General features: G+C 58.9%; 109 protein-coding genes and 3 pseudogenes (1 of these 112 only partly in view). 56 read left to right on the forward strand and 56 right to left on the reverse strand.

Annotation, left to right across the window (positions count from 1 at the left end; genetic code table 11):
* Nucleotides 1–231 precede the first annotated feature (231 nt).
* Nucleotides 232–939: a ParB-like protein gene (locus BN1117_RS00260; RefSeq protein ID WP_040093916.1), complete on the reverse strand. Its 708-nt coding sequence runs from the start codon at nucleotides 937–939 to the stop codon at nucleotides 232–234.
* A gap of 185 nt (nucleotides 940–1124) precedes the next feature.
* On the opposite strand from BN1117_RS00260, the gene BN1117_RS00265 reads away from it, so the two are divergent.
* Together BN1117_RS00265 and BN1117_RS00270 are read left to right on the forward strand one after the other, a co-directional pair.
* A complete protein-coding gene (locus tag BN1117_RS00265) occupies nucleotides 1125–2729 on the forward strand; it encodes a peptide ABC transporter substrate-binding protein (protein ID WP_040093918.1) in 1605 nt (534 codons plus the stop codon).
* 128 nt (nucleotides 2730–2857) lie between these two features.
* Nucleotides 2858–3172: a hypothetical protein gene (locus BN1117_RS00270; protein WP_040093920.1), complete on the forward strand. Its 315-nt coding sequence runs from the start codon at nucleotides 2858–2860 to the stop codon at nucleotides 3170–3172.
* Nucleotides 3173–3280: 108 nt separating this feature from the next.
* Here BN1117_RS00270 and dusA read toward each other — a convergent pair whose 3' ends face one another.
* Nucleotides 3281–4282, reverse strand: a complete 1002-nt coding sequence (gene dusA / locus BN1117_RS00275; RefSeq protein ID WP_040093921.1) for a tRNA dihydrouridine(20/20a) synthase DusA — start codon at nucleotides 4280–4282, stop codon at nucleotides 3281–3283.
* Between the two features lie 137 nt (nucleotides 4283–4419).
* Between dusA and zur the strand changes: the two genes are divergently transcribed.
* From zur to BN1117_RS00290, 3 genes are read left to right on the forward strand one after another with little or no spacing between them, the layout of a single operon-like run.
* Nucleotides 4420–4878, forward strand: coding sequence for a zinc uptake transcriptional repressor Zur (gene zur / locus BN1117_RS18805; protein ID WP_005335805.1), 459 nt, complete (start codon nucleotides 4420–4422; stop codon nucleotides 4876–4878).
* Nucleotides 4868–5329: a chemotaxis protein CheX gene (locus BN1117_RS00285; protein ID WP_040093924.1), complete on the forward strand. Its 462-nt coding sequence runs from the start codon at nucleotides 4868–4870 to the stop codon at nucleotides 5327–5329. The genes zur and BN1117_RS00285 overlap by 11 nt, the downstream gene beginning before the upstream one ends.
* Nucleotides 5330–5333: 4 nt before the next feature.
* Nucleotides 5334–5564: a hypothetical protein gene (locus tag BN1117_RS00290; protein ID WP_040093926.1), complete on the forward strand. Its 231-nt coding sequence runs from the start codon at nucleotides 5334–5336 to the stop codon at nucleotides 5562–5564.
* Nucleotides 5565–5637: 73 nt separating this feature from the next.
* On the opposite strand, the gene brnQ (BN1117_RS00295) is transcribed toward BN1117_RS00290, so the two are convergent.
* The 3 genes from brnQ (BN1117_RS00295) to BN1117_RS00305 form a co-directional block, all read right to left on the reverse strand.
* Nucleotides 5638–6915, reverse strand: coding sequence for a branched-chain amino acid transport system II carrier protein (brnQ, locus tag BN1117_RS00295; protein WP_052441367.1), 1278 nt, complete (start codon nucleotides 6913–6915; stop codon nucleotides 5638–5640).
* A 428-nt stretch (nucleotides 6916–7343) separates the two neighbouring features.
* Nucleotides 7344–8648 carry a branched-chain amino acid transport system II carrier protein gene (brnQ, locus tag BN1117_RS00300; protein WP_040094102.1) on the reverse strand — a complete coding sequence of 435 codons (1305 nt, stop codon included), beginning with the start codon at nucleotides 8646–8648 and terminating at the stop codon, nucleotides 7344–7346.
* Nucleotides 8649–8839: 191 nt separating this feature from the next.
* Nucleotides 8840–9550: a tRNA1(Val) (adenine(37)-N6)-methyltransferase gene (locus BN1117_RS00305; protein WP_040093930.1), complete on the reverse strand. Its 711-nt coding sequence runs from the start codon at nucleotides 9548–9550 to the stop codon at nucleotides 8840–8842.
* Nucleotides 9551–9679: 129 nt separating this feature from the next.
* Here BN1117_RS00305 and srmB point away from each other — a divergent pair, with 129 nt between their 5' ends.
* Complete coding sequence (gene srmB, locus BN1117_RS00310; protein WP_040093931.1) at nucleotides 9680–10903, forward strand: ATP-dependent RNA helicase SrmB; 1224 nt, start codon at nucleotides 9680–9682, stop codon at nucleotides 10901–10903.
* A 72-nt stretch (nucleotides 10904–10975) separates the two neighbouring features.
* Here srmB and BN1117_RS00315 read toward each other — a convergent pair whose 3' ends face one another.
* Genes BN1117_RS00315 through rlmB form a run of 3 tightly spaced genes read right to left on the reverse strand, consistent with a single transcriptional unit; the run spans nucleotide 10976 to nucleotide 12812 of the window.
* Nucleotides 10976–11431 (reverse strand): GNAT family N-acetyltransferase, encoded by a 456-nt coding sequence (locus BN1117_RS00315; RefSeq protein ID WP_040093933.1) that lies wholly within the window; start codon nucleotides 11429–11431, stop codon nucleotides 10976–10978.
* 56 nt (nucleotides 11432–11487) lie between these two features.
* Nucleotides 11488–12060: a Crp/Fnr family transcriptional regulator gene (locus BN1117_RS00320; RefSeq protein WP_040093935.1), complete on the reverse strand. Its 573-nt coding sequence runs from the start codon at nucleotides 12058–12060 to the stop codon at nucleotides 11488–11490.
* 2 nt (nucleotides 12061–12062) lie between these two features.
* Nucleotides 12063–12812 carry a 23S rRNA (guanosine(2251)-2'-O)-methyltransferase RlmB gene (gene rlmB, locus BN1117_RS00325; RefSeq protein ID WP_040093937.1) on the reverse strand — a complete coding sequence of 250 codons (750 nt, stop codon included), beginning with the start codon at nucleotides 12810–12812 and terminating at the stop codon, nucleotides 12063–12065.
* Between the two features lie 726 nt (nucleotides 12813–13538).
* Here rlmB and BN1117_RS00330 point away from each other — a divergent pair.
* Both BN1117_RS00330 and BN1117_RS19590 read left to right on the forward strand, forming a co-directional pair.
* Nucleotides 13539–14672, forward strand: a complete 1134-nt coding sequence (locus BN1117_RS00330) for an SIR2 family protein (protein WP_052441371.1) — start codon at nucleotides 13539–13541, stop codon at nucleotides 14670–14672.
* A gap of 195 nt (nucleotides 14673–14867) precedes the next feature.
* Nucleotides 14868–15311, forward strand: a complete 444-nt coding sequence (locus BN1117_RS19590; protein ID WP_167334803.1) for a hypothetical protein — start codon at nucleotides 14868–14870, stop codon at nucleotides 15309–15311.
* 449 nt (nucleotides 15312–15760) lie between these two features.
* On the opposite strand, the gene rnr is transcribed toward BN1117_RS19590, so the two are convergent.
* The gene (rnr, locus tag BN1117_RS00335) at nucleotides 15761–18148 is read right to left on the reverse strand and encodes a ribonuclease R (protein ID WP_040093939.1); all 2388 of its coding nucleotides are present in this window, start codon (nucleotides 18146–18148) and stop codon (nucleotides 15761–15763) included.
* Nucleotides 18149–18282: 134 nt separating this feature from the next.
* Here rnr and BN1117_RS00340 point away from each other — a divergent pair, with 134 nt between their 5' ends.
* Nucleotides 18283–19305: a GGDEF domain-containing protein gene (locus BN1117_RS00340; RefSeq protein WP_040093940.1), complete on the forward strand. Its 1023-nt coding sequence runs from the start codon at nucleotides 18283–18285 to the stop codon at nucleotides 19303–19305.
* A gap of 125 nt (nucleotides 19306–19430) precedes the next feature.
* Here BN1117_RS00340 and ompA read toward each other — a convergent pair whose 3' ends face one another.
* Nucleotides 19431–20468, reverse strand: a complete 1038-nt coding sequence (ompA, locus tag BN1117_RS00345; RefSeq protein ID WP_040093942.1) for a porin OmpA — start codon at nucleotides 20466–20468, stop codon at nucleotides 19431–19433.
* A gap of 267 nt (nucleotides 20469–20735) precedes the next feature.
* On the reverse strand, nucleotides 20736–21773 hold the full coding sequence (locus BN1117_RS00350) for an SGNH/GDSL hydrolase family protein (protein ID WP_040093944.1): 1038 nt from the start codon (nucleotides 21771–21773) through the stop codon (nucleotides 20736–20738).
* Nucleotides 21774–22025: 252 nt separating this feature from the next.
* Between BN1117_RS00350 and BN1117_RS00355 the strand changes: the two genes are divergently transcribed.
* Nucleotides 22026–22412, forward strand: coding sequence for a YgiW/YdeI family stress tolerance OB fold protein (locus BN1117_RS00355; protein ID WP_040093946.1), 387 nt, complete (start codon nucleotides 22026–22028; stop codon nucleotides 22410–22412).
* An 85-nt stretch (nucleotides 22413–22497) separates the two neighbouring features.
* Here the strand turns inward: BN1117_RS00355 and mltC are convergent, their stop codons facing one another.
* The 3 genes from mltC to mutY all read right to left on the reverse strand — a co-directional run bounded on the left by mltC (nucleotide 22498) and on the right by mutY (nucleotide 25058).
* Nucleotides 22498–23601, reverse strand: a complete 1104-nt coding sequence (mltC, locus tag BN1117_RS00360) for a membrane-bound lytic murein transglycosylase MltC (RefSeq protein ID WP_040093948.1) — start codon at nucleotides 23599–23601, stop codon at nucleotides 22498–22500.
* A gap of 123 nt (nucleotides 23602–23724) precedes the next feature.
* A complete protein-coding gene (locus tag BN1117_RS00365; RefSeq protein ID WP_040093949.1) occupies nucleotides 23725–23997 on the reverse strand; it encodes an oxidative damage protection protein in 273 nt (90 codons plus the stop codon).
* Between the two features lie 8 nt (nucleotides 23998–24005).
* Nucleotides 24006–25058, reverse strand: a complete 1053-nt coding sequence (gene mutY, locus BN1117_RS00370; protein ID WP_040093951.1) for an A/G-specific adenine glycosylase — start codon at nucleotides 25056–25058, stop codon at nucleotides 24006–24008.
* A 236-nt stretch (nucleotides 25059–25294) separates the two neighbouring features.
* On the opposite strand from mutY, the gene BN1117_RS00375 reads away from it, so the two are divergent.
* Complete coding sequence (locus tag BN1117_RS00375; RefSeq protein ID WP_040093952.1) at nucleotides 25295–26533, forward strand: multifunctional CCA addition/repair protein; 1239 nt, start codon at nucleotides 25295–25297, stop codon at nucleotides 26531–26533.
* A gap of 119 nt (nucleotides 26534–26652) precedes the next feature.
* Here BN1117_RS00375 and BN1117_RS00380 read toward each other — a convergent pair whose 3' ends face one another.
* Both BN1117_RS00380 and BN1117_RS00385 read right to left on the reverse strand, forming a co-directional pair.
* The gene (locus BN1117_RS00380; protein ID WP_040093954.1) at nucleotides 26653–28251 is read right to left on the reverse strand and encodes a BCCT family transporter; all 1599 of its coding nucleotides are present in this window, start codon (nucleotides 28249–28251) and stop codon (nucleotides 26653–26655) included.
* Nucleotides 28252–28260: 9 nt separating this feature from the next.
* Complete coding sequence (locus BN1117_RS00385; protein ID WP_005335836.1) at nucleotides 28261–28788, reverse strand: hypothetical protein; 528 nt, start codon at nucleotides 28786–28788, stop codon at nucleotides 28261–28263.
* Nucleotides 28789–28951: 163 nt separating this feature from the next.
* Between BN1117_RS00385 and BN1117_RS00390 the strand changes: the two genes are divergently transcribed.
* Nucleotides 28952–29431, forward strand: coding sequence for a MarR family winged helix-turn-helix transcriptional regulator (locus BN1117_RS00390; protein WP_040093956.1), 480 nt, complete (start codon nucleotides 28952–28954; stop codon nucleotides 29429–29431).
* 70 nt (nucleotides 29432–29501) lie between these two features.
* On the opposite strand, the gene BN1117_RS00395 is transcribed toward BN1117_RS00390, so the two are convergent.
* Nucleotides 29502–30083 (reverse strand): YjaG family protein, encoded by a 582-nt coding sequence (locus BN1117_RS00395; RefSeq protein ID WP_040093958.1) that lies wholly within the window; start codon nucleotides 30081–30083, stop codon nucleotides 29502–29504.
* Nucleotides 30084–30245: 162 nt separating this feature from the next.
* Here BN1117_RS00395 and BN1117_RS00400 point away from each other — a divergent pair, with 162 nt between their 5' ends.
* Nucleotides 30246–31190: a D-2-hydroxyacid dehydrogenase gene (locus tag BN1117_RS00400; RefSeq protein ID WP_040093960.1), complete on the forward strand. Its 945-nt coding sequence runs from the start codon at nucleotides 30246–30248 to the stop codon at nucleotides 31188–31190.
* Between the two features lie 71 nt (nucleotides 31191–31261).
* Here BN1117_RS00400 and mepM read toward each other — a convergent pair whose 3' ends face one another.
* On the reverse strand, nucleotides 31262–32599 hold the full coding sequence (gene mepM, locus BN1117_RS00405; protein WP_040093962.1) for a murein DD-endopeptidase MepM: 1338 nt from the start codon (nucleotides 32597–32599) through the stop codon (nucleotides 31262–31264).
* A 260-nt stretch (nucleotides 32600–32859) separates the two neighbouring features.
* Here mepM and BN1117_RS00410 point away from each other — a divergent pair, with 260 nt between their 5' ends.
* Together BN1117_RS00410 and BN1117_RS00415 are read left to right on the forward strand one after the other, a co-directional pair.
* Nucleotides 32860–34158 (forward strand): LapD/MoxY N-terminal periplasmic domain-containing protein, encoded by a 1299-nt coding sequence (locus BN1117_RS00410; protein ID WP_040093963.1) that lies wholly within the window; start codon nucleotides 32860–32862, stop codon nucleotides 34156–34158.
* Nucleotides 34155–35096: a TAXI family TRAP transporter solute-binding subunit gene (locus BN1117_RS00415; RefSeq protein ID WP_040093965.1), complete on the forward strand. Its 942-nt coding sequence runs from the start codon at nucleotides 34155–34157 to the stop codon at nucleotides 35094–35096. The genes BN1117_RS00410 and BN1117_RS00415 overlap by 4 nt, the downstream gene beginning before the upstream one ends.
* Here BN1117_RS00415 and BN1117_RS00420 read toward each other — a convergent pair.
* Together BN1117_RS00420 and znuA are read right to left on the reverse strand one after the other, a co-directional pair.
* Nucleotides 35091–35765, reverse strand: coding sequence for a transglutaminase-like cysteine peptidase (locus BN1117_RS00420; RefSeq protein WP_040093966.1), 675 nt, complete (start codon nucleotides 35763–35765; stop codon nucleotides 35091–35093). The two genes, BN1117_RS00415 and BN1117_RS00420, sit on opposite strands and share 6 nt — an antisense overlap.
* 67 nt (nucleotides 35766–35832) lie before the next feature.
* Nucleotides 35833–36762, reverse strand: a complete 930-nt coding sequence (gene znuA, locus BN1117_RS00425; RefSeq protein ID WP_040093968.1) for a zinc ABC transporter substrate-binding protein ZnuA — start codon at nucleotides 36760–36762, stop codon at nucleotides 35833–35835.
* 93 nt (nucleotides 36763–36855) lie between these two features.
* Here znuA and znuC point away from each other — a divergent pair, with 93 nt between their 5' ends.
* Both znuC and znuB read left to right on the forward strand, forming a co-directional pair.
* Nucleotides 36856–37632, forward strand: coding sequence for a zinc ABC transporter ATP-binding protein ZnuC (gene znuC / locus BN1117_RS00430; RefSeq protein ID WP_040093970.1), 777 nt, complete (start codon nucleotides 36856–36858; stop codon nucleotides 37630–37632).
* 21 nt (nucleotides 37633–37653) lie between these two features.
* A complete protein-coding gene (gene znuB, locus BN1117_RS00435; RefSeq protein ID WP_040093972.1) occupies nucleotides 37654–38433 on the forward strand; it encodes a zinc ABC transporter permease subunit ZnuB in 780 nt (259 codons plus the stop codon).
* 9 nt (nucleotides 38434–38442) lie between these two features.
* On the opposite strand, the gene BN1117_RS00440 is transcribed toward znuB, so the two are convergent.
* Nucleotides 38443–39333, reverse strand: a complete 891-nt coding sequence (locus tag BN1117_RS00440; RefSeq protein WP_040093974.1) for a LysR substrate-binding domain-containing protein — start codon at nucleotides 39331–39333, stop codon at nucleotides 38443–38445.
* Between the two features lie 91 nt (nucleotides 39334–39424).
* Here BN1117_RS00440 and BN1117_RS00445 point away from each other — a divergent pair, with 91 nt between their 5' ends.
* Nucleotides 39425–40282 (forward strand): DMT family transporter, encoded by an 858-nt coding sequence (locus tag BN1117_RS00445; protein WP_040093976.1) that lies wholly within the window; start codon nucleotides 39425–39427, stop codon nucleotides 40280–40282.
* 4 nt (nucleotides 40283–40286) lie between these two features.
* On the opposite strand, the gene BN1117_RS00450 is transcribed toward BN1117_RS00445, so the two are convergent.
* Nucleotides 40287–40874, reverse strand: a complete 588-nt coding sequence (locus BN1117_RS00450) for a uracil-DNA glycosylase family protein (RefSeq protein ID WP_040093979.1) — start codon at nucleotides 40872–40874, stop codon at nucleotides 40287–40289.
* Nucleotides 40875–40973: 99 nt separating this feature from the next.
* Between BN1117_RS00450 and rarD the strand changes: the two genes are divergently transcribed.
* Nucleotides 40974–41864 (forward strand): EamA family transporter RarD, encoded by an 891-nt coding sequence (gene rarD, locus BN1117_RS00455; RefSeq protein ID WP_040093981.1) that lies wholly within the window; start codon nucleotides 40974–40976, stop codon nucleotides 41862–41864.
* On the opposite strand, the gene BN1117_RS00460 is transcribed toward rarD, so the two are convergent.
* The gene (locus tag BN1117_RS00460; RefSeq protein WP_040093983.1) at nucleotides 41846–42580 is read right to left on the reverse strand and encodes a substrate-binding periplasmic protein; all 735 of its coding nucleotides are present in this window, start codon (nucleotides 42578–42580) and stop codon (nucleotides 41846–41848) included. The two genes, rarD and BN1117_RS00460, sit on opposite strands and share 19 nt — an antisense overlap.
* A gap of 44 nt (nucleotides 42581–42624) precedes the next feature.
* On the opposite strand from BN1117_RS00460, the gene BN1117_RS00465 reads away from it, so the two are divergent.
* Complete coding sequence (locus BN1117_RS00465; protein WP_040093985.1) at nucleotides 42625–42969, forward strand: GIY-YIG nuclease family protein; 345 nt, start codon at nucleotides 42625–42627, stop codon at nucleotides 42967–42969.
* A 90-nt stretch (nucleotides 42970–43059) separates the two neighbouring features.
* On the opposite strand, the gene pspG is transcribed toward BN1117_RS00465, so the two are convergent.
* The 4 genes from pspG to BN1117_RS00485 all read right to left on the reverse strand — a co-directional run bounded on the left by pspG (nucleotide 43060) and on the right by BN1117_RS00485 (nucleotide 45136).
* Nucleotides 43060–43278 carry an envelope stress response protein PspG gene (gene pspG / locus BN1117_RS00470; RefSeq protein ID WP_005335871.1) on the reverse strand — a complete coding sequence of 73 codons (219 nt, stop codon included), beginning with the start codon at nucleotides 43276–43278 and terminating at the stop codon, nucleotides 43060–43062.
* Nucleotides 43279–43326: 48 nt separating this feature from the next.
* Nucleotides 43327–43533, reverse strand: a complete 207-nt coding sequence (locus BN1117_RS00475; RefSeq protein ID WP_040093987.1) for a PspC domain-containing protein — start codon at nucleotides 43531–43533, stop codon at nucleotides 43327–43329.
* A gap of 2 nt (nucleotides 43534–43535) precedes the next feature.
* The gene (pspA, locus tag BN1117_RS00480; RefSeq protein WP_040093989.1) at nucleotides 43536–44198 is read right to left on the reverse strand and encodes a phage shock protein PspA; all 663 of its coding nucleotides are present in this window, start codon (nucleotides 44196–44198) and stop codon (nucleotides 43536–43538) included.
* A gap of 209 nt (nucleotides 44199–44407) precedes the next feature.
* Nucleotides 44408–45136 (reverse strand): 1-acylglycerol-3-phosphate O-acyltransferase, encoded by a 729-nt coding sequence (locus BN1117_RS00485; RefSeq protein WP_040093991.1) that lies wholly within the window; start codon nucleotides 45134–45136, stop codon nucleotides 44408–44410.
* A gap of 184 nt (nucleotides 45137–45320) precedes the next feature.
* On the opposite strand from BN1117_RS00485, the gene BN1117_RS00490 reads away from it, so the two are divergent.
* From BN1117_RS00490 to BN1117_RS00540, 10 genes are all read left to right on the forward strand, one after another.
* Entirely contained in the window at nucleotides 45321–45698 is a 378-nt protein-coding gene (locus tag BN1117_RS00490; RefSeq protein ID WP_040093993.1) for a hypothetical protein, read from the forward strand.
* A gap of 53 nt (nucleotides 45699–45751) precedes the next feature.
* Nucleotides 45752–47806, forward strand: a complete 2055-nt coding sequence (locus BN1117_RS00495; protein WP_040093995.1) for a protein-disulfide reductase DsbD family protein — start codon at nucleotides 45752–45754, stop codon at nucleotides 47804–47806.
* A 9-nt stretch (nucleotides 47807–47815) separates the two neighbouring features.
* Nucleotides 47816–48559, forward strand: coding sequence for a DsbA family protein (locus BN1117_RS00500; RefSeq protein ID WP_040093997.1), 744 nt, complete (start codon nucleotides 47816–47818; stop codon nucleotides 48557–48559).
* Between the two features lie 3 nt (nucleotides 48560–48562).
* Nucleotides 48563–49078, forward strand: a complete 516-nt coding sequence (locus BN1117_RS00505) for a protein disulfide oxidoreductase (protein ID WP_040093998.1) — start codon at nucleotides 48563–48565, stop codon at nucleotides 49076–49078.
* 310 nt (nucleotides 49079–49388) lie between these two features.
* Nucleotides 49389–49673 carry a cold adaptation protein ActJcold adaptation protein ActJ gene (gene atcJ, locus BN1117_RS00510; protein ID WP_040094000.1) on the forward strand — a complete coding sequence of 95 codons (285 nt, stop codon included), beginning with the start codon at nucleotides 49389–49391 and terminating at the stop codon, nucleotides 49671–49673.
* A 23-nt stretch (nucleotides 49674–49696) separates the two neighbouring features.
* A complete protein-coding gene (atcA, locus tag BN1117_RS00515; RefSeq protein ID WP_040094002.1) occupies nucleotides 49697–50263 on the forward strand; it encodes a cold adaptation protein AtcA in 567 nt (188 codons plus the stop codon).
* A 12-nt stretch (nucleotides 50264–50275) separates the two neighbouring features.
* Nucleotides 50276–51043 (forward strand): cold adaptation protein AtcB, encoded by a 768-nt coding sequence (gene atcB / locus BN1117_RS00520; RefSeq protein ID WP_040094106.1) that lies wholly within the window; start codon nucleotides 50276–50278, stop codon nucleotides 51041–51043.
* Between the two features lie 11 nt (nucleotides 51044–51054).
* Nucleotides 51055–51957: a cold adaptation protein AtcC gene (atcC, locus tag BN1117_RS00525; protein ID WP_040094003.1), complete on the forward strand. Its 903-nt coding sequence runs from the start codon at nucleotides 51055–51057 to the stop codon at nucleotides 51955–51957.
* 741 nt (nucleotides 51958–52698) lie between these two features.
* Nucleotides 52699–52851, forward strand: a complete 153-nt coding sequence (locus BN1117_RS19775; RefSeq protein WP_040094107.1) for a DUF5993 family protein — start codon at nucleotides 52699–52701, stop codon at nucleotides 52849–52851.
* Nucleotides 52852–52860: 9 nt separating this feature from the next.
* Nucleotides 52861–53433, forward strand: coding sequence for a disulfide bond formation protein B (locus BN1117_RS00540; RefSeq protein WP_040094005.1), 573 nt, complete (start codon nucleotides 52861–52863; stop codon nucleotides 53431–53433).
* Nucleotides 53434–53653: 220 nt separating this feature from the next.
* Here the strand turns inward: BN1117_RS00540 and BN1117_RS18725 are convergent, their stop codons facing one another.
* The 11 genes and pseudogenes from BN1117_RS18725 to nudF form a co-directional block, all read right to left on the reverse strand.
* Nucleotides 53654–54454, reverse strand: a complete 801-nt coding sequence (locus tag BN1117_RS18725; protein WP_082032529.1) for a substrate-binding periplasmic protein — start codon at nucleotides 54452–54454, stop codon at nucleotides 53654–53656.
* 188 nt (nucleotides 54455–54642) lie between these two features.
* Nucleotides 54643–55215 (reverse strand): annotated as a pseudogene (locus BN1117_RS00550) (transposase); the annotation flags it as partial.
* Between the two features lie 261 nt (nucleotides 55216–55476).
* Nucleotides 55477–56289, reverse strand: coding sequence for a substrate-binding periplasmic protein (locus BN1117_RS00560; protein ID WP_052441375.1), 813 nt, complete (start codon nucleotides 56287–56289; stop codon nucleotides 55477–55479).
* A 110-nt stretch (nucleotides 56290–56399) separates the two neighbouring features.
* Nucleotides 56400–56654, reverse strand: a pseudogene (locus tag BN1117_RS00565) (transposase); the annotation flags it as partial.
* 1115 nt (nucleotides 56655–57769) lie between these two features.
* The gene (locus BN1117_RS18815) at nucleotides 57770–58780 is read right to left on the reverse strand and encodes an alpha/beta hydrolase family protein (protein ID WP_082032530.1); all 1011 of its coding nucleotides are present in this window, start codon (nucleotides 58778–58780) and stop codon (nucleotides 57770–57772) included.
* 118 nt (nucleotides 58781–58898) lie between these two features.
* Nucleotides 58899–61190: a DNA topoisomerase IV subunit A gene (gene parC / locus BN1117_RS00570; RefSeq protein ID WP_040094011.1), complete on the reverse strand. Its 2292-nt coding sequence runs from the start codon at nucleotides 61188–61190 to the stop codon at nucleotides 58899–58901.
* A 322-nt stretch (nucleotides 61191–61512) separates the two neighbouring features.
* Complete coding sequence (gene parE, locus BN1117_RS00575) at nucleotides 61513–63423, reverse strand: DNA topoisomerase IV subunit B (RefSeq protein WP_040094012.1); 1911 nt, start codon at nucleotides 63421–63423, stop codon at nucleotides 61513–61515.
* 132 nt (nucleotides 63424–63555) lie between these two features.
* Nucleotides 63556–64143 carry a YqiA/YcfP family alpha/beta fold hydrolase gene (locus BN1117_RS00580; protein WP_040094014.1) on the reverse strand — a complete coding sequence of 196 codons (588 nt, stop codon included), beginning with the start codon at nucleotides 64141–64143 and terminating at the stop codon, nucleotides 63556–63558.
* A 12-nt stretch (nucleotides 64144–64155) separates the two neighbouring features.
* Nucleotides 64156–64974 carry a 3',5'-cyclic-AMP phosphodiesterase gene (gene cpdA / locus BN1117_RS00585; protein ID WP_040094016.1) on the reverse strand — a complete coding sequence of 273 codons (819 nt, stop codon included), beginning with the start codon at nucleotides 64972–64974 and terminating at the stop codon, nucleotides 64156–64158.
* A gap of 22 nt (nucleotides 64975–64996) precedes the next feature.
* Nucleotides 64997–65446, reverse strand: coding sequence for a DUF1249 domain-containing protein (locus BN1117_RS00590; RefSeq protein ID WP_040094018.1), 450 nt, complete (start codon nucleotides 65444–65446; stop codon nucleotides 64997–64999).
* A gap of 108 nt (nucleotides 65447–65554) precedes the next feature.
* The gene (gene nudF, locus BN1117_RS00595) at nucleotides 65555–66196 is read right to left on the reverse strand and encodes an ADP-ribose diphosphatase (RefSeq protein ID WP_005335901.1); all 642 of its coding nucleotides are present in this window, start codon (nucleotides 66194–66196) and stop codon (nucleotides 65555–65557) included.
* Nucleotides 66197–66500: 304 nt separating this feature from the next.
* On the opposite strand from nudF, the gene tolC reads away from it, so the two are divergent.
* The gene (tolC, locus tag BN1117_RS00600) at nucleotides 66501–67820 is read left to right on the forward strand and encodes an outer membrane channel protein TolC (RefSeq protein ID WP_040094020.1); all 1320 of its coding nucleotides are present in this window, start codon (nucleotides 66501–66503) and stop codon (nucleotides 67818–67820) included.
* Nucleotides 67821–67936: 116 nt separating this feature from the next.
* Here the strand turns inward: tolC and hldE are convergent, their stop codons facing one another.
* Nucleotides 67937–69364: a bifunctional D-glycero-beta-D-manno-heptose-7-phosphate kinase/D-glycero-beta-D-manno-heptose 1-phosphate adenylyltransferase HldE gene (gene hldE, locus BN1117_RS00605; RefSeq protein WP_040094022.1), complete on the reverse strand. Its 1428-nt coding sequence runs from the start codon at nucleotides 69362–69364 to the stop codon at nucleotides 67937–67939.
* Nucleotides 69365–69568: 204 nt separating this feature from the next.
* Between hldE and lpxL the strand changes: the two genes are divergently transcribed.
* The 3 genes from lpxL (at nucleotide 69569) to BN1117_RS00620 (ending at nucleotide 71496) form a co-directional block, all read left to right on the forward strand.
* On the forward strand, nucleotides 69569–70492 hold the full coding sequence (gene lpxL, locus BN1117_RS00610) for an LpxL/LpxP family Kdo(2)-lipid IV(A) lauroyl/palmitoleoyl acyltransferase (RefSeq protein WP_040094024.1): 924 nt from the start codon (nucleotides 69569–69571) through the stop codon (nucleotides 70490–70492).
* 70 nt (nucleotides 70493–70562) lie between these two features.
* Nucleotides 70563–71141 carry a DNA-J related domain-containing protein gene (locus BN1117_RS00615; protein WP_040094025.1) on the forward strand — a complete coding sequence of 193 codons (579 nt, stop codon included), beginning with the start codon at nucleotides 70563–70565 and terminating at the stop codon, nucleotides 71139–71141.
* Between the two features lie 106 nt (nucleotides 71142–71247).
* Nucleotides 71248–71496, forward strand: a complete 249-nt coding sequence (locus BN1117_RS00620) for a hypothetical protein (protein ID WP_040094027.1) — start codon at nucleotides 71248–71250, stop codon at nucleotides 71494–71496.
* 45 nt (nucleotides 71497–71541) lie between these two features.
* On the opposite strand, the gene BN1117_RS00625 is transcribed toward BN1117_RS00620, so the two are convergent.
* Together BN1117_RS00625 and zntB are read right to left on the reverse strand one after the other, a co-directional pair.
* Complete coding sequence (locus tag BN1117_RS00625; RefSeq protein WP_040094028.1) at nucleotides 71542–72060, reverse strand: mechanosensitive ion channel domain-containing protein; 519 nt, start codon at nucleotides 72058–72060, stop codon at nucleotides 71542–71544.
* A 9-nt stretch (nucleotides 72061–72069) separates the two neighbouring features.
* A complete protein-coding gene (gene zntB / locus BN1117_RS00630) occupies nucleotides 72070–73035 on the reverse strand; it encodes a zinc transporter ZntB (RefSeq protein WP_209435217.1) in 966 nt (321 codons plus the stop codon).
* A 140-nt stretch (nucleotides 73036–73175) separates the two neighbouring features.
* Between zntB and BN1117_RS00635 the strand changes: the two genes are divergently transcribed.
* The 5 genes and pseudogenes from BN1117_RS00635 to BN1117_RS19785 all read left to right on the forward strand — a co-directional run.
* The gene (locus tag BN1117_RS00635) at nucleotides 73176–73625 is read left to right on the forward strand and encodes a YaiI/YqxD family protein (protein WP_040094031.1); all 450 of its coding nucleotides are present in this window, start codon (nucleotides 73176–73178) and stop codon (nucleotides 73623–73625) included.
* A gap of 126 nt (nucleotides 73626–73751) precedes the next feature.
* On the forward strand, nucleotides 73752–74258 hold the full coding sequence (locus BN1117_RS00640) for a metal-dependent hydrolase (RefSeq protein WP_040094116.1): 507 nt from the start codon (nucleotides 73752–73754) through the stop codon (nucleotides 74256–74258).
* Nucleotides 74259–74359: 101 nt separating this feature from the next.
* Nucleotides 74360–75739: an ATP-dependent RNA helicase DbpA gene (dbpA, locus tag BN1117_RS00645; RefSeq protein ID WP_040094033.1), complete on the forward strand. Its 1380-nt coding sequence runs from the start codon at nucleotides 74360–74362 to the stop codon at nucleotides 75737–75739.
* Nucleotides 75740–75828: 89 nt separating this feature from the next.
* Nucleotides 75829–76119: a YkgJ family cysteine cluster protein gene (locus BN1117_RS00650; protein WP_040094034.1), complete on the forward strand. Its 291-nt coding sequence runs from the start codon at nucleotides 75829–75831 to the stop codon at nucleotides 76117–76119.
* Between the two features lie 182 nt (nucleotides 76120–76301).
* Nucleotides 76302–76397, forward strand: a pseudogene (locus BN1117_RS19785) (YkgJ family cysteine cluster protein); the annotation flags it as partial.
* 77 nt (nucleotides 76398–76474) lie between these two features.
* Here the strand turns inward: BN1117_RS19785 and BN1117_RS00655 are convergent.
* Both BN1117_RS00655 and BN1117_RS00660 read right to left on the reverse strand, forming a co-directional pair.
* Nucleotides 76475–76690 (reverse strand): DUF6500 family protein, encoded by a 216-nt coding sequence (locus BN1117_RS00655; RefSeq protein WP_040094036.1) that lies wholly within the window; start codon nucleotides 76688–76690, stop codon nucleotides 76475–76477.
* A 106-nt stretch (nucleotides 76691–76796) separates the two neighbouring features.
* Nucleotides 76797–77702 (reverse strand): 1,4-dihydroxy-2-naphthoate polyprenyltransferase, encoded by a 906-nt coding sequence (locus tag BN1117_RS00660; RefSeq protein ID WP_040094038.1) that lies wholly within the window; start codon nucleotides 77700–77702, stop codon nucleotides 76797–76799.
* Between the two features lie 208 nt (nucleotides 77703–77910).
* Between BN1117_RS00660 and BN1117_RS00665 the strand changes: the two genes are divergently transcribed.
* The 8 genes from BN1117_RS00665 to BN1117_RS00700 all read left to right on the forward strand — a co-directional run bounded on the left by BN1117_RS00665 (nucleotide 77911) and on the right by BN1117_RS00700 (nucleotide 89075).
* Nucleotides 77911–79233, forward strand: coding sequence for an isochorismate synthase (locus BN1117_RS00665; RefSeq protein ID WP_040094039.1), 1323 nt, complete (start codon nucleotides 77911–77913; stop codon nucleotides 79231–79233).
* A 31-nt stretch (nucleotides 79234–79264) separates the two neighbouring features.
* Entirely contained in the window at nucleotides 79265–81025 is a 1761-nt protein-coding gene (menD, locus tag BN1117_RS00670; RefSeq protein ID WP_040094041.1) for a 2-succinyl-5-enolpyruvyl-6-hydroxy-3-cyclohexene-1-carboxylic-acid synthase, read from the forward strand.
* Nucleotides 80985–81782 (forward strand): 2-succinyl-6-hydroxy-2,4-cyclohexadiene-1-carboxylate synthase, encoded by a 798-nt coding sequence (gene menH, locus BN1117_RS00675; RefSeq protein WP_040094043.1) that lies wholly within the window; start codon nucleotides 80985–80987, stop codon nucleotides 81780–81782. Before menD ends, menH begins: the two co-directional genes overlap by 41 nt.
* Nucleotides 81775–82635, forward strand: coding sequence for a 1,4-dihydroxy-2-naphthoyl-CoA synthase (gene menB, locus BN1117_RS00680; RefSeq protein WP_040094045.1), 861 nt, complete (start codon nucleotides 81775–81777; stop codon nucleotides 82633–82635). Before menH ends, menB begins: the two co-directional genes overlap by 8 nt.
* Entirely contained in the window at nucleotides 82635–83564 is a 930-nt protein-coding gene (gene menC, locus BN1117_RS00685; protein WP_040094047.1) for an o-succinylbenzoate synthase, read from the forward strand. Before menB ends, menC begins: the two co-directional genes overlap by 1 nt.
* Nucleotides 83557–84984, forward strand: coding sequence for an o-succinylbenzoate--CoA ligase (gene menE / locus BN1117_RS00690; protein ID WP_040094049.1), 1428 nt, complete (start codon nucleotides 83557–83559; stop codon nucleotides 84982–84984). Before menC ends, menE begins: the two co-directional genes overlap by 8 nt.
* 219 nt (nucleotides 84985–85203) lie before the next feature.
* Nucleotides 85204–87963 carry a collagenase gene (locus BN1117_RS00695; RefSeq protein WP_040094051.1) on the forward strand — a complete coding sequence of 920 codons (2760 nt, stop codon included), beginning with the start codon at nucleotides 85204–85206 and terminating at the stop codon, nucleotides 87961–87963.
* 185 nt (nucleotides 87964–88148) lie between these two features.
* Nucleotides 88149–89075 carry a SanA/YdcF family protein gene (locus BN1117_RS00700; RefSeq protein ID WP_040094053.1) on the forward strand — a complete coding sequence of 309 codons (927 nt, stop codon included), beginning with the start codon at nucleotides 88149–88151 and terminating at the stop codon, nucleotides 89073–89075.
* 84 nt (nucleotides 89076–89159) lie between these two features.
* On the opposite strand, the gene BN1117_RS00705 is transcribed toward BN1117_RS00700, so the two are convergent.
* The 3 genes from BN1117_RS00705 to BN1117_RS00715 all read right to left on the reverse strand — a co-directional run bounded on the left by BN1117_RS00705 (nucleotide 89160) and on the right by BN1117_RS00715 (nucleotide 91462).
* Nucleotides 89160–89774, reverse strand: coding sequence for a superoxide dismutase (locus BN1117_RS00705; RefSeq protein WP_040094055.1), 615 nt, complete (start codon nucleotides 89772–89774; stop codon nucleotides 89160–89162).
* Between the two features lie 17 nt (nucleotides 89775–89791).
* The gene (locus BN1117_RS00710; RefSeq protein WP_082032531.1) at nucleotides 89792–90271 is read right to left on the reverse strand and encodes a DUF2753 family protein; all 480 of its coding nucleotides are present in this window, start codon (nucleotides 90269–90271) and stop codon (nucleotides 89792–89794) included.
* A gap of 174 nt (nucleotides 90272–90445) precedes the next feature.
* Entirely contained in the window at nucleotides 90446–91462 is a 1017-nt protein-coding gene (locus BN1117_RS00715; protein ID WP_040094059.1) for a chemotaxis protein, read from the reverse strand.
* Between the two features lie 203 nt (nucleotides 91463–91665).
* On the opposite strand from BN1117_RS00715, the gene BN1117_RS00720 reads away from it, so the two are divergent.
* A complete protein-coding gene (locus tag BN1117_RS00720) occupies nucleotides 91666–92385 on the forward strand; it encodes an SDR family NAD(P)-dependent oxidoreductase (protein WP_040094061.1) in 720 nt (239 codons plus the stop codon).
* Here BN1117_RS00720 and BN1117_RS00725 read toward each other — a convergent pair.
* Together BN1117_RS00725 and BN1117_RS00730 are read right to left on the reverse strand one after the other, a co-directional pair.
* Complete coding sequence (locus tag BN1117_RS00725) at nucleotides 92372–94438, reverse strand: tRNA(Met) cytidine acetyltransferase TmcA (protein ID WP_040094063.1); 2067 nt, start codon at nucleotides 94436–94438, stop codon at nucleotides 92372–92374. The genes BN1117_RS00720 and BN1117_RS00725 overlap by 14 nt on opposite strands.
* Nucleotides 94435–94746 (reverse strand): HlyU family transcriptional regulator, encoded by a 312-nt coding sequence (locus tag BN1117_RS00730; RefSeq protein WP_040094065.1) that lies wholly within the window; start codon nucleotides 94744–94746, stop codon nucleotides 94435–94437. Before BN1117_RS00730 ends, BN1117_RS00725 begins: the two co-directional genes overlap by 4 nt.
* 137 nt (nucleotides 94747–94883) lie before the next feature.
* Between BN1117_RS00730 and BN1117_RS00735 the strand changes: the two genes are divergently transcribed.
* The 4 genes from BN1117_RS00735 to BN1117_RS00750 all read left to right on the forward strand — a co-directional run bounded on the left by BN1117_RS00735 (nucleotide 94884) and on the right by BN1117_RS00750 (nucleotide 98575).
* Complete coding sequence (locus BN1117_RS00735; protein WP_005335965.1) at nucleotides 94884–95090, forward strand: bacterioferritin-associated ferredoxin; 207 nt, start codon at nucleotides 94884–94886, stop codon at nucleotides 95088–95090.
* A gap of 144 nt (nucleotides 95091–95234) precedes the next feature.
* Nucleotides 95235–95714, forward strand: a complete 480-nt coding sequence (gene bfr / locus BN1117_RS00740) for a bacterioferritin (RefSeq protein WP_005335967.1) — start codon at nucleotides 95235–95237, stop codon at nucleotides 95712–95714.
* Nucleotides 95715–95916: 202 nt separating this feature from the next.
* Nucleotides 95917–98028 (forward strand): DUF885 domain-containing protein, encoded by a 2112-nt coding sequence (locus BN1117_RS00745; protein WP_040094067.1) that lies wholly within the window; start codon nucleotides 95917–95919, stop codon nucleotides 98026–98028.
* Nucleotides 98029–98116: 88 nt separating this feature from the next.
* A complete protein-coding gene (locus tag BN1117_RS00750; protein ID WP_040094068.1) occupies nucleotides 98117–98575 on the forward strand; it encodes a methylglyoxal synthase in 459 nt (152 codons plus the stop codon).
* An 89-nt stretch (nucleotides 98576–98664) separates the two neighbouring features.
* On the opposite strand, the gene BN1117_RS00755 is transcribed toward BN1117_RS00750, so the two are convergent.
* Together BN1117_RS00755 and BN1117_RS00760 are read right to left on the reverse strand one after the other, a co-directional pair.
* Complete coding sequence (locus BN1117_RS00755) at nucleotides 98665–99816, reverse strand: iron-containing alcohol dehydrogenase (RefSeq protein ID WP_040094070.1); 1152 nt, start codon at nucleotides 99814–99816, stop codon at nucleotides 98665–98667.
* Between the two features lie 143 nt (nucleotides 99817–99959).
* Nucleotides 99960–100415: a hypothetical protein gene (locus tag BN1117_RS00760; RefSeq protein ID WP_040094071.1), complete on the reverse strand. Its 456-nt coding sequence runs from the start codon at nucleotides 100413–100415 to the stop codon at nucleotides 99960–99962.
* Between the two features lie 474 nt (nucleotides 100416–100889).
* On the opposite strand from BN1117_RS00760, the gene BN1117_RS00765 reads away from it, so the two are divergent.
* Nucleotides 100890–102362, forward strand: coding sequence for a C69 family dipeptidase (locus tag BN1117_RS00765; protein ID WP_040094072.1), 1473 nt, complete (start codon nucleotides 100890–100892; stop codon nucleotides 102360–102362).
* A gap of 60 nt (nucleotides 102363–102422) precedes the next feature.
* Here the strand turns inward: BN1117_RS00765 and BN1117_RS00770 are convergent, their stop codons facing one another.
* Genes BN1117_RS00770 through BN1117_RS00780 form a run of 3 tightly spaced genes read right to left on the reverse strand, consistent with a single transcriptional unit; the run spans nucleotide 102423 to nucleotide 104025 of the window.
* The gene (locus tag BN1117_RS00770; protein WP_040094073.1) at nucleotides 102423–103169 is read right to left on the reverse strand and encodes an SDR family oxidoreductase; all 747 of its coding nucleotides are present in this window, start codon (nucleotides 103167–103169) and stop codon (nucleotides 102423–102425) included.
* Between the two features lie 57 nt (nucleotides 103170–103226).
* The gene (locus tag BN1117_RS00775) at nucleotides 103227–103472 is read right to left on the reverse strand and encodes a DUF3624 family protein (protein ID WP_040094074.1); all 246 of its coding nucleotides are present in this window, start codon (nucleotides 103470–103472) and stop codon (nucleotides 103227–103229) included.
* A gap of 31 nt (nucleotides 103473–103503) precedes the next feature.
* On the reverse strand, nucleotides 103504–104025 hold the full coding sequence (locus BN1117_RS00780; protein ID WP_040094075.1) for a GNAT family N-acetyltransferase: 522 nt from the start codon (nucleotides 104023–104025) through the stop codon (nucleotides 103504–103506).
* A gap of 188 nt (nucleotides 104026–104213) precedes the next feature.
* Between BN1117_RS00780 and BN1117_RS00785 the strand changes: the two genes are divergently transcribed.
* Entirely contained in the window at nucleotides 104214–105656 is a 1443-nt protein-coding gene (locus BN1117_RS00785; RefSeq protein ID WP_040094076.1) for a RimK family protein, read from the forward strand.
* Between the two features lie 24 nt (nucleotides 105657–105680).
* Nucleotides 105681–106220, forward strand: coding sequence for an MgtC/SapB family protein (locus BN1117_RS00790; RefSeq protein ID WP_040094077.1), 540 nt, complete (start codon nucleotides 105681–105683; stop codon nucleotides 106218–106220).
* A 51-nt stretch (nucleotides 106221–106271) separates the two neighbouring features.
* Here BN1117_RS00790 and BN1117_RS00795 read toward each other — a convergent pair whose 3' ends face one another.
* From BN1117_RS00795 to BN1117_RS00805, 3 genes are all read right to left on the reverse strand, one after another.
* The gene (locus tag BN1117_RS00795) at nucleotides 106272–107900 is read right to left on the reverse strand and encodes an alpha-amylase family protein (RefSeq protein ID WP_040094079.1); all 1629 of its coding nucleotides are present in this window, start codon (nucleotides 107898–107900) and stop codon (nucleotides 106272–106274) included.
* 107 nt (nucleotides 107901–108007) lie between these two features.
* Nucleotides 108008–109975, reverse strand: coding sequence for a TonB-dependent copper receptor (locus BN1117_RS00800; protein WP_040094081.1), 1968 nt, complete (start codon nucleotides 109973–109975; stop codon nucleotides 108008–108010).
* Nucleotides 109976–110221: 246 nt separating this feature from the next.
* Nucleotides 110222–110479, reverse strand: coding sequence for a DUF2442 domain-containing protein (locus tag BN1117_RS00805; protein ID WP_040094083.1), 258 nt, complete (start codon nucleotides 110477–110479; stop codon nucleotides 110222–110224).
* 258 nt (nucleotides 110480–110737) lie between these two features.
* Between BN1117_RS00805 and BN1117_RS00810 the strand changes: the two genes are divergently transcribed.
* Nucleotides 110738–111891, forward strand: partial view of an LTA synthase family protein gene (locus BN1117_RS00810; RefSeq protein WP_040094085.1) — the 5' portion only. The gene runs 811 nt beyond the window's last position; the window shows 1154 of its 1965 coding nt (coding positions 1–1154); its start codon is at nucleotides 110738–110740; its stop codon lies off the right edge, out of view.

The raw sequence follows: 111891 nt of genomic DNA on the forward strand, positions 1-111891 counted from the left end.
CCGCCGAATTCCCCGGCAGATGGTCTTGTTAGGGCGATAGCATGGTCTTTGATGCCTTTTTCATGGCGAAGATGGCCGATAGGCCGACTTGTCAGCCAGTGAGCAGCCCCATGGAGCCGAGCGAAAAAAGAACCCCCCTCTTTGAAAAAGTGGGGGGTTCTTCAGCAATCTGAGGGCGACCACTGGTCGCCCTCTTTTAACTCCGGCATGCTGGCGTCATCGCCCATCCACTCACTGCACCGTTTTCGATTTATTGAGGGTGCATTGCTTGCCAGGATAACCGGGCAGCTCCCGGGCATCGCTGCCGCAGGCGAGCCGTTTGGCCTGTTGCAACCGGGCTGCCAGATTGGCGCTGTCCACCGGCAGCCACTGCATCTGCTTGCCGAGCCAACTGGCCCAGGCAAACTCGACGAAATAGACCTGCCTCTCCTTGCTGAAATAGCCCGCATTCTGCAGCAGTCCAGCCAGGGTGCGATAGGGGTAATCGGGCAACTGGTCGATGCGGCTTGGCAGCTGCTCCGGGGTCAGCGGCTGCCCTTTCTCATCCCTGAGCCAGGCCCAGTGGTTGTTCTGCATCTGACTCCAAAAGTTGGCCTTGTCCTGCAGGCGGCCAATCACCTTGACCCGGGCATCCTTGACGCCCTGCTGCCACAACGCCTTGGTCAGATGGTGTCTATCCACCAGCCAGTAACCACCATCCGGTGCAATCACTACCGGTATCTCTTTCTTTTTCATCAACTTGTCGAGCTGTTTGGCGCTCATGCCCGCCAATGTGGCCTGGGTCTCATCGACCTGGATCTGGCCGACGCCCCCCTGAGTCGGGTGCAAGGCATCGATGCCGATCTCGCACCAGCTGCCCACCGCCGTGTCGCTCTGGCACGGGGCCAACGCCCAGGCACCCTGGCTCAACAGACAGGCCAGCAATAACCCTGCTTTCATCGTTTAACACTCCTCACCACATTGAACTGCACAGACACCGACCGCTCCTTTTCACCCCGTTCGAGGAGTGAGAGTCGAATGCTGGCGGTCAGACCAGCAAACGGGATATCATGATTTCCCATCTGTCGGCGATATTTTCTCGCCGAGTTTTCTCCCCGCTTCACACTATTTGAAGGATCCGACCCATGAAAGGATGGACCCCCTTGCTGGCCCTGCTGGGCTGTGCTGCTGTCCAGGCTGCCGATATTCCCGCCGGAACACAACTCGCCGCCGAGCAGATTGTCGTTCGCCACCTCAAGGATGAACCTGCGAGCCTGAGCCCGCTCAAGCTGGTCGGCCTGCCGGAGTTGCAGGTACTGCGGGATCTGTTCGAGGGGCTGCTGACCCAGGGGCCGGATGGCAACCCGGTTGCCGGGGTGGCAGCCAGCTGGGAGAACAAGGGCAACCAGTTCTTTACCTTCCATCTGCGCCCGGATGCGCGCTGGTCCAATGGCGATCCGGTCAAGGCCGGCGACTTCGTCTACGGCTGGCGCAAGCTGGTCGACCCGAAAGAGGCGGCCACCTTCGCCTGGTTTGCCCAGCTGGCCCATTTCGACAAGGTGGACGAGATCCTGGCGGGCACATTGCCCGCCAGTGAGCTGGGGGTCAAGGCCCTCGATGACCATACCCTGCAGGTGACCCTCTCCCAGCCGGTGCCCTACTTCCTTAACCTGCTGAGCCACCCCAGCCTGTCACCGCTCCATCAAGCCAGCATCGAGCAGTATGGCAACCAGTGGACCCAACCCGGCAAGCTGGTGGGCAACGGTGCCTTTGTGCTGAACCATCGGGTGGTCAACGAGAAGCTGGAGCTGACCCCCAACCCATACTATTGGGATCGGGCCCATACCGTACTGACCAAGGTGATCTTTATGCCGATCAATCAGGAGAGCGCGGCCACCAACCGCTATCTGGCGGGCGATCTGCATATCACCGAATCCTTCCCCAAGGAGCAGTATGACAAGCTGAAGCAACAGATCCCGAATGAGGTCTATACCCCGGATCAGCTAGGCACCTACTACTACGCCTTCAATACCAAGCAGGCACCACTGAACGATGTGCGGGTGCGCAAGGCGCTCTCCTACACCATCGACCGCGCCCTGATCGCCGACAAGGTACTCGGCACCGGCGAGAAACCGGCTTATCACTTCACCCCGGATGTGACCGCCAGCTTCACCCCAACCGCCAACCTGCTCTCCACCAGCAGCCAGCAGGAGCTGGACAGCAAGGCCAAAGCCCTGCTCAAGGAGGCCGGTTACGGCCCGGACAAGCCGCTCAAGCTGACCCTGCTCTACAACACCGCGGAAATTCACAAGAAGATGGCGCTGGCGATTGCCAGCATGTGGAAGCAGAAGCTGGGCGCCGAGGTCGAGCTGACCAATCAGGAGTGGAAGACCTATCTCGATAGCCGCCAGAGTGGTCAGTTCGAGGTGATCCGTGCCTCCTGGGTAGCCGACTACAACGACCCTTCTGCCTTCCTCGGCCTGTGGGGCTCCCGTCACAGCGGCAATATGGCGGGCTTTGCCAATGCCCGTTATGACCAGCTCATAGCAGAGGCGGCCAGCACTCAGGATGCCGCCAGCCGTAGCAAGCTGTTTGGCGAAGCGGAGGCGATCCTGCTGGATCAGGCCCCCATCGCCCCCATCTACCAGTACACCAATGCCCGCCTCATCAAGCCATGGCTCAAGGGCTATCCCATCCACAACCCGGAAGATGTGGCTTACAGCCGTCAACTCTATCTCGTCAAACGTTGAGCTAATATTCCCATAGCGCCAAACAAGGCCGCCTCAGGCGGCCCTGTTTATTAAGGCTGTTCATGCTCAAGTTTTAAGCATAAAATGCCGCCCTTCTAGTGAACTCCCCCTCTGAACATCGGTTGAACATGCGTTATCTGTTACTGCTCCCCCTGCTGTGGACCCTGCCTGCGCAGGCCAATAGCGAATCCCAATGCCAGCAAGAGTTTGTCGGCTGGATGCTGCACCAACAGCAGCAGTTCAGCGATCGCAAGTCTGACAAAATGGCGCGGCGCCGGGCTGAGCGAGCCATCGACCTGGCCCGCAAGGAGTACGACAAACAGGCCAGCTTCTGCAAGACCATGCAACTGGTGCATGAGAACAAAGACGGCGATCCGCGTTTTAAACCAAGAAGCGGTGAAATTCACGATTTCGCTGTGACTGAGAAAAATGGACGCAGCTAACATCCAATCCAGATGACACCTTGCCGGGTTGTCGCGCCAATAAAAATGCCAGTCATTGCAGACTGGCATTGCTCACTTGGTGATGTTGACCAACGTACTCCTGGCCGGTCACTGACCGGTCATGCTCACCTGGGGTTCAGCACAGCCAAGCTCCGGCACCTTGGCCATGGCATCCAGCACCACCTGAATACCGGCGCCCGGTTTGCAGGCGTTCTCGCTCAGGTGACGGCGCCAGGCGCGGGCCCCTTGCATGTTCTGGAACAGCCCCAGCATGTGGCGGGTCATGTGAGAGAGGTAGTTACCCTTGGCCAACTCCTGCTCGATATAGGGCAGCATCATCCGCACCACTTCATGGCGGCTCGGCACGGCGTTGTTCTGGCCGAACAGCAGGTTGTCTACCTGCGCCAGAATGTAGGGGTTCTGATAGGCTTCACGCCCCATCATGACGCCATCGACATGTTGCAGGTGCTCCAGAGTCTGCTCCATGGAGGTGACGCCGCCGTTGAGGGTGATGGTGAGCTCCGGGTAATCCTGCTTGACCCGATAGACACGAGGATAATCGAGGGGCGGGATCTCGCGGTTCTCCCTGGGGCTCAGGCCACTCAGCCAGGCCTTGCGGGCATGGACGATAAAGGTATCGCAACCGGCATCGCGCACCTGTTCGATAAAGGCCTGCAAAAATTCGTAGGAGTCCTGATCGTCGATACCGATACGGGTCTTCACCGTCACCGGAATATCAACCACATCGCGCATCGCCTTGACGCAGTCAGCCACCAGCGCCGGCTCACCCATCAGGCAGGCACCAAAGCGACCGTTCTGCACCCGATCGGAGGGGCAGCCGACGTTGATGTTCACCTCGTCATAGCCGCGCTCTTCGGCCAGCTTGGCACAGCGCGCCAGATCGGCCGGATTGCTGCCGCCCAGCTGCAGGGAGAGGGGGTGCTCCTGCTCGCTGTAACCCAGATAATCCCCCTTGCCGTGGATAATGGCACCAGTGGTCACCATTTCGGTATAGAGCAAGGTCTGACGGCTCATCAGTCGATGAAAGTAACGGCAATGCCGATCAGTCCAGTCCAGCATGGGGGCGATGGAAAAACGCTGCGCCTGCATAAAAATCATCCGGGTTGGCTAAAGAAAGGGGCGGATTTTATCACAACGTGAAGCAGCCCCAGAAAATGAATTTTGTCACCGCGCCATGCGAGGCCCTGTGATAGTATCCGGCTAATAGAAAGGGTATCTGCGCGATCATGAATCAAGACCAACTTTTACAACGAGCCGAGCGACTCTGTATACAACGAGGGATCCGCTTCACCCCGACCCGACGTCAGGTATTTCGCCTGCTGGCGGCACACGGCAACGCCATCAGCGCCTATGATTTGTTGGCCCAGTTGCAACAGACCGAAGCCAATGCCAAGCCGCCAACCGTCTATCGGGCACTCGATTTTTTGCTCGAACAGGGCTTTGCTCACAAGGTGGAATCTCTCAACGCCTTTATCTTCTGTTGCCACTTCGATCACGCTCACCCGATGCAGTTGCTGATCTGCGACGAGTGCGGCGATGTAGTCGAGCTGCACGATACAGCAATAGATAGCGCGTTTTCCGAGCAGGCCCACTTGCATGGTTTTACTATTACCAATAAGACGATAGAGGCACATGGCCAATGTGCCCGTTGTACGCCCACTGTAGGAAGTCATCATGAAGGCTGATTTTGTAAATCCGTTCCTGCTATCCCTGCTCAATGTGCTCTCGACCATGGCACAGCTGGAACTCAAACCGGGCAAACCGAAACGCAAGATGGATGAGCTGGCCCGCGGCGATGTCTCCGGCCTGATCGGCATGGTTGGCCCGCAGACCCGCGGCTCCCTCTCCATCAGCTTTGAGAAGGGGCTGGCGCTTGAGATCATGCGCCGTATGCTGGGGGAAGCGCCCGCCAGCATCAACGAAGAGGTGACCGACATGGTGGGCGAGATCACCAATATGGTGACAGGCGGTGCCAAACGGATGTTGGGGGAGAAGGGTTACGAGTTTGATATGGCGACTCCCGTCATCGTCTCCGGCACCAACCACACCATCACCCACCGGGCCGATGGCACCAAGATCATGATGCCGTTCGAATCAGATTACGGTCGCGCCACCATCGAAATTTGCTTCGAGTAACTCCATGTGGAAAGCATTGAAATGGATTTTCATCTGCCTGGCCCTGCTGCTGATCCTCTCTGATACCCAGATCAGCACCTCTCTCTACAAGTACGAGGATAACAGGATACTCATCAACTTCCCGCGCTGGGAGGCCAAGCAGCCATGGGGCACTTTCGAGTGGCATGCCGGGCGGGTAGAAACCCACTGGTATGGTCTGGAGGGCAAACCCAAGCCGAAAGGCCCGCAAATCTGACTCGTTAACGGATCCGGCAACAACAGAAGAGGCCAGCTGATGCTGGCCTCTTTGCTATCTCGCGGTTCCTGAGTCAAGCCGCTTCGGCAGCCAGCTTACCGCTTGGACGCTGCAATATGCCGAGGACGCAGGCCAACAGGGTCGGCAGCAACCAGGCAAGCCCCTTGTCGAATAGCGGCAGGAAGGCAAAGCCGTCCATCGCCATCCCGGCAGCGCCCATTCCATCGAGGCACCCAAACAAAAAGGCGACCGTCAGCACTCCGCGAAACGCCAGCCTGGGCTGGGCAAACCACCCCTTGAGGAAGGTGAGCAGCACCAGTGCGATAGCAACCGGATAGATGGCTACCAGCACCGGGATCGAGAAACCGATCAATTCGCTCAACCCCACATTGGCCACCAGCGCACAGAGCGCCCCCAGCAGCAGCACCCAGTTGCGATAGGCCCAACCGGTCAGGACATGAAAGTAGTCGGCGCCAGCACAGAGCAGGCCGACCGCACTGGTAAAACAAGCCAGGGTGATGATGGCAGCCAGAATAAACTGACCCGGTTGACCAAACAGACTCAGGACGTAGGCATTGACGATGGCGCCGCCGTTGCTGATATCGCTTGCCACCCCACCGGCGCTGTTGCCCAGCTGAAAGAGCGAGATATAGACAGCCGACAGCCCGACCGCCGAGATCAACCCTGCTATGGTCAGATATTTGAACTGGCTGCGATAATCCTCGATCCCCTTCTGGCGCAGCAACCCGATGATCAGGGCGCCAAACATCAGGGAGGCCAGGGTATCCATGGTGTTGTACCCCTCCAGCATTCCTTTGGTCAGGGCTGCATCTATGTACTCACCGCTGGTATCAGGCATGGTGCCCTGCGGCGTCATAAAGACCCCGACCGCCAGAATAAGCAGCATCGCCATCAGGGCGGGAGTCAGGTACTTGCCGACCGCATCGAGCAGCTTGCCCCGATCGAGCGCCACCAGGATCACCAGCGCAAAGAAACTAAGGGTGTAGATCAGCAGCCCCTCATGACCGGCATCGCCAAGCCAGGGCTTGAGGCCCATCTCGTAGGCGACCAGACCGGTGCGGGGAATGGCAAAGGCGGGCCCCATGATGATATAGATGGCGATGGCCAGCGCCGTCGCCGCCCCGGCGGGCAGATAGCGGGTCATTCCGGTCCAGCCACTCGCGCCGCCCCCCGAACTCCCCTTGGCCACCGCAATCAGGGTGATCAGCGGCAACCCCACCGCAGTCAGCAAAAAGCCGCACATGGCGGCCAGCAGATGCTCACCAGCCATAAACCCCGCCAGCGGCGGAAAAATGATATTGCCTGCCCCCAGATAGAAGGCAAATGTCATAAACCCCAATCCGAATACGTCGGACAACTTCAATGATTTCGTCAAACTCAACCTCATCTGCCTTATCAGCTTGTTATTGATTGCACCCACTGCCTGGCAGATAACCGGTAACAATGTCTCTTGCTTCTCTCTCGTCCAGATAGCGGACCAGAGTTACCGCCAGCATAAAGAAAAGGAATCAAATCTCAATTTCAAATTAATATATTGAAACAATTCAACCTGACAGAATTAATCGCTATCAGGCTTTGCAATATCAAAACCATCAGACAGATATAACGCGAAAAGGGGAAGTGCGGGCACCAAAAGAGCGTGCAACAGACACTCGTCGTAGACAATGACCATCAGGCCCGGCAAAGCAGAGTTGAGACATCCAGAAAACCAAAGAGCCTGCACAGGGCAGGCTCTTTGCAACATCACATCGGGCCAGGTCAGGCCGCTTCGGCAGCTATCTCGGTCGGACGAAATAGCATACCAACAACACAGGCCAGCAGGGTCGGCATCAGCCAGGCGAGGCCCTTGTCGAACAGCGGCAGGAAGGCAAACGCATCCATCTTCATACCGGCCGCACCCAGACCATCCAGGCAACCAAACAGGAAGGCAACCAGCAGCACACCACGGAACACCAGACGGGGACGGCCGAAGTAACCCTTCAGGAAGGTGACCAGTACCAGCGCCACGGCAACCGGATAGATGGCAACCAGCACCGGAATGGAGAGACTGATCAGCTGGCTCAGGCCCACGTTGGCCACCACGGCACAGATAACGCCCAGCAACACCACCAGCTTCTTGTAACTCATGCCAGTGAGATTGTGGAAGAAGTCAGAACAGGCAGAGATCAACCCCACAGCAGTGGTAAAGCACGCCAAGGTGATGATGGCCGCCAGAATAAACTGACCCGGCTGACCAAACAGGCTCAGTACGTAGGCGTTGACGATGGCGCCACCGTTGCTGACATCGGTCGCCACACCGGCGGCGGTGTTACCCAGACGGAACAGGGAAACATACACCACACACAGGCCGATGGCAGAGATGAGGCCGGCAATGGCCAGATACTTGAACTGGCTTTGGTAGTCACTGACGCCTTTCTGGCGCAGCAGGTCAATAATCAGAGCGCCAAACATCAGGGAGGCCAGGGTGTCCATGGTGTTGTAGCCTTCCAGGATCCCTTTCACGAAGGGACTGTTCTGATAGTCGCCGGTTGCGCTCGGCATATCGCCTTGCGGAGCGACGAATACCCCGACCGCCAGAGTCAGCAGCAGCAACATCAGCAGTGGCATCAGGTATTTGCCGATGGTGTCCATCAGTTTGCCCTGATTAAGGGAAACCAGGATGGCAATGCCAAAGAAGATCACGGTATAGACCGCCAGACCCGCCTGACCCATGTCACCAATGAAGGGCTTGAGACCCATCTCATAGGCAACCAGACCGGTACGGGGCGCAGCAAAGGCCGGGCCTATGATGATATAGATGGCCACCGCCAGCGCGGTTGCTACACCGGCAGGCAGCAGTTTGGTCATGCCAGCCCAACCATTACCGGCTTTGGCAACGGCAATGATGGTGATCAGCGGCAGACCAACAGCGGTCACCAGAAAACCCAGCATAGCCAGAGAGAGGTGTTCACCGGCCATGTAGCCAGCCAACGGCGGGAAAATGATATTACCGGCGCCCAGATAGAAGGCGAAGGTCATAAACCCCAATCCGAGTACATCGGACAATGTGAGTGATTTCGTCAAGTTCAACCTCGTCTGTCTTGTAAATTATTGCTTGTTATAGTTTTTATCGGTCGCTGACCGGGTGTGTTCTGATGGGTAAAAAAAAGAGCCCCGCTTGATTTTTCATCTTGACCAGTGGTTTTGGCTGGTCTGGAGCGGGCGCTCGATCTTGAACCAGCATAATGGCATGAAAAAATAGTTCAAGACGAAATTTACATCTTCAAATAGAAGGGACTGGTCAGATGGATATATCTGTCGGTATAGGCCCCACCAGCAGAATGGATCACAATTTCCCCCCTGTCACACCTGTTTAATCCTCTGCCAAGTAGCAATAAAACACGATTTGCCTCTTTACCCTCTCTGGTGATAACAGCTGTATAACAAATGCCATGCAGATCATAATTCGCCGAAATGCATAAAATTTCATCAGCCATCGCCGTCGGCAACACCAGCGCCACCTGGCCGTTCAGACTCAGCAAACGATCACAGGCCGCCAGTAATTGGTGGCTGTCGAGGGCGCCGGTATGGCGGGCCAACGCCCTCGCCGGATCGCTAAATGACTGGCCTGCCAAGAAATAGGGAGGGTTGGAGACGATCAGATCGTAAGGGGCGGCCTGGTAGGCCTGAATGGCGCTCTCTATGACGGTTACCCGAGCAGCCCAAGGAGAGGCAGCCGCATTCTCTCGCGCCTGACTGGCCGCATTAATATCCAGCTCAACCGCATCGATGTGACATTCATCAGCGGTGCGCTGAGCCAGCATCAGGGCGATCAGGCCGCTGCCGGTACCGATATCGAGCACCCGGCGGGCCTGCCCGACTGGCGCCCAGGCGCCCAGCAAAATACCGTCCGTGCCCACCTTCATGGCACAGCGATCGTGCTCGATATGGAACTGCTTGAAGGTAAAACCGCTGTTTCGTGCCATCCGACTCCCGTCCTGCCCCCGCCTCACTGAAAATGGTCGGCGATTATAGCGGCTAAGACACACTCACCAATAGGAGCCGACGAGATAATCGCCTATAATCTGCCGTTTCCTTAATGACCGAGTATTGCCATGAGCCAGTCCTTTGATGATTTCGACCTGCACCCCGCCCTCAACCGGGCCTTGGCCGAGATGGGATTCACCCGCCCCACCACCATCCAGCAGATGGTGCTGGAGCCAGCCCTGGACGGCCGCGATATTCTGGCATCCGCTCCGACCGGTACCGGCAAGACTGCCTCCTTCCTGCTGCCAGCACTCCAGCACCTGCTGGACTTCCCGCGCCGCAAGCCGGGCCCCTGCCGCATGCTGATCCTGACCCCGACCCGCGAGCTGGCGCTGCAGGTGACCGCCCATGCCAAGGCGCTGGCGGCTCACACCAACCTCAGCATCGAGACCATCATCGGCGGCGTCAGCCATGAAGAGCAGCTGCCTGCCCTGACCAAGACCACCGACATCGTCGTGGCCACCCCGGGTCGTCTGCTTGAGTACATCGAGAAAGAGGAGTTCGAGAGCCACGACATCGAAGTGCTGGTGCTGGATGAAGCGGACCGCATGCTGGACATGGGCTTTATCAAGGATGTGAACCGCATCGTGGCAGAGGCGCGCTACCGCAAGCACACCATGCTCTTCTCCGCCACCCTGGAAGGGGCCGGCCTTGAGAAGTTCGCCAACGAGATCCTCAAGGATCCGGTGGAGCTGCACGCCGAACCGCCCCGCAGCGAGCGTCGCCCCATCACCCAGTGGATCCATCTGGCCGATGACGCCACCCACAAGCTGGCGCTGCTGACCCATATCCTGAAAGATCCGGAAACCCAGAAGGCGATCATCTTCGTCAAGACTCGCGAGCGTCTGGCGGAGCTCTCCGGCCAGCTGCAGGCGGCAGGCGTCTCCTGCGCCTGGATCCGTGGCGAGATGGAGCAGAGCAAACGCGTCGAGTCGATCCGCAAGTTCCACGAAGGGGAAGTACCCTTCCTGATCGCCACCGACGTCGCCGCCCGCGGTATCGACCTGCCGAACGTCAGCCATGTCATCAACTACGACATGCCCTACGGCGCCGATGTCTACGTCCACCGGATCGGCCGTACCGGCCGCGCTGGTAACCGTGGCTGCGCCATCAGTCTGGTGGAGGCCCACGACATGGCGATGGTCGCCAAGATCGAGCGCTATACCGAAGAGCGCCTCAAGCGCCGGGTGATCGACGAACTACGCCCGAAACACAAGGAAGCGCGGGTACCGGTGAAGAAGAAAAAGCCGGTCGACAAGAAGAAGTCCGCCAAGAAGAAAAAGAAGAAGTGATCGCCTGGCGATAAAGAGAAGGGCCATCCCGCGGGATGGCCCTTCTGCATTCTGAATCACTCTGACGAGTGGTTATGCCACCACTCTGCGCATTCCCATATGGGGGATATCATCTTCGAGATAGCCTTCCCCTTCCGCCACAAAACCGTGCTGGCCATAGAAGCCCTGCAGATGGGCCTGCGCCCCCAGCCAGATGCTGTGGGTCGGCCAGCGCGCCTCGCACGCCTTGACCGCCTCGCCGATCAGCTTATGACCAAGACCACCGCCGCGCGCCTTGGGGGAAGTCACCACCCGACCGATGGCGGCGCCGCGCTCATCGCCGATGCCGGGCGCCATAATCCGCGCGTAAGCAGCAAGCTGGTCGCCCTGATAGCCGAGTAGGTGCCAGACCCCCTCGCGGCGATCGAGCCCGTCCAGATCCTGAAAGGGGCAGGTCTGCTCCACCACGAACACCTCGGCCCGCAGCGCCAGCAACTCATACAACTCGTCAGTGGTCAGTTCAGACCAGGGTTTCAGGATCCAGTTCATCGGCAACTCCTTATCAGTTCGGCCTGCCAGCATAATCGTGGCGCCAGCGCCCCGCATTAACCTTTGTTAAGTTCTTTCAGCCGTTTGCGAATGCGGCTCAGGCTGATGGGCGTGATACCGAGATAGGCGGCGATCTGGTGGTCGGGCACTCTGGCATCGAGCGTGGGAAAGCTGTCGAGAAAGTGCTGATAGCGTGCCTGCGGGCTGCCGGTCAGCAGCAACAGCTCCTTCTCCTCCTTGATGCGCAGCTGCACCTCCAACAGGTGCTGGTACCAGCGCGGCCAGCCGGGCAGCTGGCGCAGGTCGGCCAGACTGAACAGTTGCAGACGGCAGGGCTCCAGCGCCTCCACGCTATAGCGGGCCGGCTCACCACTGAGCAGGTGGTGGAAGTCGAGAAACTCGTCCCCCTCCCAGTAGAACTCCTTGATGTACTCGCGGCCATCCGCCAGCACCAGCTTGGCCCGCAGCAGCCCCTGCTCCACCCTGACCAGCAGATCCGGGCTGTCACCGGCGTGCCAGAGGCAGCTTTTCGGGCTGAGGGTCAGCGGGCGGGCAAAAGAGAGGAGGCGCGCGGCCTCCTCTTTATCTGCGACCTGCGCCCAATCGAAGGGGGGTCTGTCAGTCAGCATGATTAACCGCGACGCTGACGCACGGCTTCAAACAGGCAGACGCCGGTTGCCACCGAAACGTTGAGGCTGGATACCGCCCCTGCCATCGGGATGCTCACCAGCTCGTCGCAGTGTTCGCGGGTCAGACGGCGCATGCCTTTACCTTCAGCCCCCATCACCAGCGCCATCGGGCCGGTCAGTTTGGCCTGATAGAGGTCGTGATCGGCCTCGCCAGCGGTGCCGACAATCCAGACGCCGCGCTCCTGCAATTCGCGCAGGGTGCGGGCCAGGTTGGTGACCTGAATGAGCGGCACCACTTCGGCCGCGCCACAGGCAACCTTGCGCACGATTGGGGTGAGACCCGTGGCCTTGTCCCGCGGCACGATGACAGCATGAGCCCCGGCAGCATCGGCGCTGCGCAGGCAGGCGCCGAGGTTGTGCGGGTCAGTCACGCCATCCAGCACCAGCAGGAAGGGCTGGCTCTGTTGTGCCGCCAGCTCATCCAGCAGGCTGGCCAGATCGTGCTCGGCGAGCTTCGGCGCCTCTTTCACCCGGGCCATAATGCCCTGGTGATTGTTGCCTTCCGCTTTGTCATCAAGGGTCTTGCGGTTCACGCTCTGCACCTTGAGGCCGAGGGACTCCAGCTCGGTCAGCAGAGGTTGCAGCCGGTCGTCATCCCGCCCTTTCAGCGCCCATACCTCGATAAAGCGCTCGGGTGTGCGCTCCAGCAGCGCGGATACAGCGTGAATGCCGTAGATCAGTTCAGTGCTCATGTTCAAGATCCGTAGGTCGGGTCGCATGAATGCGCCCCGAAGAAAAATGGCCGTACCGGCAACCTGACCACCTTAATGCAGGTCTCGTCACCGGTCGCTAAATGATGGCGCATCATACCAGAGAGACCGGCATCTAGGGAGGAGGAAGCTGCTCGGCCAAGCACCTGCTGCTATATCGAGATCTTCGGCGGCATATGTCGGCAAGCCAATCATGGCCTGTTAGCCGCTGCGCGGTGCTCAAAGCTGTGGGCAAAACGATGGGTGTCCCAATTTCTGTTTGGGGTTGAATTGCCAAAATTCGAAGTCTTTTTTTCAAATTTATGAGTCATTTCAGTTTTTTAGGTTTTGGCTTTTGTTTGTGAGTCAACGCTGAGTTAATCTTGGTTTTGGTAAAACGTAAGCCCTTGAAGCCAGGGCGTCCGCATGAGTGCTTGAAATTTGAGCAAGACAAAGCCAGCACGTATCGTTGTGAAATTAAGCGAGCTGGATCTTGCCATGATTGAACATTAAACGAACGGTAACTGCGCGCTAGTTATTCATGTTCATTTATCTGGCATTCATGATCTTGCCCTGCCCTTGAAGCTTAAACATAACAAAGCGTTAAAGAGGGATTCGTGCCGCGTGGCATTTTTGGTATGCGGTGATTTTGGTGGTGAAAGTGGTCTGCGGAAAGTTGGTTTATGCGGCACTCACCCCTTAACGCGGCGTTAGGCGATTGGAAATAATATGTATCAAGATAGTAAGTTTATTACTTTAGAGAAAGAAAGAGACGTTCTGTTTGTTTTTGGTGCTGGTGCATCCATAGCGGAAGGTGCGCCTTTGCAAAAAGACATATTACCCCAGATTTTTGAATCAAAAATTCAGGAGCTTACTGAGTCAGAAGCGGCTCAAGAAGTACGGGAGTTTATTGCTGATAATTTTGATATATCAACTGGTTTATATCCTAGTTTAGAGTCTGTGTTCGGGTATCTAGACTATTTTATTAATAAAAATGAATGCTTAGGTAAGCAATATACAACGGACAAAATAAAATCGATAAAAGAGTCGTTGCTTAAAATAATTCACTATGTTATATCGCAGCCACAATTTCGTTCTGATGGCGCTTATCGTAGCTTTTGGGAACTTGTATTTAATGTAAATCGTAATATTTCTATAATTACAATGAATTATGACACTCTCATTGATGAATCTTTTGACTTCATATACGGAAAAGGAGGGTATATCGATTATTGTATCGAATTAATGAACTATCACCACTACGATGACATTAGTGCTTTTGATTGGTGGATCAACCCAAGACAACCTGTACCCGTGTATGATGGTGAAGCCCCTTTTTCAGTCAAATTAATCAAAGTTCACGGCTCATTAAATTGGAAGTATTGTAATTGCTGTAACCAAGTTTTGTTAACTGCATGGGATACTAAAATCGATTTGAGTTCGATGGGGTTTAAAGGTGTAATTGGCGCGTGTTGTGGTCAACCTGAAGACATTGTCTTTGATCTGGCATGTCCATTAGATGGAAATGAATTTCAAACATTTATTGTACCTCCATCTCACTTTAAAGATTTGTCACATCCTGCGATTAATAAGTTAATCGATGAATCGGCAATTGAAATTAGAAAAGCAAAGAAAATCATTTTTGTCGGTTACTCATTTCCAGAAGCTGACGTACACATCAAAGCTTTATTTAAGAAGAATATGTCTAAAAGCGTTGAAGTTCATGTAGTCGATCCATTTATGAATCAGTCAATCGAATCAAGCTATAAAAGTCTCACAAGCCAAGTTAGTTTTCATAAGGTTGGCTTTTCCGAGTTTGTCGCAAAAGATTTGAGATCATTACTTTTGGAGAGTATCGCCTAACAAACTGTTCAAGAGGGATTCGCAACGCGTGGCATTTTTACTATGCGTTGGTTTAAGTGATTAAGGTGTATGCGGCGGCATTGGTATTGCGTTGCTCACCCCTTAACAGGGCGTTAGGGCTAAACTTTGTCGACCACCGAATCGTCATGATATATTACCTATTACTTTCAAATGCTTAATGTGTAGGGGTATACAGTGTCGAATAAGGCAGCTTACAAAAAATCTAGAAAGGTAATTCTAAAATTATTAAACGATAGTTTTCCGACTCCTGTGGATATCGATATATTTTACATTGAAGGCAAAAACCCACCCTCTGACAGAAAGCTAAAAAATTACAACGATGTTATGCGTTCATGGGATAATGGATATAGTTTTGATGACAATCCAATACAGAATGAGCTCTATATATACAGAGAGACATTGAGAGTTTTAGTGGATGAAGGCTTGGTGAGTCACGAAACAGAAGATAAGGACAATCGGAGACTGTACGTGCGTTGTAAGCTGACACCTAAAGGACAAAATTCAAGTTTCGCAAGTGATTCTGAGATACTAATGCTAGAGCCAAACTTTTATGGAATTGGAATTAGGCTCAGAGTGTTACTTAGGAAGTTGGGTGCCTTGTTTGGAATAAAGCCCTAACAAGCGCTTCAAGAGGGACTGTCAACGCGCGGCGTTTCCAGTCCCAATGAGCCGCAGTGGTTGCAGTTGTTGTGTTTAAGTTTGGTTGTTATGCGTTGCCAGCCCCTTAGGCGGGCGTTATAAGCCTGATTGCGCTCAATTTTTACCAAGGAAAAATGGGACCCCCACCTTTCTGAGCGCCGCGTAGCGGCCAATAGAATGGCATCGCGCAGGGAGTATGCCCCTAGCCATAGGCATGGCGCTTGGCTGAGCTCCGCCCAGACCCTAAGTCCCTCCCCTTTTCGCTGACCATAAAAAATCCGAATCCCGGTAACAGGGTTCGGATTTTTTCATCTCAAGAGTCGCAGGCTTTTGCAGTGATAACCCGGGCGCTGGCGCAGATACCCGGGGGCCATCAGCCCGTTACAGCCTATCCCCGGGTCGCCAGACCCAAGCCATAGGCCGAGGGCTTACCCCTTGGCCTTATCGCGCGCCTTTTTGCTCGGTCGTCTGTTGCTGGGTTTGGCGCGGCCACCCTTGTCGGATTTGCCGTGATCCTTGCCCTCTTTACGTTTTTCGTGGCGCTGAGCGCTTTTGGCCTTCTCTTTCTTGATCTCGGCCTGCTTGCGCGCCATCTCTTTGGCGTTCTTGCCGGTGGCCTTGAGGGGCTCTTCTACCATCACGAAGTCGATCTTGCGATCGTCCAGGTTCACGCCCATCACCTTGACCCGCACCTTGTCGCCCAGACGGTAGCGACGGCGGAAGTTCTCGCCGATCAACTGCATATGCAGGGGATCAAACTGGTAGTAGTCGTTGGTGAGGGTGCTGACGTGCACCAGACCATCGATATGGATCTCCGCCAGCCGGACGAAGAAGCCAAAGCCGGTGACGCTGGCGATAACGCCGTCAAACTCGTCACCCACGTGATCCAGCATGTACTCGCACTTGAGCCAGTCGGCCACATCGCGAGTGGCATCGTCGGCACGGCGCTCGGTCATGGAGCAGTGCTCGCCCATCGGGTCCACTTCTTCCAGCTGGTAGTGATAACCACCGCTCGGGGTCCACTTGTGGCGCAGGTTGCCCTGTTGCTCCTTGGCGGTCTGGTACTTGATCGCACGGTGCAGGATCAGGTCGGGATAGCGACGGATCGGCGAGGTGAAATGGGCGTAGGACTTCAGGGCCAGACCGAAGTGACCGATGTTGTCAGCCTGATAGATGGCCTGACGCATGGAGCGCAGCAGCATGGTGGAGAGCAGCTCCGCATCCGGGCGCCCTTCAAACTTGGCGGCCAGCTCGGCAAAGTCTTTCGGCTCGGGCTCGAGTCCGCCCTTGAGCTCCAGACCCAGTTCGGCCAGGAAGTCACGAAAACCAGTCAGACGCTCTTCGCCCGGACGATCGTGGACCCGGAACAGGGCAAAGGCTTCGTTCTTCTCGATATAACGGGCCGCAGCCACGTTCGCCTGGATCATGCACTCTTCGATGATCTTGTGGGCGTCGTTGCGCACCAGCGGCACGATCTGATCGATCTTGCGCTGGGCGTTGAAGATAAAACGGGTCTCTTCGCTCTCGAACTCCACCGCACCGCGCTGGTGACGGGCATGTTTGAGCGCCTTGTAAAGGTTGTTCAGCTCCTCGATATGACCCACCAGCGGGTCATACTGCTGACGCAACTTGGGCTCGCCATCGAGGATCCCGGCAACCTTGCTGTAGGTCATCCGTGCGTGGGAGTTCATCACGGCTTCGTAGAACTTGTAACCGGACATGCGGCCAGCGGCGGAGATGGTCATCTCGCACACCATGCAGAGACGGTCAACTTGCGGGTTCAGGGAACACAAGCCGTTGGAGAGCACCTCCGGCAGCATGGGCACCACGAACTCGGGGAAGTAGACCGAGTTGCCACGCTGATAGGCTTCGGCATCCAGCGCGGTGCCGGGCTTCACGTAGGCGGAGACGTCAGCAATGGCAACCCACAGGCGCCAGCCGCCACCACGTTTGGCTTCACAGAAGACGGCATCATCGAAGTCACGGGCATCTTCCCCGTCGATGGTGATCAACGGCAGCGCACGCAGGTCGATACGGCCCTCTTTGGCTTTCTCCGGCACCTGTTCGCCGAGACCGGCAACCTCTTTGGTCACCTCTTCCGGCCAGGTGTGCGGAATGCCATGGGTACGCAGGGCAATTTCGATCTCCATGCCCGGCGCCATGTTCTCGCCCAGCACTTCCAGCACGGTGCCGACGGCATTGATACGGGAGGTGGCTCGCTGATTGATGCGCACAACCACAACCTGGCTCTGGCGAGCCCCTTTGTGTTCCCCTTCCGGGATGATGATGTCCTGGCCGATTCGGCTGTCATCCGGCACCACGAAGCCAACGCCATTCTCGACGAAGTAACGGCCCACGATATCTGCCTCACGGGACTTGAGCAGGCGCACCAGACGGGCTTCCTGACGCCCCTTGCGGTCGATCTCGGTCGGTTGCACCAGCACGTAATCGCCATGCATCAGGCGTTGCATCTCTCGGTTGTTCAGATACAGATCCGGACCACCACCTTCCGGACGCAGAAAACCGAAGCCATCCTTGTGGCCGATTACATAACCTTTGACCAGATTCAGGCGATCCGGCAGGGCATAACATTGGTTGCGAGTGAATACCAGTTGTCCATCACGCTCCATGGCGCGCAGACGACGACGCAAGGCTTCCAACGGCTCTTCATCTTTCAGCTTGAGGACCTTGGCCAACTCTTCACGGGACATGGGCTTTTCATGACCCTTGATGAGTTCCAGAATCAACTCGCGACTGGCGATGGGGTTATCGTATTTTTCGGCCTCGCGTTCGAGGAAAGGATCTTTTTGAGACATAAGCAGGCCTTAGGGTAGGTGGTAACGCTGCCATTATATCGGAGGGGGGGGCGAATGGCATCCATCGGCTGCCTTTTGGCCAATCTCTCTGTCATACTATCTTCAGTTCGCTGGCATGATGAGACACAGAACTCATGAGTAAGGATACATTTGCCCAATCAGCCGCCTATCTCAAACAGGCGGTACCCTTGATGATCAAGTACCAGATCCCCACGACGCCGGACAATTACCACCTGTGGTATAACTATGTCTCGGCCAGCATGCCCGAGCTCAACCAGGCGATTGATCAGGCAGTCAAAATGCAGGGCACCTGCTCGCTCACCACCTGCGAGCGGCTCTATCACCAGTATCTGGCCGCTCAGGACGAGAAGCAGATGGAGGCGATGAAACTGAGCCTCGCCGCCATGGCCAACGAGCTCGGCCACTCCATGCAGGACGCCATCTCCGATACCGGCATGTTTCAGGAGATGCTCGACAAGAGTTTCGACAGGTTGAGCAAGATCGACGATGAGGGCCTCAGTCTGGAGGACACCATGGGGATCCTGCGGGAGCTGGTGCGAGAGTCGCGGGATGTGCGAATGTCCACCATGCACTTTCGCAACCAGCTCAGCAATGCCGAGAAAGAGATCAAGGAGCTGCGCGCAGCCCTAAACGAGACACGCAAGCTGGCCAACGAAGATGCCCTCACCAACCTTCTCAACCGCCGCGCCTTCGATCTGGAGCTGGATGGGCTGATCCGCAGCCAGCAATCCTTCTCGCTGATCCTGACCGATATCGATCGTTTCAAGAGTTTCAACGACGAGTATGGCCACCTACTCGGCGATCAGGTCCTGCGCGCCTTCAGCAAACGGCTGCGCGATGCCAGCAAAGAGGGGGTCACCGCCTACCGGATTGGCGGAGAAGAGTTTGCCCTGCTGGTACCCCATCGCTCGCTGGCTCTGGCCAGACAGATGGCAGAGAGCATGCGCCGGGCTATCGAGCGGATGTCGATTCTGGATCGCAAATCGGGCCGTCGTATCGACCACATCACAGCCTCGTTTGGCGTGGGCGAGTTCAACGGTCAGGAGAGCGCTGACAGCCTGGTCGAACGTACCGACAAGCTGCTTTATAAGGCCAAGGATCTGGGGCGTAACCGGGTAATGCCGCTTCCCTCCTGATCCCCCTGTCTTGTCATCACTCCAACGTAAAAAGCCAGTCAGATCAACTGACTGGCTTTTGCTATCTCTTGCTCCGACGGGGGCTGTTGATATCAGCCCCTGCGGCCTCAGTTCTATGCGAAGGATTACTCCTGCACCTCACTGATACCTTCCACTTTCACATCAACACGACGATCCGGTGCCAGGCAGACGATCAGCTCGTGCTTGGACTTGCTAACACAGCTGTCGCCGGTAACCGGTGAGGATTTACCACGCCCTTCCACATTCATTTTGCCAGCCGGGATCCCCTTGCCAACCAGATAGTTGGCAACAGTCTGGGCACGCTGCTCGGAAAGTTTCTGGTTGTAGGCATCGGAACCGATACGGTCGGTGTAACCAATCACGGTAGCCACACCATCCTTGGGTCGAGCCTCTTCAATCTGGTGGTAGAGAGAGTCCAACTCCTGGACTGCTGCCGGTTTCAGGGTTGCCTTGTTGAAGTCAAACAACACATCGGAGCTCAGCGTAAACTGCTTCTCAATCATGACGGGGACAGGGGCTGGTGCCGGGGCGGGAGCAGGAGCCACAGGGGCAACCTGGCCAAAGCGATAAACAGCTGCCAGCGAGAGCAGGCCGTTATCCATTCTCAAACCGGTATCATCACGGCTACCATACGGGGTGGTGTATTGATATTCGAGGCGGGCAGCCCAGTCGAGGTTGAATGCATACTCTGCACCCAGTGCACCAACCATGACAAAGCGGCTATCATCCTTGTAAACATCGCTCTTGGTATCAGCCCAGCCATAACCGCCACCGACACGACCATACAGATCCAGACTATCGGTAACCGGGAAGCCCAGCTTCAGGGTCAGTTGAGCCAGCTGTGCTTTTACTTCATCACTGAAAGCGCCTGCCGCCGTAGTGGCATCGTATTTGTAATTGCCCAGATAGTCGTAACCCAGCTCCAGCCCCAGATTCTTGTTGATCTGATAACCGCCAAACACGCCTGCACCCAACGCATCGTTGGTCTCATTGCCAAGGGTCAGGGCATTGCTTTCATCAATGCCGTAGAAGTTGGACCAACCCAGTTTGGCACCGCCATACCAGGTGTTGTCTTGACCGGCAGCCTGGGCATTGGCCGCCAGCAAGCCGGTAACCAGCAAGGTAATCAATGATTTTTTCATGTTTGAGCCTCTGCAACTTTATGTAGGAGGAGGTTGATTGATATCACCTCGTCTTATAGGTGCAACCAGCCAAAACCGATCGCAACATATCAACGTTAGCCTATTTTCAAGTCACTGATATCAATTAACAAAAAACACTCTAACGCAAACATGTTACAAAAACAGCAACAAGCGTCTGATATTTGAACTATATGTGACGAAAAAAGACGCGCAGACAGGAGAGCAGAAGGGAAAACGGGGTCAGCAGAGAGCTGGCCCCGTCTGGTATCAGTAACGGACAAACTCATAGTTTTTACTGAGGAAATCCGCAACACGCTGGCTCAATACATTGTGCACTGTCTTGGTCGGATGTACCTGATCCCAGAACATATGCTCATCGCAGTTGAGTGCCACAGCACTGCGCCTGGCTTGCGGGCTCACGATCGCCTGCGCCAGAATAGGGTTGCCAGCAATCGCCAGCCGCTCCGGCACACCGAGCTCGGGCAGTGCGGATGCCTTGGCCACCTTGCCCGAGAACGGCTTCCACATATAGCCACCACCATAGCAGGCATGTTCAGTGTCACTCAGACCAAACAGCTGGGGATCGCGAATCATCTCGTCAAACTGCTTGTCCACTTCGAACAGCTTGACGATGCCGAGGGGAGCCAGCTCGCGAGTGAGGTTCTGCAACTTCTGATTGTGGTAACTGGCCACATGGCGCACCTTCTCCACCACCTTCATACTGCGGGCTGAAGGGGTACGGGAGAGGTCTGGCAAGTTAAATAGCAAGATCTGCCGGGCACCATTGAGTACCAGCCGATTCGACGCCAACCGAATTGTCTCGATCACCCGATCCGCATCCCGCTCGGTGTTCCAGCCATAGGCCAGATAGTCGTTGGCACCTACCCAGATCACCACCAGATCATCGGGGCGGAACTTGTCTTTTTTGAGGAACTGTTTGATCTCGTAATCGAGGTTATTGATCACCTGATACTTGGGGTCCCAGGACCAGAAACCGAGCCAGCCATTCAGGGCGCCCAGATGGTTATAAGCCACCGCAGTCGCACCACCTTCCGCTTCATTGACCAGCGCCAAACCAGGGAAATGATGATCACGCAACTGTTCCAGCCACACCGGTCCGTTACTGAAGCGACCGTTGTAATAGGGTGGGCTGGAGGGGAGATATCCTTTCATTTTTTTATACATCTTGCCGGTGTCTGAGAGGCTGTCACCAAACATCACGATCCGGGAGAAGGGTTGAGGACCGTCAGCCGCCTGAACGGTCAGCGCCAGCAACCCCAATAAACAAACAAGCCATTTTTTCATATTGCTGTTCTCTTGCATTAAGCAGGTGAGACCTGCGGACTTGTCCTCAAGCCGATACAGCGTGGGAAGAGGCTGTAAAAGCTGACAATTGACAAGGCGACAGCTTAACGTGGGCAATAAAGTTTCTCAGGCTTGGCGCACGATGAAATCGCTTGCGCTCACAAAACAGACAATCACACCAGCCTAGTTCTTTCACGCTTGCTTCACGCCCACTCCAGCACAATGCCCTCATACCAACCACAGGAGTATGAAATGAACAAGGCAAGCGCAAGCGTAATCGGACTGTTGACCCTGATGTCTCTCTCTTCTGCCGCGATGGCGGCCTATACCGGTCCGCAGGAGCAAAACAAGGTCTCCGTTACTCAACTGAAAGATCTGGCAGATGACAGCTGGGTCACTCTGGAAGGAAAACTGGTCAAGCAGCTGGGCGGCGAAAACTATCTGTTCCGCGATGCCAGCGGTGAAGTGGAAGTTGAAGTGGATCAGGATGTGTGGCGTGGCACCGAAGTGGGCCCGGACGATCTGCTCCGCATCCGTGGTGAAGTGGATCACAGCTGGAACAAGCTCGAAGTGGAAGTGAAAACCCTGGAGAAAGTGGGCGCAGCCCCGCAGACCAAGGGCGGCTTTATCGCCAAATAAGGCCGCTTCAGCGACAAACTGGCCAGACGTTAAAAGGGCGCTTGATATCAAGCGCCCTTTGGCATCCCTAACGCTGTCTCACCACTTAACCCGCCCGTTGAGAGAAAGTTCTTTTGAAACCCTTCTCTGCCTGGTTGACCTTGTAGAGGTAGCGCCGGGCTTCTGCTTTGGGATGTTGCTCGGTCAACACCTGATAGACCGCCTCGGGAGAGAGTCGGTTGATCCGGCTCGGCGCAGCCTTGCGATCGCTGGAAAAGGTGTTGAGCACCCCACCAGCACCACCATTGTAGGCGGAAATCACCGCATAGCGACGGGAGCGGGGATCCTCGATATCCGCCAAATAGACGGTCTGCAACAGGTGCAGATAGGCTGTCCCAACATCAATGTTGTAGGCCGGGTTGAACAGCTGTTCCCGGGTCGGCTGGCCGTTCTTGCCCTTGACCCGCACATAGACGTCACGACCGGCGGTAGCCGGGATAACCTGCATCAGGCCATAAGCGTTGGCATGACTCACCGCGTAGGGGTTGAAGCTGCTCTCGGTCTTGATCACTGCATAGATCAGGCTCTCCGGCACGCCATACTTGCGTGAGGCCTCCCGAATGATTCCCGCATACTTGTATCCCCGTCGATCCTCATGGTTAGCCACCATGGGTATATCAACGAAGAAGATATTGCGGATCCCGAGTGTCCGTTTCTTCATTGCCGTATTGAGCAAATGATCAGCATAACGTTCTGCGCGCCAGGAGGAGCGGATCGCTTGGCGTTGGTTGTCCAGCACCTGGCCATAGAGGAAGGGCTCACCACCTGGCATGATCTCGCGATCGGAGTAAAGATCCACTTCCGCCGGATCGTCCGGGGTCAGCAGGGTCTCGATGATGGCGCGGCGCAGGTGAGCGCGCGGGTCGATGCCAGAGACGGTCTCCACCATGATATGACCACTGGAAAAATCGATGTGGGCCCGGCTCTTGTACTGATCCGTGTATTTGACATAGTCATACTTGCCAGCAAACAGCGCCTCCCGCCCCCATATCTCGTTCACATTATGGGAGAGCGCACTGATCATGTGTTCAAAGCCGCGGATGTCCTTGCCGTTGACCAGATCGTCACCCTCACTCCCGCTGGGCTTGGGGGAAGATGAGCAGGCAGAGAGAAACAGCAGGGTACAGAGCAGCCAAAAAATTCGGCCCATAGGATCCTCAATTCGGGCAGCAATGCTGCCCATCATTCACTTTTGTGGCGCAGGACAAGCATAACGGTCAAGGGTGACAGGGTGTCATGCCTGATCTGCTCACAACAACAGTAGCTGACAAGCTTACTCGGCGGGAGGGGTGTAACCCTCGATCTGCACTTCTCCTGCTTCAAACAGGTAACTGACCATCTCTTTTTCCAGCAATTGGCGATGCTCAAGATTCATCATGTTGAGCTTTTTTTCGTTGATCAGCATCACCTGCTTCTTCTGCCATTCGGCCCAGGCTTCCTTGCTGATGTTGTCAAAAATCCGCTTGCCGAGCTCACCCGGGTAGAGTTGGAAATCGAGACCCGGGCCCTCTTTTTTCAGGCGTTGGCAAAATACAGTACGGCTCATGTTGACCTCTATGGTTGTAACTCTGGATAGGCGAGCAGACGGGCCGTGGCGGCCGCCAGCCCCACCTCGGCAGGATGGCGTAAGTTATACCAGAGTCGGTTATCTGCTTCCATGAGCCGCAGCGGCTGCGCCTCATCAATGTCAATCAGCAGCGGCTGAATATCGAGATGGAAGTGGCTGAAGGTATGGCGAAAACCGGCCAGCTCTCGATAGCCGTGATGCGCTAGCCCCAAATTTGCCAGCAAACCGTCGACCTCTGCCAGCGAGGCTACTTGCGGGAAGCAATAGAGCCCACCCCAGATCCCCTGCGGCGGCCGCTTCTCCAGCAGCAACTCATCACCGTGACGGATCAGCAGCATGATGCCATCGCGGGCTGGAATGCTCTTCTTGGGTTTGCTGTTGGGATAGGCGGTGGGCTGACCTTGCGACAGCCCCTGGCAATCGGCCCGTACCGGACAGCGATCACAGGCAGGCTTGCTACGGGTGCAGATCGTCGCCCCGATATCCATCATCGCCTGGTTGTAGTGCGCCACACCCAGCTTGGGAGTGAGCCGAATGGCGATCTCCCACAGCTCGTTCTCCACCTGTTTTTGGCCGGGCCAGCCCGGCAGCGCCAGCCAGCGGGTGAGTACCCGCTTCACATTGCCGTCAAGGATGGCATGGGGCTGCCCGAGGGAGAGCGACAGCACAGCCCCGGCAGTAGAACGACCAATGCCCGGCAGCGCCATCACCTCGTCAAAGCGCTCGGGAAAGAGGCCGTGGTGGTGATCGCGGATCTGCTGAGCCGCCTTGTGCAGGTTGCGGGCCCGGGCGTAGTAGCCGAGCCCGGTCCAGTGGTGCAGCACCTCGTCGATGGGGGCATCCGCCAGCGCCACCACATCGGGGAAGCGCGCCATAAAACGCTGGTAATAGGGGATGACTGTGGCGACCTGGGTCTGCTGCAGCATGATCTCCGAGACCCAGACCCGGTAAGGGGTCTTCTCCTGCTGCCAGGGCAGGGTTTTGCGGCCATGAAGCTGGTACCACTCCAGCACCCGGCTTGCGAAGGTTGATTGATTCACGTTGTTCTCATGTCGTTGATATAAGGGGAACTCTGCGGTTCCTTCGGCTCAGCTGGTCGGCGCGGGCATAACGGCATCCCGCAGCACAGCGTCAGCTGTCTGGTGCGGCAGGGTACGGCCTCGCCACGCCCAAGTCAAAGCAGTGCTGACTGGCGCTGTGACTGGTGGTAGTCAGGCAGCAAAGCGGTCACAAAGACGATATACTCGGCCCCATGATTGATAACGGGAGAGACGGTTTGCAGACTTATCTGGTTGGGGGCGCAGTGCGGGATCGCCTGCTGGGATTGCCGCAGGGCGACAGGGATCATCTGGTGGTCGGCGCCACCGTGGAGCAGATGCTGGCGCTGGGCTTTACCCAGGTCGGTCGCGACTTTCCGGTATTTCTGCACCCCAAGACCCAGCAGGAGTATGCCCTCGCCCGTACCGAACGCAAACAGGGTCAGGGCTACACCGGTTTTGTCTGCCACGCCGCCCCCGATGTGACGCTCGAGCAGGATCTGCTGCGCCGGGATCTCACCATCAACGCCATCGCCGAAGATGATCAGGGAGAGCTCCACGATCCCTACGGTGGCATTGAGGATTTGGAAAAACGGCTGCTGCGCCACGTCTCCCCCGCCTTTGCCGAAGATCCGTTGCGCATCCTGCGGGTCGCCCGCTTCGCCGCCCGCTTCCACGCTCAGGGCTTTGTCATAGCGCCACAGACCCTCGCCCTGATGAGCGAAATGACGGCCGCTGGCGAGCTGGCCCACCTCACGCCGGAGCGGGTATGGAAGGAGCTGGAAAAAGTGCTGCTGGGGCCGACCCCGCAGATCTTTATCGAGGTGTTGCGCCAGTGCGGCGCCCTCAAGGCACTCTTCCCCGAAATCGACGCTCTATTCGGCGTCCCCGCCCCGGCCAAGTGGCACCCGGAGATCGACACCGGCATCCACACCCTGATGGTGCTGGAGCAGGCGTGCCGGATCTCCCCGGAATTGACCGTCCGCTTTGCTGCCCTCTGCCACGACCTTGGCAAGGGAGTAACCCCCAAGGAGTTCTGGCCCAGCCATCACGGTCACGGCCAGAAGGGGCTGCCGCTTATTCGCGCCCTGTGCGAGCGGTTCAGGGTACCCAACGAGTGCCGGGATCTGGCGCTGCTGGTGAGCGATCTGCACACCCACATCCATATCGCCTTTGAGCTCAAGCCCGCCACCCTGCTCAAGGTGTTCGACAAGGCGGATGCCTGGCGCCGTCCCGAGCGCTTTGCCCAGCTGTTGGATGCCTGCCGCGCCGACTTCCATGGCCGTACCGGTTTCGAGGAGCGGGTCTACGCCGAGCCGGACTATGTGGCCGAAGCCCTGGCTGCCGCCCAGGCGGTGCCGGTGAAAGAGATAGTGGCGGCCGGTTACAAGGGAGAAGAGATTAAGGAGCAGCTCGCCAAAAAGCGCACTGATGCCATTAGCCGCATCAAGGATGAGTGGACCTTTATCGAGGAGTAACCTCGGCCCCATAACAGACGGCCGCCCTGATGATGAGCTCCACAAGTAGAGCATCGCCAGGGCGGCCGTTTTGCATCCAGATTGATATGTGAGGGGGGTGCTAACCCCTGCTGGTGCCGTTATGCCGGACCAATTCGCTCCATCAAGCTCATATGGGATGAGCCATCGTGGCGCTTGAGGTTCTGGCGATACTCGAACTGGCGCTGACTCTCCTGCTTGAGCCCCAGCATCAGCGAATAGCACATCGCCAACATGATCACCGAGAAGGGCAGCGCCGCTATGATGCTGGCCGCCTGCAAGGCTGCCAGGCCGCCGGAGACCAGCAGGATCGCGGCAACCAGCCCCTGCCCAAGACCCCATACGGCGCGGTGCAGTACCGGCGGCTCCTGATCACCGATGGAGAGCAGGGTGGTGATGACCAGCGTGCCCGAATCACTGGAGGTGATGAAGTAGGTGCAGATAAGCAGGGTCAACACGGCCTTGGCGATCCAGCCGAAGGTTTCCCAGTGCAACAGCTCGACCGTCTTGTAGAGCGCCAGCGTCACATCCTGATTGACCGCAGCAACCACGCCGCCACCGCCAAACAGCTCCAGATTCATCGCCGTGCCGCCAAACACGGTGAGCCAGAACATGCCAAGCAGCGAGGGCACCAACAGCACACCGAGCACAAACTCGCGGATGGTGCGCCCCTTGGAGATGCGGGCGATAAACATGCCGACAAACGGTGCCCAGGCAATCCACCAGCCCCAGTAAAACGCCGTCCAGCTCGACTGCCAGGCCGAAGTGCCGTTGGCCTCGGTGTTGGTCCAGAAGCTCAGTTTGACGATGTTCTGCAGGTAATCGCCGATGTTCTGCACATAGGCGTTGAGGATATAGGTGGTCGGCCCCAGCACCAGAAAGAGTGCGAGCACGAACACGCTCAGCCAGATATTGAGCTCGGAGAGGATCTTCACCCCGCGCCCGACCCCGGAAACCGCCGACAGAGTGGCGATCAGGCTGATACCGCCAATCAGCCAGAGCTGGTTGGACTGCGATACGTCCATGCCGAACATCTGGTTGAGGCCGGTATTCATCTGGGAGACCCCAAGACCAAGGGAGGTCGCCACCCCGAACACGGTACCGAACACCGCTAGCACATCGGCCGCATGGCCCCAGAAACCGTAGATCCGCTCACCGAGAATGGGGTAAAGCACGGAGCGAATAGCCAGCGGCAACTTGCGGCGATAACTGAAGAAGGCCAGCGACAGACCGACGATCACATAGATGGCCCAGGGGTGCAGACCCCAGTGGAAGAAGGTGAGACGCATGGCGATCTGGGCCGCTTCCGGGGTCATCCCTTCGGTAATGAAAGGGTTACCCTGCAGGTGATACATCGGCTCGGCGATGCTCCAGAACACCAACCCGATCCCCATGCCCGCGCTAAAGAGCATGGAAAACCAGGCGAAGTAGCCGAACTCCGGTACCTGGTCGTCGTCACCCAGCCGGATGCTGCCAAAACGGCTGAACATCAGGTAGACAGCGAAGAACAGGAACAGGGCGACCACCAAAATGTAGTACCACTTGAACCCGGCAATAATCTGATCCTTGGCACCGACAAACCAGGCGGCCGCGGTGTCGGGAACAAATACGCCAAACAGCAAAAACAGGGTGATCACGGTGAGGGCCGTCATGGCCATGGTCGGGTTGAGGCCTTTCAATAGCCCTTTGCTTGCTCGCATCCAGCCTCCTTAGTCGTTGTTGAAAAAGTCTTCGCCCACATGATCACCGGCACCGCCGATGGCGCGATAGACCAGTTTGCCGGCTGCCTGTTCGCGGTGATCCACCAGCGAAACCGAGGGCTGGCCATTCACGGCGTGACGCTTGCCAAGGAAGATGGCCATGGGAACCCCCAGATTGGAGATACCGCTGGTGATCCAGAGGCGATTGAAGTCGTAGGAGCCGCCGATGAACTCCAGCTGGGCCAGGCCGGTATCGAGGCCGGTCAGATAGAAGTTCATGGCACTTTCGTCAGGAAAGAGGTGCACCAGCACATAGGCGTAGCGCAATTCATTTACCAACTCCTTTAGGTTAAAAGTACCTGTCTCGCTACAGGAGAGCGGCAGTTCGCCGTCATAGTGGTGAACCTTGAGGTTGTTGGGGTCTTCATCGTAGGCGGGCTGATAGCGGACAAAAGCAGAGGTATCAGGCAGTTCATAACGCACTCTGACCACACGTAACTCGGCCACCAGAGACTTGATATCCAGCTCGTCATTCATCATTTAGCTCCTCAAATGTCAGGGTGAATTCCGTGAAATGTCCGACAACCTAACACAGAATTAATTAGAGCAGAAATGATTACAGCAAAAACAATATTGACCTTGTGACGAATTGGGCGGAAAATTTTGCGCCTCTCCATAGCCCTCCAATGACGCACACCCCATGGAAAAACATGATGAAGTGCTGGTCGCCCTGCGCCAGATTATTCGTGCCATCGACATGCACTCCAAGCGCTTAATCAAAGAAGCCGGGCTCACCTCCCCGCAACTCTTGCTGCTCAAAGGGATCGACGAGCTGGGACAGATCTCCATGCGCCAGTTGGCCGATCACACCAACATGAGCCAAGCTACCGCCACCACCATCATGGACCGATTGGAGAGCCGCCAACTGGTGCAGCGCGTTCGCAGCAATACCGACAAGCGCAAGGTGCACGCGACACTGACTGACGCAGGCCGCGCCCTGTTGGCTCAAGCCCCGACCCCGCTGCAAGAGCGCTTCATTCAGCGTTTTCAGGCACTGGAAGCGTGGGAGCAAACCCTGCTGCTCTCCTCCCTGCAACGCATCTCCACCATGATGAATGCCGACGAGATAGATGCCGCTCCGGTCCTGAGCGTCAGACCCCTCACCGAAGAGCAGGCATAAGCGGCTGAACAATTTCAGGTATAAAAAAGCTCCCGACCGGGAGCTTTTTTATACCTGGGGCCACAGAGGATTACTCTTCCAGGCTGATCCCGATATTGGAAACGCCATCCTGAGAGGCGAAGGTTCTGATAGCCAGGATACGGTCACTGTCACGCTCATGGGCCACCCGCTTGAGCAGCTCAACCTGAAACTCCAGCTCGGCTTCCATGTACGCGTGCTCGTAGAGTTCCTCTTCGGTCAGATCCCGCTCCTCCAGCAGCTCGATAAAACCGGCCACGGTACCCACTGACGCATGGCTGGCATCGTTGGCCTCTTCGCCGACCCGGCAGATCACCGAGTTATAGGCGCAGCCCAGCGCAACGCAGGCATCCAGCGCAGGATAGGCACCGTAGGATTCAAACTTGCGGGGATCCGGAATATGGGCCTCAAACTCTTCCAGGATGGAACCCAAATTGACTCTGGAACCCTTGACGGTGAGGTAGACCCACATCTGATCCAGCGCATGCCGGAAAGCGCCAGCATTGCCAAAACCGGAGGCCTGACAGAACAGGGCATAGTTGGGGTACATGCGCTCTGCCAGCGCCAGGGTGTAGACGGTCTGTTGCCAAGGCTGTAGCTCGGCCAGTCGCTTATAAAACTTGTCACCAAACACTGGAGTCGGATCCTTTGCAAAATGTGGGGCAGATTGTAGCCCACGAGGGGCGCGGCGAAAACGAAAAAGCGCCCTGGTCGGCTATGTTGCAATATGAAGTCAGGTAAGATGGATCGAGAGCGGCATCTTGTCGCGCCGCAAATTCTGATAAGGAACAAGAGTATGAGCCAACGTACCCTTCTTTTGCTCAGCCAGGATAATGCTCACTACGAACGCCTGCTCAAGGCCGCCCACCTCCCCCATTTACGCATTCTGCGGGCCGACAATCAGAGCGAGGCCGAACAGCTGATCGGTGAGGCTCATATCCTGATGGCCGAGCCGGCCCGCGCCAAGCCACTGCTGCCAAAAGCGGATAAACTGCGCTGGCTTCAGTCGACCTATGCCGGTGTGGATGTACTGCTCGACTCGGACAGCCGGCGCGACTACCAGCTCACCAATGTCCGCGGCATCTTCGGCCCGCTGATGAGCGAGTATGTCTTTGGCCACTTGCTGAATTTGACCCGCCAATTGCCCCGCTATCGGGAACAGCAGAAACAGAGAGTATGGCAAAGCCACCCCTATCAAGGGCTAGAGGGAAAAACCATGCTGATCTTGGGAACCGGTAGCATAGGCCAGCATATCGCCCACACCGGCAAACATTTCGGCATGAAAGTACTGGGCATCAGCCGAACCGGTCGGGAGCGCGCCAGTTTTGATCAGGTCTACCAACTGCCTGCACTCAACAAAATCCTGACCCAAGCAGATGTGATCGTCAGCGTGCTGCCTGCCACCCGTGATACCCGCCACCTGTTCAATACCGCCCGCTTCGAGCATTGCAAGCCGAGCGCCATCCTGTTCAACGTTGGCCGTGGCAGCGCCGTTCACTCGGGTGATCTGCTCGTGGCACTGCGCACCGGCAAGCTGGCCATGGCAGTGCTCGATGTGTTCGAACAGGAGCCACTTCCCGCCGATAGCCCGCTGTGGGGACAACCCAACCTCATTGTCACTCCCCACAACAGTGCCTACAGCTTCCCGGAAGATGTAGCACAGATCTTTGTCCGCAATTACATCCGCTTTCTCGACGGCCAACCACTGGATGGCCGAATCGACTTCGACAAGGGCTATTAACCCCGATTGAGGATGAAAAAGCCCCGTCATTTTGACGGGGCCTTTGCATTTTCGAACATCAAAAACAGAGCTCAACCTGCAGCCAGTTCCTTGCGATAGTTTTGCACCTTGGCCAGGAACTGGCGACGCTCCTTGCCACTGAGCGGTTCAGCCATCGGTAGCTTGGCGGTCATGGCATTGACCGGGCGGTTATTGATCCGCAGCTCATAGTGAAGGTGAGCACCGGTCGATCGACCCGTGTTACCAGAGAGGCCAATCTTGTCACCCATTTTTACCCGCTGCCCCGGCTTGACCAACAGCTTGCTCAGGTGCAGATAACGGGTAGAGAGAGTGCGGCCATGCTTGATGACGATATAAGTGCCCGCCAGTGGGTGGCTAGTCGCCTTTTGCACCACGCCGTCACCGGTCGCCAGTACAGGCGTCCCAACAGGCAGGGCAAAATCGGTCCCCTCATGAGGACGCACCAGACCGGTTACCGGATGTTTGCGAGCAGGGTTGAAATGGGAGCTTATCCGATAGCGGCTGTGGGTAGGGTAGCGGCGGAAACCCCGCTCCAGGCTGTTACCCTGACCATCGTAATAGTTACCGTCATCGGAGAGCCAGGCCGACACCGTCTTGCCCTGGCTCATCATTTCTACCCCCAGCAACTGGCTATTGCCAGTGCTCTTGCCTTCAACAGTTTCCTGACGAACCAGCACCTTGAAGGTGTCACCTTTCTTCAGATCCTGGGCAAAATTCATCCGCCACTGAAACAGGTTGGCAATCTTCTGGATATGGCTGGCAGGAATCCCCGCATTACGGGCACTGACATAGAAGCTGCCGTTGATCACCCCGTTGTAACGCTGCGATTGCCACTCGACCTTCTCATTGATCATGGAGGCACTATAGACATCATCACTGCGTGCCATCACCAACGTCTGCTTGATGTTCAGGCGGATCTTGAGCTGCTGCAGGATGTTGTCCTGATCGATCAGCAGCTCGATATTCTGGCCCGGCTTGAGGCGCGCCAGATACTTCTTGTTGTCAGCATCCAGCACCTTGTAGAGGGTGGTGGTGGAGAGACCGAGATTGTTAAAAATGGCGGTCAGGTTTTCGCCGTTACGAACCCAGTAATCCTGCCACTGGGGGGCGGTGTCAACCGGGATATCATCATCCGGCGCACTCTGATCAACCAGTTCGTGATCGGGAATTTCGTTAAAGTCGGTGTTGTTTTCGTTGGTTGCCGTACCGGCGGTATCAATGGGTAACTCAAGACGCAGTGGCCGCTCAAGGATGTCACCCGGAGCTGGCAATAATGCCACTGCTGACAGGGTCATGGCCGTCAGCATCAGCATGGCGTAAAAGTGTTTGCGGGGAACCGGTGGTTCCCAATTGGCAGCCTGAACTACCAAGGGACGGAGACGTTTCATCCGCTATCCTGTATTTAGATCTAAAGAGTGTCAGTTGCGATGTCAGTTGTGACAGAACCGTATAAAACTATTTGTTGGACACAAAAAGTTACAAATAGTTCATCACAATCTGCATGAACCTCACATTTTATGCATAACCCGCCCGGATGGGCAGAAATGATCGTCTTTTTTAACCATTTTTTCCTATTTTTAAGAACCGGGTCGGATTCGACTCTGAATAAAAACCCAATATGTTGCGATAACTTTTCCATGGGGTGGATATGTCGTTAGCAAAACTGTTAACCAGAATAATTATCGTCCTGTTCCTGATCGGTGCGGCGCTGCTGTTTGCGCTGGAAGTCACAACAGTCCGCCAATCCATCCTCGACCAGATGTCAGCCAACCTGGAAACAGCCATCACAGCGCTCGGGCTGGTGCTGCAAGGCACCCTGCTCAATGACGACAATGTGCTGGCCGAGACCATCGTCAATGCCATGTTCGATGGCGGCTTCGTCAGCTCGGTCACCCTGATCGACCCTGATGGCCAGTTGCTGTTTCAAAAGGTCTTTCACTCTACCCAGCAAAATGTCCCCGGCTGGCTTCCCTCGGTTATCGGCATGCCCCCCGTCAAGATTGAGCAAGAGTTGACCGATGGCTGGCGCATGCTGGGCACTCTGACCCTTGAAGGACATAGCGGCTACGCCTATCAGCATCTGTGGAATGCCATCAGCCGCACCGGTCTGGCGTTGCTGGCGGGCCTCGTCGTATTTACCCTGATCATCTCCCTGGTATGCAGACGCCTGCTGCAGCCCCTGGAGCAGATCAACCTGCAGCTGATCCGCATCCGCAAACACCAGTTCAACAGCACCCTGCCCACCCCCTGGTTGCAAGACCTCAAAGAGGTGGCACTTTCCATCAACCAATTGGTTTCCGAACGAAAACGGGATCTGCTGCAGCAACGACTCAAGATCACCCAGCTGGGAAAACAGCTGCCACTGACGACCCCACAGCCGCTGCAAGGAGTGAGCCCGCTGCCGGAAGGTGGGCAACTGCAAAAATTTGTCTCCACCCAAGGGGAGATCGCACTCTATCAGCGTTTCTTGCCCAACCAGCCCCTCGGTGCCGACAGCAATCTCGCTACCATCCAGAGCGAGCTGCAGCAGTGGCAGCACTCTCATATAGAAGGGATCTTGCTGCCCCTCTCCCTGCTCAATCACCCACAATGGTCAGAGATCGCCCCTCTGCTAAGTCAGGGTCGAGGCAAAACACTGGATTGGCGCTGGGATGTGGCCACATTCCCCGCCCACGGCCAGTCCATCCTGGCCGCGCTACAGGAGCAGGGCTATGAACTCGCCTTCAGTGCCATTCCCCTCAATGCGGATACCTTCAATCAACTTGACCCGCTCAATCCCATCTTTATCAGCTGCCAACTGACCGATGCGCCGCTCTACTGGAATCTGCTCTCCCAGACCATGCATGCGGCCGGCTATACCCTGCTGGCAGAATCGGGAGAGTGTCGCGACATCGACAAACTGCGGACCTGGGGTATCGATGGTTATGCCAGGGAGGCGCAATCATGAAAAAGCTCGCCATACTGTTGCCCCTGCTGTGGCAACCCTGCCTGATGGCTGAAACCGTCACTATCACCACCGGGGGTGAGCAGGGGATTTATCACCAGATAACCAAAGAATTTTGCCGGTTGGCCCATGAGGTCGACGAGCAACTTGCGTGCAAACTGCAGAGCTCATCGGGTTCCATAGAAAACCTGCAACGCCTGAAACGCGGTGAGGTCTCCTATGCCATGGTCCAGTCTGACTGGCTCTATCAGGCCAGCAAAGGCTTGGGCCCTTTTGCCACCCAGCCGCAACCTGAGCTGCGCGCCCTGTTTGCCACCCATGCCGAGCCCTTCACCATAGTGATCCGTGCCGATGGCGATATCACTTCGCTGGAACAGCTCAAGCTTGCCCCCATCGATATGGGGTTGAAGAGCTCGGGAACACGCCAGACGGCGCTGGCCCTGTTCAACACCTTGGGAGCGAAAGAGCAGGATCTCGATCTGAAAAGCATGGCCAACCTGCCGGATGCGCTTTGTAGCAAGCAGATCGACGCATTTGCACTGGTGATGGGACATCCGAACCGGATTGTGCTCGACACCGCCAAACGTTGCGCTGTGACCTTCCTTCCGATAGATGGGACCGTGCGAGATCAACTGCTTAAGGGGGTCAAGTACTACCAACGCAGTCAGGTGCCCGCCCGCATCTACCCCGGCAATCTGAAGGCGACCCCCACCTTTGCCATTGCCGCCACCCTGGTCACCAATGCAAACATGCCGGAAGAGTCTGTCTATCGCCTGACCAAGGCCATGCTTACCCAGCAGACCAAATTCAATGAGCAGACTTATGGCTACGCCAATATGTTTCACCGGGCACGCAATAAAACCGGCCCGGTGCTGAGCATTGAACAGCATCCGGGCGCGGCGAAATATTTCGAGGAGTTGAAAGCGGCAGGCAAGCTATAGCTGGCGGCGGGGGGAGCGCAGTTGCTCGCTGGAGAAGCGGGTCTGCATTGATGTCCACTGCGCCAAACGATCGGCACTCCCGGCCAGCGTCCCTTCCCGCCGTGACTTCATGATCCAGATGCTTTTGGCATCGAAACTGTAAACGGGAATGAGATCGGTACGCTGGCTGCCCGGCAATATCCGGCTGTTGATATTGTCGAGCACCAGCGGATCTGATTTGGGGGTCGGGAAGTAGAGCGTCACCATGTGAAACTGGTTATATGTAACCGCCTTGACATAGGCCAGCCGCAGCTTTTTCTCATCGACACCCAGCTCCATCAGGGTGTAGTACTTGGCGATGCTGTAATCCTCGCAATCCCCACCCCGGGCGCCGATAAACTCCAGCGGATTGGCCCAGTAATCCTCATCCCCCCACAGCTTGGGATCCTCGCTGTAGGTCAGATTGTTGAAGTAGTTGTTCACCAGCTCGATCTTCTGCTGGTCAGTTGTACCCGCTCTGGGGGTGAGCAGACGAGAAAATGCCTCGGCCCGCTGAATAACGCGGCCGCCATACACCTCTTGTAACTTGGCCTGCAGAGACGGATTGGCAATATATTCAGAAAGACGCGATGCCTGCACGCTGGCGCAATATAGCGCCAGAGTGCAGGCCGGGATCAACAACCATTTCATACCGGACACTCCATGTCAGATGCTGGAGGTCAGTATAGTCCCTTCGGATGAGAGGCTCAGCCGCTGATCAGCGACACTGGGCAAATGCGTCAGCCAGCTGTTGCATGAATTGGGGATAACCATCCGGACCGAGCGGCACCTGTTCACCCACCTCATCCAGCAACAGCACCTTGGCGCCGGTATTGCGCGCCACCGATTCGATCACTGCCGGTGAAAATTGCGGCTCGGCATAGATACAGCTGGCCTGCTTCTCTTCCAATGCCTTGCGGATCTCCACTAGCGTCTTGGCACCGGGACGGCGCTCAGGGCTGACGGTAAAGTGACCCTTTGAACTCATGCCGTAGTGGCGCTCCCAGTAGCCATATGCCTCGTGGAAGACAAAGTACCCCTTCTGGTTCACTGCCTTCATCTGGCCGGCAATCACCTTGTCCTTGGCATCCACTTTCGCGTCAAAGGTTGCAAGATTGGCGGCATAGCGGGCTTGATTGGCAGGATCCAGCTTACCCAATTCGCTTGCGATCGCCTTGGCAATCACCTTGGCCTGGGTGGGGCCAAGCCAGATATGGGGATCGACCCCTTCGTGATGATGTCCCTCATGCCCTTCATCATGGTCGTGGGCAGCGTGGTCATGATCGTGCGCATCATGATCATGGGTGTCATGGCTATCCTGAGTCGCATAGTTGAACAGCGGCATTCCCTCAACCTGAGTCAGGGCCAAAGCATGGGGATGATTGGCCAGCGGCTTGGCCATAAACCCTTCCAGCTCGGGGCCAACCCAGACCACCAGATCGGCACCGTTGATGCTGCGAATATCGGAAGGACGCAGGGAGAAATCGTGGGGAGAGGCGCCGGTCGGCAACAACACCTTGGGCTCGCTCACCCCGTCGGTGATCGCCGCAGCGATGAAGCCAAGGGGCTTGATGGTGGTAAGTACCTCAATGGCACGAACAGGCAAACTCACCGCCAGCAGGGCAGTGAAGAACGCAATAATTCTCATTAATGAATCTCGTCAGAGGGTGAGTATGTGATAATATAACAGCCACTTTTTGTTATATTATAACTCTCACTGGCTGTAAACCCCGGAGTTGTCATGAGTCAACTGGTGGAGCTGAAAGAGGTCTCTCTCTCGTTTGATGGACGCTCTGTGCTCGACAAGGTCTCCTTTACCCTCAATAAAGGCAAAATCACCACGCTAGTCGGCCCCAACGGGGCGGGCAAGAGCACCCTGAGCAAGCTGGTGCTGGGTCTGCTCACCCCGGATTCGGGCAAGATCATCCGCAGCCGCGATCTGCGGGTCGGCTATGTGCCCCAGCGCCTCTATCTGGATCCTACCTTGCCATTAACAGTGCGCCGCTTCTTGCAACTGGGTAAAAACAGCCGCCTCTCCATTGAGGAAGCGCTGACCCGGGTGGGCGCAGAAGGATTGCTGGAAAACCGGATGCAGAAGCTCTCTGGTGGCGAGATGCAGCGGGTGCTGCTGGCTCGCGCCCTGCTGGTCAAGCCCGAGCTGCTGGTGCTGGACGAGCCGGTACAAGGGGTCGATATCACCGGCCAGATCGAGCTCTACGCCCTCATCGGCCAGCTCGCCGCCGAATTCAATTGCGCCGTGCTGATGGTCTCCCACGACCTGCATCTGGTGATGGCCAGCACCCACGAGGTGATCTGCCTCAATCGCCACGTCTGCTGTCATGGCGAGCCGGAAAGCGTGGCCCGCCACCCCGAATTTGCCCGTCTGTTCGGGCGACCGGAGCAGGAGGTGCTAGCGGTCTATACCCATCATCACCACTGCGATGGCGAACACCATCATCATGAACCGCAGGCTCCGGTCATCCGCCTGCCTTCTCGCAACAACGCTCACAGCAAATAGCGCAAGCAACAGGACATTCAAGTGGACAGCTTTCTGTTATACGCCCTCGCGGCCGGTCTCGGCATCGCCCTGCTGGCCGGCCCCCTCGGCAGCTTCGTGGTATGGCGCAAGATGGCCTATTTTGGTGACACCCTCTCCCACGCCTGCCTGTTCGGCATCGCGCTGGGCATCCTGCTGCAGGTCGATCTCACCCTGGCGGTGGTGGTCTGCTGCCTCGCCATGGCGATGCTGCTGGTGATCATGAGCCGCAACCAGCAGGTCGCGACCGATACCCTGCTCGGCATTCTGGCCCACAGCGCCCTGTCGCTGGGTCTGGTTACCTTGAGTTTTATGGATAACGTGCGGGTGGATCTGATGGCCTACCTGTTTGGCGACCTGCTCTCGGTACAACCGATGGATCTGCTCTGGATCTACGGCGGGGGCGCGCTGGTGCTGCTCACCCTGTGGCGGTTGTGGGATCCCCTGCTCTCCATGACTATCTCGGAAGAGCTGGCACGGGTAGAGGGGATCCGGGTCGATGTGCTGCGCTGCGTCTTGATGCTGCTGATAGGGCTGGTGATCGCCGTGGCGATGAAGTTTGTCGGGGCGCTGATCATCACCTCCCTGCTGATCATCCCCGCCGCCACCGCCCGCCGCTTCAGCCAGACGCCGGAGCAGATGGCCGGCTTTGCCGCGCTGATCGGCTGTCTCGCCGTGCTGGGTGGATTGACCCTCTCCTGGTATCAAGATACTCCGGCAGGGCCCTCGGTCGTCGTCTGTGCTACCACTCTTTTTGTACTGAGCCAATTCAAGCGCGCGTAACGGCGCAGACTAGAGCGGCATGCTCTGCCGTGTCTCCATCATCAGCCACTGGCGCAACCGGCTGATGGCAGGCTCATGGGCCCGCGAGCGCTTGCAGGTAAAGTAGAAGGCATCCCCCGTCTCCAGCTGGTGTACCGGCAAGGCCACCAGCTGGGGATCATCGGGCCGCAGCATGTAGTCATTCACGAATGCCACCCCCTGATCCCAGGCTGCCGCCTCCATCGCCAACAGCACATGGCTGAAGTGGTGCATCCGCGCCTCGTCAGGGATCACCAAGCCACCCGCCTTGGCCCAGCGCTGCCAATCCTCCCCCCGCGCCTTGTAGATGGACTGCACCGAGAGCAGGGGCAACTGCCAGATAGCCTCAGGCCACTCCCCGCTCACCTGCTGCAACAGGCGGCGACTGCAGACCGGAAAGAGCCGCTCCTGATAAATAAGATCGTGGCAATAGCCACGCCCATGGGGTGATACCGTGATAAAACAGTCCGCCACTCGATCAGATAGCTCGGGATCTTCCGCCACCATCTCCAGACTCAAATCCAGCTCTGGGTAGAGTTGGCGCAATCCGGCCAGGCGGGGGATCAACCACTTCACCGCAAACGAGCTGTAGACCGCAAGACGCAACTGCATTTGGGCCCCGCCACGCAACTGTTCGCTGCTTTGGGCAATCTGGCTGAGCCCGGCGGCAATCCCCTCAAAGTAGCTCTCCCCCTGTGGAGTCAACGAGAGCAACCGCCCCTGACGCAGCAGCAAGCGCTCACCGAGAAAATCCTCCAGCAGGCGGATCTGGTGGCTGACCGCACTCTGGCTGACGTTCAGTTCCAGGGCGGCGCGGGAGAAGCTGAGCAGCCGGGCCACCACTTCAAAATATTGCACCGCACGCAGGGGAGGCAGCTTCATTATCTAAATATCTCATGAGTGGTCATTTTTTATCATTTTACTGGATAACGCCCCCCGCGCTACCCTCCTTGCATCTGAAGTGGGAGGTGGTATGAATGCAGTAGGGATCGGCATCCTTTATCTGGTGCTGGGCAATATGGTGGCGGTCTTTTCCGATGCGCTGGTCAAGGTGCTGGAGCCAGATCAGCCCATCTTCCAGTTTGTCTTTTTCCGCCAGCTCTCGGCCGCCCTCCTGTTGATGCCCTGGCTGCTCTGGTCATGGCGCCGCAACCCGCCGGTGGCCATCAAGTGGCACCTGCTACGGGCCCATATCTGGGCGGTCGGCGTCTGCCTGATGGTGGTCGCCCTTACCCGTCTGCCCCTCGCCACCGCCAATGCCCTCTTCTATGCCGCGCCCCTGATGATGGTGCCGCTGGCGGTGTGGATGGCAGGAGAAGCGATCTCGCGCCAGAAGGTACTGACTGCGGTTATCGGCTTTATCGGGGTATTGATCGTACTGCGCCCGAGCGAGGTTAACTGGGCTGCGCTGGCGGCGCTCGGGGTGGCGCTGTCGATGGCGCTCAACAACCTGCTGATCAAGCGGATCCCGCTCAAGCAGCCCATCGCCCAGACCCTGTTTTTCACCAATGTGCTGAGCATGCCCTTCATCCTGGCGCTGGCACTGTGGGAAGGGGGCGACTGGCAGTGGCAGATGTGGTGGCCCGCCTTCGGCTCTTCGGCACTGATCATGGTCTATGCCGGCTTGTGCGTGGTGGCCTATCGCAAAGCGGAGGCGAGCAAGATTGCCTCGGCGGAGTACACCGGCCTGCTGATGGCGGTGGCCGTCGGGGTATGGCTGTTTGACGAGCAGCCGGGGCTGCCGCTGCTGCTGGGCTGTATCTGCATCGTCCTGCCGCTGGTGGCCATGGCCCGCAGCAAACCCAAACCGCTGGCCGAAGCGGCGGTTTAAACGCTCAGGGTCGCTCCAGTAGAGGAGCGACCCCTTGCTGCAGATGGGGGACGATCTCATCCTCGAACCAGGGATTCTTCCTGAGCCAGAGGGTATTGCGCGGTGAAGGGTGCGGCAACGGCAGCCAGCCGGGGCCATAGTCGGCCCAGCTGCGTACCCTCTTGGTGAGTGACCCTTTGGCCGCCCCCCGCAGGTAATGGGCTTGTGCATACTGGCCGATCAGCAGGGTCAGTTCGATATTGGGCAACAGCATCAGCACCTTGTCGTGCCAGGTGGGCGCACATTCGGGGCGCGGTGGCAGATCGCCAGATTTTCCCCTGCCGGGATAGCAGAGCCCCATCGGCATGATGGCGATGCGGGATTGGTCGTAAAAGGTGGCCTTATCGACCCCGAGCCAATGGCGCAGTCTGTCACCGGAGGGGTCATCCCACGGGATACCGCTGGCATGCACCCGGGTACCGGGCGCCTGACCGATGATCAGCAAGCGGGCACTCTCGGCTCCGCGGATCACAGGACGAGGCCCCAGCGGCAGATGAGCCTCACACAGACGGCAGGCCCTGATTTGCTCAAACAACTTATCGATACGCTGCATGACGTTGATAGTACCAGCATTTCCCTGTTTTCCCTCTTGTGGAAACAGGGCGCGCCCCCTACTATCGCCATGGGTGTTTAATTTAATAAACGGAAAATAATGAAAAACTGGCTAGGTACCGGCACCGCGACCCTCTCCTTCATCCTGTGGGGGATGCTGCCGCTCTATTATCAATTCATGCCCGAGGTCAACATGTGGGAGCTGATCTCCCACCGGGTGCTCTGGTCTGTAGTGCTGCTGGGTGCCCTGTTTTTGCTGCTTGGCCACAAGGTGCCCTGGGCACAACTGCGCAGCGAGCCGCGCCAGCTCGGCCTCATTCTGCTGGCTGGCCCCGTGATGTCCATCAGCTGGTGCATGTTCACCTGGTGCCTCACTACCGGGCAAGTGCTGACCACCAGCCTCGCCTTCTTTATGACCCCGCTGTTCAATATCGTATTCGCCGTCATCTTCCTCAAAGAACGGCTCACCCCGCAAAAGCATCTGGCGGTCGCCCTGGCGCTGGCGGGGCTCGCCTATATGCTGTTCTGCTACGGCCAGCTCCCCTGGTTCTCCCTCATCATGGGGGCCAACTTCGCCTGTTACGGCCTTATCAAGAAGAAGATCCACTACGACACCGGCACCAGCCTCTATCTGGAAGCCATGGTGCAACTGCCCGTCGCGCTGATCATCATCGGCACGCTGGCGTGGCACGGGGAAGGGGCATTCGTGAACGGGGATTTGGCTGACAAGCTGCTGCTGATGGGCAGTGCGCCCGCCACCCTGCTGCCGGTGGGGCTGTTCTGCTATGCGGTGGCGAGAACCCGGATGAGCACTGTGGGGCTGCTGCAATATATCGAGCCCAGCCTCGCCTTCCTGCTCGCCATCTACTGGTTTGGTGAGGCGCCGGACCCCATCAAGGCGGTCGGATTCGCCTTCGTCTGGGCTGGTCTGCTGGTGAGCCTGTTGCCACTGCACCGGCTCAAGCGCAGCCCTCAGGGCGTACCACGATAGGATTCCAGCACCTTGTGCCAGCGGGGATCCTTGTCCATCTGCTCGGCAATGTCGTTGAGCCTGCCATGGAGATCGGCGCGGGATTTGGGCAGCAGGATATGGCGGGTATAGCTGGATTGGGGGAAGGGCGAGATAAACAGCTTGCCCCGATAGTGCTCTGAGTCGATGAAAAAGCTCAGTGACGAGCCACTGACCAGAGTCACATCGATGCGACCGCGAACCAGCAGATCGAGATTGGTTTTCACCCTCTTGGCATCCTGACGCACCAGCTCGCCGCGGCCAGCTGCATCATCGATCCCCTGATAGCGGTAGCCCTCCACCCCGCCAAACACCAACCCCTTGAGCGAATCAGGTCCCCGGTACGTGATGGGGTGCTCACTGTTGGAGATGAGCTCGTTGGTATCGCGCATGATGGGAAAGCTCCAGAGGTAACGTTCACGCTGGGGATCCCCCATCCAGGCCGGATTGACCCAGGCGACCAGACCGTTGAAAGCAGGATCCGACATCTCCAGCGCCAGTCTGGCCCGATTGACCAGCCAAAGCTCGATTCTGGGTTCACCCCCCAGCTTTTCATTGAGATACTTGACCAGCTCGCGGCTCAGTCCGGCATCCACTCCGGTATTGAAGGGGGGATGCTGATGGTAATCGTAGAGACGGATCGTCTCCCCCTTAGCCGGGACCGACAACAGTAACCACAACCAGAACCAGACTCTCATCGCACCTCCTTGAGCTGCCTTTGAGTTTGGCACAGAGAATTCGAATGAGAGAACCCGCGACCACCACACCGGCGCCGCAACCAGCCACCCCTTCCCGCTGGTCTGTCTATATGGTGCGTACTGCTACCGGCCAGCTCTATACCGGGATCAGCACGGACCCGCTGCGCCGTCTGCGCCAGCACCAGAGTGGCAAGGGCTCCCGAGCCCTGCGCGGCAAGGGGCCACTGACGCTGGCGTGGCAACAGGAAGTCGGCGAGAAGGGGGTGGCCCTGCGCATGGAATATCGCCTCAAGCAGCAGCCGAAATCCTTCAAGGAGCAGCTGATCCACAGCCCGGCTCTTTGGCAGAGCTGGAGCCCCCAGTGGTTACCCGCAGCAACCCAGCCTTGAGGACGACAGGCCAAAAAAGGCCACTCGAGGAGTGGCCGGAAAGGGGAAATCAGGGAGCATTGCACAACGTATTACACAACCTCAGGCGGGTTAGAGGTAGGTATTGGAACGCTTGCTGCGATTACTGATCAGCCAGCAAACCGCCAGCACCAGCAGCAACCAGGGAGCCAGCTTGATGATCAGAGCAAGCATGCCACCCAGCGCCCCAAGCAACACGAACAGGCCGCTCACCAACAACATGGCTACCAGGGTAAAACCGGTCAGTGCCATCACCAGCAGCACCACCAGCAAGATGAAAAATTCCAGCATAACTTGCTCCTTATCAGTACCTTGTCTGCCGACTGATCAACCCTTCGGTCAATCCAGCCAGCGCTTCAATTCATAACGGGGCGGCATCACCAGCACCGCCAGCAGATAGGCGGCCAGTGCCAGCGGCGGCATCAGGATCAGGGCGAGCAGTGCCACCACCCGCACCGTGACTCTGGAGACCCCCAATCCCCTGGCAATCCCGGCGCAGACCCCGGTCAGCTTGCGATGCACCAGATCCTTGGACCAGGGGTTCATGATTACACCTCCGCCTTCTGGCCTTTGAGGCGAGCCAGCTCGCGCTCGATCTCGTCATTGAGCTCCAGCTCGCGGAACTGGGCCTCCAGCGAGGGATTCTGCCCCAGAGTGGCCGCCTCCAGCTGGGCTTCCAGCTGATCGACCCGGCCCTGAAAACCGTCAAAGCGCGCCATCAGCTCATGCATCCGCTGGTTGTCCACCTGAGCGCGGGCACGAATGCGGCTGTGGGCGGTCTGCTCGCGCAGGGTCAGCAGTTTCTGCTTCTCGCGCGCCTCGGTCAGCTTGGCAGCCAGCCGTTCGCTATCGGCGGTGAGCTGGGCCAGCACCTCGGCGACCCGGGCCTTGTCCTGCTCCAGCTGTTCACATTTTTTGACCTCCGCCAGCTTCTCGGTGAGGGCGGCGCGGGCCAGATCCTCACGTCCCTTCTGGATGGCGAGCTCGGCCTTGGCCGACCACTCCAGGATCTGCGCCTGCAACCCCTGCTGGTGACGCTCCAGCTGTTTCTGTTCGGCAATCACGCGGGCGGCCTGGGTACGCATCTCGACCTGCACCTGCTCCATCTCTTCGATCATCAGGCGCAGCATCTTCTCCGGCTCTTCACTCTTGTCGAGCAGGCTGTGCAGGTTGGCATTAATCAGGTCGGTCAGGCGGCTGAATAGGCTCATGGTCTGGCTCCTTGTTGATGGGATGGCTATCTCTTCCCATTGCATTACAAGAGCCGTGCCAAGAAAAATTATTGTTATTTTACATATGGATGGGAATTTACTGAGGAAATTGAAGAAGGGTTTGTTGGTGAAAATAGCCAACCAGGTGGTAATTTTTACCAACAAAAAAGGAGCCTGTGGCTCCCTTGTCGATTCGTTTGCGATATCCGTCAGGCGGCGTGGCTGTGGCCCAGCTTGCTGTCCAGTTCGGTCAGCTTGGCCTCCATCAGGGCGCGGCAGGTGTCGGAGAGATCGCGAATGCCAGCGGCACCGTGCTCCTTGCTGCAAACCGGCGCCATCACTTCCAGTAATACCTCGCCATTGTCCCAGCGGTTAAGGTCTATCTGACCGAAGTAGCTGGAGCAGACGATAGGCACTACAGGCACCTCAGCCTGCACCGCCGTGTGGAAAGCGCCCGCCTTGAATGGCAGCAGACCACGCCCCTTGGAACGGGTCCCTTCCGGGAACATCCAGATGGAGGTGCCGCGGTTCTTGATGCGGTCCACCACCTGGCCTATGGTACCGATGGCGCGGGAGCGGTTGGAGCGGTCAATCAGCACGTTGCCGGAGAGCCAGAAGATAAGGCCGAAAAAGGGCAACCAGAGCAGGCTCTTCTTGCCCACGGCGACGACCCCGGGCTGTACCGCACCGGTCACGGTGAAAACATCATAGTTACTCTGGTGATTACAGACGTAGACGGCCGGGCCGACCGATTTCACCTCGTCGGCGACCGTCACCTTGACCCGCAGCCCGATCAGCGGACAAACCGCGTGGTACATGCGGGCAAACACATAGACGTTGTTGGGATGGCGCGGACGAACCAGACAGAGCAGCAGGCCGAACAGGAACCAGAAGATGAGCAGCAGACCAAGCAGCAGCACACGGGCAATTTTGAGCATCGAACACCTCGAGTTTTAACTCGGCGCAGTATACTGATCCCCCTTTTAGCGAACAAGCGTTCGCCAAACAGAGCCGACCACCCTCCCCGCACCACCGTCACAATGTGGCCCACCACAGCGTCGCCGACTTGCCCCTCCCGCCATTGGTCGTTAGGATGGCCCCATCTTGATGGATGGGGCAAACATGATGTTGCAACAACGGGTAGCGAAACATCTCCTGCTGCTGGTCTGCCTGCTGGTGCTCAATTGTGCGGCCCAGCCGCTGGCCCGGCTGGCCCTGCTCGATCACGCCCTCAGCTGTCAGGTACTGCCCGTTCCAGGCTCGGCAACGGCTCAAGAGGATGCCAAACCGGCCAGCCCGCAACCTACCAGCTGCCAGCTCAATGGCAAGTGGCTAAGTGCCGCCACCCTGCTCTGTGTCGAACAGCTCTTCTTTGCCGTGGCCCTGCTGATCGCCCTACTGGCTCCCCTTTGGCGCTACACACCGCCACAGCCCCCTCCCAGAGTCATCTCGCCGCCCGAACGGCGGCTGCACCTCACCCTCTGCGTCTGGCGGGAATGAGTTCGGCAACGTTCTTTCGTTAGCTGTCACTCAATTTTTGCGAGACCAAAAAGATGTCGAATATTTTCAAGACCGCCCTGCTACTGGGCAGTCTGCTGTGGCAATCCTCGGGATTGGCCAACGACACGGGCTGGCTCACCAGCCCCCAGAACGATCACGCCAAGGTCAGGCTGCAAGCCGACCGCAGCACGGCAAATCAGACCCGTATCCTGCTCGATGTCGAGCTGGAGTCAGGCTGGAAGACCTACTGGCACAGTCCGGGAGAAGGGGGGATTGCCCCCCAGATCCTGTGGGATGAGCCGGTCGGAGACTTTCAGTGGCGCTGGCCGGTGCCACGCCACTTCGAGGTAGCCGGGCTCAGCACCCAGGGTTATCAGGGGGACGTGACCTTCCCCCTCAGCCTCAACTATCCCGCCGGGCAACCACTCAAGGGGACTCTGCGCCTCTCCACCTGCAGCAATGTCTGCATCCTGACCGACTTTCCCTTCACCCTGGCGGTGGATGGGCAGGCTCCAGCCAGTTTCGACTTCGGCTGGGCCAAGGCCATCAGCAACCTGCCCCAGCCGCTACCCGCCGAGACCCGGGTCGAGCTCGGTTATCAGCACAACCAGCTGCAACTGCGCGCCGAGCGGGCAGAGGGCTGGCAATCGCCTGCCCTCTTTATTGATGCGCTGGAAGGCGCTGAATTTGGCAAACCGGCGCTTGAGGTCGAGGGCAACACCCTGATCGCCCGGGTGCCGGTGAGCGATGGCTGGCAGGGGGATGCGCCGGATCTGCGCGGCCAATCCCTCGGCCTGCTGCTCATCAGTGGCGAACAGGCGTGGCAGGGCAAGGGGACGATTGGCGAAGCGCTTGCGCTGCCCGCACCGAGCCAACCCCTCTTCTGGCTGCTGGGGGCGGCGCTGCTCGGCGGCCTTATCCTCAACCTGATGCCCTGCGTGCTGCCGGTGCTGGCGCTCAAGCTGGGGTCTGTGCTGCAACATCAGGAGCGTGAACAGGGAACCGTGCGCAAGCAGTTCCTCGCTGCCAGCGCCGGGATCATTGCCTCCTTCTGGGTGCTGGCAGCCATGAGCAGTCTGCTGCGCGCCCCCAGTTTTGCAATGAGTGGGGCGGTCGGCTGGGGCATCCAGTTCCAGAGCGCCGGTTTTATCGGCTTTATGGTGCTGGTCACCCTGCTGTTTTGCGCCAACCTGCTGGGGCTGTTCGAAATCCGTCTGCCGAGCAACCTCAACACCCGCCTCGCCACCAGCGGCGGCAATGGCCTCGGCGGTCACTTTCTGCAGGGAAGTTTCGCCACCCTGCTGGCGACTCCCTGCTCGGCCCCCTTCCTCGGCACTGCAGTGGCCTTTGCGCTGGCGGCGCCGCTCGGCCAGCTCTGGCTGATCTTCACCGCGCTCGGGCTTGGCATGAGTCTGCCCTGGCTGCTGGTGGCGGCCTTGCCAAGACTCGCCTTCTGGTTGCCGAAACCGGGGCGCTGGATGAACCATCTGCGCATCCTGCTCGGCTTGATGATGCTGGGCTCCAGCCTCTGGCTCACCAGCCTGCTCGACAACCATCTCGGCAGTTATGCCACCGGCTGGCTGATGGTTGCCATGCTGCTGGCACTGCTGATTGGTATCATCTGGCGTTACGGCATCCGTGGCTTCACACTGGCGATCTCCCTCTCGGCACTGATCGGCGCAGCCCTGCTGCTGGGGGGCGCCTTCACGGCGCAGGGGTCGGGCAGTATCGACAAGGTGGTCTGGCAGCCGCTCTCTGAACGCGCCATCACAGATGCGCTGGCCCAGAACAAGCGGGTCTTTATCGATGTCACCGCCGACTGGTGCGTCACCTGCAAGGCCAACAAATACAACGTGTTGCTGCGCGATGAGGTGCAACAGGCCCTCTCGGCCCCCGATGTGGTGGCCCTGCGCGGCGACTGGAGCAAACCAAGCGACACCATCGCCGCCTTTCTGCGTAAGCGGGGCGCGGCTGCGGTTCCCTTCAACCAGATTTACGGCCCGGAGTTGCCGCAGGGAGAGGTCCTCTCCCCTCTGCTGGACAAGACCGATCTGCTGACCACCTTGCACAAGGCTGGCCTGCTTCAGGCTGGCACTACCCGATTTTAAGGAGTAACCATGAAACCGACTCTGAGCGCCCTGACCCTGCTGGCCTCCCTTTCCGCAGCCCTGTTGGCTCCGGCTCTGCACGCTGCCCCCTTCACCCCGGAGCAGGAGGCACGCATCAAGGAGCTGATCCGCGAGACCCTGATCGCCAACCCCAAGATCCTCGACGAGGCGGCCGAATCCTGGGAGCAGCAGAACGCGGCAGCCCAGGAGGCGCAGCTTGGCAACTTCATCAAGGGCAACCAGGATGTGCTATTCAATAGCGCCACCAGCCCGCGTCTGGGAGCGAAAAACCCCAAGCTGACCCTGGTGCTGTTCACCGACTACAACTGCGCCTACTGCAAGCAGTTCGATCCCCGGCTGACCAAACTGCTCAAGGCCTATCCGGACGACCTGGGGCTGGTGATCAAGCTGCTGCCGTTCAAGGGACAGACCTCCGCCAAAGCGGCCCAGTACAGCCTCACTCTGTGGCAACAAGATCCGGCCCGCTTCTTCGCCCTGCACGACAAGCTGATGAGCAAGCAGGGGATGCTGACCGAGGCGGATATCAACAAGGCGCTGGCGGCCACCGGCAACACTGCGCTCAAACCGGCCGCCAAGGCGACCGAAGAGCTGCGCAACAGTCTGCGCATCGGCACCCTGCTGGGGGTTCAGGGCACGCCGGCGACCCTGATTGGCAACCAGCTGGTGCCGGGCGCCATCCCTTATGAGGAGCTGGAGCAACTGGTGAAGGCCGAACTGGCCAAGCAGGGGTAAGGGATGACTACCAATCCTCAACCCCGCTGGCGACGCTGGGGCAAGGAGGCGCTCTGGCTGTTGCTGATGGCGCTGGTCATCTCGACCCTGCTGGATCTGTGGCGCAGTCCGACCCTGCCTGAGGGGGCGATGAACGCCCCCGTCACCCTGCAGGATGGCAGCAGCACAGATCTCGCCACCCTGAGCCACGGCAAGCCGCTGCTGGTCTACTACTGGGCCAGCTGGTGCGGGGTGTGCCGTTTCACCACCCCGGCCGTGCAGCAGCTCTGGCAAGAGGGTGAAAACGTGCTGACGGTGGCGCTGCGCTCCGGCAATGCGGAGCAGTTAGGCAAGGGGATGAGCAAGAAGGGGCTCACCTTCCCGACCCACAACGACGAGTCGGGAGCGCTCGCCGCCAAGTGGCAGGTAGGGGTCACCCCAACGTTCCTCGTTATCAAGGATGGGACGCTTGTGAGCAGCACCACCGGCTGGAGCTCGAAGTGGGGCCTGCAGCTGCGGCTCTGGTGGGCGTCGCTCTAGACCTCCAATCCTTACGCAACGCCAACCTTCATCACGGCAAACCTCGCCGCAGCAACCAACGACAAGGGCCATCCCTGCGGATGGCCATTTTTTCATGGTTCATCGCCTTCCCGTGCGCGCCCCTTGCACTGACCAGATCGACTGGCAACAATAGACCCCTTCATCTCGCCCGTTAATTGATCGCCCAATTCATCGCTTTGGGGGGGCGTTTCCGTTAAAATGACGGGTTTTTGCCGTGCCTGGTTTGCCAATCCCCACCATCAGGCACTCGCAGCGTGAATCCTATGATGCCAGTGATGCAGGATCTGCCATGAACAACTACTTTCGGGTGCTGGGCGTCAAGTCCAACGCCAGCGAAAACGACATCAAGAAAGCCTATCGTCGGCTGTCGAACCAGTACCACCCCGACAAGTTGCTCGGGGCCAGTGAAGAAGAGAAAGAGCAGGCAGCCCTCAAGCTGCACCAGGTAAAGCAGGCTTATGAAGTACTGTCAGATCCGAAACAGCGGGCCGCCTTTATCAAGGATTTCAACAACGTCATCGTGACCGACCCCGCCTCCGCCATGCAGGAGATGTGGGATCAGTTCTACCCCTGAAACAGCAGGCAGAAAGAGCAACTATGCAAAAGAGATGGGACCAGGCGCGGCTCAAGTCGCTGCAAAGCGATGCCAGCGAAAACATCGAATCCTACCGGGATCAGGACGACCCCAAAGGGCTGGAGCAGTTCACCGACCAGATGAAGAGCCTGCTGCTGGCCGATATGAGCATGCTGGAATTTATGCCCGAATATTTGCCACTGGCCCTCTATGGCCGGGTGCAGTTCCCGGCCAAGGCCAAGTCGCAGTGGAACAAGTGGCTCAGCAGCGGCGAGCAGCCGAGCTGGGACGAGTTCAAGGTGAGCGTCGGCTTCAACAACGCCGCCCTGCCGCTGGTCAAGGCGGTGCGGGCCCAGAGCGAAGATCAGCTGATGGAAGCCTGCGCCGTGCTGTTCCTGCTCTGCCATCCAAAAGAGAATCCGCTACCGCGCGGTAGCCACCGCGGCGATGACGACTATGAGCTGCGCGACGAAGAAGAGGAAGACGGGGAAGATGCCGACGCCGATTATCATGGCGAAGGGCATGGCGGCAGCGATCGCTATGGTGATGATCAGGGCGATCAGGATATGTACGACGAAGTCCGTTTCTAATTGGGGCAAGGCATGAGCAACAGTCTGATAGAAATTACCGCCATCGAGATCAAAGAGCTGGCCGTTATCGAGCCGAAGCAGGCCAGCGAGAAGTTCGAGCTGATCGCCAAGACCATGTCTGACGACCAGCTGGCAGAAGTGATTGAAAACATTGATATCGTTACCCTGACCCAGATTAACGGCCAGCACGATATCTCCTTCCCCTCCATCATCTCCGAGCTGATGACCCCGGAGCGGATCCGCGACATCGTCTGCCAGCAGCCGCTCTACTGGGAAGAGGCGATCAAGAACAACGCCGACGAGCTGCAACAGCACACCTTCGACTTCCTCAACTACCTGATCCGCACCCAGGATAGCGAAGCCAAGCAGCGCGAGATCCTCGAGTGCGTGGCCGAAGACCCGGCCGGTCTCTTCTACCTCGCCATCCCCTTTATCGAGTTCTATCGCGGCGATCGCTATGAAGAGGACGAAGGCTATCGCGATGTGCTGCACGCCGAAGAGGAAGATCTCGAAGAGTCCCAGCGTTACAGCGAACGCCAGCAGAGCGAGGATCTCCACGACTACGCGCTGGATGACCCGCGCAGCCTCTTGATGCTCATTCGCGAGCTGGCCCCCGAGGTGGAAAAATCCATCAAGGCGCTGCTGCGGAGCGAACACTCCAGCTGGGACGGCATCATCAACAAGTTTGCCGCCGAGCTGGTGATGCAGGCCAAAGAGAAGAACAAGGTCGAGGAAGACGAGTACGGCGACGTCGACGACATGTTCAGCTTTCTGGATTAAGGAGCCCATTCATGCAGTTAGTCATTCGCGATGCCAACCTGGGCCCCTTTCTGACCCAGGTGCTGCGCTTTGGCCGCGACAACGAACTCTTGAGTCAGCAGCAGCTCGCCGCCATCAAGGGCAAGGCGGTGCTGATGAGCCTCAAATTCGCCGACAAGTACTACAACAAGTACAAGATGCACCTGCTGGAGCAGGCCGCCCACGACGTCATCGGCGTGGTGAGCCTCGGCCTGCAGGAGCTCTCGGCGCGGGACCCAGCCAAGGCGCTGGCGCTGCTGCAGGCGCCGGAAGGCCCCATCAAGCCGTTCCAGAAGGGCTGGTCGATGCTTATCACCGTCAGCCCCAAGCAGGCTGGCAACAGCCTCTACGGTGACGTGGATGCGCGGCTGCTAGACAAGATCTCGAGCCCGCCCGATGTGGAGGAGTGGCAAGGGTGGCAGGAGTACGAGAAGGCGCTGACCGAGCACAACAAGAGCCGCCTGATGGAACTCATCGACCAGCACTTCTTCGCCTGCGAAAGCGACCACCCCACCATGGAGGACAAGCTGGCCGAAGCGCTGCTCTACCGCATCCTCTGCGGCAAGGGCAGTGGCGCCGCCCCGCTCAAGGTGAAGCAGGATCTCAAGCGCAAACTGGCGCGGGAGATTGAGCTCGACGAGAGCTGGTATGACACCGACTACCTCGCCGCCCAGCTCACCCAGATGCTGAGCGCGCTGCCCGCCGACATGGCCGCCGCCCTGCGTCAGGAGCTGAGCCCGGGCTTTGTGCCCAACCTGCTGCACACCCTCGGCTTTGTGCGCCAGTACCAGCTGCTGCAAAAAGAGAACGCCTCGCCGGAGAAGCTCGACAACATCGAGATGCGTGCCGGTCTCAAGCACCCGCTGCTCGGCTGGCCGCTCTACCACGACTTCTAAGGCCGCTTTCGCCGCCTCTTTTGTTGCCCCCAATGTGGGATAACCCAACGCCCGGCCCGCCGGGCGTTGTTATATCTGACGACAAGCCAGCTATTCAGGGTCGCTAATCAGCGCAAATCACCTTATCCAGCAAGGCTATCCGGTTACCTTCAGAATCCTGAAACTTGCCCCCCCCCTGATGGTATCGCCCACTCGAGTCACAGGGTAAAGCATCTGGGCGCCCGCAGCAGAGCAGCCGCCATCACCCGCGCCATATCAGTCACCCTCAAGTAGATTCGCGATCCATCCAGACTCTGGATATAGCCCTTACCTCGGGCCAGTGCACCAGAACAACCTTCGGCACCATCAGTCAACGGGAACAGCACCATTTGATTGCCATCGATATCCGAAAATTCGAATTCGATATCAAAAACAGCAGAATAAAAAAGCGATTGCTCGCAGCATATTTATTACCGCAATTTCAAAATTCACACCAAGATTGACCATCGAATATCCTTCTTGTTAGCAGGAGATAGCTACATTCAGGCACGAACCAGCTCTTTTATTGCCATCATAAACCGCTTCTATCTATTCACGCAGGAATGTCAATATCTTTATATTAATTACCCACCCCGCCAATAGCTTAATTCTACTCTGAGTCAGAACCATGCATCGGCGGGAATTCTGAGCAGCATTTACTAAATTGACATATACTGATTACAACTTTGATGCTGCCCACCTATGAGGATATATGACATGTATATGTTTCTGCCCTTCTTGCTTGCTCTGATCACATGTATCAGCATTTTGATGAATAAGCGCACCGCGTCCTATCTACTGTGGTCTCTGCTGTTGGTCGTGACCCTGCTCTCGTTTATACATCATGTGACCGATCCGCTCACCCTCTCGTTTTAGGAGTTAACAATGACCATATCCACTACCTCCGAGTCATCACAACAGAACGCTCTACCACCACTGCTCAATACCATTGGATTATTGGGCGTCTCCCTAACGTTGCTGGTCGCTTTTTATTACCAGCTTTATCTCTCCGAACTCCCATGCCCCTTGTGTCTATTGCAGCGAGTAGGTTTCATTGTGGCTGGCATCGGCTTTATGTTGAACCTGCAATTTGGAGCCAGAGGAACACACTACGGCATTGTGATCATTGGGGCACTGACTACTGCTATCATCGCGACCAGACAGGTTTTCTTGCATATTCTTCCCGGCGATCCCGGATATGGTTCTACCTTCCTTGGTCTGCACTTCTATACTTGGTCGCTGGTGAGCGCACTACTAATTATCTTGGCCGTTGCCCTGGTATTAATCATGAGCGATGAGATCAAACTCTCTCTGCCAGGGCTAGCCCGCGGCGGGCGTATCGCCTCACTGCTCTTCGTGATCCTGATCGCAGCCAACCTGGCTTCGACTCTGCTCGAATGTGGTACTGGGCCATGCGAGGATAATCCCACCTTTTACCAGCTACTCGGCCTGCGCTAGCCAACAAGGTGGCGAGAGAACTGCTCTGTCGTCACCACTTGCCCCATGGCAAAACTATAAACGCCAGATAAATGCATGTGAACAACTAGCGCGCAGTTAAAGTTTATTTAACAAAACGGTGGGAGTCCCAGATTTCCGCAAATTTTCCAATGACTAATTAATGAACATTCATGCGGATGTCCTGTCCCTAGATCTGTACAACGCCTCATGGCTCATCAGGTCATTTACATCCTGCGTTATTCTGTCTTGACGATGATTCAGTCAAAGCATCCTCCAAAAAACCAGCATTCCTATCAATATCCCACAATTTTTTTAAGTTAGAATCGAAATATGATATCATGTCATCCAGATGATCATTCTTGCTGAAAGAAAAATAGGTGAAATCATTATTTACATAATTTCCAGACCAAGTTAAGGCTGCTTTAAATTCCGCTGAATTATTAATGGCGTGTCGACCAACGTATAAGCCTGTAATAAAGTAATCTATCCTTCCCTTAAGGAGCTTATTGAAATTTCTATCCATATTGGCTGCGGTTTCCACTCTTAAATTTCGGTTTATGTACTCATCAACCCCACCTCCAAATACATCACCTAAAGATAAAGACACCCCTCCTTTGTATTGTTTCAGATCTTCCATCTTATTGAAATTTATAGGCTTGTCTTTTCTATAAAAAACAACTATTGGATTTTCAAATGCAGGATAGTTAGTGAATTTAAGGTAATTCTCCCTCTCTGTATTCTTTCTTAAAGGTGTGACGAGCTGAATATTGCCTAGCTCCGCCTCTCTAAGGACTCTTTTCCATGGATAATAGTTATAAATTATTTTAACATTTTGTGGCTTTATTTTATCAAGCAACATCATACTGGCGCCATAAAGCACAGCATCACCCTCTGCTTCATCACAGTAATGATAAGGGGGATATGCTGGATTACTGGATATAATAATATTCCGTGTTTCTCCATTAGTGGTTCCAGACAATAAAATAAAGATAAAACAAAAAATTAATGTGTATGCTTTCACTCCCTGCCTCCCGCGAAATCATATAAAAAGCGCGACACTCGTAAACAGTCTCTTGATCAAATCATGATCCCCTGAGCCATCACCTCCTTGACGACAAAAAAACCATCCAGTTTGCTTTGCAGAACTTTCCAGACTTCCCCTAGGCAGGGCGTCGGTATGAGTATTTGACATTTGAGCAAAACGTAGAGAGCACGTGTCGTTGTAAAATTCCAAAAAGGTGGGTGTCCAAGATGTTTAGATTCAGTGAGCAAAGCCTGGCTCTTGAAGCGCCCTTCCCAGAAATGGCCCTTGCAACCATCTTCTCTATTGGCTTGACGGGCCAGATTTTCATTGAGTAGCCGAATAAACCAACTGATGGAGTGAAGCCGCTCCCGCCATTGGGCCAGCAATTGCTGTACAACCGCCAGCTCAGGCTCGATCAACATCTCCCCTTGATACCAACGCCTGACCAACAGCGGCCACTGAAAAAGCGCAGCCCAGCGCTCAGCCACTTCCCGCTCACTCCAATTGGCAGCAGCGTCGGGCTCCACCTTGAGCACCAGATGATAGTGATTGCTCATCACCGCATAGGCACAAATGCTGATGGCAAACAGCCGTGACAGTTGCCCCAGTTTGTCAACCACCCACTGACGCCGATGCTCGTAGCTCTGGCCTGAATGGGCATCTTCCCCGCACAAAAACGCGCGCCGCACACAACGGCTGACCACATGGTAATAAGGTGTATCCTGCAAGCTGATTTGACGTGAACGGGCAATGGTCATGGCGTATCCCTCGACAGTAACTCCTTAAGCCAAGTACAGCATTACGCCGCAGTCAAAAATGTGGGTGAGTCAAAAAGGTGGGTGTCCCAGATTTCTCGATTTCTGCTTTCCCAGATTTCTGCTGTCTGCAAAACCGTTATCTGCCCCAACAGAGCATGGTCGAGATAAATCGAGCTGATGATGATGTTATAGAGGAGCTGCCACTTAGCGCACAACAGGAGCATTACCGAGCCGAAGAGCTGCAACTGAATTTACAGCACCTTAACGGACTCTACCGTCAACAACACCGACCTCGGACAGGTGGGCCAGAAAACCATGTTTCGTCATGATTTTTTCAAGCAGCCCTTCTTTTTCTATTTTCTCTAACCCTAAATTGAAGTCTTCCATTTTTTTCTTGTAATTAGAGGTTCTTTTTGAAATAGCAAGGTGCTGAGATACAGTTTCAATAGGTGGTTGAAGCCATTCAAGGCTATTCTTAAATTTAGGGTATTTTGTATCGATGAGAAAACTTGCCACACCTCTATCAATCAACACTAAATCCACCCTTCCAAGATAAAGCTTTACAATATTCTGTTCATCTGTTTTAACTTCATGCTTGGTAAGATTTGCGCTTTCAAATTCTGGCGGATTTGCATACCCTCTTACTGTTCCTATTTTGTAGGATTTAAGCTCATCAAGGTTTTTAAAAGTGATTTGTTCACTGCCGCGTTTATAAAAACCGATTTCATTTGCGGGCAAAGCTTTGGAAAAAACAAACCATTCTTCACGTTCCGATCTGTGCCAGAGTGCAAACATCCCATCATACTCTCCTAGCTGCGCTTCTCTGATAGCTCTTGACCAAGGGAGGAATACAATCTTTGTTTTATATCCAACCCGTTTATATGCTTCTGTAATAATCTCTGAAATTAATCCGTACTGAGGCAGGCTTTCACTAAAATAAGGGGGGTACTCGGAAGATACCAATCTTATTGTTTTATCTTCTAATGAAGTTACCGCGCTACTGAAAAATATTATAAAAAGAATAGGAAATCCGAGTATTTTTTTAAACAGATATATACGGCTCAATATGGTCATAACAAACTCCCGGGCCAATCACAACAGATAGCGTAGGGGAAACGGTGGGTGTCCCAGATTTCAGGTCAACATACGGTCAGACAGGCTAGCAAGGCGGATTCAGAGTTGGCCGCGGTGTCTGGCTCTAGCTTGAGCTTGAACACCAGATGATAGTGATTGCTCATCACCGCAGAGGCACAAATGCTGATGGCAAGCAGCCGTGACAGTTGACCCAGCTTGTCAACCACCCACTGACGCCGATGCTCGTAGCTCTGGCCTGAATGGGCATCTTCCCCGCACAGAAAAGCTCGCCGCACACTACGGCTGACCACATGGTAGTAAGGCGTATCCTGCAAGCTGATTTGACGTGAACGGGCAATGGTCATGGCGTATCCCTCGACAGTAACTCCTTAAGCCAAGTACAGCATTACGCCGCTGTCAAAAAGGTGGGTTTCCCAGATTTGTCCCGGTGTCCCAGATTTGTCCACAGATTTCTGTCTTCAGTCTCCCCTCACCCTAGCCCTCTCCCAAGGGGAGAGGGGATCGGCACCTGCCACTCTGTAGCCCTAGCTGTCACTCTTAGCTATCACGCCATACCACGGTCACTATCAATGGCTGCGATCTCTGCTCCCTTCTCCCACTCTTTGCCATAGATAAGGGGAGAAAGGTCGGTGAGGAGGGAGAGCAAACCACCGACAAGCAGCAGAGCGTTAAATCAAGCAGGAGCACGTAGGGTCGATTAGCGAAGCGTAATCGGCCGCACCGCAATCCCGGTGGCTATGGACATAGAGAAGAGATCAGCTGGAGCATCAACAGAATAACGACAACCTGTTTTCGCGATCGTCTGATTACGCTTCGCTAATCAGACCTACGGGCTGGGCTCCCTTCTCCCACTCTTTGCCATAGATAAGGGGAGAAGGGTCGGGGATGAGGGGGTGCAAGCCATCGACAACCAGTAGAGCGTTAAATCAAGCAGGAGCGCGTAGGGTCGATTAGCGAAGCATAATCGTCCGCACCGCAATCCCGGTGGCAATGGACATAGAGAAGAGATCAGCTGGAGCATCAACAGAATAACGACAACCTGTTTTCGCGATCGTCTGATTACGCTTCGCTAATCAGACCTACGGGCTGGGCTCCCTTCTCCCCTTGCGGGAGAAGGGTCGGGGATGAGGGGGAGCAAGCCATCGACAACCAGTAGAGCGTTAAATCAAGCAGGAGCGCGTAGGGTCGATTAGCGAAACGTAATCGTCCGCACCGCAATCCCGGTGGCTATGGACATAGAGAAGGGATCAGCTGGAGCACCAGCAGAATTGGGGTAACTGTTTTCGCGAACGTCTGATTACGCTTCGCTAATCAGACCTACGGGCCTCAACAGTAACCCATCAAGCCAAGTACAGGGTTACGCTGCGGTCAAAAAAGTGGGTGTCCCAAATTTTTGCTCCGCTGTCAAAAAGGTGGGTGTCCCAGATTTCTCTTTCTTGCAACTGACTTTCTACAGGTTTTATTTTTCACTAGTTTGTAGCCAAACACTATTAAGAAATTTAGTGATCTCACTGTTTACCATTTGGTGTATAGATTCACGATCGACCCCTGGAGCATCTTCACAAAGAAATGGGGCTATTCCTCGCAATTGAGAAGAGCAAGGTGAGAGGAAAACAAAATGACCAGCATTATGTATTACCTTCAGTTTATTTTTTGACGATAAAGTAGTTGCTAGTGCACCGGCATTATTTTCCCAAGCAAGCTCTTCATCCTTATCACCGGTGAAAATTAACGTGGGGGCAGTGAACATTTTTAGAGAATCAGGGGAGAATGCCATACTCACCGGAGCCATGAAAATCCATGCCTTTACTCTAGTGTCAGGTAAAGGAGATAAATCTGGGCGGTCATTGGTGATTTTACCTTGAGTTAAGCATATTGCTTGTGCCTGATACGTTTCACAATAACTGGCATAACGAGCTGCTTCAATCGCTCCCCCTCTCAAGAATAATCCAGTTGCACCTCCAGCAGAAAAACCAATAAAAGCAATTTTATCTTCGTCAATATATGAAGAAATATCAGGATTTTTCATTGCTGCCGTAATAGCAGCAGAAATCTGCAATGGACGACCGTACCATGTACTGGTCGCTCCGGCCCCTGACTGATCTTTGTAATTATCTCCGGGGTGACTAAGGGTAATAACAATATTCCCCTGTCGTGCAAGCAAAGTGGCAAGGTCATGATGACTCCACAAACTGCCTGAATTACCATGCGATACAACTATTACTGGATAACGTCCAGGTACAATTTTTTCCGCCTGTTTCGCAGCCACTTGATAAGGGCCAATGTTACTCAATGTCTTTTCAGCTACGACACTGGGATAGAAGTAAACGGCCTCCATAGGTTTTTTGCCTACAGGATCACTTACCACTAGACGCTGAAAACCAGCATAATTAGCGGATTGAACAGAAGCTGAAAACACACAACCGAAACAGATGACATAACGTAGTAAATGGCGGAATAACAGTCCCATGGCATGGTTTACCTGACATAAAAAGCAATTAGCTCACAAGTTTAACACCATGCACACCCAAAATTGCTACTTATTTACCTCAATTAAAAGGGAGCGACTAATCGCCCCCTTCTATTAATTACCCTTCCTGATTTTCCCCGGCTACCGGCTCGGCACCGGCGGCGGGTTCAATCTCGATGCGATCGACCCGCTGCAAACCGCGGGGTAGCTTGGCGCCGCGGCGGCCGCGCTCGCCGCGGTAGTAGTCGAGATCAGAGGGTTTGAGGGTCAGCTTGCGCTTGCCGGCAAACAGGGTGACCGACTGGCCCTGCGGGATGACGGCGGCCATCACCACAAACTCCTCCCGCGCCTTCACGCGAGCAGAGGGGATGCTGATCAGCTTGTTGCCCTTGCCCTTGCCGAGTACCGGCAAGGTGCTCAGCGGGAACAGCAGCATGCGCCCCTCGTTGGAGATGGCCATACAGAGATCGCTCTCCGGTGAGCCAATCTTCTGGGGTGCCATCACCAGACCCCCTTCCGGCACGGTGAGCAGCGCCTTGCCGTTCTTGTTCTTGCCGATGAGATCGTCATAGGTGCAGACAAAGCCGTAACCGGCATCGCTGGCGATCAGATACGGCTCACCCTCGTTGCCCATCACCAGATGGCGCACCTCTTCCCCAGCCCCCAGCGCAAAGCGGCCGGTGAGCGGTTCGCCCTGACTGCGCGCCGATGGCAAGGTGTGGGATTCGAGGGCGTAGGTTCTCCCCAGGGTGGAGAGGAACACCGCCTGCTGGTTGCTGCGGCCACAGGCGTGGGCCAGATAGCTGTCCCCCGCCTTGTAGGAGAGCCCCTCGACATCCACGTCGTGACCCTTGGCGGCGCGCACCCACCCCTTGTCGGAGAGGATGACGGTGACCGGTTCGCTGGGAATAAGCTCTTTCTCGGTCAGCGCCACGGCGGTAGCACGCTCCACCAGCGGGGTGCGGCGATCGTCGCCGTACTTCTCGGCATCGGCCAGCAGCTCTTTCTTGAGCAGGGTATTGAGGCGACGCTCGGAGCCCAGAATGAGCTCCAGCTTGTCGCGCTCTTCGGCCAGTTCGCTCTGTTCGGCGCGCAGCTTGAACTCTTCGAGCTTGGCCAGATGGCGCAGTTTCAGCTCGAGGATCGCTTCGGCCTGGGTCTCGGTAATGTTGAAGCGCTCCACCATCACCTTGCCCGGCTCATCCTCGGTACGGATGATCTCGATCACTTCGTCGATGTTGAGATAGGCGATCAGCAAGCCTTCGAGGATGTGCAGGCGAGCCAGCACCTTGTCGAGGCGGAACTGCAGACGGCGACGCACCGTCTCACGACGGAACTGGATCCACTCGCTGAGGATGGTCTTGAGGCACTTCACCTGCGGCCGGTTGTCGAGGCCGAGGATGTTGAGGTTGACCCGGTAGTTCTTCTCCAGATCCGTGGTGGCGAACAGGTGGGCCATCAGCCCCTCCACATCCACCCGGTTGGAGCGCGGCACGATCACCAGACGGGTCGGGTTTTCGTGGTCAGATTCATCCCGCAGGTCGGTGACCATCGGCAGCTTTTTCGCCACCATCTGGGCGGCGATCTGCTCCATGATCTTGGCGCCGGAGGCCTGATGGGGCAGCGCTGTGATGACGATGTCGCCATCCTCCTCGCTCCAGACCGCCCGCTGCTTGATGGAGCCCTTGCCGGTCTCGTAGATTTTGCGGATATCATCGCGCGGGGTGATGATCTCGGCGTTGGTCGGGTAGTCAGGCCCCTGAATGTGCTGCATCAACACATCCAGCCCCGCATTGGGGTTGTCCAAAAGCTCCACACAGGCATGGGCCACTTCCCGCGCGTTGTGGGGCGGGATGTCGGTCGCCATCCCCACCGCGATACCGGTCACCCCGTTGAGCAGGATGTGCGGCAGACGGGCAGGCAGCACCACCGGCTCCTTCATGGTGCCGTCGAAGTTCGGCGTCCACTCCACCGTGCCTTGCCCCAGCTCTGAGAGCAGCAGCTCGGAGAAGCGCGACAGGCGCGCCTCGGTATAACGCATGGCGGCGAAGGATTTGGGATCGTCCGGCGCACCCCAGTTGCCCTGACCGTCCACCAGCGGATAACGGTAGGAGAAGGGCTGGGCCATCAGCACCATGGCTTCATAACAGGCGCTGTCGCCGTGGGGATGGTACTTACCCAGCACGTCACCCACGGTACGGGCGGACTTCTTGTGCTTGGAGAGCGCCGACAGACCCAGCTCGCTCATGGCGTAGATGATGCGCCGCTGCACCGGTTTGAGGCCGTCGCCGATATGCGGCAGGGCCCGATCCATGATGACGTACATGGAGTAGTTCAAGTAAGCCTGTTCGGTAAAGGTGCGCATTGGCTGGCGCTCTACCCCGTCCAGACTGAGCTCTAGATCGCTCATAGATTTGTTCTCTTTCGGTTATAGAGCAGGTTGGCGCTCTACTTCATCCACAGACTGAGCGCGATTGCATCACTCATATGTTTTTCTCTTGCTATGTCGCGCCCTTACAGTACGCGCCAGACATGCAGGTCGGCAGGTGGCCGACTGTTTGAAAGCAGGGAAAATGGTGTCGCCTGCCCCCTCATCCCCAGCCCTTCTCCCGCAAGGGGAGAAGGGAGCCGAACGGCGCTCTGCGGATATAAGAGCGGACAACCTGCCAGCCACAGTTCCACTGAACGGGGAGCAGATAACCGTCGCTGCAGCCACCGGGGCACCACCTTCGCTAGATAATGGCGAGGTTGCCCTTCTCTTCGAGCCATTCGCGGCGATCGCTCGCCCGCTTCTTGGCCAGCAGCATGTCCATCAGTTGCAGGGTCTCGTCAGCCGCATCCCCTTCACTCTCCCCTGCCGGATCCATGGTGAGCTGCACCAGACGGCGGGTGTTGGGATCCATGGTGGTTTCCCGCAGCTGTTTCGGGTTCATTTCGCCCAAGCCCTTGAATCGGGTCACCATCACCTTGCCCTTTTTCTTCTCGGCTTCGACCCGCTGCAGCACGCCGTTCTTCTCGTCCTCGTCGAGGGCGTAGTAGACCTCTTTACCGATATCGATCCGGTAAAGCGGCGGCATGGCGACATAGACGTGGCCCTTCTCCACCAGGGTGCGGAAGTGCTTCACGAACAGGGCACAGAGCAGAGTGGCGATATGCAGACCGTCCGAATCCGCATCCGCGAGGATACACACCTTGCCGTAGCGCAGGCCGCTGAGGTCGTTGGAGTCGGGGTCGAGCCCGATGGCCACGGAAATATCGTGCACCTCCTGCGAGGCGAGTATCTGACCGGCCTCCACCTCCCAGGTGTTCAGGATCTTGCCGCGCAGCGGCATGATGGCCTGAAACTCGCGATCCCGCGCCTGCTTGGCACTGCCGCCCGCAGAGTCACCCTCCACCAGGAACAGCTCACCCTGCATGGGGTCGGCGCAACCACAGTCGGTCAGCTTGCCGGGCAGCGCCGGGCCCTGGGTAATCTTCTTGCGCACCACCGTCTTGGCGGCGCGCATCCGGCGCTGGGCGCTGGAGATGCAGATCTCGGCGATCTGCTCCGCCAGCTCGGTGTTGCTATTCAGATAGAGGCTGAAGGCATCCTTCACCACGCCGGAGACAAAGGCCGAGCTCTGGCGCGATGACAGCCGCTCCTTGGTCTGACCGGCGAACTGGGGATCCTGCATCTTGATGGAGAGGATGTAAGCGCAGCGATCCCAGATATCTTCCGGAGTCAGCTTGACCCCGCGCGGCAGCAGGTTGCGGAACTCGCAGAACTCGCGCATGGCGTCGAGCAGACCCTGACGCAGACCATTGACGTGAGTACCGCCCTGAGCGGTGGGAATGAGGTTCACATAGGATTCGGCGAGGCATTCGCCCCCTTCCGGCAACCAGCAGAGGGCCCAGTCCACCGCCGACTGTTCGGAGCTGAACGAGCCGATAAAGGGCTGCTCCGGCAGGCAGGTGAACTGCTTGACCGCATCGACCAGATAATCCTTGAGGCCATCTTCGTAGCACCACTCCAGCTTGATGCCGGTGTTCTTGTCGAGGAACTTGATGGTGAGGCCGGGGCAGAGTACCGCCTTGGCTTTGAGCAGGTGCTCCAGCTTGGTGACCGAGAATTTGGGCGAATCGAAGTAGCTCGCCTGCGGCCAGAAGCGCACCCGGGTGCCGGTGTTGCGACGACCGCAGGTACCGGTGATGGTCAGCTCCTGCACCTTGTCGCCACGCTCGAAGGCGATGTCATAGACCTGGCCGTCGCGGCGCACCGTCACCTCAACCCGATCGGAGAGGGCGTTCACCACCGAAATACCCACCCCGTGCAGACCGCCGGAGAACTGGTAGTTCTTGTTGGAGAACTTGCCGCCCGCGTGCAGTTTGCAGAGGATCAGCTCCACCCCGCTGACTCCCTCTTCCGGGTGGATATCGACCGGCATGCCACGGCCGTCGTCGATCACCTCGAGAGATTGATCCTCGTGCAGGATCACCTCCAGATTGCGGGCGTGACCTGCCAGCGCTTCATCGACGCTGTTGTCGATGACCTCCTGGCCGAGGTGGTTGGGCCGGGTGGTGTCGGTATACATGCCGGGGCGGCGACGCACCGGCTCAAGGCCATTGAGGACCTCAATGGCATCCGCATTGTATTGAGTAGACATGGAGGGCCTTGCGAATTGACGTTTGGAGGGAATCTTAACTGCTAGGCGGGGGTAGAACAAACTCCCCGCACCGAAAGCTTGATCTGGAGAAGAACAAGCAGGGCGAGACCGCCCTTATTGACTCAAACCTGACTATAACCCGAGGAAACGGATGATCTGGGCGGGATAGCGTTCGAACGCCACAAAGGCGTGGTTGCCGCCACACTCCAGCGAGAGGCGGGCAAAGCGGTATTCATCCAGCGCCTTGCGATAATCGAGCACCTCATCCCCCTGCTGTTGCAGGATCCAGAGTCGCTCCGGCGCCGTCACCGGTACCGCCAGTGCCCGCAGCTCGTCCATATGTTCAGGCAGCAGTTGGTACTGCTCCCCGGTATAGGGATTGGTCTGGGGGCCGAGGTAGTCACAGAGCAGCTCGTGCGGGCGCACCGCCGGATTGATCAGCGCAGCGCGGCAGCCGTACTGCTCGCTGACCCGGGTCGCCATAAAGCCGCCGAGGGAGCTGCCCACGGCGCCGAGCTTGAATTCACTACCATAACGATGCGGCAGATCGGCAATGGTCTGCTCGATAGCCGCCCAGGCCGCCGCTGGCGTATTGGGCTGGGCCGGAATGATCACCTCGATGTCGGGCCGATTGGCCGCCACCCAGGCAGCCATCTGCTGCGCCTTGGCGGAGCCCGGTGAGGAGTTGAAACCGTGCAGATAAAGGAGAACAGACTTCATGAAATGTTCTCCTCAATAACCGGTGGCGTTGGGGTCGGGCACAAACTGCCCCACCGGCAGGCGCCACACCTCGCTGGCCACCCGCCCATCCGGATAGAGGGTGAGATAGCGCCAACCCGGGCCGGATTCGTCCAGCGCGAAACCATCGGATAGCGGTTTGAACTGAATGCAAGTCGATGGGCTGGCAATCAGCCGCACCCCGCGGTGTACCTCGTCAAACTCCTGATGGACGTGACCAAACAGAATGGTCTTCTGCTGCGGATGGCGGGCCAGCACGGCGAACAGGTCATCGGCATTCTTGAGATTGTGCTGATCCAGCCAGGCACACCCCACCGGCACCGCCTGATGGTGCAGGGTGATAAGGGCGTGACGATCAGGATATTGGCGCAGGGCGCGGTCGAGGGCGGCCAGCTGGTGATCGCCCAGCATGCCGTGGGGTTTGCCGCGCACCTGGGTATCAAGCAGGATCACTTGCCAGTGGTCGCCCACCAGCTGCTTGGCTTCGCTGATCCCGGCGGCATGAAGATATTCGGTCATCAGCGGGCTGTCATCGTGATTGCCGGGCAGCCAGTAGATGGGACGCCCCAGGGGCGCCACCATGGAGGCGAAACGCTGATAGGATTCCGGGCTGTGATCCTGCGACAGATCGCCGGTCGCCAGAATCACCTCGTAGGGGTGTGCATTGGCCTGCACCTGTTCCAGCACGGCGGCAAGACTCTCGGCGGTGCGCACGGCCAGCAGCCGCCCCTCTTCACTGGCAAAGAGGTGGGTATCGGTAATTTGCAACAGGCGCACACTGCCGTCCTGCGCCTGGGGGAGCTCTGTTTCCAAAATCACGCTTCTTTTTATTTGTTCAACTGGAGATATTGATGGGGCTAGTACCATGCCTGAGACAAAATTTTAGCCATTCAGCCAGAAACAGATTTACCTGCTCCTTTTCGTCCCGCTGGTGCATCTTTTTATTGGGGTAATCATAACGTGGTTGCAGACGGGAAATCTGTTGCGCTGCACACACTTCCGCCATCCGCACATCATGATACAAACGAATCTCTATCTGAGCTTGTAAATATTCGGGCAACTCGGGGTTGTGCTGGCTCAGGAGCACCTGACTGGTGAAGCGGCTCTCGCCACAAATGGTGAGCTGGAACTGCAGGTCGTTGCCGACTCGATAGCGGCGTTCGGCTCCGACTTCCCCCTCTGGCGGTAGCAGTTTCATCAGCGCCATGTAGTTGACCTCACAGGTTCGCTGCAGAGACATCAAATCCGGCACATAGCGTTTGGTCCGGGATTGAACTAATGGCATCGCAAAGCTCCATCAATCAACACCCGTGAGTAGTTGACCTCGCAGGTACGCTGCAAGGACATCAGATCAGGCACATAGCGCCTGCTCTGTTGCAAGGTCTGCGCCACCTCAGCGATCCGCCAGCCAGCGGGCGCGCAGCTCGCCGTGGTTGAGAGCCAGCCACTGCAGGGCAATGACCGAGGCCGCATTGTCGATGCGCCCCTCTTTGAGCCAGGCGTAGGCCTGTTCGCGGCTCACCACGTGCACCCGGATATCTTCGCCCTCATCAGCCAGACCGTGCAGCCCCTCGGCCTTGCTGGCATCCACCTCGCCCACAAAGACCTCGATCCGCTCGGTGCTGCCGCCCGGGCTCACCAGATAGCTGATGGCATGCTCGCAGCGGGCCACCTCGATCCCGGCCTCTTCCACCGCTTCGCGACGCACCACCGCTTCGGCGGTTTCCCCTTCGTCAATGATGCCGGCCACCAGCTCCAGCAGCCAGGGGGTCGGGCTGGTCTCCATGGCGCCGATACGGAACTGCTCCACCAGCACTATCTGGTCGCGCACCGGATCATAGGGAAGCAGCGCGGCAGCATGGCCCCGCTCGAACAGCTCGCGCACGATGGGCTGATTCCAGCCGCCGGCAAATAACCGATGCTGCAGACGATAGACATTCACCTTGAAGAAGCCGTTATATCCAGCTGATTTTTCAATGATTTTCACATCATCGGCGGCGTAATGCCGATCTTGCGGCAAGGGTTGCTGCGACATCCGGGGCTCCCGTCAGCTTGACTTGTATCAGTTTGACCATAAAATCCGAGGAACATGAATGAACGTTCATTCACTCGGCGTGCCATGGTAATGAGGGGTGGATTTTAGCAGCCACAGACCATTTGGCTAGGCGCGCGGGGAGAAAACTGCCTCCGGTTCTTGACGTTCCCGTCACCGGACCTGAGACTCTTAGCATTAAATTTTGCTTATAGTAGAGTGATTAAGCTGCAATCAAGCTTGGTCGGTGACAATATTTGCCTCTCCAGCAACCAGTTTGGGTTACTACATAAGGTTAAAACGATCTATGAAAAGAACACTTTTGTCAGTCATGGTGTTGCTGGGCGTCAGTGCCGGTGCCCATGCCGAAAACCTGCTCGACATCTACCAGCAAGCCCAGATCAAAGACCCGCAGTTGCTGCAGTCCAAAGCCGTTCGCGATAAAGCCTTCGAGCAGATCAATGAATCCCGTGCAGCCCTGCTGCCCCAGATCAATCTGGGTGCTGACCTGAAGTACCTGCAAAACAAAAACGATACCCAGACCAACAACAGAGCCTCCGGTTCACTTTCACTGGATCAATCCATCTATCGTCGCAGTAACTGGATCAATCTGGATATCTCCGAGAAGAGTGCGACCCAGAATGACGTAGCCTACAACCTCGAGATCCAGAACCTGATGCTGCGCACTGCCCAGGCCTATTTCAACGTACTCAAGGCGATGGATACCCTGGAGTTCGTCCGTGCCAACAAGGTTGCGGTAGAGCGTCAGTTGGAGCAAACCCAGCAGCGTTTTGAAGTGGGCCTGACCGCCATCACCGACGTTCATGAAGCAGAAGCCTCCCGCGACCAGGCGCTGGCTGACGAGATCAATGCCGAAAACGCGCTGGACAACAGCTACGAAACCCTGCGTGAGCTGACCGGTATCGATCATCGCAATCTGGACGTGCTCAACACCGATCGTTTCAGCCCGCAGAAGACCGCTTTCGGCTCCGACAAGTGGCTCGAGCTGGCGCTGGACAAAAACCTGCAACTGCACAGTGCCCGCATTGCCAAGGACATCGCCAAGGAGCAGATCGATCTGGCCAAGACCGGTCATGAGCCGACCCTGGATCTGGGTGCCGGTCTTCAAGCCAGCAATACCGATTACAAACTGGATAGCATGCCGGGCGGCAATGACAATCAGGCCAATATCGGTCTGACCTTCAAGCTGCCTATCTACAGCGGTGGCGCCACCAGCTCCAAGGTGAAGCAGGCCCAGTACAACTATGTGGCCGCCAGCGAGCTGCTGGAGAAGAACTTCCGCTCGGTGCAGAGCACTGTTCGCTCCTCCTACAACAATGTGAACGCCAGCATCGGCTCGGTGCGCGCCTACAGCCAGTCCGTGGTCTCCGCCGACAGCGCCCTGAAGGCGACCGAAGCCGGTTACGAAGTGGGTACCCGCACCATAGTCGACGTACTGGACTCAACCAAAAAGCTGTATAGCGCCAAGCAGAAACTCTCCGAAGCCCGTTACAACTACATCCTCAATATCCTGAGCCTGAAGCAGGCTGCCGGCGTGCTGGAAGCGCAGGATCTGGTGGAAGTAAACCAGGGTCTGATGCCTGCCAGCGCCAAGCCCAAGGCCTGATAGCCGTTATCGGACATGAAAAAGGCGACCGCAAGGTCGCCTTTTTGTTATCCGAATTTCTGCCGGCTTGCTACAACCGATAGTGAGCCCCGCCAGCTTGCGGGGCCAGCGGCGCGTTAGCCGCGCTCGCGGATCGTCTTGATGATGTCGGTAGTGGAGCAGCCATCCTCGAAGTTGAGGACGCGCACTTCACCGCCGTTGGCGGTCACCTCGGCGTAACCGGCAATCTCTTCCGGCTTGTAGTCGCCGCCCTTGACCAAGAGGTCTGGCAGGATCTCGGCAATCAGGCGCTGCGGGGTATCTTCACCGAACGGCACCACCCAATCCACCGCGCCCAGCGCAGCCAGCACTGCCATACGACGCTCGGTCGGGTTGACCGGACGACCCGGCCCTTTCAGGCGACGGACCGACTCGTCGGTGTTGACCGCCACGATCAGGCGATCCCCCAGCTTGCCGGCGTTGGCCAGATAGGAGACGTGACCGGCGTGCAGGATGTCGAAGCAGCCATTGGTCATCACCACCTTCTCGCCGCGCAGACGGGCGGCACGAACCGCCACTTTCAGCTGGGCTTCGGACATGACGCCAAAGCCGGTCTCCTGCTCGGTGTAGAGGGCGTTGGCCAGCTCGACCGGGCTGACGGTAGAGGTACCGAGCTTGCCGACCACGATACCGGCGGCGGTATTGGCCAGCGCACAGGCTTCGTCCAGGCTCTTGCCGGCAGCCAGCGAGGTGGCCAGGGTGGAGATCACGGTATCACCGGCACCGGTCACATCATAAACCTCGTGGGCCTGAGCCGGCAGATGCAGCTCTGGCTGACCTTCGCGGATCAGGGTCATGCCGTTCTCGGAACGGGTCACCAGCAGGGCATCCAGCTCGAAGCGCTTGACCAGATCCAGCCCCTTGGCGACCAGCTCCTCTTCGCTCTTCACCTTGCCCACCACGGCCTCGAACTCGGACATATTGGGAGTCAGCAGGGTGGCGCCGCGGTACTTCTCGAAGTCGGTCCCCTTGGGATCGACCAGCACCGGAATGCCAGCAGCACGGGCGCGCTGGATCATGCCGGGCACGTCGTTGAGCGCCCCCTTGCCGTAGTCGGAGAGGATCATCACGTCGCTATTCGGCAGCGCCTGCTCCACCTTGCTCATCAGCAGGGTGGCATCGACGGAGTGGAAGGGCTCTTCAAAGTCCAGACGCAGCAGCTGCTGGTTGCGGGACAGCACCCGCAGCTTGGTGATAGTCGGGAAGTCGGCCAGACGAACGAAATCACAGGCCACCTTGACGCCAGCCATCTGACCGGCCAGGGCATCGGCAGCCTCGTCCTGACCGGTCAGGCCCAGCAGCACGGCATGGGCGCCGAGGGCAGCGGAGTTGAGGGCCACGTTGGCCGCGCCACCGGGGCGCTCCTCAATATGTTCAACCTTGACCACGGGCACCGGTGCCTCAGGGGAGATCCGGCCGGTGGGGCCATGCCAATAACGGTCCAACATGACATCGCCAACGACCAGAACGCGGGCTTTTTCAAACTCGGGCAGGGTGATCTTCATCTGTATCGACTCTCAAAACCTGAAAAATCAGCGGGCGATTTTATCACACTCTTTTATCCGGTGTAGAAAAAGCCGACCGCCGTTACCGCCGCTGCCACGCTAATCGGACGCGGGACACCCCTCTGACCAGCACATCGCCATTCGCCCCGCCCCCCCCTTTTCGGCTAGAATCCCCCGATTGTGTTTGCGAACAAGAGATTAGCCATGGCCCACGACAACGCTCCCCGCCTCGAGCCCCGCCTGTTTCATCCCCGTTACTGGGCCAGCTGGTTCGGCCTCGGCCTGCTCTGGCTGCTGACCCTGCTGCCGTGGCACAGCCAGATGTGGCTGGGCCGCCTGCTCGGTCGTCTCGCCGCCAGGATATTGAAGTCCCGGGTCAAGATTGCCCGTCGCAATCTGGAGCTGGCGATGCCCGAGCTGACCCGGGATGAGCGGGAGAAACTGCTTAAGGCAAACTTCGAGAGCGTGGGCTGCGCCGTGTTCGAGGTGGGGATCGCCTGGTTCTGGCCAGACTGGAGGATGCGCAACCTGATGAAGGTGGAAGGGGAAGAGCACGTTATCGCCGCCATGGAAAAAGGTCAGGGCATGCTGCTGCTCTCCTGCCACTTCCTGACGCTGGAACTCAACGCCCGCTGTTTCGGGCTGGTGCGCCCCGGGGTAGGCGTCTATCGCCCCAACACCAACCCGGTGCTGGAGTATGCCCAGTACCACGGCCGCTGCGCCTCCAACAAATATCTGGTGGACCGGATGGATGTGAAGGGGATGATCAAGGCGCTGCGCAACGGCGACGCACTCTGGTACGCGCCGGATCACGACTACGGCTCCCACGCCAGCGTGTTCGTGCCCTACTTCGCAGTGGAGCAGGCCGCCACCATCACCGGCACCGCCACCCTGGCACGGGTGAAAAACACCGTTACCCTGCCCTGCTACAACCTCCGCACCCGCGAGGGTTACACCCTGCATATCGGGGCCCCCCTCGCCGACTACCCGAGCGGGGATGACATGGTCGATGCCGCTCGCGCCAACCGCGAGATTGAAGCCGCCGTGCGCAAGGCGCCGGAGCAGTACATGTGGCTCCATCGCCGCTTCAAGACCCGCCCCTCCCCCGAGGATCCAAGTTATTATTGAGTCACCCGCCCAGACACCGCAGTGATGCGCTGTCTGGCTATCTATCCTCTCACTGAGCAAGGAGCCAGCCCTGGATACGCCTCACCCGGAGCACAATCCCTTGCTCGCCCCCCTGCTCACGCTGTTGCAACAGGCGGCGGGCAGCTACAAGGTGCATGAACTGCTGGCCGCCCTGCGCCAGCAGGGGGTGATTCCCCAGCTGGCCGACGATGAGCAGTTGCAGCTGTTTCGGGTCAACTTCCTGATCATGAACGCCCTCTACCAACTGCAGGCCGAACTCTGGCAAGAGGGGTGGTGGCTGGTGATCAGCACCCTGGATATCCGGCTCGAACCGCTGATCGGAAACCAAGAGGCCAGCCACGCCTTCGCCCTTGGCGAAAATCTGCGCAGCTACTATCTCGACTGGCAGGTGTTCTGGCAGACCGACCGTGCCGACGTTGAAGCCCTGCTCAACCGCTTCTGGCGCGCTTATGATGGGGAGGGGCACAAGACCGAAGCACTGGCCTTGTTCGAACTGGAGGAAGGGGCAAGCCAGGAGGCGATCCGCCGCCGCTGGCGGGAGCTGGCACTGCAGCACCATCCGGATCGGGGCGGCAATGCCGAGACCTTTATCCGTATCCGCTGGGCCTGGGAGTGCCTGCGCGAATAATCCTGTTGCTCAACCGCTATCGCCACCGGACGGTTGCCGCACCCTTGTTGCCCCACCCAAAGGACAGGCATAGACTGGAATTGGATATTCCCCACAGGAGCGCATCATGACAGTCAGTGAACTTCGTAAGCTCTATCAGCAACAGATCCTGCACGAGGCCGAAATACTCCACGACGTGGCTATTCCCGGCTGGCTCATCGAATTCAGAGGCAAGGATGGCACCCTCTACGAACTGACAGACACCCTCGGCTGCCCGGTCAGTTTCGGCACCGTCGAGCAGGCCCGCGAACATCTGCATCTGGTGGCCGACTGCCCGGTTCAGGTGGAGCACCTCTACCGCTTCTTCGAACGCTAACGCGACACTTGCCCCACCATCAAAAGGCTCCGCGGAGCCTTTTTCTTATTCCGGTTGCGGCGGTACCACCGGATTGCCCTCCAGCCGCCTGACCGGCTTTTGCAGGATCAGGTTGGCCGGATAGGTAACCAGATCGCCGTTGTCATCCCGCACCCGCACGTAGAACAGACCGATCTCGGTAATGACGCCGGTCACAGAGTCATCCTTGTCGAGGATGCGGATCCGGTCGCCAATCTTGTAGGGGAAGGCGAAGAAGATGGTGATGCTGGCTGTGATGTTGGAGAGGATCGACCACTGGGCCACCATGGCAACCCCCAGCACGGCGAAGAAGGAGGAGGCAAGCACCACCAGCCGGGAGAAGTCCAGACCCCACACCCCGGCCAGGATCAGCAAGGTGGCGCAGCCAAGCAGGAAGTGAAAGACATGCTCCACATAGAGCACCCGGTTCTCGCTCACCTGCCTGCTCTGGCCAAGGGCCAGCAGGCTCTTGTGGATCAGATTGCGAATGAGGGTGTGCCCCAGCAACAGCAGCAAGGTCACACCGAAAGATTGCCACATGGTCATGTTTGCTCCTTACCACCAGCGCCTGTGTTTGAGCCAGATAGCCAGCCCGCTTGCCAACACGACCAGTGAGCCACAGAAGACCCAGAAGGCGGTGGGACTCTCGGCCCCGGGGATACCACCGAGGTTGATGCCAAACAGGCCGGTCAGGAAGCTGGCAGGCAAAAAGAGCAGCGCCATCACCGACATCTGGTAGGCACGGCGGTTGGTCGCCTCCGCCATCAGGTTGTTGATCTCGTCCGCCAGCACGGCGGTGCGTGCCACTCCCGCATCGAGGTCATCGAGCCAGCGTCGCAGCCGATCGGCGATATCGAGCAGACGACGGCGGTCATCCTCGTCCAGCCAGCTGATCTTCTCGTTGGCGAGCCGCGCCACCAGATCCCGCTGGGGAGAGAGATAGCGGCGGATCATGATGAGCTGCTTGCGGATCAGCGCCAGCCGGCCGTTGGCAGGCAGATCACGCATCAATACCAGCTCTTCCAGGTCCAGGATCTGATCGTGCAGCTCCTCGACAAATTCCCCCGCCCGATCGGTCAGTGCATCACACACCTCGACCAGCCAGTCAGCCGGGGTATCGGCGCCGCCCCCTAGCTTGAGCTGGTTAAAGACATCCTGCTCGGAGAGCAGCGGACGACGACGGCTACTGATGATGAGATCCGGGGTGATGAAGATGCGCAGCGCCACCATCTCTTCGGGCCTGTGATCCTTGTTGTGGTTGATGCCGCGCAGGATCAGCAGCACAGTTTCTCCCATCCGCACCAGCTTGGGCCTGTTGCTCTGACCGAGCAGTGCCTCGCGAGCCGCCTCGCTGAGCAAGGGGGTCTGCAGCAACCAGCGCGCCGAATCGGGATTGCCGTAATCCAGATGCAGCCAGCCGGGGTGTGCCGTCGGGATCGCGCTTCCCGCCGTCAGCGGCACCATGCCCCCCTTGCCATCCAGGGTCAGGGCATAAATCACATCACCGGGCACCCGATCCATCTCGTCTCCTTCTCGTTTCATGTGCAGGCCCCAGCTTACACCAAAGGCGGGGCCGACTCAGCCCCGCGCCGGGAAGGGAAGGCCTGTGTTAAGATGCCCGCTCTCGTTTTCTATCCGCTTTCACTACAGGAAACCATGCCATGCCCATCTGGGTCGATGCCGATGCCTGCCCCATTCCGGTCAAGGAGATCCTCTACCGCGCCGCCCACCGCGCCCAGGTGGTCACCACCCTGGTGGCCAATCAGGGATTGCGGGTGCCCCCCTCCCCCTTCATCAAGACCCAGCAGGTGGCGAAGGGATTCGATGTGGCAGATCATGTCATCGCCCAGCAGGTTCAGCCCGGCGATCTGGTGATCACCGGCGATATTCCCCTCGCCTCCTGGGTGATCGATGCCGGTGGCGAGGCGCTCAACCCCCGTGGCGAGATCTACACCCGCGAGACCATCAAGGCGCGGCTCGGCATGCGCAACTTTATGGAAGAGCTACGCTCGGCCGGTGTGCAGACCGGCGGCCCTGCCCCCTTCAATGCCGCCGACAAACAGCGCTTCGCCAATGCCCTCGACAAGTGGCTGGTCAAAGGCAAGTTGTAAAGACGCACTAAAAGGCGCCCAGTTTGGGCGCTTTTTCGCCGTAACATTCTGATTTTTAAAATAAGAGCTGACCACAACCATCAGGCTGGTAAGATGCGCCGCCATCTTATCCACGCCCTGATCATCATGACCGCCCAAGGACACCTGCTCTTCTCTGTTAGCTGTACCCTGATCGCTCACAAACTGCAGCTCACCCCGGCACTGGCCGATGCCACTCTGTGGCAGACCATACCCGCCGCGCTGGCCAGCGCCCTGTTGCCCGACCTCGACCACCCCAAATCGGTACTGGGGCAGCGACTGCCGTGGATCTCGAAACCCTTGTCGCGACTGTTTGGCCATCGCGGTTTCACCCACAGTCTGCTGGCGGTCGCTGCCGCCATCTGGGGGCTAAACCAGAGCCTGCCGCCGGGGACTCTGCCAATAGGGGTCAAGGATGCCCTGATCGTCGGCTACCTCAGCCATCTGCTGGGGGACTGGCTCACCCCGGCGGGCATTCCGCTCTTCTGGCCCATCAAGCGCCGCTTCCGGCTGCCTGGCTGGCCGCTGCGCAGTGGCGGCGCCATGGAAACCGGATTTTGCACCCTCACCCTGCTTGCTGCAGGTTGGTGGTCGGGCTGGTGGCCTACCAGCTAAGTGCAGCGTTCAAAATTACACCACACCCGCAGACTGATTCTGTTACAATGCGCGGCCTTAGCGCTCGCGCATCCCCGTTTTCCCCGAAATAGAGTCCTTTTGTGAACAACAGCGAATTTAGCAGCCTCAATCTCTCCCCCGCCCTGCAAGAGAACCTCACCAGCCTGGGTTACCTGCAGATGACCCCGATCCAGGCCCAGAGCCTGCCCCTGGTGCTCGATGGCAAAGACCTGATCGCCAAGGCAAAAACCGGCAGCGGCAAAACCGCCGCCTTCGGCCTCGGCCTGCTGGCCAAGCTCAACGTCAACCGCCTCGAAGTGCAGGCGCTGGTGCTCTGCCCGACCCGCGAACTGGCGGATCAGGTGGCTCAGGAGATCCGTCGTCTGGCGCGCGCCCTGCCCAACGTCAAGCTGGTGACCCTGTGCGGCGGCACCCCGACCGCACCGCAGTCCGCCACCCTGAGCTTTGGTGCCCACATCGCCGTCGGCACCCCGGGTCGTATTCTCAAGCATCTGGAGCAAGGCACGCTGGAGCTCTCCGGCCTCAAGACGCTGGTGCTGGACGAAGCGGATCGCATGCTGGACATGGGCTTTGGCGAAGATATCAACCGGGTCATCAGCTATGCCCCCCAGCAGCGTCAGACCCTGCTCTTCTCCGCGACCTATCCAGAAGGGATCGCCCAGATGAGCCGCGGCGTGCAGCGCAATCCGGTCGAGGTGAGCGTGGAGTCCCTGCACGAAGGGAGCGCCATCGAACAGAAGCTCTATGAAGTGCCTGCCGGTCAGCGCCTCGACGCCCTCACCTGGCTGCTGAGCCACTACCAGCCCAGCTCCTGCGTGGTGTTCTGCAACACCAAGCGCGCCTGTAACGACGTAGCCGACCATCTGGCCGCCAAGGGCTTCTCGGCGCTGGCGCTGAACGGCGATCTGGAACAGCGCGAGCGGGATCAGGTGCTGGTGCGCTTTGCCAACGGCAGCGCCACCATTCTGGTGGCCACCGATGTGGCGGCCCGCGGCCTCGACATCAAGGAGCTGGGCGCCGTCATCAACTACGAGCTGACCTATGATCCGGAAGTGCACGTGCACCGCATCGGCCGTACCGGTCGTGCCGGCCAGCAGGGTCTGGCCCTGAGCCTCTATCAGCCGAACGAAGCCCAGCGCGTCAACTTTATCGAAGAGTACCAGCAGGCCCCGATGCCGCAGGGTGATCTCGACAGCATCGGCCGCGACATCAAGCCGATCGCCCCGCAGATGGTGACCCTCTCCATCGATGCAGGCCGCAAGACCAAGGTGCGGGCCGGTGACATTCTGGGCGCCCTGACCGGTGAAGGCGGCATTGCCGGCGCCGACGTCGGCAAGATCCAGATCGCCGAGCAGTACTCCTACGTCGCGGTGAAGCGCAGCGTGGCGAGCGCCGCCCTCAAGCGGTTGCAGGAAGGCAAGATCAAGGGTCGCAGCTACCGCGCCCGCAAACTGGGCTAAGGTTTTTTGCAAGCCGTTAGCCAGACCACAGGCGCCTGACAGGCGCCTGTTTCATATCTCCGATGCCGCCATGCGGCAAGACAGGCACCATGACCCAAGCAAGCCAGACCGATGTGAGCTGCCAGAACTGCGAAGCCTGCTGCTGCCGCCTCGAAGTGATGCTCTTTACCGATACCGGCGTGCCGGACCGTTATGTACTGGAACGGGATGGCGAGATACCGGTCATGCGCCGGCTGGACGATGGCTGGTGCGCCGCTCTCGACCGCAACACCATGATGTGCCGTATTTATGAAGTACGCCCCCTCATCTGCCGCGAATTCGAAATGGGTGAGCCCGACTGTGTTGACGAACGAGACAAGTGGTTTATCAAGCTGGATTGACCAGGATCCTCGGAGGCACTCACCACGATGATGTGCCCCATCCATGTACGAGGTGCGGCCGCTGATCTGCCGCGAATTCGAAATGGGTGAGCCCGACTGTGTTGACGAACGAGACAAGTGGTTTATCAAGCTGGATTGACCAGGATCCTCGAAGGCACTCACCACGATGATGTGCCCCATCCATGTACGAGGTGCGGCCGCTGATCTGCCGTGAACTCGAAATGGGTGAGCCCGACTGTGTTGATGAACGGGACAAGTGGTTTCTCAACCTCAGCTAGCTGTCGACAGCATCATTCGCTAATTCATAGAGAGGGCTACCGCGTGGGAGCCCTCTCTATTTCATGGCAACCCACTGTCACTCCTGCTCGACCAGCAGGAGAATTTTTTTAGCCTTCTCGAAGTGATCCAGCTTGTGGGTCTGGATCCACCAGGTTGCCGCCTCCATCAACAACTCGGGATCCTCATTGCGATTGGCAAAAAACGCATAGAAGGAGAGTCCGACCATCTCCCCCTTCTGGGCGATTTTCTGCTGGCATACCTGAATGATTTTCTGTTTGAGTGATGCACGCATGGCAGTCTTCCTGTCTGACTGATTCAGTACCGACGCATCGCATCGGCACACAAAAAGGGCTCCCGCCTCGGGAGCCCGTTTCACCTCACTGCAAGCTGATCGTGCATCAGGAGAGCGCCAATCCGATGGCGAGCAGCAAGCTGTAGAGGAACGCACTGATGGCGGTCTTCTTGAGGGCGCCGGTCAGCACCTCGCCATCGTAGCTCTCGCGCAAAGTGCGGGCCGCATCGCTGAGAGGCTTCATTGAGGGCAGGAAGATCCACGGCCAGAAACTGGCGGGCTGGATCAGGATAAAGGCGATGGTTGCCAGCAACGCCGTCCCCAGCAGTACCCAGTGATAAGCGATGGCGCGGTTACGGCCAAGGCGCACCGCCAGGGTGATCTTGCCACTGGCGGCATCGGTCTCGATGTCGCGCACATTGTTGATATTGAGCACTGCGGTGGCCAGCAGGCCACAGGCGGTGGCCGGTAGCAGCAGATCCCACTCCAGACTCTTGGTGAAGAGGTAGTAGGAGCCGAGCACCCCCAGCAGACCGAAGAAGAGGAACACCGAGATATCGCCAAACCCGCGATAGCCGTATGGGGTTTTGCCGACGGTGTAAGTCACCGCCGCGACGATAGCTGCGCCACCCAGCACCACAAATGCCAAAATCTGCAGCCACTGGCCGCCGAAGGCACAGCCCAGCAACAGCAGGCCACTGGCCACCGCCGCCAGCGCAGTCAGCCCCATCGCCACACACATCTGCTTTTTGGTGATAAGACCGGAGACCACCGCCCGCTGCGGGCCGATCCGCTCACCGTTGTCGGCACCGGAGACCGCATCGCCATAATCGTTGGCCAGATTGGAGAGGATCTGCAACAGGATGGCGGTCAGCAGGGAGAGCGCCATGATGGTGCCATCGAAGGCGCCACGACTGGCAGCCAGCCCCGAGCCCAGCAGGATGGAAGAGCAGGCGAGCGGCAGTGTTCGCAAACGCGCCGCCAGCAACCAAACAGAGAAGGTATTTGTCATTTTGTGATGGCCAAACAATCGGATATTGATCGTGTTAAGGGTTATCGAACCGGATTTGGGTATACTTGACCCCGGAGAGTGAAGCTCCCGCGGGCGATTTACATGGACGAATGGGCAGATAATATATAGGAAATCATCGCCCTTTGGCATAAACCTACGGCATCCAGCTACCGGATCGCTCGTTACTACCCGGCTCAGACAAGAATCCATGTTGGCTCAGACCCATATCAAGCAACAACTGGACGCCCTGCGTCACAGCAACGTCAGCGGCTTCGTACGGTTGCGAGTGGCGATCGAAATCCGCTCCTTTCTGGGCTGGCTCGCGGCGCAAACCCTCTATCCCCGCATCTACTGGCAGGCCCGTGGAGAGGATCGTCCCGAATATGTCGCGCTGGGCGCCATCCATGAACTGACCGAGCCGCACGCCATCAAGCAGGTGTGTACTAACACAGCCAACCAGCATCATGACGACAGCCCCCGTTACTATGGTGGGCTGGCGTTTGATCCGGCCCAATCCGGCTGGCAAGGGTTTGGCCCCTGCCGTTTCGTGCTGCCCCGCATCGAGCTGGTGCGACGTGGCGAGTGCGTCAGTCTTTGCCTCAACCTCTGGCTGGATGACCACAATCTCGAGGCCGAACTGCTGGCGGCCGAAGCCGCCCTCGATGCCCTGCGCCCGGAAGCCCCGCTGCCCGCCCTGCAAAAGCAGCCCTGGCAGCGACAGGATTGTCCCGGCCCCGCCCAGTGGCAAACGCTGGTGGAGCGCGTCACCGCCCCCGATTTTCAGGCCCACACTCCCAAGGTGGTGCTGTCGCGGGAGAGCCTGCTGACCAGTCCGAGCCTCGATGCGGATATCAACCCCTGGGCCATGCTCGACCAGTGGGCCCGCCACGCCCAGGACTGCTTCCACTTCGGTTTTCAATTCTCCCCCGAGCAGGCCTTTATCGCCTGCTCCCCCGAGCGGCTCTACCGCCGGGAAGGGAGACACCTCTTTACCGAGGCGCTGGCGGGCACCATCCGCCGCTCCGGCGATGAAGAGGTGGATGCCCAACTGGCCGCCGAGCTGCTGGCCGACAGCAAGAACCGGCTGGAGAACCGGCTGGTACAGGCCGACATCCTCAGCCGCCTGGCACCCCTGGCCCACGATGCAACCCTGACCGAGCCGCGCATTCTCAAACTGCGGCTGCTGCAACACCTCAAGTGCGATATCGAAGCCGAGCTCAAGCCCGGCGTTTGCGACTGGCAGCTGCTCGACGCCCTTCATCCCACGCCGGCGGTGGGCGGTGCTCCGCGCGAGGCGGCACTGGCCTTTATCCGCGAGTTCGAGCCCTATGATCGGGGCTGGTACGCCGGTGCCTGCGGCATGCTGAGCCGGGAGACCTCGGAGTTATCGGTCGCCATTCGCAGCGCCCGCATTCAGCCGGGCAGCGTCACCCTGTTTGCCGGTGCCGGCATTGTCGCCGGTTCCGAACCTGTCGCCGAGTGGGCCGAGCTCGACAACAAGATCGCCAATGTGCTCTCCCTGCTGGGATAGTCATTCACCCTTTCACCCTACGAGAGCCCCTATGCCCACCCGTAAAGAGCCTGCCAGCGAAGAGTTTGCCTGCCCCCCGTTTTCGAGCCAGCACGCCACCTTCAACCACGTCTGGTCCTCCCTCTTGCTGGAGGAGCTCTTTCGCCTCGGGGTGCGCGACATCGCGCTGGCCCCCGGCTCCCGCTCTGCGCCGCTGACCATGGCAGCCGCGGCCCATCAGGGCTTTCGTCGTCACCTGCACTTTGACGAGCGCGGTCTCGGCTTTATGGCGCTGGGGCTGGCCAAGGGGAGCAACCGGCCGGTGGCGGTGATCATGACCTCCGGCACTGCGGTGGCCAACCTCTGGCCCGCCGTGGCTGAGGCCCAGCTCACCGGCGTGCCGCTGATTATTCTCTCCGCCGATCGCCCCCACGAGCTTATCGACAACGGCGCCAATCAGGCGATCGACCAGCAGGGGCTCTTCGGCCGCTACCCCGTCTATCAGCAGAACCTGCCGAGCCCCACCCCGACCATTCCGGCGGCGTTTGTACTGAGCTCGGTGGATCAGGCGCTGGCCCAGCAGGCGCGCACGCCGGGGCCGGTGCACTTCAACTGCATGTACCCCGAGCCCCTCTACCCGGGCGAGCACTATCAGGATTTCTCCGACTATCTGGCCCCCCTCGGTGACTGGCTCGGCTCGCACAAGCCCTGGAGCCCGTGGCAGCAAAACGAGCCGAGCTGCCCCCCTCAGGCGGAGTGGGAAACCTTTCGGCAACAGCGCGGCATTATTGTCGCCGGCAGGCTCACTGACCCCGAACAGGCACAGGTGGTCGCCGAACTGGCAGAGCAACTTGGCTGGCCACTGCTTGCAGACCTGCAGAGCCAGATCCGCTTCGATAGCCGCAACCTGATCCACATGGATATGGCGCTCAACGACCCAGAATTCGTCGCCGAGCTGAGCCGCGCCGAGGTGCTGCTGCAATTTGGCGCGCGGCTTGTCTCCAAGCGGCTTGGCCAGTTCATCAAACACCATTCATGGCAGGATTACTGGCTGGTGGATCCGCAACCGGCGCGGCTCGATCCCGACTATCGGCTGCGCAACCGGCTGCTCTGCAGTGCCAGCGCCTTTGCCGCGGCCCATACGGTCACCACCGCTCAGGCCCCCTGGCACATATTGGCCGAGCTGCAACACAACGCCAGCCAGCAGATCACCGCCGCCTGCGAGCACTTCTCCGAGCTTGGGGTCTGCCATCGCCTCAATTCCCTTATCGAAGGGCAACTGTTTGTCGGCAACAGCATGCCAGCCCGACTGATGGATATGCTCGGCGAAACGGGCAAGGGGCCGAGCCGGGTGATGACCAACCGCGGCGCCTCCGGCATCGACGGCCTCATCGCCACCGCCTACGGTTTTGCCCAATCGCTCGAGCCGGGCAGCGACGAGCCCACCACCCTGCTGCTTGGGGATCTCAGCGCCCTGCACGACCTCAACAGCCTGGCCCTGCTCAGCAAGGCGAGCCGACCGCTGGTGGTGATCCTGCTCAACAACGATGGCGGCAGCATCTTTCGTATGTTGCCGGTGCCCACCGAAGGGGAGCTGCTGGAGAGCTACTACCGACTGCCCCACGGCCTCAGCTTTGAACATGCCGCCGCCATGTTTGGCCTCGGCTATCGCGCACCGACCACCCTGCCCGAGTTCGAACGCGATTACCGCACAGCCCTCCAACATGGCGTTACCTTGATCGAGATCCGGGTACCGAGCGAGCAGGTGGCCGATGATCTCAAGGCGCTGGGGGCCGCCATCCGTGGCGAATAAAAATGCCCATGTGCCGCTGGTGCTGCTGCACGGCCTGCTGGGGGATAGCGGCGACTGGCAACCGGTGATCGATCAGCTGCCCACCATCCACTGCATCGCCCTCGATCTGCCGGGTCACGGCCAGCATAGCGCTCTCAACGTCAGCGACTTTGAACAGAGCCACCAGTGGCTGGTCACCGAGCTGGCCAACCGCAACATTGAGCACTATCTGCTGGCGGGTTACTCGCTGGGGGGGCGACTGGCCCTCTATCACGCCAGCCGCGAGCCCGCCGGGCTGCGGGGGCTGCTGCTGGAGAACTGCCACCCGGGGTTACCGGCCAGTGAACGGGCCGCCCGCATCCAGCACGATGAACAGTGGGCGCAGCGCTTTGAGCAGGAGCCTCTGGCTGCCGTGCTGACAGACTGGTACCGACAAGGGGTGTTTGCCGATCTCGACGATGCAGCGCGAGCCCGCCAGATCGCCCGCCGCCTTGGCAACAACGGCCTGGGCATCGCCACCATGCTGCGCGCCACTTCGCTAGGCAAGCAGCCGGATCTCGCCCCCTGGCTCATGGCGAGCCCGCTGCCGGTCACCTGGGTGAGTGGCAAGCGGGATCACAAATTCCATCAGCTGGCTTGCCAGCTGGCAAACCAGGATCGCAGAATCAACCACCTGGTGCTGGATGGCGGCCATAATCTGCACGCCTATCAGCCCGATCACTTTGCCCGACTCCTCGCGGAGTGGGTCAACCAACAAGAAGAGACGAGTCATGATTGAAGCAATGACAGAAGCGGAACTCTATGCCCCCGTCGAGTGGCGTGATTGCTCCGCCGGTTACGAGGATATCCTCTATCACAAGTCCAACGATGGCATTGCCAAGATCACCATCAACCGCCCCCAGGTACGCAACGCCTTCCGTCCCCGCACCGTCAAAGAGATGTTGCAGGCGCTGGCCGATGCCCGTTATGACGACCAGGTCGGCACCATCATCCTGACCGGCTTTGGCGAGAAAGCCTTCTGCGCCGGTGGCGACCAGAAGATCCGTGGCGACTACGGTGGATACCGTGATGACGAGGGGACGCACCACCTCAACGTGCTCGACTTCCAGCGCGACATCCGCACCTGCCCGAAACCTGTGGTTGCCATGGTGGCCGGTTACGCGGTCGGTGGCGGCCACGTGCTGCACATGATGTGTGACCTGACCATCGCCGCCGACAACGCCCAGTTTGGCCAGACCGGCCCGAAAGTGGGCTCCTTCGATGGTGGTTGGGGTGCTTCCTACATGGCTCGCATCGTCGGCCAGAAGAAAGCCCGCGAAATCTGGTTCCTCTGCCGCATGTACGATGCGAGCCAAGCCCTCGACATGGGTCTGGTCAACACTGTCGTGCCGCTGGCGGAACTGGAGCGCGAAACCGTGCGCTGGTGCCGTGAAATGCTGCAAAACAGCCCGATGGCGCTGCGCTGCCTGAAAGCCGCCCTCAACGCTGACTGTGATGGTCAGGCGGGCTTGCAGGAGCTGGCGGGCAATGCCACCATGCTGTTCTACATGACCGAAGAGGGTCAGGAAGGCCGCAACGCCTTCAACGAAAAGCGTCGCCCCGACTTCTCCAAATACAAGCGGAACCCCTGATGACACTCGCCCTGTATCGCTATCAACTGCCTTTTACCCAGCCCCTGACCTTTCACGGCAAGGTGGAGGTGGCGCGAGAGGGGCTGTTGGTGCGCATCAACGACGGCTGGGGTGAGATTGCCCCCCTGCCCGGCTTCTCGAAAGAGAGCCTGCAACAGGCAGAGGCGGAAGCCCTTGCCACGCTGGCGGCCCTGGCCGCCGGCGATACCCCGAACCCCGTGCTGCCGTCGGTGCAATTTGGCCTCGACTGCGCGCGCCGGACATGGCCGGAGCAGCGCAACCCGCTGCCGGAGCCCTATCCCCTCATTCAAGGCTCTCCCCAGGAGCTGCTGCGCAACTGGAAAGAGTGGCTGCACCGCACACCCGGCAAGGCCAAGCTGAAGGTGGCGCGCTACCCGATGCGTGACGAGCTGGCGCTGATCCGCCTGCTGTGCGATCGGGTGCCCTCCCTCAAGCTGGTGCTGGATGCCAATCAGGGCTGGACCCGCGAGGAGGCGTGGACCTTCTGCGGCCACCTCGATCCGAACCGCATCGAATATCTGGAAGACCCCTGCGCCGACTTTGCCGACATCGCCTTTGTCGCCAACCGCACCGGCATGCCGGTGGCGCTGGACGAACTGCTGGCCCAAGGCAAGCCGTGGGAGCCGATCCCGCAACTGCGCGCGCTGGTGCTCAAGCCTACCCTGCTCGGTTCACTCGCCAACTGCGAAGCGCTGATCGCCCGCGCCCGCGAACTGCGGCTCAAGGTGATCATCTCCTCCTGCTTCGAATCGGATCTGGGCCTGAACCAGCTCTTTCATCTGGCAGGCGAATGGGCGCCGGAACAGGCACCGGGTCTGGATACCCGTCGCTGGATGGCGGGCAATCTGCTGGGGGAGGATGGCAAACCGGATCTGAGCCGACTGGAGCAACTGTATTACCGTGATTGACCCCTCCCGTTCACCCGAACAGACACCTTGCCCGGTACGCCACCGGGCAATCACAGCCCCGAACCGCATTGCCATCCACACCGCCTCGCCCCTCAGTTACCGCCAGCTCGATGCCCGCCTCAACAGCCTGTGCCAACAGCTGGAACAAGCCGACGTGCGTCGTGGCGATCATCTGGCGGCAGTGGTGCGCGGTGCGCTGGAAGATGTGCTGCTGGCATGGGCCTGCGTGCGCAGCGGCGTGGTGTTCTGCCCGCTCAACCCCGCCTTTCCTCTCGAAAAACAGCGCGAGCTGGCGGTGCAACTCGATACCGATGCCTTCTGGTCGGCAGGGGAGATCCCGGCAGGCAACTGGCTGCCCCTGCAGTTCGACTTCACGGGCGAACTGCCGGCAAGCGAGGAAACATGGCCGCTGGCATCGACCCAGCTCAACAACATGATCCTCACCTCGGGCTCCAGCGGCACGCCGAAAGCGGTAGTGCACCGGCTCTGCAACCACCTGGCCTCGGCACGCGCCTCTGCCACCCTCATTCCCCTCGATGAGAAGTCCGGCTGGCTGCTCTCCCTGCCGCTGTTTCATGTCGGTGGTTACGCCATCCTGTTTCGGATCTTTCTGGCGGGCGCCACGTTGGTGCTGGATCAACGTGAACGCTCCCTCAAAGAGCGGCTGGAGTGCCAACCCATCACTCACTTGTCTCTGGTGCCAACCCAACTCTGGCGCCTGCTGGCAGAGGGCTTTGACCCCGCCCGAACCCGCCTGCGCGAGTTGCTGCTCGGTGGCGCCGCCATTCCCCAACCGCTGGTGAACCGCCTCTGCGCCATGGGGCTCGAACCCAAGGTGAGCTACGGCCTCTCCGAGATGGGCAGTCAGGTCTGCACCTCCATCCCCGGCGATGCTGGCGTAGTTGGCAAACCGCTACCGGGGCGGGAGGTGTGCATCCGGGAGCAGGAGATCTGCGTGCGCGGAGCTACCCTGTTTGCTGGTTACTATCGAGATGGCGAGCTGGAACTGCCCCTCGATGGCGAAGGCTGGTTTCATACCCGCGACAAGGGGAGGTTCACTGCGGCAGGGGAGCTGCTGGTAGAGGGACGGCTCGATAACCTCTTTATCTCGGGTGGCGAAAACATCCAGCCAGAAGCCATCGAGCAGCGACTGGTAGATCATCCCGCGGTCGCCCAGGCGCTGGTGGTGCCGGTGCCGAGCGACGAGTGGGGGCAACGCCCCGCCGCCTTTATCGACTGGCACGGTGAGCCGGTTCCCGACTCCGAACTGGCAGCCTGGATCCGCAGCGCCCTGCCCGGCTTTATGGTGCCCGACCACTGGCTCCCCTGGCCCGATCTTGGCGGTAATCTCAAACCCTCCCGCCAACAATTGGGCAAGCTTGCCCGACAACAAATCACTCGGGAAAAACAAGTCAAATGAGACCATCTTCACAATTTCCCGATCTTCTCTGAAAACAGAAAAAGAAACATGTGAGTCTTTACTTCGGCGCTAACCCACGATAATTCGAACAGACTCAAAAAACTAACATGTTATTGATTTATATGATTTTTAATTAGCGATTGATGCCCTTTTGGATCTTGTTAAATTGCCTTGCGATTCCTCGCAAGACAATACACAAACAACAACAAAGGGATAAAAATGAACCGTTCGGGTACCGGGTGGCTGCTGCTGGCAGGCCCCCTGCTTTTGGCGACATCCTCGGCGCAAGCCAACTACTCCCCCAATGACTGGCGACAGTATCAGCTGACTGGCGAATCGAGCCGGCAACTGGCCGCTCGCATCACCGAGACCACCTACGAACTCAAGGCGCGCAGCAGCAATGCCCCTTACCAGCAGCTCAGGGTCTACCGTCGCTTCGACTGGCAGAGCAGCGATCTTGCCGCACTGGCCGAGCAGCAGTGTGGCGAGCCGCAGCTCAAGGTAGATGCGGGCTGGCAGATCCGCTTCGTGCGCTGTGAAGATCGGATTCCGGCGGGCAAGCTCATTCCCGCCAGCAGTTATGACTTCGGTTATGGCCTCAAGCAGGGTCGCTGGGAGCAACTGGCGGGCACGCCGACCGCCCAGCGGCAGGATCGTCTGCCGCTGCCGCAAGCCATCATCCTGGGTCAGAGTGAAAGGGAGCTGGATCGCTGCGAACTCAACGCACAGGGCCGCTGCGCCGAGTCGGAGTGGCACTATCAGCCGCAGGATTGGCAGCAGTTGCAGGTACTTGAAGAGACTCCGAGTGAGCGGAATGGCCGGTTGGAGCAGATCTTCTTCCGTCTGCAGCCGGTGGCAGGCAGTCAGGCTGCCGCTCAGGTCAGCGAGCTCCATGTCTGGCGCCGCTATGAGTGGCAGCTGGATCAACTCACGCCTCAGCAGGTGTGTGATGAGCCGCAGGAGCGCAAGGAGGGGAGCAACACCATCCGCTATCGCATCTGCCGTCAGGTGATCCCCGCTGGCAGCGAGGTTCAGGTGACGCTGCAGGATAACGGCTACCAATACCCGGTCGCTGGCGGCGAGTGGCAACCCCTGCCAGAGAGCAAAGAGTGGCAGGAGAGCCGGGTGCTCAATCGCCCTATTGTGCTAGACAGCAAAGAGGAGCAGCTGGAGTGCCGCCGTGCCAACGGTCGCCCCTGCTCCGAGCCCGATCAGCCCGATGTGGATCTGCTCGACAGCGATGCCGCCAAACTGGTGGCCGACGTGAGCGGCCAGAACAGCCCTGCCTGGCAGGCAGATTACGGCCACGATGATGCCAAGCTGATGGCGGTGGTGCGCGGCATGCGTGCCCTGCTGGCGGCCAATCAGCCGACCCATCCGGCAATGGACAAGCTGCTCTACTATGTGCGTGCCCACAACTACCATGGCGGCGTAGCCAAAGAGAGTGATCAGGTCGCCCGGGCACTGGCCGGGGTAATGATTGATCTGCTCAACCATCCCCTGCTGCTGGGCGCGGAACCGCAAGATCAGGCTGGCACAGTGCTGGAAGCCTGGAGCGTGGCGGCGCAGGGACAGCTTGGCCAAGCCGCTTTCCGCCAGAGTGCCGCCCCCATGCTGGCCCAGCTCAATCAGGCGCTCGACTATGCGGTGCAACATGCGCCGCAGCTCAATGGCCACAAACCCTGGGCCGATGGTCTGTTCGAGCTGCTCAATCTGATCGATCAGAGCGCCTCTTACGGTCAGCAGGCTGACTTCAGCGCTGCTGTGCTGCAGCAGGAGGCGGCATTGCGCCAGAGCCTGCTGCAACTGGGCCTGAGCGAGCTGGCCCTCTGGAAACAGCGCGATGGCTCACGGGATCTGTTTATCTTCAACAACATCCTCGATGCCCACAGCCGCCTCTACCAGATGATGCGCTACCTCCATTACACCAGCCCGGATAAGGCGATTGCCTATCGCCAGCAGCTGGATCGCGATGTCATCGCCATCATGCGCCAGCAAGGATTGGTCCCGGGCGGCCAGCATCCGGCCACCATGCTGGAAGAGGTCTCCCTGACCCTCTCCAGCTACTACCTCACCTATACGGATCGCACCAGCGAAGCCTGTGTCAGCGGCGAGTTCGCCGGGCTTTGTACCCAAATCCGCATGGAAGATATTCTGCCGTTCGAGCACACCTGCTCGCCCACCCTGCGTCTGCGCGCCCAGGATCTGACTCAGGCTCAGGCCGAAGGGATCTGCCGCGAGCTGGGTGATGAAGAGCAGCGCTTCCACCAGCAGATGGAAACAGGCTGGCAACCAGTGGCCGATGACCACAACGATGCGCTGGAGCTGGTGATCTTCAACTCCTCAGCCGACTGGGGCCGCTACGGCAGCGCGCTGTTTGGTGTCTCCACCGACAATGGCGGCATCTATATCGAGGGGGATCCGGCGCGCCCCGGCAATCAGGCCCGCTTCTTCGCTTATGAGGCGGAGTGGAAACGCCCCGCCTTCCAGGTGTGGAACCTGCGCCACGAGTACGTTCACTATCTGGACGGGCGCTTCAACCAGTACGGCAGCTTCGGCCACTATCCCCTCAACCGCACCACCTGGTGGTCCGAGGGGCTGGCGGAATACATCGCCCACGGCCAGTGCTTTGCCCGAGGCCTGGATAACGTGGCAAGCCGTCCCGCCAACCAGCGGCCGACGCTGGCGTCCATCCTTCACCTCGATTACAACCAGGGTGGCGAGATGGTCTACTCCTGGTCCTATACCGTGCACCGCTTCCTCAACGATACCGGTCGCGGCGCCAGCTGGCTGGCGCTGGCCCGGGCGCTGCGCAATCCGGATCGACAGCAGGCAATGAGCGACTTCGAAGGGGAGCTGGACCGGCTGATCGCCAACGACAGCGACGCCTATCAAGCGTGGCTCGCCCGCGAGCTGCTGCCCTGGTGGCAAGCCAACAAGGAGTCAGACGCCTGCAAGGGCAATGACTCCGCCCACTGATAAACCTTCACCGACCAGAGGGGCTGCCACCGCAGCCCCTCACTTTCTCCGCCACCTCCCGGCCTCTGCTGCGACAACCTCTGCCCGAATGAGGTGTCTGCCCGTTATCAAGCCTGACGCCAGCGGCAGAGTTGTAATAGAATGCCGATAGCCATTCCCAACTTCAGACCCTGACCGCACCACGCATGAAGAAGTTTGCCAAGATCCTCCTCGCCTGCCTCGTTTTGCTGCTGGCCCTGATTGCCATACTGCTGGGCTACAGCGAGTGGATCGTCTCGGATGCCCGGCACTACACCCATGATCAGGTAGACAAGGTGCCCTATAACCGGGTTGCTGTGGTATTGGGTACCTCAACCTATCTTTCCGGTGGTGGCCCCAACCACTACTTCAAATACCGTATCAAGGCAGCCGCCGAGCTCTACAACCATGCCAAGGTGGACTACATCATCGTCTCCGGTGACAACGCCACCCTGCAGTACAACGAGCCACGCCAGATGCGTCGCGCCCTGATCAAGGCGGGCATCCCCGCCTCCGCCATCTACATGGATTTCGCCGGATTCCGCACCCTAGACTCAGTGGTACGGGCCAAAGAGGTGTTCGGTCAGGATCGCTTTACCGTCGTCTCTCAGGGCTTTCATAACGAGCGAGCCATCTTCATCGCCCGCCATTTCGGTATCGATGCAATCGGCTTCAACGCCAAGGACCCTAGTGCCTATCAAGGGATCCGCACCCGAGTGCGCGAGGTATTTGCCCGCCTGATGGGATTGCTCGACCTCTATGTGCTGGACAAGGGCCCCAAGTTTCTCGGGGAACCGGTCCCCATCGGTCTGCCAGAAATCTGTCACTCTCTAAGCACTATCGGCAGCCTGCAACCCTGCCTTACGCAGCCCAAACCTGCCGTAGCCCAGGCCAAGCCAGCGGCAGTCTCTGCCGCGGCGTCGGCGACTCCATCGGCTTCAGCCGCGACTGAGCAACTCACGCCTGCTTTATCCGCCGCGACAACGACTGAGCCAGTCACACCCGCCAAACCCGCAGCAGAGACGCCCGGCGCGGCCTTGCCCATATTGCCGGTGGCCCCTTCCGCCGCCAGCACCAGCACAACCGCCCCATAAACAGACGACCCGCCAACTGGCGGGTCTTGTTATTGCTGCGCGAATTGTGGCGGCGATCCTGCGCCCCCATTCCCTGCGACCAGGTCAGCCTCGCGCCGCCTGATAGCGGCGGGCCACTTCGGCCCAATCCACTACCTGATAGAAGGCGGCGATATAGTCAGGACGCTTGTTCTGGTACTTGAGGTAATAGGCATGCTCCCACACATCCAGCCCCAGGATCGGGGTATGGCCATGCATCAGGGGGCTATCCTGATTGGCACTGCTCTCCACCTGCAATCTGCCCGCCTGGTTCACCACCAGCCAGGCCCAGCCGCTGCCAAAGCGACTCAGCGCTGCCTGAGTGAATGCCTGTTGGAAGGCATCGAATCCACCCAATTCCCGCTCGATGGCCAGAGCCAGTTCGCCACTTGGCTCGCCACCACCCTGCGGGCTCATCACCAGCCAGAACAGGGAGTGGTTGGCATGGCCACCGCCATGGTTGCGTACCGCTCCTTGCAGGGTCGCTGGCAGGGTGTCGAAGCGACGCAGCAGCTCCTCTACCGGCAGTGCGGCCAGCTCGGTTACCCCTTCCAGCGCGGTGTTGAGGTTGTTGATATAGGTCTGGTGATGGCGGCTATGGTGGATCTCCATGGTCAGGGCATCGATATGGGGTTCCAGTGCGTCGTAGGCATAATTCAAGGGTGGCAGGGTATGGCTCATGATGACCTCTGTTCGGATTAATGGAGCCGGGATGAGGGCTCGCTCTGACACAGGCAGTGACCGAGCGAGCGCATGATCCCGGCGTGGCTGCCGTGGCGCTGCACAAACGTCAGCAACTCGGCACGGGTTGTACGGATATGGCGCAAAGCGGCCTCTCGCAGGCGGGCGGGGCAAACGGGGGAGTGACTGGTCGCCAGCAGGCAGTCGTGCACATAGCAGAGCAGGTCGGCGGCCCGATCGGGCAGGGTCATGGCCACCAGCAGATCCGCCAGATTATGGTGAGCCACCACCAGCGCCGCCACCGCCTCATCAGCATCGTGCCACTGCCCCAATTGCTGACGAGCCAACCAGAGTGCCTGCTGATAATGGGCCAACGCCTGATGGTACTCGCCGCAATCAAACAGCCGGTTGCCCTCTCTGGTCTGTTGTTTCCAGTGACTCATACTGCTACCACTTTCGGTCGATTCGACCCACCCCTTCACCCAGGTTGCTGTCATACGCTTCACGCCAACAAATGATAATAATTATCATTACATGAATCATATCCGGGAGACAAGGGGTGCCGGGATCGCAGCAACGAGCCAAAACAGCGCGGCCACTCCTTGGCAAGGAGTGGCCGTTTGAGGCACAGGTCAGTTAATTCGACCGGCCAATTGAGAATTAATGGCTGGTCAGATGTTGTTGGCGGGCGAAGGCGGGGCAATCCCCAGCAGCATATGATCCATCATCCCCACCATGCGTCCTATCTCAGGTTTGGTAATGGTATCGTTGGCACCCAGTTGCAGCGCTTTCTGGCGGTTGTCATCGCTCATCAGGGAGGAGAACATCACGATGGGCATCTCCTTGTAGGAGGGGGTATCCCGCAACCGCTTGAGCAGGTGCATGCCATCCATGCGCGGCATCTCCACATCGGTGATCACCGCGTTGACGAAGCCGGTCACCGGCATCCGCTCCTCCTGGGCCAGGCGATCGAAATCGGTCATCATTTCCAATCCTTCCCCTCCATCCTTGGCCGTTATCACGTTATAGCCAGCGGTGCGCAGGGTCGTCTCGATCATCTTGCGGATAAAAGCCGAGTCATCCACCACCAGAATGGTTTTACCCTGGCGCAGCGCCATCATGCGATCGTCGATGATCACCTTGCGATCCTGGGTGACGTCGTACTTCTCCATGCTGAGCTCGGGGTTGATGTCAGCAATGATCTTCTCGAAGTCGAGGATCATGATGAGGTTGCCATCGCGCCTGACCACGGCCACCACACAGTCGTTTTCACCCGCTTCCAGAAACTGGCTGGGAGACTCCACATCCTCCCAGGAGACCCGGTGGATCCTGCTGACGCTGTCGATCAAGAAGCCGTTTGCCATCCGGTTAAAGTCAGTGACTATCACCACCTTGTGGCTATGGTCAGGGTTGGTCTTGATACCGAGCCAGCCGGCCAGATCCACCAGCGGGATAAGACGATCCCGCAGGGAGAATACCCCCACCATATGGCGCTGGGCATTGGGGTAGTCTGTGGTCTCCGGCACCCGGATCACCTCGCGTACCTTGGCGACGTTGATCCCGTAATAGGCGACCTTGTCCCGCCCGTCCGGCAGCAATTTCTTGAGGTGAAACTCAATGATCTCGAGCTCGTTGGTGCCACTCTCGGTCAGAATGGATTTACGATCTTCCCCGTCTTTGGCCATCATGGTGACTCTCATGCTCTGGTTGCGCAGGCAGCACTCAGCTGCTGTTTTTCCTCAGTATAGGAATGGAATTCGCCCAGCGGCTCGGATCTCGGCAAGATTGCAGCCTTAACCGCTTGATCCCGCAGCCTGGCGGGCTCGTAGCACTTAGTCAGGAGCGCATTGGCTGATGGGGAAACCTATCAAGCACTCATAAGGAGCCTGAGATGGGTGAAGGTATAATCGTGATTGGCGCTTCTGGCGGTGTCGGGGCGGCTCTGGTGACACACTGGCTGGCAGCGGATGTCGGGCCAGTGATTGCCATTAGCCGTCAGCCCGCACCAGCAGGAGCCTCTTCGCCGACCTTGCACTGGCTATGTTGTGATTACAGCGATGAGCAGATGGCAACTGCGGTAGCCCGCATCGCGAAGTTGGCACCAAGACCGCACAGGGTGGTGATCTGCAACGGCATCCTGCATCAGGGGGAGATCCAGCCAGAGAAGCGACTCGAAGCAATCAATCTCGATGCCATGACGCGCCTCTACCAGACCAACGCCTTGCTGCCGCTGCGCTGGATCAGCCAGTTGTTACCGCTGTTTGGCCGCGAGCCTTGCACTCTGGCCGTTCTCAGCGCCCGGGTCGGCAGCATTGGCGACAACCGAGCGGGCGGCTGGTATGGCTATCGGGCATCCAAGGCGGCCCTCAATATGCTGCTCAAGTGTGCCGCTATCGAGCTGGCCCGACGGGCGCCCGGTGTCAAATTGCTGGCCTTCCATCCCGGCACCGTGGATACCCAACTCTCCCGCCCGTTTCACGCCAATGCCCCGGCGGGAAACGTGCAGAGTCCCGAGCTGGTAGCCAACCATCTGATTAACCTGATGAACCGGCTGCAACCGGATGGCGAACTGAGCTTTCTCGACTGGCAGGGCAAACCTATCGAGTGGTAGAGGAACTCAAGAGACGCGCCAGCAGCGCCCGCAAACTCTTGATCACGGCGGGTTTGCCCGCCAGTTGCAACCTCGCGGCCAGCGTTCCCCAGTCAACATATTGCCAGATGGTAGCGATTAGCAGATAACGCTCATCCAGGGTGAGCTCGGCCAACCGGACCAGATTGCCCCCCAGCCACAACTGCAGGCTGGATTGGCTGAGCTCAAACGGCTTGTGATGCAGAGCAAAGCACTCAACCTCATCGCACTCGAACTCGCCAAGCTCCGGCGCGGTAACGGTACTGCCTTGCAGGCATTGCCATACCAACTCGGGATCCAAGGCACTCAACTCGCCCGCCAGCAGGGTCGGCAGCTGGCGTACAAAACGCTGCTGCCACTGAGCCAGCTCGGGCTCATGTTCGGGTTTCAGCGCTTTGAGCAGCAGGGCCGCGTGGCAGCCGCTGGCAGCATCCCGCTGCAGGCCGATGCGCAACACCACCAGCTCCGCCTTGCGCCAGAAGGGGAGCAGGTCGGCGCTGGCCGAAAAGGCAGAACCCAGGTAGTCGATACCAATCTGGCGATAGTGCTCTTCAAGCTTGCCAAGCAGCAGCGACCCCAGCCCATGGCGATGCAGCTCGGGGTGGATGGCGATACGCATCACCCGGGCGTAGCTGCGCCCCCCCGCCGTTTTGAAACCGGCGTGGGCCAGCAGCGACTGGGGCAGCAGATGGCCGCGCGGACGGCGGCGACCGGCCCAGATCGCCTCGGCCAGCTCGGGCTCTATCTCCCCTTCCCGCGCCACCAAGGCCACCCCCAGCAGGCGCTCGTCCTGCTCCAGCAGATGGATGTCGAGACCCGGGCTCTCCAGCAGAGACCTGAGATCGCCCGGCGTAGTCTGGTAGTGAGCTAGCACCAGCAACCCGAACAGCTGGTGGAGCAACGCCTCGTCACTCGCCAGCGCCTCCTGACTGATAAGACGCCAGCTCGGGCTAGTCGGTGGCATGGGCGCTGCGACTTCGGCATTGAGGCCGAGCAGGCGGAAAATCAGCGGCTCCAGTGGATCACGCTCACTCCAGCGAATGGGCTCAGAGAGGTGGATCTCCTGCCAATCTGGCGCCTGACTATCGAGCACCCGCTTGAAGCGCAGATGAAAACCGCGCCCCGTCCCCTCGTAACCGTGCTCGGTGGTGGCAAATACAATGCGGCTGTGGCGGGCCAGCATGGCCTCAAGCAGCGGGGTCGGAATGGCGGCCGCTTCATCCACCAGCAGCAGATCGGGATTCATCGCCTCGTGCACCAGCCGATCCGGCGAGCAGTAGCTCAGCCCGGTTAGCTGTTCAGGCGTGGTATCGAGTCCGCGAGCGGCGTGGATAAACAGGGTGGCGACCGCGGCCTGTGAGGGGGCCGTCACCACTATGTTCAGTTCGGGCTGCTGGCGCAGCAGCTCGGCGGCGGCCTGCCCCAGCAGCGCACTCTTGCCACGCCCGCGGTCGGCGCTCAGCACCAGTGGCCGGCGGCGATGACCGTGTAAGACCTTGTGGATAGCTGGCAGCGCCCGCGCCTGATCATCGCTCAATGGCCGCTCGGCTCCAAGTGGTTGCCATGGCTGCGAGCAAACCGGCGGCGCCAGAGAGAGGGCTGGATCGCCCGCCAGCAGCCGCACCAGCCTGGCGATAAAGCCGTGACCGGCCCGGCTTGCCTCCTCCGGCTGGGCCACCAACCTGATCCGGTCAGGATCCGGCCATTCAGGCCACTGCGCTCTGGGCGGCGTCAGCAGCAACAGCAAGCCACCGGCGCGCAGGGTGCCCGCCAGCGCCCCGAATGCGTCGGGGTGAAAGCCGCTGAACGCATTGAAGACCAGAGTGTCGCACTCCTGACCGAGCCGCTGCAGCGCCTTGGCGGCGGGTTGCGGGCCATAACACTCGGGCCCGGCACCCAGCCAGAAGACGGTCTCGCCGAGCAGGGATTGGGCGCGGGCAATGCACTCGCCCTCCTCCCCTTCCAGCCAGATCAGGCGACGCTCACCGGCGCGGGCCAGCGCCTCGCGCAGCAGGGTGACCTGTTGCGGTGTCATGACGCCGGGCTGTCAGCCGATTTGCGAGGCTCAAACATGCGATCTCCCATCTGATCGATAAAGGTGTGGGCCTTCTGCACCATAAAACGCTCGGCATCGGCCGGATTGGCAAAGAGATCGGAGCGGATAAAGCGGTGGGTTTGCAGCACGCCGTCCAGCTCCTTGGTGATGCGCCCAGCCAGTCGGTACTGGCCACCTTCGGCCATGGGCTCCGGATAGATGAGATAGCCGGCATATTCGGTGGGAGTGACTTCAGGCGCCTTGGTCGGCTCGCCCCCGAACAGGGCGCTGAACAGTTTCTTGAGCATGATGATCTCCTCTGGTTGCCAGCATTGTCCCCAAGGGGTCGATGAGTGGCAAGCAGGGGATCTTATTACCAATGGTTATTTGCACCACGAACCATTCTCATTTAGATTTCATTTAATTTCAGCGCGAGGTAACCACCATGTATGTCTGTTTGTGCCGCGGCATCACAGATACCCAGATCCGCAAAGCGGTGCAGTCAGGTAAAAGCGAATTCCGCCAGCTCAAGCAGTCGCTCGAGGTGGGTGCCCAGTGTGGTAAATGCGTGCGCATGACCATGGAGATCATTGCAGCCGAGCTCGACAAGATGGAGCAGGAGCAACCCGTGCTCTACTACGAAGTGGCCTGATCGGGACACCTCTCTTCTGATTCGACCCGCCAACAGGGTCACCTCTTATCTCAGGCGAGCTGACTCGCCGGACCACTTGTTGTCACTTTTCTGGACTAAGCTCTAACGATCGAAGCCTCAGGCACGAACCAAGGAGCACTGTCGATGAAAGGAGATCCCAAGATCATTGCCCACCTCAACAAGGTGCTGGCCAATGAGCTGATTGCCATCAACCAATACTTCCTGCACGCCCGCATCTACGATGACTGGGGCCTCAAGGCGCTCGGGCACAAGGAGTATCACGAGTCCATCGATGAGATGAAACACGCTGACGAACTGGTCAAGCGGGTGCTGTTTCTCGAAGGGCTGCCCAATTTGCAGGATCTGGGCAAGCTGCGTATCGGCGAGACCGTCGAAGAGATGTTGCGCTGCGACCTGTCGCTCGAGATGGATGCCATCCCCGACCTCAAGGTAGCCATCGCCTATGCCGAGTCGGTGCAAGACTACATCAGCCGCGACCTGTTCCAGGAGATCCTGGAGGATGAGGAGGAGCATGTGGACTGGCTGGAGACCCAGCTCGATCTTATCGATCGCATCGGGCTGGAGAACTACCAGCAGTCGCAACTGCACCATGGTTCATCCTGAATAGTTATGGCATGAAAAAACGATTAAAAAACCCGCTTAGGCGGGTTTTTTAATGTCTGGCTGCATAGCTTTTCACGCCACTTATCAGCATGAAAAATAAGCGTATTTTTGCTATTCAGATCGCAAAAATAGACGCTTGGGAGTTGCACTATTGGGGCCCCTCACAGGGACATACAATAACAACATGTGAAAGGACTACATCATGCACTTCCTACCCAACAAGCTAGCGCTAGCCTGCGCCATAGCCCTGTCTCTTGCCGCCTGCAATGACAACAGCTCGAACGCACCAGCAGACCCCGCAACCACCAAAGCATCCCTGATGCAGACCATGGATGAGGCCCTGCGCGAGAGCCAGTCGCTCGACCCCTACGGTTTTGCCATCGATGCCGCCAGCATCGCCAAGCGAAAGGCACTCGACAGTTCACTGCTCCAACGACTGAATGCACTGGATCCCACGCTGTTAAGTGAGCGGGATCGGCTGTTCTACGACATGATCCGCTGGGACTTGCAGATCAATCTTGAAGGGTACGATTTACCCCAATCCCAGATCCCGATCCATCACTTCCGTAACCGCGTGGTGGATCTGGCAGATGACGTTGGCGCAGCCCCTGCCAGCGGCAAAACAGCTCGTACCGTCAGCGGTGACTTCGACTATTTCGAGCACAGCTCGGCCGACCGGGTGGAACCGGGTGATGGCGCATGGCGACGGGATCTCGACCGTACAGGCACAGCTCCGGCACTTGCAATGGCAGCCCGAGCAAAGACAACAATGACCCCGCTGGCCTGGTACCAAGAACACCTCACCTGGCTCAAGGCATATGATGCTTATCTGGCCGAGGTAAAACACCAGTTCGAGCAGGCCAGTGTTCAGGGCAACACCTTGCCTGATGAGCTGGTAGACCGGCTGCTGGCCCAGCTCAACAGCAAGCTGGATGGCGACATGCTCACAGGCGCCTACCTCGGCTGGCAGCAGTTGCCGGGGGATGCCGATGCCACACTGCGAGCAGACTACAAAGCCGTGTTGGACAGCATCAACACCCGCTATCTGGCGCTGCGCGACTATCTGGATTACCAGCATGGCGGCGCCTATGCAGTGCGCCTGGGTAGTGGCGAGTGTGATGACGGTTTCTGTGGCATGACCAACGGGCGCGACTGGTATCGCTGGCTGCTGAAGAAGCACACCACCACCAATATGACACCGGAGCAGGTACATGAGCTGGGATTGAGCGAGGTAGACCGGATCTTCGCTGCCATGGTCAAGGTGTGCCACACCGTTGGCAAGTGTGACAACGAAGACGTGGCCCAAAGCAAACAGAGCGGCCAGATCTACGCCTTCTTCCGTTATCTGAACGAGCCGGCTTTCTTCTACCAGAATCCGCTGGCGGTCTGGTCCACCGGCCTCAACCCGGACAATGCAGCCGGGGCGACCCTGAGCGGGCCGCAGCAGCAGGCACTGGCCGAACATGAGCGGGCATTGCTGGAGTACAATATCTTCAAGAGCAAGGCGGCGCTGGTGCTGCCGGACTTCTTCGATGCCGAGCGCACCATTCCCAAGCTGGATTACGAGGTGGTGCCCGTCTCCTATGCGGATGCGCCATACGGCGGGGTGGCCTGGTACCAGGACGGCAACCCGCAGACCGGCCGCAAAGGGCAGTTCTTCCTCAACACCTATTACCCCTATGGTCTGCAGAGCTGGAACATCAGTACCCTGCTGGCTCACGAGGCGGCGCCGGGCCACCACTTCCAGATCACCATCGCCCAGGAGCTGGCCGCCAAGGATCCCGACTTCCCGAAGTACGTGGCGAACGCCTCCTACACCGCCTATGCGGAGGGTTGGGCGCTCTACACCGAATACCTAGCGGATCACGACATGGGGCTCTATCAGGGGCGCGGTCTCTATGATCCGGCGGTGGGGGACGTGAAGGTCGAGGGATCATCCGCCTTCAACAACCAGCTGCAGTATTTCGGCCGCCTCAACGAGGAGATGCTGAGGGCCATGCGGCTGGTGGTGGATACCGGTATTCACTGGTATGGCTGGAGTCACGATCAGGCCGTCAACTACATGAAGGATAACTCGGCGCTGGGGGCGGGGGACATCAGCTCCGAAGTGCCGCGCTACATGGCCTACACCGGCCAGGCGACCTCCTACAAGGCGGGCCAGCTGGCGCTGATCCGGATGCGGGAGTCGGCCGAGCAGGCACTGGGCGGAGGCTTTGACCTCAAGGCGTTCCACCACCATGTGCTGGAATACGGCATGTTGCCCATCTCGGTGCTGGAGCAGAAGCACAAGCAGTGGATTGAACAGTCGAAGTGATCACAGTTACGGCGCCCGGCAAGGCAATGGGCGCCGCTTTCGATTAGGATACGGCTCTCTGCCAATAACAATGCTACGGATGATGTCCATGGAACAGATTGCACGCGAGATGGCGCCCCACAAACGAGTGGCTCTGGTGGCTCACGACAACATGAAGAGCCCTCTGCTGAACTGGGTGATGCGCCGCAAGGAGGAGCTCAAGCTCCACCATCTCTATGCGACCGGCACCACCGGTACCCTGCTCGGCAAGCAGGCACAACTGCCCATCACCTGCCTCTTCTCCGGCCCCATGGGTGGCGACCAGCAGCTTGGTGCCCTGATCGCCGAAGGGAAGATCGACGTGCTGATCTTCTTCTGGGATCCCCTCAATGCTGTGCCCCACGATCCGGACGTGAAGGCGCTGCTGCGCCTCGCCGCGGTGTGGAACATCCCGGTTGCCACCAACGAGGCGACCGCCGATTTCATCATGGATAGCCCCCATATGCAGCGCGCGTTCAGCGTACAGATCCCCGACTACGCCGGTTATCTCAAGGCGCGGACCGAGTGATCGGCTAACCCGTGATGCAAGAGGGCCGCAACAAGCGGCCCTCTTTTATTGGGAAAATGAATCTGCCAGGGCAACAAACCGGCGCCGGCTTATAGCGCCCGGGCGAGAATGCGCGCCACCCGATCCGGGTCGATATCCTGCTGCTCACCGAGCGCGGTGCGCCCCACCCGCTTGAGGTTGGAGCAGACCGCCGGAATGCAGCTTTCGCTGAGGCCATAGTCAGAGAGCCGGGTGCCCAGTCCCATCTTCTGGAAGAACTGCTCGGTGCGGATGATCGCCTCTTCGATGCGCAGGGCCTTGTCCTCGCGGGTCGAATGCCACACCCGCTCGGCAAACTGGGCCAGCTTGTCCTGCTTCTGGCTCGCCCGCTCACGGAGCAGTGAGGGGAGCACCACCGCCAGACTCTGACCATGATCCAGCCCGTATAGCGCCGTCAGCTGATGGCCGATGGCGTGAGAGGCCCAATCCTGCGGCACCCCGCAACCGATAAGGCCGTTGAGCGCCAGACTGGCGGCCCACATCAGATTGGCCCGCACCTGATAGTTGGTCGGCTCCGCCAGCGCCCTGGGGCCGTTCTCCACCAGCACCTGCAGCAGCCCTTCCGCCAGCCGATCCTGCACATCGCCGCCGACCGGAAAGGTGAGGTACTGCTCGGCGATATGGACGAAGGCATCCACCACTCCGTTACCGGTCTGGCGCGGCGGCAGGCTGTAGGTGGTGGTCGGGTCGAGCACCGCAAATTGCGGCTGTACCAGCGGACTGCTGAAAGAGATCTTCAGATCGCCGTGGCTCACCACCGAGGTGGGATTGTTCTCGGAGCCGGTGGCGGGCAGGGTCAGCACACAGCCCATCGGCAGCGCCTTGTGCACGCTCGCCTGTTTGCCGCAGAGATCCCAGGGGTCATCCCCCTCGTAGCAGGCGGCCGCCGCGACAAACTTGGTGCCATCCACCACGGAGCCGCCACCGACCGCCAGCAGGAAGTCGATGCGCTCGCGTTTCACCTGCGCCACCGCTTCCATCAACAGCTCGTATCTGGGGTTGGCGCCGATGCCGGAGAACTCCTGCCACGTCACCCCTTCCAGCGCCCGGGTCAGCTGCTCATAGACGCCGTTTTGCTTGATGCTGCCACCGCCATAGAGCACCAGCAGCCGACTACCGGGCGGGATAAGCGTTGGCAGGCTGGCGATCTGCCCCTCACCAAAACAGATGCGGGTCGGATTGGCATATTGGAAGTTGTACACGGCGGACTCCTCGACTGGCTCAATGCGCGGACATTGTGCGCCTGTGAGGAGGTGAGGTCAAAAGAGGTGGCAGAAGCTTGCCCACCGGCGGTCGACACTGGCCCATCGCTGCCGACCGGGTAGATATCAGAACAACGGCAGGATCAGGCAGTTTTGGCCTCCTCTGTGGATGAGCTCTTCTTGCCGGTCAGGCGATCCATCGCCTCTTTCAGCATCGCCTCTCGCTGCTCGTTGAGCGGCTTGCTCTGCTCCGCCCGCTCTTCCGGCGTCAGCTTCTTGTTATCGGCGATGGTCTTGAGCTTCTCCTCTATCTCGTTGAACTTCTTGCGATCAAACCCGAGCGCCTTGTCCACCAGCTGCTGCACCACGCCCCCCTTGTCGGAGCTCATATCCAGCGCTGGCGGCAGCTTGTTGTTCTTGGCCAGATGTTCGTAGGTCAGCACCTGCTGGGCCTGACCGGTCATGCGCTGGGTGGAGAGGCTGACCATCTCTTCCCAACCACCGCCCTGACCGCCGCTACTGGCACTGCTGAGGGTAGCGAGGGCACGGTTGTTGGATGCGCTCTGGGCAAGCTGCTGGCTGTAAGGTTTGATATCCATGGGGGCTCCAATTCGGTGCACATCTGCGGCAATGAGCACTGGCTGATCCGGTCACATGGGGCGCCAGGCCCCACCATTATCAATTAAACCAGCAAGTTACAGGCCAACTTGTCAAATAGTGCGAGACCCTGAGATATGGCGGATCTCACCACGCCCCCCACGCAAGGCTGGCGTCAGAATCATGGCTCATCTGCTGCCGGTTCACGCTGTTTTGGCACATTTCGCCGTCAGCTCGCCACGACGCCAGAGAAAAGTCAGGAACAGCAATTCGATCACAAAACAAACAACCACTCAGGAATACAATTTTGGCGCACATCACAACCAGCCAGCCGCGTCATGGATGATCTGTTCGTCAAACCAATAACAGGCAGACCAATCTGCCGAGCTCGCTCCGCTGCCTGTTCGGAGTTGCAGCCTCCCCACACCTCATCCCCTCGTCTGACTCTCACTCACCGCAACCCTTAGGGTACACCTATGAAAAAACACACCTTGAGCCTTCTCTCCGCCACCCTGCTCACCTTGCTTGGCACCAGTGCCGACGCCTGTACCGGCCTCATCGTCGGCAAGGGGGCCAGCTTGGACGGCAGCGTGATGATCGCCAGAAACGAGGATTTTGGCGTCAACAACTGGAACAAGTACCTCGCCTTCCGGCCCGCGCAGCAGAACGAGGGCAAACTCTGGAAGCTGGGCAACGGGCTGGAAGTGCCGATGCCCAAGGCATTTTTCGCCTACTCCGCCATTCATGACTGGGATGCGACCACCAGCGACCCTGACGGCAAGTATTACGAGCAGCGCGGCATCAACGAGTTCAACGTCGCCATTTCGGCCACCACCAGCGCCGAGATCAACGACAAGGCCCAAAAGGTGGATCCGCTGATCGAGAAGGGAGTGATTGAAGCCATCATCCCGACCCTGATCCTGCCGCAGGTCAAAACGGCCAAAGAGGGGGTCGAGCTGCTCGGTCGCTATGTGGAGCAATATGGCGCCGGTGAGGGCAACAGCCTCTATCTGGCGGATGAGAACGAGGCCTGGCTGATGGAGATTGGCTCCGGCCACCACTGGATCGCGGTCCGGGTGCCGGACGACAGCTACGCCATGGTGGCCAACGGCCTGCGCATCCACGGCGTCAATCTCGACAGCGCCGATGTGCTGCACTCGGCCAAGCTGCTGGAGTTCGTGCGCGAACACAAACTGCTGGAGAACGCCGACCCGAAAGAGTTCAACTTCGCCAAGGCGTTCGGGGTGATTGCTGACCCCTACAACGTGGATCGGGAGTGGCTCGGCCAGAACATGCTGACTGCCTCCCACAAACAGGCGACCCGGCAGGCGCAATATCCACTGTTTATGAAGCCGGATGCCCCCATCGCCGTGCCGGACGTGGCCAGGGTGCTGAGCGCCACCTATGACGGCACATCGCTGGCGGGCAAGGCGGAGCGACCGATCCGCATCGATCGCCAGCTGGAATCCCACGTCATCCAGTTGCGCAAGGAGATGCCCAAAGAGCTGCAAGGATTGATCTGGCAGAGCTACGGCGTGCTGGCCGAATCTGTGATGGTGCCGCTCTACAACACGCTGGAAAACTATCCCCTGCCCTATCGCACCGGCAGCGACAGCTACTCCGATGATTCCGCCTACTGGCAGTTCCGCAGCCTGACGGCGCTGGCCAGCGCCGATCCGGACAAGTACCTGCCACTGCTGCGCGGCGTCTGGAGCAAGGAGAGCAACAAGCTCTACAAGGAGGTGGCGTTGCTCGACCAAAGCCTGAAGCAGGCCTATGCCAGCGACAAGGCTACCGCCATCGGGCTGGCCGCCGACTACTCCTATGGCCAGTTGGAGCAGACCTATCAGATGGCCAAAGATCTGCGCTACAAGCTGATGACGGATCTCACCAAGCGCAGCGAGAAGAAGTATTCGCCGGAGGAGTTCAAAAAGATCATGAGCCTGTGACCGGCTCGCCAACACAAAGAGGCTCCCACGGGAGCCTCTTTGTTTCAACCAATGCAGCGATCAGCGACGGCTGATATTGAGCGGGCCGAAGGTCTGGGCCACCGGCATGATCTCGATGCTGTTGATATTGACGTGGGCCGGTTGCTGGCTCACCCAGAGCACGGTATTGGCGATATCGTCCGGCTGGATCGCCTCCACCCCCTGATAGACGGTAGCCGCCTTGGCATCGTCACCGTGGAAGCGCACGTTGGAGAACTCGGTGCCGCCGCACAGGCCCGGCTCCACGTTGGTGACGCGAACGGCGGTGCCCGCCAGATCGGCGCGCAGGTTGAGGCTGAACTGCTTCACGAATGCCTTGGTGGCGCCGTAGACGTTGCCGCCCGGATAGGGGTAAGTGCCGGCGATGGAGCCGATATTGATGACGTGGCCGCGATTGCGCGCCACCATGCCCGGCAGCAGCAGGCGGGTGAGCAGGGTCAGACCGCTGATGTTGGTGGCAATCATCTGCTCCCAATCTTCCAGATCCGCCTTGTGGGCCGGCTCCAGCCCCAGCGCCAGACCGGCGTTGTTGACCAGCAGATCCACCTCGCTCCAGGCGGCTGGCAGGCCGGCGATGGCGGCGCGGGTGGCCGCCTTGTCCTGCACGTCGAACGCCAGCGGCAGGAACTGTTCCCCCAGCTCGTCAGCCAGCGCAGCCAGCCGCTCGGCACGGCGACCGGTACCGATCACCTTGTAGCCCGCCTGCACCAGCTGGCGGCTGATAGACTCACCAAACCCGGACGAGGCGCCCGTTACCATTGCAATCATCTGAATCTCCATTATCTCAACCGATATTGTTATTTATGTTGTTGAAACCAATCTGATTTATTCATCGCTCAATTCACGCCCGGTCGCCTTGCGCCAGACAAATACCAGCAGATGGAGCAGCAACAGGCCCGAGCCACCCAGCGCAAACAGCAGGCCGGTGAGGGCGTTGACCGAGGTGTCGGCGCCGCACCACCACCAGACCAGCCAGCCACTCAGGCCGATGACAAAGGTCTGGATGGCGCAGACCGGGCAGCGCCCCAGCTTGGCCTTGATGGCGGTGGCAAGACAGTTGTCGCAGCTCATCCTGCTCCTCGATTCTGCTCGTTCAATATGGTCAGTTGGCCTGCGCAGAGGGCTTGCGAGCCTGAGTGCGAGCCACTCTGCGCCGCTCACGCTCCTCGTCGCTCACCAGCGGCAGCACCAGCCGGTGGGCGTGCTGGTCGCAGCCATAGTAGTCCGCCAGCCGCTGCTGGGGACGAAATCCCAATCCCTGATAGAGCGCCAGCGCCTCGGCATTGACATCCGCCACCTCCAGCCGGATCGCCCCCCAGCCAGCCTCGCGCCCTTCCCGGATCACCTGCTCCAGCAGACGGCGGGCCCAGCCCAGACGGCGCACCGTCCAGCGGATGGCGAGGGTCTGGATGATCAGCCGATCCCAACCCTTGTGCTCCAGCAGGCAGAGATAGCCCATCAGCTGATGTTTCTCGTCCAGCAGCAACAGGGTACGCCCCTTGGCGTGGGCCAGCAGATAGTGCCAGCGGCTGCGGCCAAAGGCGACCTCGGGGGGAAAACAGTAGCGTTCCAGCTTAACGATGGCGCCCAGATCATCGGTTCGGGCCGCACGAATGGTCAGCACGGGGAGTCCTTGTTCGGTTATTTATATCTTCAGCACCAAAGATGCGACTTGTATCACAAGTTACCAAGGCGTCATATTAGGCACTGTAACCTCTTGTTTCCCCTCGCGCCATTGCCGTGCTTGTCGGTGCATCGAAGCCCACTGGGGATCCTGCCTGTTCAGGCAGTCTGATCTGTGGAGCCGAAAATATGAGTACCTATGTCATTGTCGAAGAGCTGGGCGACTGGCCCTGCCATGCCGATTATCTGCTGACCGCCCGCACCTACCTGCAACATGGCGTGCCGACCACTGGCGGGCGACCCCGTATCATCAACCTCTGCCGCAATCTGGAGCACCTGAGCGCAGGCTACTACTGCTCGCTGCTGGCCCAGGCCCGCGGCCACCACTGCCTGCCGGGTCTGCAGGCAATCAGTCAGTTGCAACCCCAGCAGCCGCCGGCCAAGCTGTGGCGTAAATTGCAGGGCTGGCTTTCCCAGCAGAGCGAGGACCGGATCCGGGTGCGCGCCATCTTCGGCCAGTGTGAACAGAGCGAACTGGCGGGGCTGGCCCGCTACTACTATGGTCTCAGCCAGCTGCCACTGCAGGAGCTGACCCTCAAGCGCGGTCGCCACGGCTGGTCGGTGCGCCAGCAACAGAGTCTGTCACCGCTGGCACTGAGCCAAAGCGAAAAAGCGCTGATGCTGCACCACGCTCAGGCGCTGGTGGGCACCGGTGACGAGGAGCAGGCGGCGCCACGCTACCAGCTCGCCATTCTGGTCGACCCCCATGACGGTCGCGCCAGCAGCGATACCCTGGCGCTGGAGCGCTTTATCGAGGCGGCCGCGGCCCAGGGGATCCGGGCCGAGATCCTGCCACCGTCGGCCATCGAGCGGCTGCCAGAGTTCGATAGCCTCTGGCTGCGCGCCGAGACGGCAGTCGGCCACTACACCTTCGAATTTGCCCGCCGTGCCGAACAGCTCAAGATGCCGGTGATCGACAGCTCCCGCGCCATCCTCGCCTGCAGCAACAAGCTCTACCTCTACGAGCTGATGGTGCGCAGCGGTGTGCCCATGCCGCCCACCATGGTGGTAACCCGGCGCGGCCGCCATCAGGTAAGCGAGCTGGTACAGCGGCTCGGCCTGCCACTGATGGTGAAGGTGCCCGATGGCGCGCAGGGGCGCGATCTCGCCATGGCCAGCGACGAGCAACAGCTCACCCGCCTGCTGGACGAGGGGTTGGGGCGCTCCGCCCTGCTCTTGGTACAGAGCCGGATCCCCGCCGAGTTCGACTGGCGCATCGGCTTTCTCGACGGCTCACCGCTGTTTGCCTGCCGCCGCTATCGGCCCGAGCCCGGCAACCGTATTCGCCGCCGCAAGCACCCCCTCGACATGAGCCGCATCGAGGCGTTGCCGCTTAATGAGGTGCCGGAGCGGGTGCTGCAAACCGCACGCCGCGCCGTTCATCAGCTAGGCAACGGCCTGTTCGGGGTCGACTTGCGTCAGCTGGGACGCGACTGCGTGCTGCTGGAAATCATCGACAATCCCTGGATCCGTGGCGATATTGAAGACAAAGAGGCAAAGGACCTCTACGAGCGCCTCGCCCGGGCCTTCCGCCAGCGGCTGGATAACCGGGGACAGAGCGGGGCCGGATAACAAGCATCGACAGCAGAGGTGAAGATGATGACAGCAAACTGGTTGGACATAGCCCCTCTGGGCTGGGAGAACATCCTGCTCTGCCTGGTGTGTGGCACCCTGGTGGGACTGGAGCGACAACTGCGTGGTAAACCAGTGGGGATCCGCACCTCCTCCCTCATCATCCTCGGTACTTACTGCTTTCTCGCCATTGGTGCCGCCGTCAGCCCCCAGGGCGCCGATCAGGCACGGGTGCTGGGTCAGCTCATCACAGGTATCGGTTTCCTCGGCGCAGGCGTCATGATGACCCGGGAAGGCCAGGTACTGGGGGTCACCTCGGCGGCCACCGTCTGGATGCTGGCCGCCCTCGGTGCGCTCATTGGCATGGACATGCTGCACCAGGCGTTGCTGCTCACCGGCGTCACCCTCTCGATCCTGGTGGGAGTCGACTATCTGGAGAACAGCTTCAAGAGCCTGCGCCGTGGCGTGCACAACCGGCTGGAGAACTGGCGCAACGGCAACGGTCATAGCCAGGTACCCGCCGGCACACGTCCGGATGACCAGGGTAGCGATATCGAAAAGTAACATCGCCCATGAACAAGGGCTCCGATTTGGAGCCCTTGTTGTTTGTCGACCTCAGCGCACCAGCAGGAAGCGCCCGGTGAGGGGAGGCAAATCCACCGTCACGCTGTTGCCGCCGATGGCCAGGCGCTCACCACTCTGCAGATCCACCAAGGCGCTGCCGCTGCGTAGCTTGCCCGTCGGCAGGTTGTAGCTGAGCACAGAGGTGGAGAGGTTGAGCAGATAGACAACTTGCTCCCCCGCAGTCTGCTTGATGTCGCCATAGAGGCTGCCATCGGCCACCAGCTTGACTCGCTCCCCCTGATAGAGGGCTGGGTGTTTGGCGCGCAGGGCCAGCAGTTGGGCCAGCCACTCTTTCAGCTCGGCCTGTTCGCTACCCGGCACAAAGCCGGTGACACCGGGCACCTTGCCATCGCTGCGGGCCACATGATCGTCGCACAAGCCCTGCGCCGCACAGTCGCCACTCACCTTGGCAGCAAAGCCCGGCACCTCGTCGCCAAACTCCTCGCCATAGTAGAAGGTGATGGGGCCAGAGCGGGCCGCCATAAAGCTGAAGGCCGCCTTGTGGCGCTGCCAGTAGTCCGCCGGATTGAGGTTGCCGCGCTCCAGCAGATCGCCGAAGCGCACCAGATCGTGGTTGCCCAGCATCAGGTTCGGCATGGCGTGGCTGGGGTAGTTCTCTACCTTGTTCCAGCTGGCATCGAGCACGCTGGCCCCCTGCCCACCCTTGCCGGACTCCTCCACCGCCAGCGCCTGCAGGATGCCGTAGCGCAGCGGGAAGTCAAAAGCCGAGGAGAGCGCCGGGTTGTCGCTGCTGCCGTAAGCCTGGGCGCGAATGTCATCGGCGCCCTTCCACACCTCACCCACCATGTAGCCCAGGGTCCCCCACTGCTGACCAGCGGCCTTGCGCGCCGCGCTGGCCTGCTCCACCTCGCGGCGAATGGCTCGCCACTCATCGAGGCTCAGCTGATAGGCCTGATCGAGGCGCCAGCCGTCGATGCCGTACCGCTCGACCCAGTAGCGGGCCACCTCCTTGAAGTAGGCGAGACTCTGGGGCTGGCTGTAATCCACCAGCTGACCCGGATAATCGGCACCGCCGCTGGTGAGGGCTGGCAGACGCCCCTCTGGCGAGGGCTTGCTCACCCCTACCTTGTTGACGTGGCCAAACACCCCGTCTAGGAAGACATAGAGACCGCGCTGATGAGCCCCGTCTACCAGCTGTTTGAGCTTGGCATTGCTGCCAAAGTTGGGATCCACGGTGAAAAAGTCGCAGGCGAAGTAGCCGGTGGCATCCAGCTTGTCATCACCACCTTGCCCTGCACAGGAGTCAAACACCGGGGTGAGCCAGATGGCGTTGACGTTGAGGCTCTTGATGTGGTCGAGACTGTCGATGATCCCCTGCAGATCGCCGTTGTGCCGGGAGGGCCCATAGCCGACGCCGTAGTTGGCGCTGCCGTCACCGTCGACGAACGACTCCACCATTACCTGATAGATGCGCAGGTTGCAGGCGAGTTGATCATCGCCATAGCAGGCTCGATTGGCAGTGGCGACCGGGGGGTGAATGGCCGGTGGCTTGACGACGGGGGGCGTACTTTCCCCGCCAGAACTACCGCTGCCGCCACAAGCAGCAAGTAACAGGGCGGCCCCGAGCAGACCGCCATAGCGCAACGTTCCCTGTTTCATTGTTATGTTCCCGCAGTGAGAGCAGGCGTCTGATACGCCTGTTTTCACCATGATAGCGATCGCTCGCCGAGGGGTCTGTGACTGAAAACGTTACCCTCTTATCTTGCTCAGAGCACGCCGTCGGCGGCGAAGCGGTAGTTGACCGAGAGCCAGTAGGAACGCCCCGGCTCGGGGATGCGGCCGCTCTGCTCGTAGCCAAGCCCCGCCTGACTGGCATGCACCGACTTGGAGAGGTGTTCGTAGTAGAAGGTGTCGAACAGATTGTCGACCCCGGCCGAGAGCTGCCACCCCTTGGCAAACTGCCAGGCGCCACTCAGGTTCATGGTGAAGAAGCCCGGAGTCTCCCCCTGATCCTGACCCGCAACGGTACCGGAACCGACGTCCACCCTATCCTGCGCTGCCACGGCGCGTCCCAGCAGGGTGAAGTTCAGCGCCTCGTCAGGCTGCCAGCCCAACGCCAGCTTGCCATCAAGCGGTGGCATCTGGGCCAGCGGCTTGTTGTCGCTGCGGTTTTCGCCGTAGACCACCGCCAGACCACCGTCGAGACGCCACTGCTCGGCAAACTGCCAGCGCCCCTCCAGCTCGCCACCGCGAGTCTGGGCATCGATATTGCGCACCTTGTTCGACTTGCTGTTGTAGAGCAGGTAATCCTTGATATCGGCGCTAAAGATAGAGAGGGTCAGGTCCAGCTCGCGGCTGCGCAACGCCAGCCCAGCATCCCATTGGCGACTGCGCTCCGGGTTGAGAGTAAAGGGGGTAACGTCTTTGTTGCGCTCCCAGTAATCCGGCGCCCGCTCTGCCTGCCCCCATGCCAGATAGCTCGACCAGCGGGGCGACCACTGGTATTCGTAGCGGCCAAAGCCGCTGTCCAGAGTCAGTGTATCGCTGTAGAGGGTCTGATCCCCCGCGCCGTAACGGGTAGTCTCAACCCTGTCCTGACGGTAACCCCCTTTGTAACTGTGAGCCCCCTGCTGACGGCCCAGTTCGGCGAAGCCGCCCTGCTGCTCGAAACGCAGGGTGCGCTGGCGTGGCTTGTCTGCATAATCCAGATCCTTGCGAAATCTGTGTTGATCCCGGTTGCTGTCGAGCCCGGCGGTCAGCAGCCAGTCGGCTGGCAGGGCGATATCGTTGGCCCAGCGCCCGCCCGTGTTGCGGCGATCCGGATTGGAGAGCATCTTCATGCCGCTGTTTTGCCGCAGGCTGAAGTTGTCCATGATGTGGTCGATATAGTTATCCCACAGGGTCAGCTCACTGCGCTGCCAGTAACGGGTGACCTGCTCCTGCTTGAGCTTCAGCCCGAAGGATTCGCGATCAAACATGGGGCCGTCCATGGTGCGGTCCGCATAGGCGGCGCGGGCGTTGCTGCGTTCGGCGGTGAGCTCCAGCCAGGTGTGCTCCCCCGGCGTCCAGCCCAGCTGGGGGGTGCCGTTCTCGCGGCGATAGAAAGATCGCACCTTGTTACCATGACCATCGCGATAATCGTCGCTGTCGGAGTGGGTGAACTGACCGCGCAGATAGCCATCGGGCGAACCCGCCGTCATATCCACCATCTGGTCATCACGGCCAAAGCTGCCAAAGAGGGCCGAAGCATCAGCCTTGAGACCCGGTGCGGTGAACTCGGGCCTGTCCCGCTCGAACAGCACGGTTCCCGCCAGGGTCGCCCCCTGCTCGAGGGATTGCGGCCCCTTCAGTACCCGGATCCGGTCAAAGGATTGGGGGAACACATAGGCCGTGGGCGGGTCCATCCGGCCGCCACACCCACCGGCCAGCATGCCGCCATCCATCTGCACGTTGAGGCGGGACATCCCCATCCCCCGCAACACGGGATCGCCGCCCAGCCCCCCTTTGCGCACCATGCTCATGCCGGTGACACTCTTCAGATAACCGGCGCCGTCGGCCGCCGGCATGGGGGAACCGGGCTTCTTGGGATCCAGTGTCACTTCAAGTGTGCTGGCGGGGCGGGTTGCCACCACCACCATGGGATCCAGCTGTTGCAACGATTCCTGACCGGCAGCGCCGTGACAGGCGAGTCCACCAACCAGCAGGGCAAGGGGTGTGCGCATATGACAAGCCATACATTTTCCTTATGTATTTGTTTGTTTTGTTTTTTTTCATTAAACCAACCAAACCTTTCTGCAGGGGAAGGGTTTGCCGTCAGGCCGCAAAAAAGGCCTGCGGCGTGAAAGCGGCAAGCCTCTGTCGGGGAAAGCGAAGGCAAGTTGGCAAAATGTTGCGCAGGTTTTACCCAAGTTCATTCATAAAGGCAAACGGACAAACATTCCAGTAACAGGAATCTGGCGGTGGCTCACAAAAAGCGGGGATTAGCTGAAGGCTTCCCGCTCATCGATGGGCGAGATCAGGTGATAAACCTCGTGGGCAGACAAGGTGCATCCGACAGGCCACTCCAGCTGGTGGTGGCGATTGATAAAGACCCGGGCGCAGTGCCGTTCGCTCTCCAGCTTTGCAAACAGTGGCTGGGCTCGCCAGGGGGTCAAATCCAGCACACCCGTGGTGCCATCCGACAGCACCACAAAGAGGCGCCCACCCTGTAGATACTCCACATCGATAAAGACCGGCATTCCTCTTGCCTCCACGAAGATAATTCGCGGAAATTATAAATGGTTCAGCCTCTTCCATGTACAGCAAGGCTCACATTTCACCCAGCAGATTACTCTGAACTCATTTGCTGGAGAGGCTCACACAGTTAGATAAGTAATATGTTAATTGCTTATTTTCCCCACCCCCGTGCAACCTTATCCATATCGGCTTGTCATACCAGCACAACAAATAAAAAAGCGTCTGTGGACAGTCGCTTACAGGCTCAATCAGGAACATTCATGACAACACTAAAGCAGCGGCTAGGGCCATATTGGCCCTTCGCCGTCTTCTGCGCGCTCGCGCTTTTTTCTCTCTCTTTCAGCCGCATCGCCCTCGGTCTCTGGCAACTGGAACGGGTGGAGGCCGTGGCCGGTTGGCAGCATATGCTGCTGCAAGGGATCCGGGTCGACTTTGCAACCCTCTGCTGGGTCTGGGGGATCCCCGCCATGCTCACCCTGCTGCTGGCAGGCCCCCACGCCATCGGCCGGAGCTGGCTGCAACTGATGCGCGTCTGGCTGACCGTCGGACTCTGGCTGATGCTGTTCCTCGAGATCTCCACCCCCTCGTTTGTCACCGAGTATGGCGTGCGCCCCAACCGCCTCTATGTGGAGTACCTCATCTATCCGAAGGAGGTGTTCGCCATGCTGTGGGCGGGCCGCAAAGCCGAGCTGCTGTTGGCGTTACTCTTCAGTGGCGCCGCGCTGACCGGTGGCTGGTGGCTGAGCGGCCGTCTGGTGCGTGGCCTCAGCTTCCCCCGCTGGTATCTGCGTCCGGCCTTCGCCCTGCTCATTCTGGCCATAGGTTTTCTCGGTGCCCGCTCCAGTCTCGGCCACCGCGCCCTGAACCCGGCCATGGTTGCCTTTGCCGATGATCCGCTGGTCAACTCGCTCACCGTCAACTCTGCCTACTCCCTCTTCTTTGCCATCAAACAGATGAGCGCCGAGGAGGATGCCGGCCAATTTTACGGCGAGATGACCCCTCAGAAGGTGTTCGACGTGATGCGCAAGGAGAGTGGCCGTCCGGCCAGTGATTTCAACTCCGAGCTGCTGCCCAGCCAGACCTTCAACCAGGCGAGCTTCCAGGGTAAACCGAAGAATCTGGTGATCCTGCTGCAAGAGAGCCTGGGCGCCCAGTTTGTCGGCTCCCTCGGCGGCCTGCCGCTCACTCCCAACATCGATGCCCTGTCACAGCAGGGTTGGGCCTTCGAGCAGCTCTACGCCACCGGCACCCGCTCGGTGCGCGGTATCGAGGCGGTACTGACCGGTTTCACGCCGACTCCGGCACAGGCGGTGGTCAAACTCGGCAAGAGCCAGACCAACTTCTTCACCATCGCCGACCTGCTCAAACAGCGGGGTTACGACACCAGCTTTATTTACGGCGGCGAGAGTCACTT

It is taken from the genome of Aeromonas australiensis, assembly GCF_000819725.1.
Lineage (GTDB): Bacteria > Pseudomonadota > Gammaproteobacteria > Enterobacterales > Aeromonadaceae > Aeromonas > Aeromonas australiensis.

What these genes read in the sequence shown, in the direction of transcription:
- menH (WP_040094043.1), top strand. Translation starts at nt 80,985, where the DNA reads ATGATCTCAAGGCGCTGGGGGCCGCCATCCGTGGCGAATAAAAATGCC.
- parE (WP_040094012.1), bottom strand. Translation starts at nt 63,423, where the DNA reads ATGTCTACTCAATACAATGCGGATGCCATTGAGGTCCTCAATGGCCTT.
- BN1117_RS00315 (WP_040093933.1), bottom strand. Translation starts at nt 11,431, where the DNA reads ATGAACTGGATCCTGAAACCCTGGTCTGAACTGACCACTGACGAGTTG.
- BN1117_RS00320 (WP_040093935.1), bottom strand. Translation starts at nt 12,060, where the DNA reads ATGCTGACTGACAGACCCCCCTTCGATTGGGCGCAGGTCGCAGATAAA.
- ompA (WP_040093942.1), bottom strand. Translation starts at nt 20,468, where the DNA reads ATGAAAAAATCATTGATTACCTTGCTGGTTACCGGCTTGCTGGCGGCC.
- mltC (WP_040093948.1), bottom strand. Translation starts at nt 23,601, where the DNA reads ATGGGCCGAATTTTTTGGCTGCTCTGTACCCTGCTGTTTCTCTCTGCC.
- zur (WP_005335805.1), top strand. Translation starts at nt 4,420, where the DNA reads ATGAATCAAGACCAACTTTTACAACGAGCCGAGCGACTCTGTATACAA.
- menB (WP_040094045.1), top strand. Translation starts at nt 81,775, where the DNA reads ATGATTGAAGCAATGACAGAAGCGGAACTCTATGCCCCCGTCGAGTGG.
- BN1117_RS00420 (WP_040093966.1), bottom strand. Translation starts at nt 35,765, where the DNA reads ATGAAATGGTTGTTGATCCCGGCCTGCACTCTGGCGCTATATTGCGCC.
- BN1117_RS00450 (WP_040093979.1), bottom strand. Translation starts at nt 40,874, where the DNA reads ATGCAGCGTATCGATAAGTTGTTTGAGCAAATCAGGGCCTGCCGTCTG.
- BN1117_RS00700 (WP_040094053.1), top strand. Translation starts at nt 88,149, where the DNA reads ATGAAGAAGTTTGCCAAGATCCTCCTCGCCTGCCTCGTTTTGCTGCTG.
- BN1117_RS00785 (WP_040094076.1), top strand. Translation starts at nt 104,214, where the DNA reads ATGAGTACCTATGTCATTGTCGAAGAGCTGGGCGACTGGCCCTGCCAT.
- rnr (WP_040093939.1), bottom strand. Translation starts at nt 18,148, where the DNA reads ATGTCTCAAAAAGATCCTTTCCTCGAACGCGAGGCCGAAAAATACGAT.
- pspA (WP_040093989.1), bottom strand. Translation starts at nt 44,198, where the DNA reads ATGAGCCTATTCAGCCGCCTGACCGACCTGATTAATGCCAACCTGCAC.
- BN1117_RS00620 (WP_040094027.1), top strand. Translation starts at nt 71,248, where the DNA reads ATGACAGTCAGTGAACTTCGTAAGCTCTATCAGCAACAGATCCTGCAC.
- atcJ (WP_040094000.1), top strand. Translation starts at nt 49,389, where the DNA reads ATGAACAACTACTTTCGGGTGCTGGGCGTCAAGTCCAACGCCAGCGAA.
- BN1117_RS00440 (WP_040093974.1), bottom strand. Translation starts at nt 39,333, where the DNA reads ATGAAGCTGCCTCCCCTGCGTGCGGTGCAATATTTTGAAGTGGTGGCC.
- BN1117_RS00655 (WP_040094036.1), bottom strand. Translation starts at nt 76,690, where the DNA reads ATGCGTGCATCACTCAAACAGAAAATCATTCAGGTATGCCAGCAGAAA.
- BN1117_RS00265 (WP_040093918.1), top strand. Translation starts at nt 1,125, where the DNA reads ATGAAAGGATGGACCCCCTTGCTGGCCCTGCTGGGCTGTGCTGCTGTC.
- BN1117_RS00705 (WP_040094055.1), bottom strand. Translation starts at nt 89,774, where the DNA reads ATGAGCCATACCCTGCCACCCTTGAATTATGCCTACGACGCACTGGAA.
- bfr (WP_005335967.1), top strand. Translation starts at nt 95,235, where the DNA reads ATGAAAGGAGATCCCAAGATCATTGCCCACCTCAACAAGGTGCTGGCC.
- BN1117_RS00730 (WP_040094065.1), bottom strand. Translation starts at nt 94,746, where the DNA reads ATGCTCAAGAAACTGTTCAGCGCCCTGTTCGGGGGCGAGCCGACCAAG.
- BN1117_RS00400 (WP_040093960.1), top strand. Translation starts at nt 30,246, where the DNA reads ATGAGCCAACGTACCCTTCTTTTGCTCAGCCAGGATAATGCTCACTAC.
- BN1117_RS18815 (WP_082032530.1), bottom strand. Translation starts at nt 58,780, where the DNA reads ATGGGACTGTTATTCCGCCATTTACTACGTTATGTCATCTGTTTCGGT.
- mepM (WP_040093962.1), bottom strand. Translation starts at nt 32,599, where the DNA reads ATGAAACGTCTCCGTCCCTTGGTAGTTCAGGCTGCCAATTGGGAACCA.
- BN1117_RS00490 (WP_040093993.1), top strand. Translation starts at nt 45,321, where the DNA reads ATGATGTTGCAACAACGGGTAGCGAAACATCTCCTGCTGCTGGTCTGC.
- BN1117_RS00270 (WP_040093920.1), top strand. Translation starts at nt 2,858, where the DNA reads ATGCGTTATCTGTTACTGCTCCCCCTGCTGTGGACCCTGCCTGCGCAG.
- BN1117_RS00365 (WP_040093949.1), bottom strand. Translation starts at nt 23,997, where the DNA reads ATGAGCCGTACTGTATTTTGCCAACGCCTGAAAAAAGAGGGCCCGGGT.
- BN1117_RS00745 (WP_040094067.1), top strand. Translation starts at nt 95,917, where the DNA reads ATGCACTTCCTACCCAACAAGCTAGCGCTAGCCTGCGCCATAGCCCTG.
- BN1117_RS00635 (WP_040094031.1), top strand. Translation starts at nt 73,176, where the DNA reads ATGCCCATCTGGGTCGATGCCGATGCCTGCCCCATTCCGGTCAAGGAG.
- BN1117_RS00385 (WP_005335836.1), bottom strand. Translation starts at nt 28,788, where the DNA reads ATGAATGACGAGCTGGATATCAAGTCTCTGGTGGCCGAGTTACGTGTG.
- BN1117_RS00640 (WP_040094116.1), top strand. Translation starts at nt 73,752, where the DNA reads ATGACCGCCCAAGGACACCTGCTCTTCTCTGTTAGCTGTACCCTGATC.
- hldE (WP_040094022.1), bottom strand. Translation starts at nt 69,364, where the DNA reads ATGAAGATCACCCTGCCCGAGTTTGAAAAAGCCCGCGTTCTGGTCGTT.
- BN1117_RS00380 (WP_040093954.1), bottom strand. Translation starts at nt 28,251, where the DNA reads ATGCGAGCAAGCAAAGGGCTATTGAAAGGCCTCAACCCGACCATGGCC.
- tolC (WP_040094020.1), top strand. Translation starts at nt 66,501, where the DNA reads ATGAAAAGAACACTTTTGTCAGTCATGGTGTTGCTGGGCGTCAGTGCC.
- BN1117_RS00660 (WP_040094038.1), bottom strand. Translation starts at nt 77,702, where the DNA reads ATGACAAATACCTTCTCTGTTTGGTTGCTGGCGGCGCGTTTGCGAACA.
- BN1117_RS00695 (WP_040094051.1), top strand. Translation starts at nt 85,204, where the DNA reads ATGAACCGTTCGGGTACCGGGTGGCTGCTGCTGGCAGGCCCCCTGCTT.
- BN1117_RS00580 (WP_040094014.1), bottom strand. Translation starts at nt 64,143, where the DNA reads ATGAAGTCTGTTCTCCTTTATCTGCACGGTTTCAACTCCTCACCGGGC.
- BN1117_RS00795 (WP_040094079.1), bottom strand. Translation starts at nt 107,900, where the DNA reads ATGAAACAGGGAACGTTGCGCTATGGCGGTCTGCTCGGGGCCGCCCTG.
- BN1117_RS00260 (WP_040093916.1), bottom strand. Translation starts at nt 939, where the DNA reads ATGAAAGCAGGGTTATTGCTGGCCTGTCTGTTGAGCCAGGGTGCCTGG.
- atcB (WP_040094106.1), top strand. Translation starts at nt 50,276, where the DNA reads ATGAGCAACAGTCTGATAGAAATTACCGCCATCGAGATCAAAGAGCTG.
- BN1117_RS00665 (WP_040094039.1), top strand. Translation starts at nt 77,911, where the DNA reads ATGTTGGCTCAGACCCATATCAAGCAACAACTGGACGCCCTGCGTCAC.
- rlmB (WP_040093937.1), bottom strand. Translation starts at nt 12,812, where the DNA reads ATGAGCACTGAACTGATCTACGGCATTCACGCTGTATCCGCGCTGCTG.
- BN1117_RS00790 (WP_040094077.1), top strand. Translation starts at nt 105,681, where the DNA reads ATGATGACAGCAAACTGGTTGGACATAGCCCCTCTGGGCTGGGAGAAC.
- nudF (WP_005335901.1), bottom strand. Translation starts at nt 66,196, where the DNA reads ATGTCGCAGCAACCCTTGCCGCAAGATCGGCATTACGCCGCCGATGAT.
- BN1117_RS00340 (WP_040093940.1), top strand. Translation starts at nt 18,283, where the DNA reads ATGAGTAAGGATACATTTGCCCAATCAGCCGCCTATCTCAAACAGGCG.
- BN1117_RS00540 (WP_040094005.1), top strand. Translation starts at nt 52,861, where the DNA reads ATGACCATATCCACTACCTCCGAGTCATCACAACAGAACGCTCTACCA.
- menC (WP_040094047.1), top strand. Translation starts at nt 82,635, where the DNA reads ATGACACTCGCCCTGTATCGCTATCAACTGCCTTTTACCCAGCCCCTG.
- rarD (WP_040093981.1), top strand. Translation starts at nt 40,974, where the DNA reads ATGAAAAACTGGCTAGGTACCGGCACCGCGACCCTCTCCTTCATCCTG.
- BN1117_RS00720 (WP_040094061.1), top strand. Translation starts at nt 91,666, where the DNA reads ATGGGTGAAGGTATAATCGTGATTGGCGCTTCTGGCGGTGTCGGGGCG.
- BN1117_RS00285 (WP_040093924.1), top strand. Translation starts at nt 4,868, where the DNA reads ATGAAGGCTGATTTTGTAAATCCGTTCCTGCTATCCCTGCTCAATGTG.
- dusA (WP_040093921.1), bottom strand. Translation starts at nt 4,282, where the DNA reads ATGCAGGCGCAGCGTTTTTCCATCGCCCCCATGCTGGACTGGACTGAT.
- BN1117_RS00350 (WP_040093944.1), bottom strand. Translation starts at nt 21,773, where the DNA reads ATGAAAAAATGGCTTGTTTGTTTATTGGGGTTGCTGGCGCTGACCGTT.
- BN1117_RS00485 (WP_040093991.1), bottom strand. Translation starts at nt 45,136, where the DNA reads ATGCTCAAAATTGCCCGTGTGCTGCTGCTTGGTCTGCTGCTCATCTTC.
- BN1117_RS00715 (WP_040094059.1), bottom strand. Translation starts at nt 91,462, where the DNA reads ATGATGGCCAAAGACGGGGAAGATCGTAAATCCATTCTGACCGAGAGT.
- BN1117_RS00460 (WP_040093983.1), bottom strand. Translation starts at nt 42,580, where the DNA reads ATGAGAGTCTGGTTCTGGTTGTGGTTACTGTTGTCGGTCCCGGCTAAG.
- BN1117_RS00735 (WP_005335965.1), top strand. Translation starts at nt 94,884, where the DNA reads ATGTATGTCTGTTTGTGCCGCGGCATCACAGATACCCAGATCCGCAAA.
- BN1117_RS00760 (WP_040094071.1), bottom strand. Translation starts at nt 100,415, where the DNA reads ATGGATATCAAACCTTACAGCCAGCAGCTTGCCCAGAGCGCATCCAAC.
- BN1117_RS00775 (WP_040094074.1), bottom strand. Translation starts at nt 103,472, where the DNA reads ATGAGCTGCGACAACTGTCTTGCCACCGCCATCAAGGCCAAGCTGGGG.
- srmB (WP_040093931.1), top strand. Translation starts at nt 9,680, where the DNA reads ATGAGCCAGTCCTTTGATGATTTCGACCTGCACCCCGCCCTCAACCGG.
- BN1117_RS00330 (WP_052441371.1), top strand. Translation starts at nt 13,539, where the DNA reads ATGTATCAAGATAGTAAGTTTATTACTTTAGAGAAAGAAAGAGACGTT.
- BN1117_RS00305 (WP_040093930.1), bottom strand. Translation starts at nt 9,550, where the DNA reads ATGGCACGAAACAGCGGTTTTACCTTCAAGCAGTTCCATATCGAGCAC.
- brnQ (WP_052441367.1), bottom strand. Translation starts at nt 6,915, where the DNA reads ATGACATTTGCCTTCTATCTGGGGGCAGGCAATATCATTTTTCCGCCG.
- lpxL (WP_040094024.1), top strand. Translation starts at nt 69,569, where the DNA reads ATGGCCCACGACAACGCTCCCCGCCTCGAGCCCCGCCTGTTTCATCCC.
- BN1117_RS00505 (WP_040093998.1), top strand. Translation starts at nt 48,563, where the DNA reads ATGACTACCAATCCTCAACCCCGCTGGCGACGCTGGGGCAAGGAGGCG.
- BN1117_RS00770 (WP_040094073.1), bottom strand. Translation starts at nt 103,169, where the DNA reads ATGATTGCAATGGTAACGGGCGCCTCGTCCGGGTTTGGTGAGTCTATC.
- znuC (WP_040093970.1), top strand. Translation starts at nt 36,856, where the DNA reads ATGAGTCAACTGGTGGAGCTGAAAGAGGTCTCTCTCTCGTTTGATGGA.
- BN1117_RS00475 (WP_040093987.1), bottom strand. Translation starts at nt 43,533, where the DNA reads ATGAACCCCTGGTCCAAGGATCTGGTGCATCGCAAGCTGACCGGGGTC.
- BN1117_RS00390 (WP_040093956.1), top strand. Translation starts at nt 28,952, where the DNA reads ATGGAAAAACATGATGAAGTGCTGGTCGCCCTGCGCCAGATTATTCGT.
- BN1117_RS00710 (WP_082032531.1), bottom strand. Translation starts at nt 90,271, where the DNA reads ATGACAGCAACCTGGGTGAAGGGGTGGGTCGAATCGACCGAAAGTGGT.
- BN1117_RS00750 (WP_040094068.1), top strand. Translation starts at nt 98,117, where the DNA reads ATGGAACAGATTGCACGCGAGATGGCGCCCCACAAACGAGTGGCTCTG.
- atcA (WP_040094002.1), top strand. Translation starts at nt 49,697, where the DNA reads ATGCAAAAGAGATGGGACCAGGCGCGGCTCAAGTCGCTGCAAAGCGAT.
- BN1117_RS00590 (WP_040094018.1), bottom strand. Translation starts at nt 65,446, where the DNA reads ATGCCATTAGTTCAATCCCGGACCAAACGCTATGTGCCGGATTTGATG.
- BN1117_RS00495 (WP_040093995.1), top strand. Translation starts at nt 45,752, where the DNA reads ATGTCGAATATTTTCAAGACCGCCCTGCTACTGGGCAGTCTGCTGTGG.
- BN1117_RS00800 (WP_040094081.1), bottom strand. Translation starts at nt 109,975, where the DNA reads ATGGCTTGTCATATGCGCACACCCCTTGCCCTGCTGGTTGGTGGACTC.
- BN1117_RS00355 (WP_040093946.1), top strand. Translation starts at nt 22,026, where the DNA reads ATGAACAAGGCAAGCGCAAGCGTAATCGGACTGTTGACCCTGATGTCT.
- BN1117_RS00625 (WP_040094028.1), bottom strand. Translation starts at nt 72,060, where the DNA reads ATGACCATGTGGCAATCTTTCGGTGTGACCTTGCTGCTGTTGCTGGGG.
- BN1117_RS00410 (WP_040093963.1), top strand. Translation starts at nt 32,860, where the DNA reads ATGTCGTTAGCAAAACTGTTAACCAGAATAATTATCGTCCTGTTCCTG.
- BN1117_RS00290 (WP_040093926.1), top strand. Translation starts at nt 5,334, where the DNA reads ATGTGGAAAGCATTGAAATGGATTTTCATCTGCCTGGCCCTGCTGCTG.
- pspG (WP_005335871.1), bottom strand. Translation starts at nt 43,278, where the DNA reads ATGCTGGAATTTTTCATCTTGCTGGTGGTGCTGCTGGTGATGGCACTG.
- BN1117_RS00415 (WP_040093965.1), top strand. Translation starts at nt 34,155, where the DNA reads ATGAAAAAGCTCGCCATACTGTTGCCCCTGCTGTGGCAACCCTGCCTG.
- BN1117_RS00560 (WP_052441375.1), bottom strand. Translation starts at nt 56,289, where the DNA reads ATGACCATATTGAGCCGTATATATCTGTTTAAAAAAATACTCGGATTT.
- BN1117_RS00465 (WP_040093985.1), top strand. Translation starts at nt 42,625, where the DNA reads ATGAGAGAACCCGCGACCACCACACCGGCGCCGCAACCAGCCACCCCT.
- menD (WP_040094041.1), top strand. Translation starts at nt 79,265, where the DNA reads ATGCCCACCCGTAAAGAGCCTGCCAGCGAAGAGTTTGCCTGCCCCCCG.
- BN1117_RS00805 (WP_040094083.1), bottom strand. Translation starts at nt 110,479, where the DNA reads ATGCCGGTCTTTATCGATGTGGAGTATCTACAGGGTGGGCGCCTCTTT.
- parC (WP_040094011.1), bottom strand. Translation starts at nt 61,190, where the DNA reads ATGAGCGATCTAGAGCTCAGTCTGGACGGGGTAGAGCGCCAGCCAATG.
- BN1117_RS19775 (WP_040094107.1), top strand. Translation starts at nt 52,699, where the DNA reads ATGTTTCTGCCCTTCTTGCTTGCTCTGATCACATGTATCAGCATTTTG.
- atcC (WP_040094003.1), top strand. Translation starts at nt 51,055, where the DNA reads ATGCAGTTAGTCATTCGCGATGCCAACCTGGGCCCCTTTCTGACCCAG.
- BN1117_RS00725 (WP_040094063.1), bottom strand. Translation starts at nt 94,438, where the DNA reads ATGACACCGCAACAGGTCACCCTGCTGCGCGAGGCGCTGGCCCGCGCC.
- znuA (WP_040093968.1), bottom strand. Translation starts at nt 36,762, where the DNA reads ATGAGAATTATTGCGTTCTTCACTGCCCTGCTGGCGGTGAGTTTGCCT.
- BN1117_RS00445 (WP_040093976.1), top strand. Translation starts at nt 39,425, where the DNA reads ATGAATGCAGTAGGGATCGGCATCCTTTATCTGGTGCTGGGCAATATG.
- BN1117_RS00650 (WP_040094034.1), top strand. Translation starts at nt 75,829, where the DNA reads ATGACCCAAGCAAGCCAGACCGATGTGAGCTGCCAGAACTGCGAAGCC.
- BN1117_RS00765 (WP_040094072.1), top strand. Translation starts at nt 100,890, where the DNA reads ATGAAAAAACACACCTTGAGCCTTCTCTCCGCCACCCTGCTCACCTTG.
- zntB (WP_209435217.1), bottom strand. Translation starts at nt 73,035, where the DNA reads ATGGATCGGGTGCCCGGTGATGTGATTTATGCCCTGACCCTGGATGGC.
- BN1117_RS00500 (WP_040093997.1), top strand. Translation starts at nt 47,816, where the DNA reads ATGAAACCGACTCTGAGCGCCCTGACCCTGCTGGCCTCCCTTTCCGCA.